This is a genomic window from Vibrio kanaloae, assembly GCF_024347535.1.
Classification (GTDB): Bacteria; Pseudomonadota; Gammaproteobacteria; order Enterobacterales; family Vibrionaceae; genus Vibrio; species Vibrio kanaloae.
Genome location: NZ_AP025497.1, coordinates 573,854 through 689,196, shown reverse-complemented (window position 1 = coordinate 689,196; position 115,343 = coordinate 573,854). Strand labels below are relative to the sequence as shown.

The window sequence follows — 115,343 nt, the reverse complement described above, 5'->3', positions numbered from 1 at the left end:
TGCTTGTTTAGCCCCAAGAACCCCAAGCATGTGTACGTTTTCTGTCGCTGGTTCAACCAACTCCAAAAGATCATCGGTGTAAAACTGGTGCAGCGCGGCCTAGACAATGCCCCAACACCAGAAAACAGCGTCTACATATCTAACCACCAAAGCATATTGGACTTTGTGACCGACCCTGGAATGTTAAGGCCTCGCACGGTGACATTGGGCAAGCGCGATTTGTTGTACGTTCCTTTCTTTGGTCTGCTGTATTGGATCACCGGTAACATCATGATTAACCGCGAAGACAAGTCCAAAGCACGCGATACCATCAAGCAAGTGACGGAAGCGATTCATCAGAGAGATCTGTCTGTTTGGGTTTACCCTGAAGGAACCCGTAGTAAAGGGCGTGGATTATTGCCATTCAAAACAGGCGCTTTCCGAATGGCGATTGAAGCTGGTGTGCCTATCACCCCAATGTGTACCAGCACCACACACAATAAGATCGACTTGAATCGAGCCAATAATGGCATTGTGATCACCGAGATGCTTGAACCTATCGATGTTACTGAATACAAGCTCAGTGATGCTAAAGCGCTTGCCAATCGCTGTCATGCATTGATGGCTGAGAAAATAGCTCAGCTAGATGAAGAAGTGGCGCATTTAGAAACACAAGCTAATCCAGATCTGGATTCAGATAGCTCTTATACACGCTAGCCCTTTGTAGGTTGACGGCCCCATATTGACTCACGATCAGATGGCTCACATAGGTCAATAACCTTCCGCTATTACCCCGCACTTTGCTTGTTCGTTTTAATCATTATTTATGCACTTAGTCAAACAAAAGAAAAAGCAATCAGTTGCATTTGAGGTTAAATAAAACGATTTACGAACTAGCACTAAGCGTTAACAAATGCCTCCTGTAACTTGCTTTATGTCACAAGAATTCTATTGCGTAGTTAAATAATTTAACACTTACATTACAAGTGAAGTATTGTGTTGTTCGAAAAACAATCATAAGTAAAACTAACAGGGAAAATACTCATGCAGTCATTCGTTGATTTTTTGAATGGAATAATCTGGAGTCCAGTACTTATCTACCTATGTTTAGGTGCTGGTTTGTTCTACTCCATCATGACTCGATTTGTACAAATCCGTCACTTCTTTGAAATGTGGCGCTTGTTACTTTCGGGTAAAAGTTCAACCAAAGGTATCTCATCTTTCCAAGCTCTAGCTGTTTCGCTATCTGGCCGTGTAGGTACAGGTAACATTGCAGGTGTTGCTGCTGCTATCGGTTTCGGTGGCCCAGGTGCGGTATTCTGGATGTGGGTTGTAGCCTTCTTTGGCGCCGCGACTGCTTTCGCAGAATCTACGTTAGCGCAAATCTATAAAGAAGAAGACGAAGGCCAGTTCCGTGGTGGCCCGGCTTACTACATCGAAAAAGCGATGGGTCAGAAATGGTACGCATGGATCTTTGCAATCGCGACTATTTTTGCTTGTGGTATTTTACTTCCAGGTGTTCAGTCAAACAGTATCGGTAACGCTGTAGAAGCTGCATTTGGTTCAGGTGCTATGATCGAAACAGCTGTCGGTACATTCAGTTTCGCTAAAATTTTCACTGGTACTGTTGTCGCTATCATTCTTGGTTTCATCATCTTCGGTGGTGTTAAACGTATTGCGAACTTCACGCAGATCGTTGTCCCATTCATGGCATTGGCTTACATCATCATCGCGTTCGTTATCATCCTACTGAACATCGGCCAAGTTCCGGTTGTTTTCTCTATGATAGTTAGTGATGCATTCACACCTATGGCGGGCTTCGGTGCTGCAATTGGTTGGGGTGTTAAGCGTGGTGTTTACTCAAACGAAGCGGGTCAAGGTACTGGTCCTCACGCGGCTGCGGCGGCAAGTGTTGATCACCCGGCTCAGCAAGGTCTGGTTCAATCCTTCTCTATCTACATCGATACACTTCTAGTCTGTTCTGCAACCGCGTTTATGATCATCATCACTGGTGCTTACAACGTTCACGGCGGTGCAGAAGGTGTATTCCTTGTTCAGAACTTAGCAGCCAACATTGGTGCGAATGGTCCTGTATTTACACAGCTTGCAATTGAAAGTGCTCTACCAGGGGTTGGTAAGCCGTTCATCGCATTTGCTCTGTTCTTCTTCGCATTTACAACGATTCTTGCTTACTACTACATCGCAGAAACGAACATTGCTTACTTACGTCGTACCATCAAAATCCCTGGCATGATGTTCGTACTTAAGCTTGTTCTTATCACTGCGGTTTTCTATGGCACAGTAAAAACAGCGAACCTTGCATGGGCAATGGGTGATGTAGGTGTTGGCTTGATGGCATGGTTAAACATCGTCGGTATTCTGATTATCTTCTTCATGTCTAAGCCTGCGCTTAAAGCACTGGCTGATTACGAAGAGCAACAGAAACAAGGCGTCACTGAGTACACGTTCAACCCTGTGAAACTAGGTATTAAAGGGGCGACTTACTGGGAAGAGAAGTACAAGCGTAAAACAGGTAAGTCTCCTGAAGCTGAAGCTGCAGACACTAAACCTGTAGAGCAACCTTCAGCTTAAGCTTGTGCCTTAACAAATGGATCGCTTTAGCAAATAGTTCGCTTTAACTCGCGCTATTAATAACGCATAAAAAAGGGGTTAGCCATTTCGGCTAACCCCTTTTGTTTTATTCATAACCAATAAACGGCTTATAACAAACTAACTGTTCCCGAGTTAGAGTATTAAGCAGCGATTTCTTGTGTTGCCAGTTGAGGTGCTTTCTTCTCACCGATAGGCAGAACTGTGCGGCCGTATTCGTTGTTGATTACTTGTGCCATTGCAAAGTAGATAGCTGAAGCGCCACAGAAGATACCTTCAAAACCAGCGATAGTGCCGATGAGTTCGCTACCAGTGAAATCACGAGCGGCAAGTAGGAAGAACAAGATAGTTAGTGAACCGAATACTACTTGCTTCGCTACTGGGTAGCATAGAGAACCGATGAACATGAAGCCAGTGAAGATGCCCCATAGAAGTAGGTACCAACCCATGAATGCAGCAGGGCTTGCTGGTAGGCCCATGTAAGGCATTACGATCAAACCAACTAGAGATAACCAAAATAGGCCATATGAAGTAAATGCAGTCGTACCGAACGTATCACCACGTTTGAAACACATAGTGCCCACGATAACTTGGCTCAAACCACCGTAAAAAATACCCATTGCAAGAATCATAGAATCGATTGGGAAAAAACCTGCATTATGGATATTAAGAAGAATAGTGGTCATACCGAAACCCATTAAGCCTAATGGCGCTGGGTTAGCTAGTTTGGTCGACATTACGAATTTACCTTATTAAAGTGGTTAATTAAAAAAAAACGATAAAAATTATCATAAAATTTTAATCTATAAACCGTACGACTAGGTAATCCAGTTATCGAAAACTAAGATTGTACAAATGATCTTATGGAGAATTGATTTTATGGTGAACATATTGATTCATTGAAATTATCAATTAATAGGATCTCTATCGCGCTTGTTTGTTTAGGTACGAGTAAACGAGATTCGGAATGCGGAGAAGATGTTTAGACTGAAGTAAGTGAGATGCAGGTTATAAAATGAAGAACAATAGATAGAGAGCAAGCTTTTCGTTACTCGTTTACTCGCATCCCGTATCTATTCATTAAACCTCATCCCTCGTTTGTAATCTTAAATTACGCTTGTTGTATTTTAGAATCAGAGACTTGAGGTTGAACTTCTGAAGAAGCGTTTTTACTCGCATCACGCTTGGCTAGCAGTGTCACCACAAGCAACTGAACAACAAGAGCACCCAACACAACCAGTGCACTTCCCGTAAAGCCTGCCACTACAAAACTAATCAGAGCAATAGAACCGTTCATCAACGCATAAGGAAGCTGTGTCTTAAAGTGTTCAAACTGATCACACCCTGCCCCTGTTGAAGAAAGAATCGTTGTTTCAGAGATCGGTGAGCAATGGTCACCAAACAAACCACCAGACAACACTGCGCCAATTGCGACGAGTAGTGGTGCATCAATCGCAATCGCGGTTGGAATAACCAATGGCATCATTATCGCGAAGGTTCCCCACGACGAACCGGTAGCAAATGAAATAATGGCCGACAACAAAAAAGCGACCGCAGGCACTAGCCAATAAGGGAAACCACTCTGTGCTTGCTCGGCAATATAAGCCGCTGCACCCAACTCTTTACCGACTGTACTTAACGCCCAAGCCAATACCAAAATGATCGCCACTGGCATCATGTTTCCCATACCTTTTAAGTACACTGAAACACCATCAGATAGCTTTCTTACTCCGTAGTAAGCCATGAGTGAAATCAAGGTGATCGCGGCAAAGAAGTAAGCCGATGATAAAGCTGCTCTGAACGATGAACCCGCGACCTTTTGGAACGGGAAGCCTTGTGGAACCAACATGGCACACAACACCACCAGCATCACTAACAATGGTGCCCAGACAAAAGATGCTGTTGCATTTTTATGCGAGAACGGATTTAGTGATTCGTTAATCACGCCAGAGTTAATTCCCGCTTGGCAATCACGCTCAGCTTTTGCCATTGGCCCAAAGTCTAAACCTTTAACGGACACGAGCGGAACGATGAAAATCGCGAGGAATGCGTAGAACTGAAAAGGAATTGCACCGATGAACGCATCCCAATCGGACATGTTGACATTCAACGCCGTAAACTCTTTTTGGATCAGGCTCATGATGTAAACGCCCCACCCAATGAAAGGAATAAGGATGGCAACTGGCGACGAGGTTGAGTCGATAATGAATGCTAGCTTCTGTCTAGAAAGTTTCAGTTTATCGAAAAGGGGACGAAAAACAGGGCCAACGATTAAAGGGGTGCCTAAGTCAGAGAAAAATATAACGATTCCACCCAACCATGCTGACAATTGAGCTTGGCATTTATTGCTTACCCACTGAGTCACTCGCTTTGCAAACGCAACGCCACCACCTGACTTCTCCATCAGAGCAACAAAGCCACCGATGAACACCAACAGCATGATCACACCAGCGTTGTAGCTGTCAGTAAGTTGGGGGACTAGGTAACCTTTGACCATGGTACCAAACGTATCAAGCGGATTGAGTTCGCTAAACATGCCAGTCAGCATCGCAACACCACTTAGCACGCCAGCAAAAAGGCCAATCACCACATTCCTTGTCGCCAACGACAACACCAAAGTAATCACAATGGGGATGAGTGACGTGATATCTGTCTGTTCCATAGGTACACCTTAACCCTAAAATAAAAGAATAAATATAAATTAAATTTGAATATAAATTCACATAAAGTATTTGTACAGAACTTTATTTCCTAACAGAGTAATTAGTCTTCACATAGGGGTTAGGTCGCTAAAATAGCTTGGAAGAATTCATGTCGCTAATCGTTTTTAGACTTGAATTTCTAACCTCATTGATCGCTTCGCTGATTTGTGGTGAGCATTCGGAAGAAGCGGAAACAGGCCTAGCAACGTCTTATTATAAGTAGATAAGCTGAATATATATCGGTCACAGAAGATCGTTAATCAAAGGTCAGTCACCAGAGTCAAACAGAAAAGAAAAAGCGCTAGGGGGATCTAGCGCTTTAAGACCAACTAAGTCCGTTTAGCCTGGTAGAGTTTTTATCTATACCTATCAGATATAAACCATTTTTTATACTTCGGTAAATCAAAAAGCCTATTATCTACGACTGCTTTGAGTCGTAATCTAAGTATAGTCGGATTGTGAAAAATGGAAGGAATTATTTCGTTTATTTTTGTAATAGCAAATGAGCCTAAAGTAGAAAACCAGTCCAAATGAACTAACCTTTAATCATGATAGGAAATCTTGATGAGGGGTAACATGGATTCAGAGACGACAACCGCATAACCCGCTCCTCACAAAGAACAATCAAACTTATTGTTGCTTTACTTCATAAGTTTAGAAGAAACAAACTGATTTTATATTATGTTGGGTTCACGGCTCCGGTAACGCTAATTGTTAATTATTTTGTGCCTCATGAAGTTCGGTACAATATATACACCTACTTAGAGATCTTAGCTACAGTCTGCTACTTCACCTTGGGAGATTAGCCACTTCAATGACCAAGACTTATACCTCCCTTTAATGCAAAGGTAAGACATGAAAAGCGCAGATCTCACTGAACGTGGCATAATTGTCTTTGTGGGCATTGAGTACCCAAGATGCGCTTTGGCACTTAATAGTGCTACCTGATCAGAAAGAACTCATCATCAATCATTTGTCAGCAATAACAATTTCAACCGCTTGGGTGATTACTTTTCTTAAGTGAGTGTGCTTATCGTCTAATTCTTTTCCCTTACGGTAAACAAGCTGGATATCGAAATCTGGGACATCTATCGGCGGAGCGATTGCTATCAGTGAGCTATCAACATCAGGGGCATTTCTAGCGACTAATTTAGGCACAATACACAATAGCTTTCTTCCACTAATCAATCGCTTTACTGTTAAAAAGTTACTCGATGCAATTGCCACTTTTCTTGTGTAACCCAATTCGGCCAACTTGGTATCAACCGCCGTTTTTAGCGATCCGTTAGAAGACACTAAAGCGTGCTCCACAGAAACAAATGATTGCAGTGATATAGGCTGTTCAACATCCAAAACAGATTCATCTAGCAAGCAGACATGTTGCTCGGTGTAGAGAAGTTCAGTGCCATACAATTTAGGTGCTTCACCAAAACAGCCTATCGCAATATCTAGCTTAGACTCTTCAAACACCTGCTGATAATTGGTTCGATTAACGTTAAAAAATGCGACTTGAGAGCGTGGCGAAGCTTGCTTAATAAAATCGAAGATCATTGGACCGAACATCTGTTCCGCGTAATCGGTAAGCCCTATTTTCCAACTGCCTTTATAACTATCAACTTCGAACCTTTTAGACAACAGAACCTCAGATTGAATAGTCTTAAGCAACACATCGACGGTGCTTGATAATTCAATGGCTCGCTCAGTCGCTTCCATCCTACTTCCAACACGTTCAAACAAAGGGTCATCAAACAGCTTTCGTAATCTTTGTAGACTATGACTCATTGCAGACTGGCTAACGTAACAACGCTCCGCAGCCTTGCTTACACTGTTGGTTTTATGCAATGCCTGCAGTGCAATCAGCAGGTTAAGGTCAATACCTTTCCAGTTAAAATCAGCCATACATCCAAACCCATTTCATTAATAATTATAATTAAAATAATTAATTTGAATCATAATCCAACTGCACCTAAATTACGCTAAACCTTCATCTGGAATCGATCATGCTTTCAATTTTTAAAACTTTTTTCTTGCTTGGCTGGATTAGCTTTGGTGGACCAGCGGCACATATTGGCTACTTCCGTAACACCTTTGTTGAGAAACTGAATTGGTTATCTGACGAAGAGTATGGACAAATTGTTGCTCTCAGCCAGTTTCTACCCGGCCCAGGTTCAAGCCAAGTTGGCTTTGCGGTTGGCTACAAGAAAGGTGGCTTGACTGGTGCTATTGCCGCCTTTGTCGGCTTCACATCCCCATCTGTCATCCTGATGCTGATATTGGCTTTAGTGAGCAATCAGTTATTGGAAGCGCCACTGTTCAATTCAATCATTCACGGTTTGAAATTACTTGCGGTTGTGGTTGTGGCTGATGCAACGTTTGGCATGTATAAGAACTTTTGCCAATCGAAGGTAGCGACTGCCTTATGTGTGATTACTGCTATCGTGCTGCTGTTGGTTCCAGGGATCTGGCCTCAAGTTTTAGTGCTTCTATTTGCAGCGACCGTTGGCAGTAAGTTCTTAACCTCGCAAAAGCTAAGGACGGTTCCATCGACACACAAAATATCCATAACACCGCTCGTTATTTTCGTCGCCCTATTAGTTTGCCTTCCTCTGTTCAGCGCATACTCTCAGGGCATTGAAGTGTTTGGCCAGTTCTACCAAGCAGGCAGTTTGGTATTCGGTGGCGGTCACGTAGTTCTTCCTTTACTACAAAATGGTATTGGCGATCAACTATCGCAAGATGCATTCTTAACCGGCTATGCCGCGGCACAAGCGGTCCCAGGACCAATGTTTACATTAGCCACTTACCTAGGTTATGTATTAATGCCATCAGCGCCAATTACAGGTGCACTGCTAGCAACGATTGCCGTGTTCTTACCTGGCTTTTTATTGCTACTGGGCGTACTGAAGAATTGGCAAGCAATTGCGAGTAAACCTATGGTGGCGGGTGCACTTTCGGGGGTAAATGCGGCCGTTGTTGGTTTGCTGCTTGCGGCTCTATATCAGCCCATTTTCACTAGTGCGGTGAGCAGCGGCTTAGACTTCGCTCTGATCATTGTTGGTATTTGGCTATTGAAATCAGTCAAACTATCTATCGTTGGTCTAGTCGGGGCATTCATGTTGTTTGGTTTTATTACTGGATTATAGTTGCTATCTTGTAAGCGTAAGATGTCAACCAATGACTTCTTACGCTCATCATATTCATCAATAAAACGATCTAAATACTCAAGCTATTCCTGAACTTCATTCAAGTTTGTTCTCATGAATACACTTTATTCAGTTGGTTTGTTATCCCCTACTTTTAATATAGAGAGTACTCTCATCTCTCGCCTGCCACGTGATACATTGTCGAGTATCAAACCGCAAAAAAAAGACATCACCGCAATTAACGCAATAGAGCTAGACAAAATCGCAGTGGGCACCCTTTCGACTAGCCCGGTATCAACAAAATCTAAAATAACAGGAATCCCCAAGCTCAATGAGATGACACAAAGCAACATAGACAATACACCAAAGAAAAACATCGGCTTTACATCCCTCAATAAAAACAAGATAAAGTTTAGGATCTTGAGACCATCACTCAGTGTATTGAGTTTGCTGGTTGTACCTTCAGGCCTTGAGTGATACTGAGTCGATACTTCTTTAATGGACATATTATGATGTAGTGCATGCACGGTAAGTTCTGTTTCTATTTGGAAACCATCGCTGAAGATAGGTGCAGTTTTAACAAATCGATGACTCATTATTCGATAACCAGAAAACACATCATTCAACTGAGCATTGAATGCTAAATTAATCAGTGATGAAAACATCTTATTCCCAAAAATATGCCCTTTGGGGTAGGCCATTGAAGTTCGTTCTCGGCTTCCAATAATCATATCAAGCTTTTCAGTCTTCAATTGCTCGATCAACGCTGGACATACTGACGCATCGTAAGTGTCATCACCATCAGCCATCACATAGATATCAGCGTCGATATCAGAGAACATCCGCCTCACAACCTCCCCTTTACCTTGGCGAGGCTCATGTCGCACAATCGCCCCGGCTTGTAACGCCTCGTTTACCGTATTGTCGGTTGAGTTGTTGTCGTAAACATAAACGGATGCATGAGGCAAGGCTTGTTGAAAAGACGTAACCGTTTCGCCAATGGCTCCAGCTTCGTTATAGCATGGGAGTAATATTGCAACTTTCTGTTTATTCATGCTCACTCCTTACTTTAAAAACTCGGTAGCCATCCTCAATACCATCGTATGTAACGTCTAGCCAAGCCGGAATGTTATCCCCATGAAGCCTCCGAATTAAAGAGTCATCACTTCCAGACTCCTTAAGGAGAGACAAATGAGAGTCATTACCGATCAATATATAATCAACCTTTTTATCTATTATTTTGTTTCTTGCCAGAAGCATGTCCTCCTCTAACATGACTTCAATTAAAAATTGGTTACCTATAATATTTCGATGATAAGGAGCTGCAATAATACGGTTATTCGTCTTTGCCAATACGGGAGCCCCAGTTTCTATCCCTGAGAGAATGGTTTTCGAACTTATATCGTTATTTTTTAACACGCTATAGATATTCAGCGATTCTTCCTCTTCATCAAGAGTAGTTGTAATCCCCTCTGTTGGCGACAATGTAAGAATGACAACCGCTACTGCTAACGGTGCACCAGAAAAAATAACGGTAGCTTTTATGATTGAGGAACGAATGTAATCGGCTAACTGAAGAACAACATACGCTTGGAGAGGGGCCGCTAACACAAAACACAACCTCATGACCCTAATCTGCCAAAAAATCGCAAGGGCTAGGTTAAACATAAATATAAGATACAAAATTGTGCAGTGGTCATTTTTGTACTTAAAAAGTGGGTATAAAGTGGCAGGAATAACAAGTAATGCGTAATTTTCTATAGAGAAAAAACCGTGACTCGTAATATACCTTGCGATCGATTTAGCTTCGGCAACTTGATCAAGCCAATACAGCTTTAGTATCGGAGGGTAATCAATAAACAAAGCACTAGTGAGTGAGGGGTAAAGAATAACAACCGGAAGTAAACACATTAAACCGAGAATAACAAACAATGAAAACCTTTGAATGAAGCTTTTTCTCTGATTAGTCAATCGGTTGTAAACATTGACAAACACCCAACCACTAACAAAAAGAATGATGAGAATAAATGAGATTTCATCATATTTAAAAACAAAAAACTCATCATAAGGTCTATTCAATAAAAGTGCACAAGCGACCAAAAACGAACAAGTAGCGTATAACTTAGATACATAACCAAACCACTCTCGGCAAAAAAAACAGCAATACACTGTATAAAAAATAAAGAAAACCATAAATAACAATATATTATCCATCCCAGTCCATAAAGATAGAGACAGAAAAAAAGATTGAATATAGACACGCCATGATTGTTTAAGATCGATAATCTTGATAGGTGTTATAGATAAAAAGAGAGAAGCTAAAATAAGTTGAATATTATGATGGTCAATAGCACCAGGCAAGAAATGAATAATTGTAGGGGAAGATACAGAAAACATCATACTTATAAATCGATACTTTCTCCCAAAGTAATGCTCGCATAAGTAAAAGCATGCCAACACATATAGCAATAAATAAAACAATGGAACAACAGAGATTGAAATAGCATAAGCAAGATTATCATCAACCAGAAATAACAGTGGAAAAGCCACTAACGATAACATTAAGTCAGGAAATCGTGACCAATGAATAATAAGACCATCATCAGCGTTAAAGTCAGTCATTGGCTCCAGATACCAACGACCAGTTGTCATCCATTCCTGAAACTGAACAAAACGCATATAGTCGTCATTGTCATTCAGGTTAAGAGCTGAAACACTCTCCCATTTATTAAAAAATATGACAGTGGCACAAACTAGCCAAAAGACAGAAATTACAATGATATCTCTATTGAAGCTTTCACTTTTAGGCAATATGAATATCCTTTTCATTAAGCCAAAATCAAACCACTATTGTTCCATTTCTCTCACTTCAGCTAGTGCTCTATTCAGGTTCTCGTTGGCTACCTTGTAGTAAGAAGGTTTCTTATCGATGGCTTGCTGTAAATAAGGAACAGCTTCAGCAGGTTTTCCTTGCAGGATTAAGAAGTACCCCACATTATTCAACGCCTCCGACACTTCCATATGCCTCATAAATACATTGGTTGCCTTTTTTATGTCTCCTGATGCAAGGTAAATCAGCGCAAGGTTGTTCTGAGCTTTTTCATTGTTTGGCTCTATCTCCAAAGCTGAGCGAGTATATTGATACGCTTCCTTGTAGTTACCATACATGTAGTGGGAGTAACCCATATTCAACAAAGCTTTGACTGAGCTTTTGTCTATCGTCAGTGATTTTTTAAAGTACTCTTGTGCGATCTGATGCTTTCCGTCAACATCTTCCAACACACCAATTCCCATATAAGCCAATGCTGGAGACATACTGTCTACCTTCAAACTCGCCACTTCACTTTGACTCAACGCTTGGTAGTTTTGGATAGTTTCACTGCTTTTTAAACGAACTTGATCTGCATTAATCGCTTTAAAAAAATAGCTTCGACCTTCATCTGTACGGCGTTGCTTTGTATACAAAACACCTAATTGCTCCAATACGTCAGTATGCGCAGGATTAAAATCTAACGCTGCTAGGTAAGCCTTCTCGGCCAACGCATAATTGCCTCTAGTTGAATGAATTTGGCCGATAGTAAACAGAGTTTTGTCATGGAACTCTTTTTTTGGGAAAGACAGAGAACGTATATATTCATACAAAGCCAAATCAATATTGTTATCTCGCAGGGCAACATCACCACGCATGATTGCTTCTTTCTCACTGACTGGTGGAGCGTCACTGGTTAAAGTGTCAATTGGCTTACCCGAATACAGCTCGGCGTCAAATTGATTCGTTGGTTCATCTGAGGAAGCACAACCAAGCAGCAATAACGGTAACAGTAATAAAATAGACTTGTTATAAAACATCATAAACTTGCTCCAGGCGCACTTAATGCGTCCATTACGATCAGTAGTCCAGGACCAAGTGCAACAATGAAAAAACAAGGCCAAATAAATATCAGCATTGGGAATAGCATCTTGGTCGGTATTTTCGCCGCTATTTCTTCAGCAGCTTGCTGACGTTTATCTCGAAAATCTTCCGTATAATCACGAAGCGTTTGCGCTAAACTTCCCCCCATGCGTGAAGCATGTGAAAGCAGAGAAACTAGGCCTTCTAGTTCGACCAAACCTGTGCGTTCGATGAACTGCCTAAGAGCATCGGGCATCGTGACACCAGCTTGTATTTTGGCAAAAACCGTTTCCAATTCATCGGCCAATTCTGGCTGAGAAACATAGAGCTCCGAAGCCACTCTCCCAAGAGCGGCATTGAAGCCAAGTCCAGATTCAGTACAAACAACCAGAAGGTCAAGCGCATCAGGAACACCGTTTCTAATTTTCTTTTGACGTTCTTTTTGTAATTTGCTCAACATAATATTAGGAGTAAATGTGCCGAGAAATACGCAAGTCATAATTAATAAGGTATTATAACTACCACCTAATGATAGGTAATAAACCATAAAAGCAGCCACAATACCCATCAAGCTAGACAAAACTTTCAACGCATAGAAAACAGATAACGCACTTTTCTCATGGAACCCGGCATGCATTAATTTTTCGGAGTAAGTTTCATTGTCCCTTTTATTCCCTTTACCAATAAAAGGGCTAAGTGATTCTAACGTATTGGAGAAATCATACTGCTTTCTAGAGTTAGAATTTCCCTCTGCTGATATTTGTTTAAGTTTCTTATCTAAAGGAGATCTAGCACCTAACAACAGAAAACCAATGGTCAATGTGAACAAAACAGTCGTAAATAAAATCATCGCATAAATAACCATCTGAGAGCTTATTCCGAACTCTGCTAACGCCTGCTTCCAAACTTCGATATTTAGTAGTTCCATAGGTTAAATCTCTATACTAATGATTTTTTTAATCCATAACGAACCGATCGCTAAAAGTACAATACCGACGCTTACCATCGAAATACCACGCGGATCTTTATAAAGTGGATCAATATATTCGGGACTAGCTAACTTCAACGCAAAAAACAAACCAAACGGTGATAACGTTAAAATCCATGCGGATAAGCGACTTTCGGCTGAAAGGGTTTTTATTTTCCTTTCTAACTTAAAACGAGCTCTTAGTACTTCTGATACTTTTTGGAGATTCTCGGATAGATTCCCCCCAGTTTCTTTCTGTAACATCACCGCACTAGAAAAAGCCAACATTGAGACTGTTGGCACACGTTCGGCCATTTGTAAAATAGCCAAACGTAAATCATAGCCGTAATTAAGTAAGTTATAGGTATTTTTAAATTCGATACCAATAGGATCAGGCAACTCTTCTCCAACTTCATTAAATGACTGAACTAATGGTTGTCCAGCTTGTAATGCTCGTCGGATAATATCTAATGCTTCTGGAAGCTGCTCTTCAAATCGAGCCATTCTGGAAGTCACTCTGTTTTGAACAAATAAATACGCGATAACCCACACAGAGATAAATGCCGTAACACTAATGAACCAAGCTTGATTAGTCACTAGAGACAGTAATGAAAGCAATGCACCGCAAAGAAAAACAATAAGCAAGAACCGACTTAACGATATTTTCATACCAGCAAGCTCCAACATTTTCTTCAAATCAGCAAAGAAAGGGACAATTATTAGCCTACGGTCTACCGGTGAAAGGTCTTTGTTATAATGCTCTTTTAATAATGATAAGCTCTCATCATCAATATTACGTTGTGTCTCTTTCAATCGACGAGACAGCTCCCGGTGCTTCACTTTTTTACCCGCAGCGGGTAACAACAAAGCCTGCGAGATAAAAAGTACAGCTATAAATAATAGGGCTAATGAAACAGTTACATTATTCATAATCCCTCCTTAACTGTGAGTCTCTGTAAATAGCTCAAAGGGTAGGTTAAGACCACGTTTGACTAACTGGTCATGGTACTGAGGCACAACCCCCGTAGCCGTGTAATAACCTATGATATTGCCATCTTCATCAATTCCTTGACGTTGAAAACGGAAAATTTCCGACATAGTAATGACCTCGCCTTCCATACCGTTTATCTCTTGAATGCTCACCATGCGGCGCTTACCATCTTCTTGCCGCTCCATTTGAACAACTAGGTGGATAGCTGAAGCGATTTGAGCCCTTAAATTTTTAGTTGAAATATTCCAGCCCGCCATGGAAAACATATTCTCAACACGGCTCAAAGCATCGCGGGGAGTATTCGCGTGTATGGTGGCCAATGAACCATCATGACCCGTATTCATCGCCGCTAGCATGTCAACGGCTTCGCTACCACGTACCTCACCAACCACAATTCGATCAGGTCGCATACGTAAGGTGTTTTTAACCAATTCGCGCTGGCTTATTTCTCCCTTTCCTTCTAAGTTGGCAGGGCGAGTTTCCAGGCGAATAACGTGTGGTTGTTGAAGTTGTAATTCAGCCGAATCTTCTATAGTAATAATTCGTTGATCACGAGGAATGAAACCAGAAAAAATATTGAGTGTTGTCGTTTTTCCTGAGCCTGTTCCTCCAGATATGAGTATATTTAGCTCACCTTTAACTGCAGCTTCCACAAATTTAGCCATCTGCGGAGAAACCGAGTCATATTCCAGTAGGTTACTCATAGTTAAGCGATCAACAGCAAAACGACGAATAGAAACAGAAGGGCCATCTAGAGCTAAGGGAGGAATAATAGCGTTCACCCGAGAGCCATCAAGCAATCTAGCATCCACCATAGGTGATGATTCATCTATACGTCGACCGACTTGACTTACAATTCGATCAATAATATTTCTAAGGTGGCGATCATCAAGGAAAGTATAAGGCGTTTTTTCAAGCTTACCTCTGCGTTCGACATAAACACTTTTAGGACCGTTGACCAATATGTCTGACACTGTTTGATCAGCCAACAACGGCTCTAATGGACCAAGGCCAAAGACCTCATCTTCAATCTGCTTAATCACCCTTTTTCGACCTTCAGCACTTAGTGCATGATTGCGGTCGTCAGACATCAATTGCACGATAGCTTCGTGTAAATCAACTTTAGCCCGTTCTTTTTCTAAGCTCGATAGCAAACCGAGATCCAAAGTTTCAAGAAGCTGCTTATGGAAAAAATGCTTAATAGAGAGCTCATGTTCTAATACTTTGCGAGCTTCATTAACCGTTTTTTCTTTCTCTTCATTAACGTCTACTTTCTGAGTATTATTCGATATCTCTACACTTTGTAAACGCTCAACCGTATTAGCACCTTCGGACTCATGCGAAGTCTGTTCTGCTTTTTGTTCAAACTCTGGGTTTATATTTTTTCGTTTAAAGAACATCACAATCCCTCGTGTTTACTTTTCATCAATGCATCATGAAAACAACTTTTTCAACCACCCTTTTTCTTCGTGCTCTAGCGGTGAAAGAACATGAGATAAGTCAATAATAGAGCGAGTAATAGAGCTTTTCTTTCGAGATTGAACAAATGGCTGCCCCAAATTAGTACTCTCTAATGTAACCTTAAAATCATTAGGTATAAGGTGTATGTCATGATCACCTACCGCTTGTTCAATGTCTTTTAGCTTAATTGAATGTCGTTTCTCGTAACGATTTAGGATCACCTCTATCACATCACTTTGTAACCCATATTCAAACTTCAAAGACTTGATTAAGCGACTTGTGTTTTTTACTGAAACCAAGCTTTGTTGCGAAACCAAAAGTACTTTGGTGGCTGGTGATATCGCTGATGCAAACACATGATCTAAGCCTCTTGAAAGATCAATGATCACATAAGGGTAGAAGCGACGTAAGATAGGAAGCAATCGGCCTATTTTCTGAGCCTGTTCATAATCATCAGCATTGTTTTCATGCTTAAAGCTTAGGACATGTAAGCCAGACTCGTGCTTATTTACTAAAGATCCTAGAGATATCTCATCGAGATCATTGGAGCTGTTAATAGCATCAGAGATACTGTAAGTTGGAGTGATATTTAAATAATCCGGGATAACTCCAAACTGAAGATCAATATCTAGTAAAAGTACCTCTCCAGCGTGATGACTTGCCACTTCAATCGCAGTATTTAAAGCAAGCGTCGTCGCCCCCATTCCGCCTTTGGTATTCAAAAACAAGATAAACTCACCGTAACTGGAGTTTTCAAGCTTTTCCGATGCCGTTTTCTTTAATAATGGAAGTAAGTCAGAAAGAGTAACGGTATTAGGTAAAAAGTCTGATGCTCCTAAACGTAATGCAATCTTTATTGAACCACTGTCACTTTCATCTCCGAGCACCACTAAAGATAGCTCTTTATCTTCTAACGATAAATCATACCCTTGAAGCTCGACCATCTTTTGAGCCCAGCTACCACTGGCTTCTACGAAAATGAGCTCCGGAACATCAACACCTTTTAAATACTCCTCATTCATACCAGCTAAAGAAAATGATGTAATACTGACATTTCTGCATTTCTTGAGCTCTTGATTCACATGCGATTTAAAGCTTTCACTGTTATGAATTACCCACACTTTAAGATTCGTTTTTAAACGCGTAATATCATTCTCATTAGGCGTTATTTTGATCGCTTCCCCCATATATTCATCTCCTTTAAATAACCGCCTATGGGCATCTATTCCATATGTTAGTGCTAGTTTCAGTTTCAGGCCTCACTACTCCCAAACTTTCTGCTGGTAATATTGTTTCAAACGCAGGAGCAGCAAGAAATCCATTCGTACCTAGAAAGCTTAGGTTACTGATTAACTGAATGCCATAACCCGTAGCCCTAGCACGCACAAACTTAATAGTGCCAAAGTTCGCTTCAAAATCAGAAGTAACCTCTGCTCCACTAGCATCTAAGTAAGCCACTTCTAGGTTCGCACTAGTAAACCCAATAAGCGGTAAATCATCGACAACCATTCCCGCTATATTATCTCTATCGAGCACATAACATACCGTCGCTAATCGAGCAGCCTTTCTCGTTCCTTCACTCACCATTTGCAGCGAAAATACATAAACCCCTAACGATAAAATAAGAAAAATCAAGAGAAACATGAACGACGAGACTATAGTGAACTCAATAATGGCAAGCCCTTTGGTACGCCCGTTAAGCCTTTTCATCACAATACCCTCATCACCGAAGTTGCACTTAATGGAATGGCAAAATTCTCCGTAGAGAAGGGAATAGACAAGAAGTTTGGAACGTAGTCATACGTCACACTCACCTGCACATAATCACCACTACCAATAGAGTCAGGATCAGGAACAACCGTCACATCAGAGGTTGTCAGCGTAGATAAAATGGCTGTCCCTACGCTACTCTGACCATAAACCACCACATTTTTAATCTCCAAAATTGTTGCAATAGTGCCACCTTTGGTATTGTAAACCTCACTAACAGCATATCGTGCGCCATTTTGTACAGACTTAGAGAGCACATTGTGTTGAATCAGAATGTTACCTAGTTCAAGAACCAAAACCAAAAAGAACAACATTACAGGGGCCACGAGCACCATCTCCACGGCAGCAAAACCACATTGATGTCTATTAGATAAAATCATAATCAAGACTCCCCACTATCGGGGTCTTTATACAGAACAATCCTATAAGACCCTTCGGTTGTCGACTGATTACTACCAGAGCCACCAGCAACACTGCAAGAGTGGATAAACTCACCAAAAACGGCTGGTGTACCTGAGTTATTGGTTGGTGCCCTTTGCAGCAAGAAAAAGCAACCAATTTTATTCACGGTAAATTCAGTAGTACCGCCACTTTTACCTGAGCAATCCACCATAGGTATAGGTAAAATACGACGCCAAGCAACCCCATTAGAGGCGCACCCAGAACCACCACTTGCTATACAGGCGTTAGTATCTAACTTATATTGAGCGTAATCGTAGCTATCATCGAAAGTGATATCTCCTGTATTGGCATCAATCGTGATTTCATTGGTTGGTTCTGTGGTTACAAAATCTGAAGGGTAATCGGATGCAGACAAGCCACCGCCATAATCTCCAAAACGAGTATTCAAACCATCACCTGTCGGGCCAACCGTGCCACCAGGTTTGGTTGTGATATTTTCACCAATTTTGACTGGCTGATCATAACCACCACCTAAGCCTTCTTTGATTGTTTTACCACCAGAACCAAAGTCCAACAGGTGATAATTACCATTACCCATTTCAGATAAGCTACTGTCTCCCACCTTCAAGGCATGAACAGTCCCTACCTCATAGCCAAACACACTGGTTATGGCTTCTCCGGTTTCATCATGGTAACCATCTTCTGGAGAAATATCGTTATCGGAGGTGCCGTCACCAATGCACACCCCAATGGGTACAACAGGAGTATAATCGAGGCCTGAGCTAGGCCCCGCAACAGCACTTGCTGACACCTCTTTATCTAAACCAAACAACTGAATAAAAAACTCATCCATATCCAATGAGTCCACTCGAACACGCACATAAACATCATCGTTGGCACCGAAAGTGGCGGTTCCTGTAAAATCTTGTGGATCATTTGAATAATCAATGTTTATAGAGGCCGTGGTGAAATCAATTTCATGATTTCCCGTTGAAGCCGCCATCGTATTAAGTGCAGTAACAACCTCAGCGTCTACAGCGTCTTTATCTTTACTGCTATCTAATATGGTTGCAGCAGCCAACGTGGCAGAATCAACAGCATTTTGTAAGCGCGTTTTATTTACAATCATATGATTGATGTCTACAGCTAACGCTGAGACCGCTAAAAAAACTAATAAGGCAGCGGTAACCAATATCGCAACTAAGCCTTGCTGTTTTTTAGGACTTCGTGATACTCGATACAACATGTGAGTACCTCCAGATTTAATTAAACTCTTCTAAGATCTGGCTATTACTTCCGGAAAGGTCGTTTTCACCTCTTCCAACATATCGGTCGTAGCCAGTCTGCATCCGCTCCCCTGTACCATCCGGTACTATGAGTAAATTCTCTTGGGTCGCATTAGGGTTATACGTTTGTTCTGTTTTAACGAGTGCGACTGAATGCCCTAAGCGAGCATCATTTGCACAGCCAACTAACACCATCACGAGAAAGACCATCATTATTCTAATCATATCTATCTCCTTATAAGTCATGACCAAATGAGCCTTCACTACCACCATCATTTGGCGTAATGTCCTCTGAAGCTTTAGAACGTTCTGAACCTGATTCTGACGGCTCTGCAATGTAAGCGCTCCTACCTAACAAGTAATATTCCAAGTCATTAGAATTCACAAAAGCATCTGTCGGCAGGGTCACTTTATTTCTATCGATAGGCTTCGCCAACCTCGGAGTCACTAAAATCACGAGTTCAGTTTCTCCAGATACGTATTCTTGGCTATTAAAAAGCTGCCCTAAAATAGGGACATCACCGATACCAGGCATTTTATTACTGATGTCACGAACATTTTCACTCAATAACCCTGCAATACCAATGGTTTGTCCATCAGCTAACTCCAATGTTGAAGAAGCACTGCGTCGAGTGATCGGTGGGATAAAATAAGTCGCATTTGTGGTGCCAGGATCGATGGTCAATGAACTGCTGTTTGCAATCTCACTCACATCTACCGCTAGATTTAGATTGATTTTCTTATCGCTGAGTACCGTCGGAATGAACTTGAGCCCTACCCCATACTCTTTATATTCAATAGTAATACCGTCTTCGTCTGGCACGGGGATAGGAAACTCTCCACCCGCTAAAAATTCAGCCTTAGAGCCACTTAATGCTGTTAAATTCGGCTCAGCTAATACCTTTGCAACCCCATTTTGTTTAGCGACATCTAACGCGAAAGTAAACAGAGTATTACTATCAATGAAAGACCCTAATATTCCGTAGTCAGTTGAGGTGGGAATATCAAAGATAGGCGTAGCGCCTAGCACTCCCGCAGGAACAGACGATGCCCCCCAAGAGAAGTCCGAACCACTAGTTTGGAAAAAATGAAAATTGGCATCGAATTTTCTCACTAAGCTTCTTTGAACCTCAGCAACCGTTACTTCTAACATTACCTGTTGCGCACCACCAATAGACATCAAATTGATGACACCGGTAGCAGCGGCCTGCTCACTACCACTTTCTTTTGATGCGTCCGCGGTTTTCCCCGAAGAATACGTTTCCGCGATTCGAATCGCCACGTTCATTTGTTGTTGATTACTTACCTGACCACTCAACAACAATCGATTTTGTGCACTATGCACTTCAATCGTTTCGTCAGGCAAAAATTCATACAACTTTGCTTTTAAGCTATTAAGATCATGGGTAACTTCGATATTGATAGACTCGATCAACTGACCTCTTGAATCCCAAGCCATCAAATTGGTCGCTCCTAACTTTTTCCCGATTAGAAATAGTTCGTTGGATTTCAACATCACAATATCAAGAACTTCTGGGTCTCCAAGCGACACTTTGCTTGCTTTACCAGACAACACCACATGCGTTGATTTGTGATGTGGAACCGTGACTGTTTTTCCGGTTTGCAATGCAGCAAAGCTTGCGTTCGAAAAACAGATCAGACTCAAAATACACGCTAATATTATTCTCATATCTCACCTCAATCCTTGACGCGCACACTAGAAGCTTCCGTACCTTTGATAATAGTTACGCTTGGTCGAGGCACGTATCGACGAACGACTTTCTTCTCAATTTCATGAGGATTTCTCAACGTTAGCTGAATACTCCCCTTGCTTTTCGCTGTTAGTAATTTCTCCGCATCTTTGGGGGAAACCTCTAACGTCACAGCACGTACAATGATGGGGCTGTTTTCATTGGTTTTAGCGGTTTGGTCTACCGCTAACACTTTGATATTTTTGAGGACAGTTCGAGTCGCTGCAGAATTTTTACCATAAGAAACAGTATTGAGAATATCCACTTTATTACCCGGTAATAGGAAACCAGCCACACCAATAACGTCATCAACTCGTATTGTTACTGCGCGCTTGTTCTCAGGAATCAGCGCAGCTAGCGTCGACCCCTCTCCAGGCGTAGTAAACCGCATTTTATGAAGGACTTCGCCAGCATAAACGGTATTGGCGACGACCTTACCGACAATTTCTGAGGCATCGGAGTAATTATTGTCATTAATCCAATCCACTTCCATTAGCTTGGTCGTTAAAAATGTTTCCTCAATAACGGTTCCAGCTTCAATTTCTTGTGACGCAACCACAACGGGATGACGCTCCACTGTCTCTACTTCAACCGTTGGCTGAACTTGGTTGTCCATCCACTGCTTAGCAAAAAATACGGCAGCTAAACCAAATACTACGGACAATAAAAATAGTAGGAAAACTTGACTCTTATTCATTATTTTCTTCCTCGTGTCCATCAGAGGTAAAATAGACTTCCCATGCCATGGAAAGAATATCGAAGGTAATAACAGGCGGGAGTTGCTCAAACGAAAGTATATCTTTGCTTATACCAACGAGATCTTTCGGTAAACAAGGGAAGAGTGGCATCTTGCAAAGAGTGTGCATCTGAGACAAACGCTCAAAGAAACCAGCTTCAAGCTCAACTCCTTTCTCAGCGACGACACTCATCCACAAAGCTTCATAATCACCTTGGTTAAGAGGTTTGAATTCAATTTTGTAACCTAAGCGACGCAGAAATGCAGGGTCGCTTATTTTCTTAGGGTTCAAGTTGGTAGAGAAAGCAAGCGTTAACACAAACGGCATCGTGATTTGTTGACCATTTGGTAACGACAAGTAATCAAAGGCGTACTCCATAGGTACGATCCAACGATTGAGTAAAGTGTCGACGGGCATTGGTTGACGACCAAGGTCATCAATAACAAAAATCCCATTGTTCGCCATCATTTGTACCGGAGCTAACCAAACACGACTATTCTCAGAATGGTTGACTTCAAGCATATCCATGGTGAGTTCTCCCCCCACCTGAATGTTCGGCCTTTCACAATTAAGCCAACGCTTATCGTATTGATCTTTAAGAGATACTACTTTATTGCGACCATTACTATCCAATGGCTTGTGATGCTGCGCAGAGAAAACCTTAATGATATTACCCAATGCATAAACTGCATAAGGGATAAAAACAGAAGTGTGTAAAGCATTGACAATGCGGCTCGCAACAAAGGTTTTACCCGTTCCGGCATGCCCATACAACAACAAAGCGCGCCCCGAATTGATGGCAGGCCCCAACACTGAAATCATCTTTTCGACACCATACACATCACTCAGCGCCGCTTCGACATGTGGCCTAGTTACTAGCTCACACCTCAAGTCTTGTTTTTGCACAACGTCGCTATACTGGGCAAGCGAGACAGGAGCTGGCCCTAAATAAGCATCACGCTTAAAAGCGAGATCGGCTTCTTCAAGCCCTTTCTCAGATAAGGAGTAACGGACATGACTATGGGAAACTGAAGAAATCAAAAGATCTGAGTTAGGTTGGAATACCTCAATTAATGACTTTTTCCTCAGCACAACCAAAGCGTTTTCTACAATATGGGTAACAACACATAGGTAATTCGAAAGTTCTAAAACATCCGACTTTGGATAAGCAGACAAGTGCTTAAGCACCAAGTTTTCTAACACTACTTCAGGAATACCCAACATTTCAAAAGAGGTAGGAACGTTTGGAGCTGAGATCTGAGGTTTCAAAGTTATTGGGGCCACTGGCTCTCGAATATCCATATATTATTCCTCTCCATAAAAGCTAACCAACAACCGGATTAAGTGAAATAACTATACATCGCTAGTCCTATAACAACTGAGGGAGCAAAGGGCATAGTCGCTTTATTCGAATACCTAGAATGTATTACAGAGCCTTTCTCTGTAACAGGGCTTACGCCACCAAGCATTATTAACTTACTTTCAAAATAGCCTTTAATACTGAGACTGTTCGAGTTGGAAAAGTTATATAGCAGATAGAATGTCCCGATCACTCCAGCAGAAAGTAAGATAAAGTAAGATGCATCAATCAGTTGTCCCCATCCGAGATACATCCCCACTATACCTAATAGCTTTACATCTCCTGCTGACATAGCTCTTACAAAATATAAGAGTAATCCAAAACAAAAAAATACAACGGCTCCAGCTAATGACATGAGAAAAACACCAAAGGTGTAATCGCTATCAAACATTGATAATAAATATACAAACATAAACATAATCAATATTTTGTTCGGTATACGATGTTTCTCAACATCGTATACCGAAACTGCAATTAGCAACGCCCAAAATACAGAAGGCTCATCAATCATATGATCTATTTACACACTCGATATAATTTCCTGAAATTTGCTCAACAAAGCTGTCGCTAATCCAGAAAAAACTAACGCCACAAAAATAACAAGTGAGGCAGCACCGATCACATACTCCACCGTAGTCAACCCCCTCTGTTGTCCCACTCCTTTTCTATTCATGAGGTATTAAGGAGTCGTAGTCGTACCAACATCTTCTACAATTTCATTTAGCTTATCTGCAAGAGTAGTGCCCAAACCAGAAAATACCGTTGTTAAACCTAACACTAACAATGCCGCACCGATAACATACTCAATAACGGTTAGCCCCTCTTCATCTTTCATGAAATCTTTACAATTATTCAGAAACTTATCCATGAGAACTTCTCCTTGATTTACGTATCAGGCTTTGTTTGCCTGTAAACTAAATCTAGAGCTGAACAATATATTTGGTTAGGATTTTCTTGCCATTTACTTGCACTTTTTTGTGGTACTTCTAATCTAATTAGTATGCTTGGTTATTCACCTATTATTGATTCATACCTTTAGTGCGAAACTGGATACATATGAGTATAAATATAGTTACACCATTATTATCGGATGTGGATAGTGAATTTAACTCAGTTATTATAAAAAAAATTAGCCATTACTTTTCCGTGCAATATTTTGGTCAAGATATCTCTATTATCAGTAACTTAGATGTTAGATTGGTATTTTTGACTATCAATAACAACGATAATTATCAATTACTTAACATGGCGATTTCTATTTGTGAGAACCTAAATAAGCGAATAGTCATTATTTGCTCATCCCCGTTACCTAATATTATTAGAAATCATAAGAATGTATTTTTTATTATCGAAACGAGCAGCCATAATCTGAGTCGTAAATTAGAAGAACTAAAAGAGAAAACACAACATATTTTTGATCCTCACTTCGACATAGATAGAAACATGAACAAGAACAACCAATTACCAGCAAAAATATTCACATCGGAAGTAGTCAATTTTATAATGAGAAATATCAACAGAGACATTAGAGAAACAGAAATTGCCGATCGATGTCATTGTTCAACAACCTACTTTTCGAAAAAGTTTCATCTACACTTTGGGGTAAGCTTTAGAGACTTTGTGTGTGACAAGCGGATTTTGTTGGCTAAGAAGCTGATTGAAGCGGATACCGAATCAAAAATTGCTGTGATTGCTTATCAATGTGGCTACAAGGATGTCTCGTACTTCTCGAGAATTTTTAAGAAAAGGACCGGAGTAACACCGGCAAGTTACAGGCGCACGTGCATGGATAACAGAAAACGCTAATTTTACTCTCAAAAATAAAAAAACATGGTACATTTAACATGATTTTAACAAAAATAACTTAGCGAAAAACATGGAGTTAGACAATGATTCAGCCTAACGAGTTTAGCCAAGAACAAGCAACAGCTCTCCCTACACCCAATGATATGATTTTAAAATGGGCAGAAGAACGCCCAGATGAGGTCTATTTAAAACAAATAATTAACCGCCAATTTGTGGAGTTCACATATAAAGAAGTGGCCGATAAAGCACTCAAACTTGCTTCTGCACTCGAAGCTCTTGGCGCCAAACCTGGTGACCGAGTGGCTCTGGTTTCTAAAAACTGTGCAGAGTGGTTTATCTGCGATCTTGCCATGATGTTGGGGGACTTTGTTAGCGTCCCTATTTTCCCAACGGCTGGTGCCGATACGATTCAATACTGTATTGAACACAGCGAAAGTAAGATTGTGATTGCGGGTAAACTCGACGATGCTACTGCAACGCAAAAAGTATTAGATGACAACCCAAGCCTGATAAGCATCTCGCTTCCTTATGACAGTGCAGCAAAATGTCATCATACTTTTGAAGAACTCATCGATAAACATGAACCATCAACCAAACGCCCTCAGCATCACGATGATAAGCTGATGTCACTTGTTTATACATCGGGTACATCAGGGCTACCAAAAGGCGCAATGCTCACGTACGGCGCGTTTACTTGGTCTGTTCAAAGGTTGATTGACCATATTGGAATCCAACCTGGCGATCGCCTGTTTTCTTACCTACCGCTTGCCCATATTACAGAGCGCGTTTACATCTTTGGTTCTTCAGTGATGGGTGGCGTAGTCACGGCTTTCCCAGAGTCTTTAGACACGTTTATTGATGATGTGAAAATGCATCGTCCTACTCTGTTTATTTCAGTTCCTCGTTTATGGACTCTGTTCCAGCAGCGAATCCAAGACAAATTGCCGCAGAAGAAACTGAACTTCTTACTTAAGATTCCGTTTATCAACAACATCATCAAGAAGAAGCTTGCTGATGGTTTAGGGTTAGACCAAGCCCGTGTTCTTGGGTGTGGCTCAGCTCCGGTATCACCCGCTCTACTGGCATGGTATGAGAGTGTTGGCTTACACATTACCGAGGCATGGGGCATGACAGAGTCTTTCGCCTACAGCACGCTCAACTACCCATTCAGAGCCGATAAAATTGGTACGGTTGGTAATGCAGGTCCAGGGATCGAACTCAAAATAGCGGAAGATGAAGAGATCCTTGTTCGAGGCAAAGGCCTATTCTGTGGCTACTACAAGAATGACATTGCGACCCAAGAATCTTTCAATTCAGAAGGTTGGCTCCATACTGGAGATATTGGCGATATTGATAGCGAAGGCTACCTAACGATTCGTGGACGTAAGAAAGATACCTTTAAAACCGCTAAAGGTAAATTTGTTGCTCCCGTCCCTATCGAGAATAAACTCTTTGAGTATAGCCGCGTAGAAATGATGTGTTTGATAGGCTTAGGCTTACCAGGTCCTATCCTACTTGTGGTACCGCATGACTTCCCTAATTTCGATAGAGCTCGCTATGAGAGCACGACAAAGCGCGTTATCGAGAAAATGAATGAGCAGCTCGGTTCACACGAGAAGATCAAGGGTGTACTGATGATTAAGGAACCTTGGAGCATCGATAATGGTGTACTTACCCCTACTCTCAAAATAAAGCGACATATACTTGAACAAAAGTACCACGAAGTCGGACATAACTGGCCGAAAGATAAATTGGTAGTTTGGGAAGAGTAACCAAAATAGAAAGGGAGTCATTACGGCTCCCTTCATTATTCCGCTCAGATTATAATTATTAAACCTATCCTAAGTGCTAATCTAGCTCACTTCCAAAACGGTTTTCTCAGCTCTTCGTTAGCCTGACTTTGGGTAATACCAACATCTTCAAGTAAATGATCCGACAGTTCAGATAAGTGTTTTCTCGTTCTACGATTCTGAAGATACACCTTAAACTTAGAATAGAATTTCTTAACTGGAAACGATGATAAGAATGAATGATGAGTAGTTGATATCTCTGTTATTGTGTTCATTGCAACTCTCCTATTGATTTTCCGCTTTGTCGTGGTCAATAATCGGCTAATAGCGCACTAGCGACAAACGATAGATACTGGCATTCAGTTAAGGAAAACTAATGTGAGAGAGCGAACCCCACCATTTCAAGGGATCTATTACTTTTACACGGCGGCAGAAACAGGCAGTTTTAAACTCGCCGCACAAAAGCTATTTGTCACGGCAGCAGCAGTCAGCCAACAAATTCGTCAACTTGAAGAGTGGTTAGGCGCAGATCTGTTTATTCGCCAACACCGAAAAATAGTATTAACCCATGAAGGCGAAGTACTGTACCTGCAAGCGAAGAAAGGCTTTGCTCATATTCAAGATGGTGTAAGACGAATCAACCAAGACCCTAACCCCACTCAATTATCAATTTCTACCGTGCCCTCTTTTGCACAACATTGGTTAGTGCCTCGAATTGGCGATTTTCGCGAGCGTCATCCAGATTTATCTATGCTGATCGAACCGACCAACAAGTTAGTAACCTTTGAAGATTCTAATATTGATGTCTGCGTTCGATATGGTCATGGAGACTACCCAAACATCGAATCACGCTGGTTGATGGACGAGGTCATTTACCCTGTTTGTCACCCTATCTATCAAGAGAAACACGGTATCTATGACATCGACGATCTGCATAAAGCAGAACTTATTGAAGACCGTTGGCCTGATATGGATTGGAATCTCTGGTTAAAAGTCGCAGGAGTAAAAGCTGGCCGCACATCATTGCAATTTGATGGCTCTCATTTTGTGTTAGAAGGTGCGCTATCCGTTCAAGGCGTTGCCCTAGTTAAGCACAGCTTAGTGTATCGTTATTTGCAAGAAAAGAAGTTAGTAAGAATTGGTAACATTGCGCTCAAGCCCAAATACAATTACTTTTTGTGCGCGCCTCCTGGTTACTTTCATCGAGAAAAAATAAAACGTTTCGAAGGGTGGATGCAGGCTCAGGTTAGATTATTTGGTAACACAGGTAGAGAAGAGCTTTCGATTATTCACTCCGATTACGAACTCAAATGGTCGGATAATTCATAAAGCGAAACTGGTATACTTAGCTCAAATAAATGGCGAGAACATCTCATGACACAAGACAATAATCCACTTCACGGTATCACTCTACAGAAGCTACTGACTGAATTGGTTGAACATTACGGTTGGGAAGAGTTGAGTTACATGGTGAACATCAACTGCTTTAAAAAAGACCCGAGTATTAAATCAAGCTTAAAGTTTTTGCGTAAAACAGATTGGGCTCGTACCAAAGTAGAGCAAATTTACATCGACTTAAAGCGTTAATCTCTCCCTTCTTTATCTGTCCCGTGTTGATTAAATACGGGACAACCCCTGTGTCTACTTTTTAGGGGCACATCACATCTCGTATCTCGCATCTCGCATCTCGCATCTCGCATCTCGCATCTCGCATCTCGCATCTCGCATCTCGCATCTCGCATCTCGCATCTCGCAGTATGTTACAAGCAATAAAAAGCCCCGCAAGCTTTCACTTGCGGGGCTTTTTTAACTAATTGAGAAAAGGGCTAATTACTTACCAGCTTCTTTTTCTGCTTTAACTTTTGCAATCACTTCGTCAGCAACGTTAGTTGGACATGGTGCGTATTGTGCGAATTCCATAGAGAATTGGCCACGACCAGAAGTGATAGTACGTAGGTGACCGATGTAGCCGAACATCTCAGAAAGAGGGACGTCAGCTTTAATACGAACACCAGTAACGCCAGCTTGTTGATCTTTGATCATGCCACGACGACGGTTAAGGTCACCGATAACATCACCAACGTGATCGTCTGGAGTGAACACGTCAACGTTCATGATAGGCTCAAGAAGTTGCGCGCCAGCTTTAGGCATAGATTGACGGAATGCGCCTTTCGCTGCGATTTCAAATGCGATTGCAGATGAATCGACTGCGTGGAAACCACCATCGAAAAGTTCAACTTCAACGTCTAGAGTAGGGAAGCCAGCTAGTACGCCGTTTTCCATCATAGATGCAAAGCCTTTCTCAACTGCTGGCCAGAATTCTTTAGGAACGTTACCGCCCACAACAGAAGACTTGAATGAGAAGCCAGAACCAGCTTCGCCTGGTTTGATACGGTAATCGATCTTACCGAATTGACCAGAACCACCAGATTGCTTCTTGTGCGTGTAGCTATCTTCAATTGCTTGAGTGATAGTTTCACGGTAAGCAACTTGAGGAGCACCTACAGTTAGGTCAACGCCGTATGTACGCTTAAGGATATCTACCTTGATGTCTAGGTGAAGTTCACCCATACCTTTCAGGATAGTTTCGCCAGTCTCTTCGTCAGTCTCAACTTGGAAAGATGGATCTTCTGCAACCATTTTACCGATCGCGATACCCATTTTCTCAGAACCGCCTTTATCTTTTGGAGATACAGCGATTGAGATTACTGGAGTTGGGAATACCATAGGCTCAAGCGTTACTGGGTGCTTAGGATCACATAGAGTGTGACCAGTTTGCACGTTCTTCATACCAACGATCGCAATGATGTCACCAGCTTGTGCGCTAGTTAGTTCGTTACGGTCATCAGCTTGCATCTCAACCATACGGCCAACACGCTCAGTTTTACCAGTAAAGGCATTAAGAATAGTGTCACCTTTGTTCAATTTACCAGAGTAAATACGAACGAAAGTTAGGGCACCGAAGCGGTCATCCATGATTTTGAATGCAAGCGCTTTAAATGTCTCGCTTGTAGAAACGATAGCGTGCTCGCCAGTTTCTTCGCCTTCTTCGTCCATTAGAGGTTGAGGATCAACTTCAGTTGGAGAAGGTAGGTAATCTACAACAGCGTCAAGAACGATTTGTACGCCCTTGTTTTTGAATGCAGAACCACAGAAAGTTGGGAAGAATGCTAGGTCACGAGTACCTTTACGGATACAACGCTTAACGTCTTCGATAGAAGGCTCTTCACCTTCCATGTAAGCTTCCATTAGGTCATCGTCTTGCTCTACAGCAGTTTCGATTAGCTCTTCACGGTATTGTTCTACGTCATCTACCATGTCCGCAGGAACATCTTTTATTTCGTAGTTTTCAGGAAGACCAGTGTCATCCCAAACGTATGCTTTACGGCTTAGTAGGTCTACAACACCAACGAATTCGTCTTCACGACCGATTGGTAGAACCATAACTAGAGGAGTTGCACCTAGAACGTTTTTAACTTGGTCAACAACGTTGTAGAAATCTGCACCCATACGGTCTAGTTTGTTAACGAAGATCAGACGAGATACACCTGATTCGTTAGCGTAGCGCCAGTTAGTTTCTGATTGAGGTTCAACACCACCAGAACCACAGAATACACCGATACCGCCATCAAGTACTTTAAGAGAACGGTATACTTCAACTGTAAAGTCAACGTGTCCAGGAGTATCGATAACGTTTAGACGGTGATCGTTCCAAAAACAGCTTACAGCTGCTGATTGGATAGTAATACCGCGCTCAGCTTCCTGTTCCATGAAGTCAGTAGTTGATTCGCCATCATGTGTCTCACCAGATTTGTGGATTTGACCAGTTAGCTTAAGGATACGCTCAGTGGTAGTTGTTTTACCCGCATCAACGTGCGCGAAAATACCAATGTTTCTGTATTTCGATAAATCTGCCATTGTCTTACTCTGTTAATAGGATATAAAATGCGCGCAGAGTATATCACAATCTGTGAAGACTGATAGCTTTGCATGCATTTGGGTCTAAAAAACTTTGCCTTTTTCTAACATATAGAAAAAGGCACTCAAGTAGTAACAATCTAAGTGATTGTTATTTATAGTGCTAACCCAAAGTTCAATCGGCTTTAAGGTTAGGCTGAATTGCTGCTGTATAGAGTAGCTGAAGTGAGTTCAATTACAACTCATCAAAAGCATTAATTGCCTCTGATAACTTTTTCACACCGTGGATCTGCATTCCTGGAATGCCACCTTTAGGCATATTAGCCGCCGGTACAATCGCTTTCTTAAAGCCGTGTTTGAATGCTTCATTTAAACGTTCTTGCCCGCTCGGTACAGGTCGAATCTCACCAGCTAGGCCTACTTCACCAAATACCACCACATCTTTGGGTAATGCTCGGTCTCTGAAACTAGATAGTAGTGCCATCACCAACGCAAGATCAGCACTGGTTTCGGTTACTTTAACACCACCGACGACATTCACAAACACATCTTGATCAGCCATTTGTAAGCCGCCATGTTTATGCAGCACCGCCAATAACAGTGAAAGTCTGTTTTGCTCTAAGCCGACAGCGACACGGCGCGGGTTAGCCAGCTGTGAATAGTCGACCAGAGCTTGGATTTCAACAAGAAGCGGACGAGTCCCCTCCCATACAACCATCACTGAACTGCCCGAGGTTTCTTCTTCACCACGAGACAAGAATATAGCAGATGGGTTGCTGACTTCTTTTAACCCTTGACCTGTCATGGCAAACACCCCCAGCTCATTCACCGCACCAAAACGGTTTTTGTGGCTGCGCAATGTTCTAAAACGGCTATCTGTCCCACCATCAAGAAGAACAGAACAGTCAATAATGTGTTCAAGTACTTTTGGCCCCGCCAGCGTACCGTCTTTCGTTACGTGTCCAACTAAGAATACCGCAACGTTATTCTGTTTTGCGTAACGTGTTAAAGCGGTTGCTGACTCACGAACCTGAGCAACACTGCCTGGTGATGACTGAACATCAGCGACATGCATAACTTGGATTGAGTCGATGACCATGATCTTTGGCTGTTCTTTTTCCGCAACCTGACAGATCTTATCCACGTTCGTTTCAGACAGCATTTTGAGATGCTCTTTCGGTAAACCAAGTCGAGAAGCTCGCATTGCTACTTGTTGCAATGATTCTTCACCTGTCACATAGAGAGTAGGTAACTCAGAAGAGAGCTGACACATGGTTTGCAGCAGCAGTGTTGATTTACCTGCACCAGGGTTACCGCCAATCAGGATAGCAGCACCAGGCACGACACCGCCGCCTAGCACACGGTCAAGCTCTTTGAAGCCACTGCTAAAACGAGGGACTTCTTGCAGGTTAATTTCCGATAATGTCTGAACGCTCGATTCTGTAGCCCCACCCGCGTAGCCAGATAACCTTTCATTACGCACTACCTGAGGTGAAGCGGCTAACCTAACTTCTGTAATCGTGTTCCAAGCACCACATGCATTGCACTGCCCCTGCCAACGTGGAAAGTCAGCACCACAGTCATTACACACATAAGCTCGTTTTGCTTTAGCCATAAAACCTCAATAATTAGCTTGGCAACTGGTCAATGTTGCTATTTTGTGACCCCGTTGACCGTACACATAAAAATAAACGTTGCAGTAGAGCCATGAATATCTAAAGATCAAATACAACTTGTCGATAACAATAACGCACCGTCCATTCTAACAAGAAAAGTATGAAGCAATCTGAAATTCTATCTGTAGCAGAACGACTTATCCCGGCTTACCACGCCGAAGATTTCGAATTCCTTCTTTCTCAAATGACAGAAGGCGAATCTCCGTCTCTCAAACTGCTTGTTAAAATGGAACTGAATCGTATCATGGCTCCGTGTACAAAGAGCATTGATTTACGCGGGAGGATTGATAACGAGTGTCGTCAATTTACTCTAGACGGTCGCAAACACTGGCTCGATGACATTGCCTTAAACGCGTACCAGCGTGGTACTAAAAAATTTAAAGGCTATACCGAGGGTACGTGGGAATTAGTGATGACACCACGGACCCAGCAACACCACAGTTCTGTTAAAACCGCCTCTCAAGATCACCATGATATCACCAATGCTAATAGCCCATATGAAGCCGAGGCCATAAATCTAGGCTATGACTTAAAACGCCAAGAAAACAGACTCAAAATCAGCTCACAGGTTGAAATTACCACCTCTAAGGGGCAAAGCTTACATGGGGTAACGGTAGATATCTCCCCATCGGGTGCCAAGTTCAAGGTGCCAAGCGCCTTTAAATACAATCTCGGTGAGATCATCAGTGTTAAGTTCACAGAGATGGTTGAAAAGTCGCAAGAAATCGATGTTAACCAAACCGTTGAATTTCGAGTTCTAGGCATTGATGAGTCTTACGAGAACGATGCTGTTAAATTTTTGAGAACGATCAAAGTAAGCGATACCAATATTGTGGCTCGCTTACTTGAAGAGTCTTTAAATAGCACCAGTAAGAAAACCAGCCATGAGAATCAAGACAGGGTTATTCGAACTCGTACTCGTGGGATTGAACACACTTATCTAAAGCACACCTGTAATCTTCCTCTTTTCTTCAGTGGCAGTGAGTTAAAGCTCACCCTACTCACGGACAACAACCACCCGCTATGGCAATATTGGCACGATGAAAGGAACCAGCAAGCTCTGGGGACCTTGTTCAACGAACAACGCATGAACTTACTAGCTAAACCTGGTGTGAAAGGTACAAGTAACGTCATCTACTCATTTACCCACGAACATCAGAATAAGACCTTGTTCTACTCGATGATGCTACCGGAAGCTTCTCGTGAACAAAGACAACTGTTCTGGCACATAGGAGGGAAACGTAAGAGTTGGAAGGCATTCAAATTTTCTGTTTTCGAACTATCAGATAGCGAGCGACAAGCCTTGGCCAAGCATTCAGATACGCTAGCTCAAAGCTCTGCGCAATTGACCCATTGCGGCATTTTGCAGGAAATAGGCGATCACGAAAGTGCTGCTGACTATCTATTGAGTGAAAAACCACGGATTCCAAGCAGTGAGCTGAATCGATTCCGCCACCCACGTACCGTGGTTGGGAATATTAAAAGCATCTACTTTGATTCCCAAACTCGTCGTAAAGAGCCGAGATACCAATTTAAGTCACCGTTGCAACTCACATCACAAGATGGCGTTACAGCGAGCGGGCAAACCTTAGACATATCGAAACGTGGACTCAGCATTACTCTTGAACAACCGATGGTACTCAAGATTGATGATCCGGTATTGGTCAACTTCAATGAGCTACAGCTTTACGACAAAAACTTGCCTCTAAGCATTGTCCCTTATCACGTAATTCGAGTAAGCCCGAACGGTCGCAAAGTACAATTAGTTATCGAAGAGAGCGCTAAAACAATGCGTACTATCGCCTTTCTCAATGGGCTTATTGATCAGAACCAGAGTAAGCTAATTAAGAAACAAGAAATACTACCAACGCATTCACTCCTCGAATCGTTGCACAATATATTGCTTAGCAAAATGGTCAGCAGCCCAATATTCATTGATAAACCTGGCTCAACGCTGCGCTGTAAGATCATTGGTGTAAACTTTCCATTGAATAAGCATCTCGCGCTACTCGCCAAACTAGGACACAACCAAAAGTTCTCACTCGAACCTATTTTCAAAGGACACTCTAACTCGCTATTGGCTGAGCCACTGAAAAGAATTGAAGGTGCAAAGCCTAAACACCATGATGTCTACATTGCCGCAGTTAAGTTTGGTGACAAAATACAATCAGTACATACTAAATTGATCAAAGACTTCGCTTCAGCAAAAGAAAGGATCTTATTCATTAAAAAGGCACAGCATTTAGGTGATGTGTACGTGCTAAGAGTAACGACCGCTCCAATCTTTAATCCGCTGACGAGTTTGTTCCAATCGGATTTAGAAGAGCTCTCAAGAATTAGCATGCATCAAGCAAAGAAATTGGAGAACGAGGTCACCGCTTTTATTGGTTATGGCGAAGTAGAAGATATTACCGATGAAGTGTTGATTCGATTGGAGCTGACGCGCTAAATAAACATGTCGTAAATAGCGGTATCGATTTATCGAATCATGAATTTACCGGATTTGAAAATAGAAAAAGCAAGCTCATCACCTGCTTTTTTATACCTGAGCTCTATTATAAATTAGTTACTAATAGAGCTTTATCAAGAGACAACCTTAAGGTTTCGCCTGCCAACTTATCTTTTGCTGCTTAGCTAATACACCCGACAAGATACAAAGTACCCCGCCTAACCCTGCGTAGCGCACTGCTGTTTGAGCTTGTTGTTCAACTTTAGGTTTCGCATGGTAGGCAATACCGAGACCCGCTGAATTCATCATAACCAAGTCATTCGCGCCATCACCAACTGCAACCGTATTATGCAATTCAAGCTCATACTCTTCAGCCAGTTCAACTAAGATGTCGGCTTTGGTTTGCGCTGAAACCACATCACCCAGAACTTTACCCGTCAGCTTGCCTTTAACGATTTCTAAAGTGTTCGATTGAGCATGGTCAAGGTCTAGCGTGTCTTTCAAATAATCCGAAAAGTAAGTAAAGCCGCCAGATGCAATAGCCGTCTTCCAGCCAAGTTTATTCAGAGTATTAACAAGCGAGACTAAATCAGGCATGAATCTCAGTGATTGACGCACTTGCTCCAAGATAGCTTCATCAGCCCCTTTAAGTGCTCCTACTCGCTGGCGTAAGCTCTGTTCAAAATCCAGTTCTCCTTGCATCGCACGCTCGGTGATTTCAGAAACTAACTCCCCCACTCCAGCTAGCTTCGCAATTTCATCAATGCATTCAATCTGAATTGCGGTGGAATCCATATCCATCACAATCAAACCCGGCTTCGATAAATCTGGGACCTCACTAAGACAAGCATAATCGAGCTTTAATGCTTGTAGGATCTCTTCGTGTGCTGGGGTTAAATTACCAGACATCAAAGCCACTTCATAATGCCCAACCTTCCACGTATCAAGGATGGTGTTGTAAGTGCCAGTGAAAAAGTCGATGTCATCAAAAGATTGTGGTGAAAGGTACTCACCGAACACAATCCAATTCGCTTTAGCCTTAGCGAGTTGAGAAGCAAAGCGGGTCTCGGGGAGTCGAGTTAATAATGTCGTATGCCTTTTAATCGGCAGATATTTCTGAGCATCCATGTGTATGATTCCTAATTAACTATGCTAAACGTTAACCTATTGCAATTTGAAAACGCAAGTCTCAATATGTCTTAATCATAACATTTGTTTATTTCAGGCTTCGTGAAACATGAATGAATCATTGTTCTCAATACGTAACGCTTTACGAATGCTAGCGCTAATTTTGCTGGCTGCGATGTTCGTTGTAACAATAAAAAACACGGTCGTGATCAGTAAAGGTAATGAGAAAATCCAAGTAAAACAGCTAGAGACGTTAACTAAGCTGCTGATCTCTCAGGCATCACTTTCCGCTAGCAAGATGATCCTACAACAAGACCAAGAACGACTGCTTGAGCTGACTAACCAGCTCTCTCAAGACCGACTGGTATTTGATACCACCATCTATGATGCAGAAGGGATCCGGCTGGCTTCGAGCGAAAAAGCACTCTCTGTACGTGAGGTTCTTGGTTTAGACACGCCACTTTCAACTGCCAGTATTGGCAGACAGCAATTAGTCGAACCTATTTATTCTGCAGAACATACGATCATTGGCTTTATTCGTGTAACCTTCGAAACTGGTAAAATGACGGCGATTTCTGATCACCACTACCGTAAAAGTGATCGCTACATGATTGGTATGGTCTTAATGGGTTTTGTGAGTGGTGTGTTGTTTATCATGCTGATTCGTAGAAGACCGACCAAGTCTGGTGAGAACTTACTGCTTAAAAACGTAAGCTCATGAACAAACTAGACTCAGAATAAATACACTAGGCTCAGAATAAATATAGCAATCCAATAAAAAGCCCCGACGCTCAGGCAGCAACGGGGCTTTTAGTTATCTATTGCTTTATCAAGCGAAAGCGAAGAACGATTACTCTTGGTCACCAAGAAGTACAGACTCTAGTGCGATAACCATCATGTCGTTGAAGGTTGTTTGACGCTCATCTGATGTAGTTTGCTCACCGGTTTTGATGTGATCAGACACAGTACAAATCGTTAGAGCTTTTGCGCCGTATTCCGCACACACACCATAGATGCCTGCCGCTTCCATCTCTACGCCGACAATGCCGTATTTATCCATCACCTCGAACATTTCAGGATCTGGCGTGTAGAACAGCTCAGCAGAGAATAAGTTTCCGACTTTGGCATCAACACCACGCGCTTTGGCTGCATCCTCTGCCGCACGTACCATTTTGTAGTCTGCGATAGCTGCGAAGTCGTGACCTTTAAAGCGAATACGGTTCACTTTTGAGTCAGTACATGCGCCCATGCCAATAACCACATCGCGCACTTTGATATCTTCACTCACTGCGCCACAACTACCGACACGAATGATCTTCTTCACACCAAAGTCTTTAATCAGCTCAGTCGCGTAAATAGAACAAGATGGAATGCCCATACCATGTCCCATTACCGAAACCTTACGACCTTTGTAGGTACCGGTGTAACCAAACATGTTACGAACGTCGCACACTTGAACGACTTCTTCTAGGAAGGTTTCAGCGATGTATTTAGCACGTAGCGGGTCACCTGGCATGAGAACTACGTCAGCGAAATCACCCATTTCAGCATTAATATGTGGAGTAGCCATTGAAAATATCCTTAATCTCAAAACAAAAAAGAAGAGAGAGGTTTCCCTCTCTCTTAGTTAACTATTATAGGAAGCTTGTACCATATCCCATTGGCGATGTACCAAAGTATGACGCTAAGCTTTGACCGATATCAGCGAACGTATCACGACGACCTAGAGAGCCAGCTGGAACCTTTTGACCGTAAACAATCACAGGGATGTGCTCACGAGTATGGTCTGTGCCTGGCCATGTCGGATCACAACCGTGATCTGCAGTTAGGATAAGTACATCATCTTCTTTCATCATATCGATGATTTCATTGATGCGACCATCAAAGTACTCAAGTGCCGCTGCGTAACCAGCTACATCACGGCGGTGGCCGTAAGCTGAGTCGAAATCAACGAAGTTAGTGAACACAATCGTGTTGTCGCCCGCTTCATTGATCGCTTCTTTTGTTGCTTCAAACAGCGCAGGGATACCTGTTGCTTTGGTTTTCTGAGTGATACCACAGCCTGCGTAGATATCAGAGATCTTACCGATTGAGTGAACGTTGCCGCCCTTCTCATCAGCAAGTTTCTGCAGGATAGTTGCCGCAGGTGGCTCAACAGAAAGATCACGACGGTTACCTGTACGCTCAAATTGACCTTTGCCAGGGCCAACGAATGGACGCGCGATAACACGACCAATGTTGTAATCTTCTAGCTCTTCACGAGCTATCTGGCAAAGGTCTAATAGGTTTTGTAGACCGAATGTCTCTTCATGACAAGCGATCTGGAAAACAGAGTCCGCAGAAGTATAGAAGATTGGCAGGCCAGTCTTCATGTGTTCTTCACCTAGGTTATCTAGGATTTCAGTGCCCGATGAGTGGCAGTTACCCAAGAAACCAGACAAACCTGCACGCTCAAGGATGCGGTCAGTCAGCTCTTTTGGAAAGCTGTTCTCTTTATCGGTGAAGTAACCCCAGTCAAACAGTACCGGTACACCAGCGATTTCCCAGTGACCTGATGGCGTATCTTTACCAGAAGACAGCTCAGCAGCGTGGCCGTAAGCGCCAATGATTTCAACGTCTGTATCCATACCAGGAGCGAAGCGACCTGTAGACTCTTTGTGAGCCATCGCTAAACCTAACTTAGACAGGTTTGGTAACGTCAGAGGACCTTGACGCTCTGCAGTGTTTGCAAGACCTTTATCACAATGATCTGCGATGTGACCCATAGTGTCAGAACCAACATCACCGAATTTGTCTGCATCCGCTGCTTCACCGATACCGAATGAATCTAAAACTAAAATAAATGCTCTTTTCATTTTCTTCACCAACTTAATGCTCTTTGCACCAGAACTCTGTTTATCGACATACACTAGGTATGCCGATACCTGTTATTTACACGTCTTCAGAACGAATCTTACGGTAAACGTCTGGCGTTGCTGTATATTCTCCACCCACAGTGATTGCATTTTGTAATGCCGTTGCAGCTTCTTGCCACTGTTGTTCGTTGCGAGCATGAATCATTGCTAATGGTTTATCTTCACTTGCTACTTCACCAAGGCGAATGAAGTGATCAAAACCAACTGCGTAATCAATACTGTCTGTTGCTACACGGCGACCACCGCCCATACCAACCACAGCCATACCAATTGCACGAGTATCCATTGCTGATACCACACCGCTTTCTAGCGCGTACACTGGCTTAATAATGTCTGCTTTCTCTAGGTAGTTATCGTAGTTTTCTACGAAATCTGCTGGACCACCAAGGCCCGCAACCATCTTACCGAAACACTCTGCTGCTTTACCGTTATCCAGCACTGCCATCAATTTTTCACACGCTTCGTCTGAGTCTTTTGCAAGGTTACCTAATACCAACATTTCCGCACACGATGCCACCGTAATTTCCAACAAACGTGGGTTACGGTATTCACCCGTTAGGAACTGAACCGCTTCACGCACTTCTACTGCGTTACCCGCTGAAGAAGCCAAAACTTGGTTCATGTCCGTTAGGATTGCTGTTGTTTTCGTGCCTGCACCGTTTGCTACTGCAACGATAGATTTCGCTAGCTCTTCAGAGGCCTCATACGTTGGCATGAATGCGCCTGAACCCACTTTTACATCCATCACTAGAGAATCAAGGCCTGCAGCCAGTTTCTTAGATAGGATTGAAGCTGTGATGAGCGAGATATTGTCTACGGTTGCTGTGATATCACGGGTCGCGTAAACACGCTTGTCTGCAGGTGCTAGATCGCCTGTTTGACCGATGATCGCTACGCCAGCATCTTTAGTGACTTCGCCAAACACATCGTTGGTGGGTGTAATGTTGTAACCAGGGATAGATTCAAGCTTGTCTAGCGTACCGCCAGTGTGGCCTAAACCACGACCAGAGATCATTGGAACGAAACCGCCACATGCTGCCACCATAGGGCCAAGCATCAGAGAAGTTACGTCACCAACACCACCAGTAGAGTGTTTATCAACGATTGGGCCATCAAAGTTCATGTGGCTCCAGTCAATCACCATGCCTGAATCTCGCATTGCACATGTTAGTGCGATACGCTCTGGCATTGTCATTTCGTTAAAGAAGATAGCCATTGCGAATGCTGCAATTTGGCCTTCAGAAACCGTGTTTTTAGCGACACCTTGAATGAAGAAGTTAATTTCTTCAGCTGTTAGGACTTCACCGTCACGTTTTCTGCGAATAATTTCTTGGGGTAGATACATTAGTGCCTCCCAAACTCTAGTGAGTATGATTTGTAGGGAAAGAGGTAATATGGAGTGACTTAACGCCACTCCATCAAACAGACTTATTATGTTCAATACTCTAAATATTTGGCGTTGCAGTTAGGCGGCCAGTTAGTTCATTCCTATGAGCATAGAGGCTCTATGTGATTAGGATGAACTTACGCAGTCAACAACGCTGCGGCGTCAAATATGACGAGTAAATTAGTATGCTGCTGGATCAGCAGTTTCGTCTGTCACTTCTAATGTATTAAGAAGGTTAGTTAATAGGCTTGACGCACCAAAACGGTAGTGCATGTTGTCTGCCCACTCAGCGCCTAGTAGCTCATCAGCCATTGCTAGGTATAGTGCTGCATCTTCAGCAGTACGTACGCCACCAGCTGGCTTAAAACCCACTGTTTTAGCAACGCCCATATCACGAATAACTTCAAGCATCATGCGCGCGAACTCTGGAGTCGCGTTTACTGGCACTTTACCTGTTGAAGTTTTGATGAAGTCTGCACCCGCTTCGATACAGATTTGAGAAGCTTTCTTGATCAGTGCTTCTTCTTTCAGCTCACCGGTTTCGATGATCACTTTAAGCGTGATGTCACCACAAGCGGCTTTACATTGCTTAACTAGCTCAAAACCAACTTCTTCGTTGCCAGCAATAAGAGCACGGTATGGGAATACTACGTCAACTTCGTCTGCGCCGTACGCTACCGCTGCTTTTGTTTCTGCAACAGCAATTTCGATGTCGTCATTACCATGAGGGAAGTTAGTTACAGTCGCAATGCGTACTTCTGGAGTACCTTGCTCACGCAACGCTTTCTTAGCGGCTGGGATAAAGCGAGGGTAAATACAGATTGCAGCTGTGTTGCCTACTGCAGTCTTCGCATCATGACAAAGCGCCACTACTTTCTCAGTAGTATCGTCATCATTCAACGTTGTTAGATCCATAAGTTTAAGTGCACGTAGAGCTGCTGCTTTTAAATCGCTCATTTCTATCTCCGATCAATATATTCAAATAGTTAACTACTTTGCCATCCACCCAGTATAGATGGATATTTTAGTGATGCTCAGTAGCCACAAATGAACGGACTTGGTTCCCTGAAGACTTGATAACTTTCGTTATCAATTGCAATCCTTGTCACCGCACAGTACCAGTTTGGTCTATGGCACAACAAATCAGTCATGTTGTGTCTAACATCTATAGCGTATCGCTAAGTTTGGCTAAATCCCAAAAGAATAACGCTAGAATCGATCTCGCGGTTACTTTCTTGCCAACAAGAGACATCCTATCCCTTAAGCTTATACATTATAGGTATCCATCAATAAATTGTAGTGCTCCTTAGAACGCAAACGGTTTGTATCTCAAAAAAACATTCTAGACCCATTTTCGACTCCAAGCATTCACTCATGTTAGTACTCAAAATCACTAGGCCTAAAAACAAAAAAGCCCCGCAGCAATTTCTTGCTACGGGGCGATATTATGATGGCGTCTATATATCTATTTCTAACTAATTAGAAAGACAGGAAGAAGCCAGCAATTGTTGCTGCCATCAGGTTAGATAGAGTACCAGCAATTACCGCTTTAACACCCATACGTGCGATGTCGTGGCGACGGCTTGGTGCAATACCACCTAGACCACCTAGAAGAATCGCAATTGAAGAAAGGTTTGCGAAACCACATAGTGCGAATGCGATGATAGCTTGAGTCTTCTCAGACATCACTTGACCAGTTGCTGCAACAACTTGAGCGTTCTCACCAACGTATGGTACGAAGTTCAGGTATGCAACGAATTCGTTAACAACCGTTTTCTGACCAATGAAAGAACCAGCGATAGTTGCTTCTTCCCATGGAACGCCGATGATGAATGCTAGCGGTGCAAAGATCCAACCTAAAAGAAGTTCTAGGGTTAGATTTTCCATACCGAACCAACCACCGATGCCACCTAGCATACCGTTGATTAGAGCAATCAGACCGATGAATGCTAGTAGCATAGCACCAACGTTAAGTGCTAGTTGTAGGCCAACTGATGCACCACCTGCTGCTGCGTCGATAACATTTGCAGGTTTGTCATCACCACCGTCAATATCATCAGCGATGGTATCGTCTGGTGTGTCTGTTTCTGGCTTGATGATTTTAGCGAATAGTAGACCACCAGGTGCTGCCATAAATGACGCTGCAACAAGGTACTCTAGAGGTACACCCATAGATGCGTAACCTGCTAGTACACCACCCGCTACAGAAGCCAAACCACCACACATTACTGCGAATAGTTCAGAGTTAGTCATTTTAGGAACAAATGGACGAACAACTAAAGGTGCTTCAGTTTGACCAACGAAGATGTTTGCTGCTGCAGACATAGACTCGGCGCGAGAAGTACCTAGAGCTTTCTGAAGACCACCACCAAGCACTTTGATTACAACTTGCATTATACCAATGTAGTAAAGTACAGAGATAAGTGCAGAGAAGAAAATCAGAGTCGGTAGAACTTGGAAAGCAAAGATGAAACCGATACCGTCAACTGAGAAGTTAACTAGGCTGCCGAATAGGAAACCAGTACCGTCTTTACCATAGTCGATCACGTTTGCTACACCAGCAGAGAAACCTGCAAGTAGATCACGACCCCAAGGGATGTAAAGTACGAATGCACCAAGTGCGAATTGGATAGCGAAAGCACCACCCACGGTTCTTAGATTAATAGCTTTGCGATTGTCAGATAGTAGTACTGCGATTGCAATCAGTGCAACCATTCCGACGAGGCTCATAAACAGGCTCATAGTTTATGACTTCCTTATTAGTTATTTATTGGCGTGTTACAAAATGGGGCTATAAAGCGGAGGCAATTATACTCATGCGACCACTAATAAAGTAATGCCGCCCTCACACTTTCGTATAAGATTTATGTATCATTCACACACAAATGTGAGGCCAATCACGATATAAGTGTAATTCGCGCAAACGATAAACAAAAACTTTCGATTTTACTCACGTATACCGAATGCAAGATGGCTATTTTTCCAAACCTGTGCTGCAATCGATTGCTTTGATTCTTTTCTGATCAAAAAAAGCGCATTTGATATCGTAACTAAATGTTTGGAATGATTAACACCTCCTTGATTACCATACGTTGGCATGTCCGGAGCATCAGTTTCCAACACCAAGTATTCTAGAGGCAGTTTTGCGATGGTTGTACGCGTTTTTTGTGCTCTTGGGTAAGTAATCGTTCCACCAACACCAATATAAAAACCGAGCTTAATCCACACCAAAGCTTGCTGTTCACTCCCTGAAAAACCATGAATTACCCCACCCAAAGTGAACCTTTGTTGTTTCAATAGTTCAATTAGTCGGTTGTAAGACTTTCTCTCGTGGATAATTAAAGGCAACTCGAACTCCTTAGCAAGCTCGATTTGCTGAATGAAAAAGCGCTCTTGTTTCTCTCGATCTACATCCACAAAAAAGTCGAGTCCGCACTCACCTATCGCAACACATTGATTTGACCTTAAAGAGAGCAACTGGCGAAGCTCTGAAAACTGATTGTCATCAGCTTGGTCCAAGAAGTAAGGATGGAAACCTAAAGCATAATAAACATTAGGATGAGCTTGAGCAATTTCATCAATCTTCCTCCAGTTACTATGACCAATAGAAGGAATGAGTAGCTTCCCGACGTGTGCTTGTTTCGCTTCTTGCAGGTAACCGTCAATACTGTGCTCAAGTACAAAACCTTGGCCAAAGGCTTCAAAGTCCGCATGGCAATGAGTGTCAAACAACGGAAAACTACTTAATTCCTTTGTCATCTTTCCTAATCTCTGCATGTTGTCCTTGAGGTTCACGGCGATAGGCCACACAGCTGCGCTTATTCTCTGGCGTTAAACCAAGTTCTTCGCACCACTTATCGTATTTCTTAATCCAAGATTTCATCCAACTCAGCATACTTACCTATAACCTATAACCTATAACCTATAACTTCCAATGACACGCATAAAAAAACGCCTACTGCAGAACAATAGACGTTTTTGTTTAACTCGAATAGAGTGCTGAGAAATTAGTGTTCGCGCGTCGCTCTGAATTGAACGTCAGGGAAACGTTCAGACGCTAGGTTCAAGTTCACCATAGTTGGTGCAATGTAAGATAGGTTATCACCACCATCTAACGCTAGGTTAGATTGGTTCTTACGCTTGAATTCTTCCAGTTTCTTATCGTCGTCACACTCAACCCAACGAGCGGTTGCAACGTTAATGCCTTCATAGATAGCTTCTACGTTGTATTCCGCTTTCAAGCGCGCCACAACTACGTCAAACTGAAGGACACCAACCGCACCAACGATCAGGTCGTTGTTCTGCATAGGACGGAATACTTGTACTGCACCCTCTTCTGAAAGCTGAACTAGGCCTTTTAGAAGTTGCTTCTGCTTCAACGGATCGCGTAGACGAATACGACGAAATAGTTCTGGCGCAAAGTTTGGAATACCAGCGAACTTTAGGCTTTCACCTTGCGTAAAGGTGTCACCAATCTGAATTGTTCCGTGGTTATGTAGGCCGATAATGTCTCCAGCATACGCTTTCTCAGCTCGCGCACGGTCTCCCGCCATGAAGGTTACCGCATCAGAGATACTTACATTCTTACCAGTACGTACATGATTCATTTTCATACCTTGGTTGTAAGTACCCGATACGATACGCATAAATGCGATACGGTCACGGTGTTTAGGATCCATGTTTGCTTGGATCTTAAATACGAAACCAGAAAACTTCTCTTCTGTCGCAACAACATCACGCTCGTTCGCTTGACGAGTTTGAGGGCCTGGAGCCCACTCAGTTAAGCCATCTAACATGTGGTCAACACCAAAGTTACCCAGAGCAGTACCGAAGTAAACCGGCGTCAGTTCACCAGCAAGGAACAACTCATGATCAAACTCAGGGCACGCACCGATAACAAGCTCTAGCTCTTCACGTACGCTTTCCGCAAGATCATCACCTACCGCTTCATTGAGCTCAGGGTTATCTAGACCTTTGATGATACGCACTTCTTGAATCTCATGACCGTGGCCAGATTCGTACAAGATCGTTTCATCACGATGAATATGGTAAACACCTTTGAACTCTTTACCACAACCAATTGGCCATGAGATTGGAGAACAAGCCATACCTAGCTCGCTTTCCACTTCATCAAGCACTTCCATTGGGTCACGAACGTCACGGTCAAGTTTGTTCATAAAAGTGACGATTGGCGTATCACGCAGACGAGTGACTTCCATCAGTTTACGAGTACGATCTTCGACACCTTTCGCGGCATCGATAACCATCAAACAAGAGTCAACCGCAGTTAGTGTACGGTACGTATCTTCCGAGAAATCTTCGTGCCCTGGAGTATCGAGTAGGTTTACTAGGCAATCATTGTATGGGAATTGCATTACCGACGTAGTTACCGAGATACCACGTTCTTTTTCCATCTCCATCCAGTCAGATTTAGCGTGCTGGTTAGAGCCACGGCCTTTTACGGTACCCGCTTTCTGAATCGCGTTTCCGAATAAAAGAACTTTTTCAGTAATCGTGGTTTTACCCGCATCCGGGTGAGAGATAATCGCAAACGTTCTACGTTTGCTCACTTCTTGTTGGAAAGACATAGTCGCCCTTTGCTGATCTAAAGCGTAAAAAGGGCAAGTAGATAATACTTGCCCTTGAATTCTGTGTGCGGATTATACAGAAAGCGTGTCACTTTCTAAAGGGTCAGTTTACACGCTATTTTGTGGCTAATTCGAGGTTAGTTATCGAGGGTTATCTAAAAGACATAACATGATTAGCTAAAAGACATAAAAAGATAGCTCATAATGATCGCATCTTCGTTGCCTTGCTTGGTTGGGTAATAGTTACGACGACGGTCAACTTCATTAAAGCCAGCCTTCTCGTAAAGATTAAACGCATTCACATTACTTTCGCGAACTTCCAGCCAAGCACTTTCAGCGTCAGCTTGTTCACACATCTCAAGGAAATGTTCGGTTAACGCTTTCCCATACCCTTTGCCTTGTTGGCTTGGGTCGACAGCAATATTAAGTAGCGTGACTTCACCAACGATATTCTGCGCGAAGAAATACCCAACCACTTGTCCATCGACTTCAAGTACATGGTGGCAAGCACCTCGGCTTTCGAGGTCTCGAATCATCGTTTCAGACCAAGGATGAGAATGCGCGGCCAGCTCTATCTGCCAAATGGCGTCTAGGTGTTGTTCTGAAGTGGGTAAAAATTGATTAGTCATAAGCACAAATTTGTTGCCATAAGTCGCGGCGGTGTTGGTTATTACCATTGATGTCAGACAGTAATGGCGATTGTAATGTTTTTGCTTTCAGCTCTTGGGCAGACTCACAACCCGCAAACCACACCCATTCAACATCACCGAGTTCGATAGAAGATAGATGTAGAGGCTGAATATGTAAGGCTTGAGATAAGTCGAGCTTGATGCTTTTGAGTACACGCTCAAACATCACGGCAAGGTCTTCCTGAGGCTTTTCAGGCGAAACTAACAGTAACTTGCAGTCGCTCGATAGCGGAACCAATTCAGATTCATAACCCGCCAAACGCTCTGGATGGCTAAGCTCCCATTGGCTAATGTCCATCTCTTGCAGGTATTGTGCGTGTGTTTGTGGCATATCTAGCGGTGTAACCTTAGGTTGATGTTGGTTGCTTATCAGAGCAAACTTAAAAAGAGCTCATCAGAGCTGGGCTGATACTAACAAAAAATAAAGGAGCATCAAGCTCCTTTATTTAGACTAAATCAGTTTGCATCATATTACGTGGTAAATCAGCTTATAAGTCGTTGAACTCAGGACTGTAAGCAATTTCACCGGAATGACCAGTAAGCACACCTTCAACTAACTCGATAGCTTGGAAAGCACCTTTAGGCACATCCCAAGTACAGCTCAGTCCAAACTCACTCGCCGCCTTAAAACCAAAGCGGCCGTAATAAGCAGGATCACCAAGCACAACACAGGCTGGGTAGCCGAAATCCATCAAAGTAGAGAAAGCATCTTCAACCAATGATTTAGCTATGCCTTGGTTGCGGAACTCTTCTTTCACAGCAAGCGGCGCTAGTCCCTGCCAGTTATGATCGTCGCCATCAAGAGTGATAGGGCTAAACATCAGGTGACCAACCACTTCGCCTTCATCAGAACAAGCCACCAGCGATAGCGTTAAATGACTATTCTCACGTAAGCTCATAACCAAATTAGCTTCTGCATCTGTTTCAAAAACAGATTTCAACAGACGATCAATGACAAGTATATCTGCCGGTGCTTCAGTTCGAATAAGCATTCATTACCTCACTTTGTGTATCTGGGGATTGTACTCCCTTCTGCACAAAATCAGCTAATTGATTTAACAAAGTTGTCATAGGAATCGGCAATAAATCTAAATCTACGCTATCCATCAAGTTTTTAATCTCTAAACCGAGCTCAGTATCGCCCTCAATAGACAATCGACGTTGGAAGAAAAGTGTATCTGGGTCTTCTTTACGACCAGCAATCAACACAAGATCGTTCAGGTTTCCGCTAAAGCTTACATCTTCAGTCACGGCTTTATCAGCTACAACTAGTTGCTCATTTTTATAGCTAATATGCCAACTTAACCCCAAATCTATTATTGAGACTTTAAGCCACTTGTTTTCTAAGAACTCAAAGTCACCATCTTCCAAAGACTCCTTAAATACACTTTTCATTGCTTCTAATAAGGCTGTTTTTTGCACTATTCTAGGCAATAACTGGACTGGAGATCGCAAAATTGATGCGGCATTTTGAACTAGTTGAGTGCGAATCTTGTTTATCACGTGACTTATCCGTAACTTTGTCAATAATATGGAATGCATCATAAATGATGCTAAGAACTCAGTTACTGTTATGTATCAATTTTGCGCCCCTTTGGTGCAAGAGCTTTGATATATTGAGAATCGTGGTATAAGTTATAGTAATTGAGTTAACAAAATACAGCAGCTCGCTGATCTCACAAGTTAATACGAACGATAAAAAAAGCTATGAGTATCTAACTATAGTGAATATTTAAGCTCTTGGAGAATTGGTAGTACTTTGATGCCTCCCCAGCAACTACAACATTGGTTTACCCAGCTAACAGCAAACAGTCCGTTCTTTTTTGCCGTTCTTGATGCTCAACATAATTATTTTATGGTTAATGAGCGTTACTGTGATATTGCAGGTTTAAATCAAGCAGAGCTTGTCGGCATGAATGATCGCCAAACCTTAGGCGAACAATTTTACCAACACCTGAAACCTTATTACGAGCGTGCATTCAATGGTGAAAAAATTGAAGCCGAAATCACTCTCAACGAAACCGACCTCGATACCAGTCTTTATTTCAGCCTCTCTCCTCTGACAAATGGTAACAAAATCGACTACATCGTTTTTCATGCCTTCGATACATCAGAAAACCAAGTGCTTGTTCGCTCTTTAGAAGAATCCGAAGCAAAATTTCACAAGCTATCTCAACTGCTCCCTGACGGGTTATTGCTAGTCGAAAGCGACTACATTTTATCATCAAATCCAGCGGCAACACGCTTGCTTGGTTTCAACTCCACTACTGAGTTGATTGGTGAGGAGTTAGGTCGCTTATTTATCGATGAACAAACCAAAACCGTCTTTAATAATAGGCTGAGCTCTATTATTACCGAGTCTGGTTTGGTTTGCTTAACGGGAGCCAGATGCGGTTTTGAACGTAAGGTACAACTGCATATTGATTCTACTGCCGTTCTTGGAAGCAGCACCCAGCTAGTGCTTATCCAAGACGCACAAGATACCGCAAAACAGTTTGCACCCGCTAACAGTGAAGATGCCTACATAGATGCACTGACCAAGCTCTACAACCGAGTTGGGTTTACCAAGCGTCTTGAGCAGTTCATTCACAATGAAACGCCTGTGGTGATGCTCTACTTAGACATTGATAACTTTAAAAATATTAATGACTCACTCGGTCACCACATTGGTGACAAAGTGATTAAAGAGGTTGCCTCACGTCTTAAACGCTTACTGCCTCGTAAAGCCGTTATTGGGCATTTAGGCGGTGATGAGTTTGGTATTATCCTGCCAGAACCTGAACATCAGCAAACGCCTGAAATGCTCGCTGAAAAAATCATGTCCTTGATCAATCAACCCTTCGATCTTCACCATTTCAGTAAACGCTTAGCCTGTTCGATTGGTAGTGTGAGCTTCCCTAAAGATGGTACAGACGCACGTATATTGCTGCAAAATGCTGACACGGCAATGTACGAAGCCAAAGATCGTGGTCGTAATCGCCTGATTAAGTTCAACGAACAGATGAACAAAGAAGCGCGTATGCGACTGTGGCTTGAGATAGAGCTGCAAAAAGCACTGCAACAAAATGGACTCGAGGTTTGGTATCAGCCGAAAGTGAATGCACGAGATTTCACCATCAACGGCGCAGAAGCTCTGGTTCGTTGGAAGCACCCTGTTGAAGGCTACATCAGCCCTGCCGCATTTATCCCAGTTGCGGAACGTGCAGGTCTTATCGAACAACTTGGTCGTGTGGTAATGCGTGAGGTATTTGCGACAGTTAAGCGTTGGAAGATGCAAGGCATCCTCCCAGGTCGCGTTGCAATCAACCTTTCTCCAGAACAGTTTGGTAACCCAAAACTGATTGATTACGTTGAAAAATTACTGCGCTCTACAGAGCTAGACCCAAGCGCGATTACGTTTGAGTTGACCGAAAGTGCAGTAATGAGCGATAGTGAACACACACTGCAGATGCTCAATGCAATTAAGAAACTTGGCTTTGCGTTATCTATCGATGATTTTGGTACCGGTTACTCTTCACTGTCTTACCTTGCTCGCTTCCCAATTGATGAGCTTAAGATAGACCGTGCTTTCATCTCTGACATCGATACCCTACCAAAACAAATCACCGTAATTGAAAACATCATCAACCTAGGTAAATCTCTCGATTTAACCGTGGTTGCAGAAGGTGTCGAAACCAGTGAGCAAGCGACTCTGCTGTCTAATCTCAACTGTAGTTCGATTCAAGGTTTCCACTTCTACCGCCCGCAACCGAAACAAGATGTCGAAGAGTTGTTTGCCCAAAACCGCCGTCATAAGAATTAATTAGACGATTCGAAACGCTTCCCTTTTAGAGATAAACCAACATACACAGTGCTCACTCGTCAGTACCTCAAACGGAGTAAAAGCAGATTTATCCATCTAAACCTGCCTTACATCAATTCTGTCATTCATAATTCTTCATAAAATGCTCACCTCAACTTAATTCTACTGGTAGTGAGCAAATGGAACTCTTATGCCCAGCGGGTAACTTACCTGCTTTGAAAACCGCTATTGATTGTGGTGCGGATGCTGTCTATATCGGATTCAAAGACGATACCAATGCCCGACACTTTGCAGGCCTAAACTTTGCGGGTAAAAAGCTCGATCGTGCTGTGCAGTATGTGCATGACCACAACAAAAAAATTCATGTTGCCCTAAACACATTTGCTCACCCAAATGGCTTCGACCGTTGGACCAATGCCGTAGACAACGCTGCTGCACTGGGTGTTGATGCGCTGATCATCGCAGATATAGCCCTGCTCGAGTACGCGGCAAACAAATACCCAGAGTTAGAGCTTCATCTATCAGTACAAGCATCAGCGACCAATGCGGCGGCTATCGACTTCTACCACAAAAACTTCAACGTTAAGCGTGTGGTGTTACCGCGTGTATTATCGATTCATCAGGTCAAACAGCTTTCTCGTAATATCACTTCTGACGTTGACCTTGAAGTATTCGCTTTTGGTAGCTTGTGCATCATGGCAGAAGGCCGTTGCTACCTCTCTTCATACATGACAGGCGAATCACCAAATACTGTTGGTGCTTGTTCTCCGGCGAAATACGTTCGCTGGCAAGAAACAGAAACCGGTCTAGAGTCTCGTTTGAACGAAATCCTTATCGATAAGTACGAAGCAGGTGAAAACGCAGGTTACCCAACGCTGTGTAAAGGCCGCTTTGAAGCCGAGATCGATGGTGAACGTAAGCGCTATCACGCACTTGAAGAGCCAACCAGCCTCAACACGCTATCTATGTTGCCTGAGCTTTTCGCGGCGAATGTTGCCTCAGTGAAGATTGAAGGTCGCCAACGTAGCCCTGCTTATGTTGAACAAGTCACTCGCACTTGGCGCGCGGCCATCGATCGCTACTTAGCGAACCCAGAACAATACCAAGTGGAACAAGCTTGGAATGCGACACTGGCGAATGTATCGGAAGGTACACAAACCACGCTTGGCGCTTATCACCGTAAATGGCAATAGAGCCAAATGGAGAACTCAATGAAATACGCATTAGGCCCTCTACTTTATTTTTGGCCAAAACAAGACGTTGAAAGCTTCTATGAGCAAGCTAAATCAAGCTCTGCTGATATCATCTACCTAGGTGAAGCTGTGTGCTCAAAGCGTCGTGAGATGAAAGCGAAACATTGGATGGGCATAGCTAAAGAGCTGTCTGCTTCCGGTAAGCAAGTGGTGCTGTCGACCATGGCATTGCTCGAAGCGCCAAGCGAAGTCAACATCATGAAGAAGTACATCGATAATGGTGACTTTGCGATAGAAGCCAATGATGTATCTGCAATTCAACTGGCCAGCGAAAGCAAAGTGCCTTTCGTAGTTGGCCCTGCAGTAAACACCTACAACGCACGCACGCTGAACCTGTTCTTGAAACAAGGTATGACACGTTGGTGTATGCCAGTTGAGCTTTCTCGCGAATGGCTAAGCAACGTAATGACTCAGTGTGAAGAACTGAACATCCGTAATAAGTTCGAAGTAGAAGTGTTTAGCCACGGCTACCTGCCGCTTGCTTACTCAGCACGCTGCTTTACCGCTCGCGCTGAAAACAAAGCTAAAGACGATTGCGAAACCTGCTGTATCAAGTACCCAACAGGGCTACAAGTAGAAAGCCAAGAAGGCCAATCAGTTTTCAACCTTAATGGTATCCAGACGCAATCAGGCTACTGCTACAACCTAGTTAATGATTTACCGAACATGCACGACCTGGTTGATGTGGTTCGTTTAAGCCCACTCGGTATCGATACCTTCTCTGAAATCAACAACTTCAGAGCGAACGAGCAAGGTCAAAAACCGATGAAGATTGAAAGCCGCCAATGCAATGGCTACTGGCATCAACTTGCAGGTTTAGACGTTAAGAACATCTAGTTCCTCGCATTGAACTAACCAGCAACAGATACAAAAAAGGTCTAGCATTCGCTAGACCTTTTTTATTCGACTTAAGAAACGCGACCTATGCCGTCGCTGTTTCCATCGGTGAGGCATCGAGCTTCTTTAGATCTTTGTAGAGCATTACCATCACCACCACACTTAACGCGATGTTAGACAGTGGGTACGCAATCCAGATCCCCGGCACACCGTACAACTTAGGCATAATGTACAAGAAAGGTAACTGGATAAGCATGTTACCTATCGTTACAAACATCGCCTTGCTGCCCTTGTTCAGAGCCTGATAGTAAGCACCTGCTACTACTAAGAAGCCATCCAGCGCCAGTGCAAACATGTGAAGTCGAATACCCAACACGGTGTACTCAACTAACTGAGGTTCGTCTGAGTTAAATACTGATACAAACTCACGTGGGAACGCGTTCAGAAGCAGCACGAACGCCACACCTATCAATACCGAACTCATCATCGCTATCTTAAGTAACTTACGGATGTTCGCTTGGTTACGCGCACCATGGTTGTAGCTCACCAATGGTTGCATACCGTTGGCGATACCTTCAGCCGTGAGGTAGTAAACCGTCACGATGTAGCCCAAAATCGCGTAAGCGCCAATCATTAACTGGTCGCCATATTGAGAGAACAACGCATTGTGCAGCGCCACCATCATCGAACCATAAGCGTACATAAAGAAGCTTGATGTACCAATCGCGAAGATTTGTGGAATCACATCCAGCTTCAGTCTCAACTCATTCCAACGTAAACGTAGGTTTGCTCGACGTGAGAAGAAGTAAGCCAAGCCAAGGCCCGTTACCACAAACTGGGCAATCGCTGTTGCTAATGCTGCGCCCATCAACTCCCAACCATAGAGCGCGATAAACAGGTAATCGAGTACGATGTTAATCACCGCACCAACGATCATCAGTATCGTCGCTAAGTTCGGGCTGTCATCGTTGCGTAGTAAAAACGGCATCGCAATGGAACCTAGCGTGAAGACACTAGCACCAATCAGAATGTGTAAGTACTGCAGGCCAAGCTCATACACTCGCCCTTCAGCGCCCTGCCAAAGCAAGAAGTTATCAGTAAACAAAAACAACAATGCAGAGACAATAGGCGTTATCGCCAACAGCAAGGTTAAGCCCGTTGCTAAGATCTGCTTAGCGCCTTGAGTATCTTTTTCACCTTGGCGAATCGAGACAAGCGCACCTGTACCCACACCCACCAACATACCAATACCGAGAATCGAACCAATCACAGGCCACGCAACATTGATACCTGCAAGTCCATCAGCCCCCACATAGCGCCCAATGAAGATGCCATCCACCACTTGGTACAGGCCATTAACCAACATGGCCGCCACGGTAGGGATTGTGTATCGCCAAAACTGGCGACTAATTGAGTTACTCATTTCTTACTCTACTTTCATTTGTGAGTCGCATACCAACGAGATATGACTCGAAAAATTAGTTAACAAGGCTAACTAAATATCTAAATTATTTACTTCAAAGCTTTATTTAATAATAGGTTTAGCTGCTGAGATTCTTGCTCAGACAAACGACTTTCCAGTATCTGTGCCATGACCTGATAGATCTTACTTTCTTCTTCCAAGCCGACTTCCGCTTTACTGGTCAGTACCACTAACTTAGATCTCGCATCTTCGAGCGAAGCTTTACGCTCCACAAGCCCCTTTCTCTCTAGCCTTTGAACCATAGTGGTTGCTGAAGGCTTGGTCACCTGCATCTCAATCGCCAGATCAGTCAATCGGATCGGTTCAGGAGAGGCTTGTATGACCTTCAAATAGTCATACTCATTGAAGCTCAATTGGCAAATAGGATCTTCATTTACCTGAGTGCGCCATATCTTAGAGGCGAAGCGCTCAATCTTTTCTAAATTTTGGTTCAGCATACTCACGTAATCAAAGAATAGCATTTAGTTAGCAAGGCTAACTATTTTAGTGTTGTTTAAATAAAAAGCAATCAAAACGAGATCCCCCCTGTTTATAAAAGAGAAGCATAAAAAAACCGCTGACAGGCAGCGGTTTTTCGGAATCAAAATGTGTTGCTTACTTAGCGTTGGCTTCTTCTTCGGCCTCAGCCAGCTTAACTTGCGCTATGTGCTCAGCTTTAAGCGTGGTGAAGATACGGCTTAACTCTAAGAAAGAGTAACGGTGTTCTACGTATTCATACACGTTAAAAGAAACCGCTAACTTGTACAAAGAGATAGCATTCGCGTAGTCACCATTCATATGGTAACGCTTAGCAAGGTAGAAGTACGTCTCTGTTAGGCGCTGCGCAAGTAGCGTGTTGTCGCGAGTACCGGTTAAGATCGCCTTGAAAGCCTGCTCTTCAGTGATGTCATCAAGCATAATCGCAACTAATACCCAGCCCCACTGCTCATCACGACTCTCATAACGTTTTTGTAAATCAAGCTTAGCTTGTTCTGGCGTTAGCTCATGCTGAATGATGTACAACCAAAGAGCGCGAAATGGATCGCTAGGATCATCGGCGTAGTGCTTCATCATCTCTTCATTGGCTAAGTCGTAACGCTCGCCATAATAAAGCGCGATAGAGCGGTTTCTTTCTGCGTAAGAGTTTGCAGGATCAAGCTCTAACGTAGAATCAAAAGATTCATAAGCCGCATCAAACTCCCCTACCTGCGTAAAGTAAACACCCAAAAGATTGAAGATATCAGGTTGAGCAGGGTTCAATGAAAGAGATTGGTTGAAATCAAGGCGCGCGAGATCACGCAGGCCAACACTGTCGTAGTAGTTACCACGTTCAAACAGCATCTTCGCTCGAACTTCATCGTTCAAATCTGGGCGCTGTAATAACTGACTAAGACGTGCAATTTGAACTTCTTGCTGAACGCTTGGTTGCAGTGGTACAGCCATCGGTGGATAAACCCAACGTGAGGTGTTATCTGATGTTGTCGCACAACCTGTTAGTACAAGCAGTAAACACATACTCGCGGTTTGAAACCATTTCACAAATAATTACTCCTGTTATGACCGCAATAAAAAAGGGGAGCGATATGCTCCCCTTTATAACATGCTTTGTTGACGATAGGTTAGAAATCACTAAAAAGCGATATCACCATCGACACACTGAGAATTACTCAGCAGCAGGTGCTTCGCCTTCAGCTGGCGTTTCAACTGCTTCTTTCATGCTTAGACGTACACGGCCTTGACGGTCAATTTCAAGAACCTTAACAGGCACTTCTTGACCTTCAGTTAGGTAATCAGACACTTTCTCAACGCGCTTGTCAGCGATTTGAGAGATGTGTACTAGACCATCTTTACCTGGAAGGATAGTAACGAATGCACCGAAGTCAGCTAGACGAGCAACTTTACCTTGGTAAATGCGGCCAACTTCAACTTCAGCTGTGATCTCTTCGATACGACGGATAGCTTCTGTAGCAGCTGCGCCTTCAGTAGCAGCAATCTTGATTGTGCCATCGTCTTCGATTTCGATTGTAGTACCCGTTTCTTCACAAAGAGCACGGATAACTGCGCCGCCTTTACCGATAACATCTTTGATCTTATCAGAGCTGATTTTCATTGTGTGGATACGTGGAGCGAATTCAGAGATATCTTCACGAGCACCAGAGATAGCTTCATCCATTACAGAAAGGATGTGCTTACGTGCACCTTGCGCTTGGTTAAGTGCAATTTGCATGATCTCTTTAGTGATACCTTCGATCTTGATGTCCATTTGAAGTGCAGTGATACCAGCGTTAGTACCTGCTACTTTAAAGTCCATGTCACCTAGGTGATCTTCGTCGCCAAGGATGTCAGAAAGAACAACGAAATCGTCGCCTTCTTTAACAAGACCCATTGCGATACCCGCAACAGAAGCTTTGATTGGAACACCAGCATCCATAAGCGCTAGAGATGTACCACATACAGAAGCCATTGAAGAAGAACCGTTAGATTCTGTGATTTCCGATACAACACGAACTGTGTATGGGAATTCTTCAACAGAAGGCATTACTGCTTGGATACCACGTTTAGCAAGCTTACCGTGACCAATTTCACGACGCTTAGGAGAACCAACGAAACCAGTTTCACCTACACAGTATGGAGGGAAGTTGTAGTGTAGAAGGAAGTTGTCTTTCTTCTCACCCATTAGGCTGTCGATGATTTGAGCATCACGTTGTGTGCCAAGCGTTGCAGTAACAAGTGCTTGAGTTTCACCACGAGTGAATAGAGAAGAACCGTGTGTACGTGGAAGAACACCAGTACGTACGTCTAGCGCACGAACCATGTCTTTTTCACGGCCATCGATACGTGGGTTGCCAGCGATGATGCGGCTACGTACTACGTTTTTCTCTAGAGAACCAAGCATGCCGCGGATTTCGCGCTCATCTAGGTTTTCGTCTTGTGCAATTAGAGCTTCAACAACGTCGTTCTTGATTGCGCCAACTTGCTCGTAACGCGCCATTTTTTCAGTGATCTGGTACGCGTCGGATAGACGAGTTTCAGCAAGTTCAGCAACTTGAGCTTTAAGCTCAGTGTTAACTGCTGGTGCTTCCCAGTTCCAAGCTGGAGTTGCGACTTCAGCAGCAAACTCGTTGATTGCTTTGATTACAACTTGTTGTTGGTCGTGACCGTAAACAACAGCTGAAAGCATTTCTTCTTCAGATAGGTTATCTGCTTCAGATTCAACCATAAGTACTGCGCCTTCTGTACCAGACACAACTAGGTCTAGTTTAGAGTTTTCAAGCTCAGTATTTGATGGGTTAAGAACAAGTTCGCCGTCGATGTGACCAACACGTGCAGCACCGATAGGACCATTGAATGGAGCACCAGAGATAGCAAGTGCAGCAGACGTTGCGATCATAGTGATCATGTCTGGGTTTACGTCAGGGTTGATAGAAACAACCGTAGCGATAACTTGAACTTCGTTTTTAAACGCACTTGGGAAAAGTGGACGAATTGGACGGTCAATCAGACGAGCTGTTAGTGTTTCGCCTTCAGATGGACGACCTTCACGCTTGAAGAAACCACCAGGGATTTTACCCGCAGCGTATGTACGCTCTTGGTAGTTTACTGTTAGTGGGAAGAAGTCTTGACCTGCAACTGCTTCTTTCTTAGCAACAACAGAAACGAATACTGATGTATCGTCCATAGTCGCCATTACAGCAGCAGTAGCTTGACGTGCCATTACGCCCGTCTCTAGAGTAACGGTGTGGTTACCGTACTGGAACGATTTTACAACTGGTTTTTCAAACATTGTATATCCTTAGCTCTAAAGTCATAACTTTAGATTAAGTGAATAATGACTCAAGATATTACCAATCGCGACTAGTGAAAAGGGACTTAGGATGGTGGCTCTTTGTATGTGTTCATACGCCGAATTAAGACCAAATCCGCCTTTGAATAGTCGCGACCTATTGGCCGACATCTGTGACTGTAATCTCTTGAGAGGGTTGATTGCCAAACGTTGAAAACGCTTTAGCCGGGCGTAGTATAAACTATTTTTATTAGGAGATATATTTCCTATCAGAAAAAGCCAGATGATATTCTGAGCATCTGGCCAAACATTTTCTTACAGACACAAAAAAAGGAGCACAAATGCTCCTTTTCTTCAAACTGTCTTCGCAGACATCGCTATTAGCGACGTAGGCCTAGACGCTTGATTAGGTCTTGGTAACGAGCAAGGTTTTTGCCTTTCAAGTAATCAAGAAGCTTACGACGGCTAGAAACCATACGTAGTAGACCACGACGGCTGTGGTGATCGTGTTTGTGTGCTTTGAAGTGACCTTGTAGGTGGTTGATAGAAGCAGTAAGTAGTGCTACTTGTACTTCTGGTGAACCTGTGTCGCCTTCAGATTGTGCGTATTCTGCAACGATTGCTGCTTTAGTTTCTGCATTCAGAGACATAAATCTCTCCTGATAAGAGTAAGTTTATATTTGTAGCAGCCAATCTCTGATTCAGCCGCTACGCGAGCCGAGGATTATAGGGAAGTTTACGTGTTGGTGCAATAACAATCGAACTGATGAAAAACGAAAAAAGCGAACCATTAAAATTAAGGGCTCGCTTTCTATATTATTGATTCGCTTTTCCAGGCTAAGCGCCAATACCTAACTAGGTTTCAGCGTTATGCTTGTGGCTCTTCATCTCTGAAAACAACCAAACGCTTCGGGGCAACTCGGCCATCTTCAGCAATTTGAGCAACGCCAACAAACAGCTTCTCTTCACCGCTTGTCATGCGAACGGTACCTTCAGCAGGAGCGCCTGCGACTTGAACGGGCATACCGTGCTGAACAAGATCAGTCAGTTCCGCATTCAGGTTAACTTCAGGTAAGTCTTCTACAGCCGTGTCCATTGGCATTAGCAATGGATCAAGCAACTCTTTAGGTGCAATCTCTTGCGCTTGTGCTTGCTCTAGGATCTCGTTTAACTGCTCCAAAGTCACCATACGCTCATAGGGGTACTTTGCTACACCAGTGCGACGAAGCATGGTCACGTGAGCACCACAACCTAACATTTCACCAAGATCGTCGGTAATTGTGCGAATGTAAGTACCTTTCGAACAATGTACTTCCATTTCAACTTCATCACCTTCAAAGCGAAGCAGTTCAATAGAGTAAACCGTGATCTTACGAGACTCTCGAGGCACTTCAATGCCTGCGCGAGCATATTCGTACAAAGGCTTACCTTGATACTTCAATGCTGAGAACATTGATGGGATTTGGGCAGTTTCACCTTTGAAGCTTGCAATGCAACGCTCAAGCTGCTCTTGACTCACATTCACTTCACGCGTTTCAACTACTTCACCATCAGAATCTGAGGTGTTGGTGCGCTCACCAAGCTTGGCTATCACTACGTAGCGCTTGTCAGAATCTAGCAGAAACTGAGAAAACTTCGTTGCTTCGCCAAGACAAATTGGCAGCATACCAGTCGCAAGAGGATCCAGAGCACCGGTGTGCCCTGCTTTCTCTGCAAAGTAAATACGTTTTACTTTTTGCAGTGCATCATTAGATGAAATACCTGTCGGCTTATCTAACAGAATTACCCCGTTAATTGGGCGACCTTTACGACGGCGAGCCATTACTCTTCGTCCTTAGACTGAGTTTCGTCAGTACGACCAGCTTCTTCTTGCTTACGCTTGTCGTCACTTAGTACTTCACTCACTAAGTTAGACATGCGCATGCCTTCAACCAAAGTGTTGTCGTAAGTAAAGCGAACTTCAGGTGTTAAGCGGTGACGAATACGTTTACCTAGCATCATACGTACTGGTACTTCGTGCTCTTTAAGCGCAGCTAAACAAGATTCAGGTGTCTGCTCACCGATACATAGGAAAGTCACGAATACCTTTGCGTAAGCAAGGTCACGAGACACTTCTACGTCTGAAATCGTTACCATACCGATACGTGAGTCACGAACTTCACGTTGTAGGATAAGAGCAAGTTCTTTTTGAAGCTGCTGGGACACACGTTGTGTGCGGCTAAATTCTTTTGACATTTTCTTTTCTCACTTAGAAAGATGGGGGGCTTGGTAATTACCAGCCCCCCATGGTGTATTCAACAACCGATTACTTATTACCTTTACTAGTAGTAATGTTAGTAACCTTAGTCAATATGTCGAGTCGTACAGACTGATTAGTCTAGAGTACGTTTAACCTCAACGATTTCGAATACTTCGATCTGGTCACCAACGCGAACGTCGTTGTAGTTCTTAACGCCGACACCACACTCGTAACCATTCTTAACTTCTTGAACGTCATCTTTAAAGCGACGAAGTGACTCTAGTTCACCTTCGTAGATAACAACGTTTTCACGAAGTACACGGATTGGGTTGCTACGCTTAATCGTACCTTCAGTAACGATACAACCAGCGATTGCGCCAAGTTTAGGCGACTTAAATACGTCACGAACTTGTGCAAGACCAATGATCTCTTGACGGAATTCAGGAGCAAGCATACCGCCCATCGCCTGTTTAACTTCGTCAATCAGTTGGTAAATGATTGAGTAGTAACGTAGATCTAGGTTTTCATTCTGAACCGTGTTACGCGCAGTTGCGTCAGCACGAACGTTGAAACCAAGGATGATAGCGTTAGAAGCTGCTGCAAGCGTTGCATCAGTTTCAGTAATACCACCAACACCAGAACCTACGATGTTCACTTTAACTTCGTCAGTTGACAATTTCAGTAGAGAGTCGGCAATCGCTTCTACAGAACCTTGAACGTCAGCTTTAAGTACAACGTTAAGCTCAGCTACTTCGCCAGCCGTCATGTTCGCGAACATGTTCTCTAGTTTCGCTTTTTGTTGGCGAGCTAGTTTAACATCACGGAATTTACCTTGACGGTAGTTCGCAACTTCACGTGCTTTACGCTCATCACGTACAACAGTCGCTTCGTCACCTGATGCAGGTACGCCAGAAAGACCTAGAATTTCTACAGGGATAGATGGACCTGCAGTTTCGATGTCTCTGCCGTTCTCATCGCGCATTGCACGAACACGGCCGTACTCTTGACCACAAAGAACGATGTCGCCTTTGTTTAGAGTACCAGACTGTACTAATACTGTTGCAACTGGACCGCGGCCTTTATCAAGACGGGATTCAACAACAACACCTGAAGCCATGCCTTCTTTAACCGCAGTAAGCTCAAGAACTTCAGACTGAAGAAGAATTGCTTCTAGAAGACCATCGATATTTGTGCCCTGTTTTGCAGAGATGTGAACGAAGATATTCTCGCCGCCCCACTCTTCAGGGATAACGTCGTATTGAGCCAGCTCATTCTTAACGTTGTCTGGGTTTGCACCCTCCTTATCGATCTTGTTCACAGCAATAATCAGAGGAACACCTGCCGCTTTCGCGTGCTGTATTGCTTCGATTGTTTGTGGCATTACGCCATCGTCTGCTGCAACAACAAGTACAACGATATCTGTCGCTTGAGCACCACGAGCACGCATAGCAGTAAACGCCGCGTGTCCAGGAGTATCAAGGAACGTAATCATACCATTGTCAGTATCCACGTGGTAAGCACCAATGTGCTGTGTGATACCGCCAGCTTCGCCAGAAGCAACGTGTGCTTTACGAATGTAATCCAGTGTTGAAGTTTTACCGTGGTCAACGTGACCCATGATAGTTACAACAGGAGCACGACCTTCTGCGATAGCATCGCTATCACGGTCAGCTAGTACTGCTTCTTCTAATTCATTTTCTTTACGAAGGATAACCTTGTGGCCCATCTCTTCAGCAACAAGCTGCGCTGTTTCTTGGTCAATCACTTGGTTGATAGTCGCCATAGCGCCCATCTTCATCATCACTTTGATAACTTCAGTTGCTTTAACTGACATTTTGCTTGCCAGTTCAGAAACAACGATAGTCTCGCCGATAGCAACGTCAGATTTAGCAACAGTTGCTGATTTATCGAAGCCTTGCTGCATTGAAGTTGGTTTAGCAAGTCTACCTTTACCACCACGACCACGTTGGTTACGACCACCACGGTTATTACCTGGCTGGTTAGCCGGAGCCGCTTTCTTCTTACGACGACGAGGAGCTTTCTCCTCTTTTTTATCTGCTGCATCTTCGGCTTCACGAGCGTAAGTAGAAGTCGTCAAATGGTAATCCGCAGATTTCTCTTGCTCTTTCTTCTTCTTCTCTTCTTCAGACCAGCGTTCTTGGTTTTCTTCAGCTAACTTACGAGCTTCTTCAACAAGCTTAGCTGCTTCAGCTTCTGCTTTACGAGTTGCTTCTTGCTCTTGACGAGCTTTAAGTTCATCCGCTTCTTTTTTCGCTTGTGCGTTAGCGTCTGCATTTTTTGAATTCATGTCTTTTTTAGCCTTTTCAGCTTGTGCGCGTTGAGCCTTCTCTTCAGCATCACGTTTTGCATCCGCTTCACGTTTAACTTTTTCTTCGGCTTCGCGCTGTGCTTTCTCTGCAGCATCACGTTTCGCTTGCTCTTCAGCATCGCGTTGTGCTTTCTCTTCCGCTTCACGATTAGCTACTTCCTCAGCTTCACGTTTCGCTTCATCTTCAATAGTGCTGCGTTTCACGTAAGTACGCTTTTTACGTACCTCGACTTGAACATCCTTACTCTTACCGCCTCCAGCGGCAACACTTAGCGTGCTGCGGGTCTTGCGTTGAAGAGTTAAACGAGTCGGTTCTGTTTCGCCAGAAGTATCGCCGTGCTCCTTTTTAAGGTGCGTTAGCAATGTTTGCTTCTCTGAATCAGTCACTTGATCCGACCCTGCTTTCTTCATGCCTGCATCAGCAAGTTGTTCAATTAAGCGGTCAACTGGCGTACCAATCTCTTCACTCAGTGCTTTAACTGTTAATTGTGTCATACCGCTTTCTCTCCTTGCTGAATTATTCTTCGTCGCCGAACCAACAGATGTTACGCGCAGCCATAATTAGCTCGCCTGCACGCTCTGCAGTTAGGTCTTCGATGCCTTCTAGTTCATCAACGCCTTGGTCAGCTAGGTCTTCCAATGTCGCAACGCCTTTTGCTGCTAGCTTATAAGCCATTTCACGCTCAAGACCTTCAAGTGCAAGTAAATCTTCAGCTGGCTCAACACCGTCGAAAGTTTCTTCTTGCGCTAGCGCTAGAGTAGTCAGTGCGTCTTTTGCGCGGTTACGTAGTTCTTCAACAATGCCTTCGTCTAGACCATCTACTTCAAGAAGCTCGTTCACAGGAACGTATGCTACTTCTTCAAGCGTAGAGAAGCCCTCTTCAACAAGCATTTGAGCAAAGTCTTCTTCAATATCTAGATGCTTCATGAAGTTTTCAATAGAAGCAACTGCTTCTTCTTGGTGCTTCTTCTGAAGATCTTCGACAGTCATGACGTTCAGTTCCCAACCAGTTAGTTGAGATGCTAGACGTACGTTTTGACCACTACGACCGATAGCTTGCGCTAGATTGTCAGCTTCAACCGCGATGTCCATTGAATGTGTATCTTCATCTACGATAATAGAAGCAACATCAGCAGGAGCCATAGCGTTGATTACGAATTGTGCCGGGTTATCGTCCCAAAGCACGATATCGATACGTTCACCGCCAAGATCGTTAGAAACAGCTTGTACACGTGCCCCACGCATACCAACACACGCACCAACAGGGTCAATACGTTTGTCGTTTGTTTTCACAGCGATTTTAGCACGAGAACCAGCGTCACGTGCAGCACCTTTAAGTTCAATTAGCTCTTCACCAATCTCAGGTACTTCAACACGGAATAGTTCAGCTAGCATTTCTGGCTTCGAACGAGTAACGAAAAGCTGGAAGCCGCGAGCTTCTGGTTTCACTGCGTATAGAAGACCACGAACACGATCACCTGGACGGAAGTTTTCACGAGGAAGTTGGTCATCACGAAGGATTACCGCTTCTGCGTTATTACCAAGGTCTAGAATAATGGTATCACGGTTAACTTTCTTAACTGCGCCAGTTACTAGCTCGCCTTCGTTATCAATAAACTGTTCAACAATTTGAGCACGCTCAGCTTCACGTACTTTTTGTACGATAACTTGCTTAGCTGTTTGAGTCGTAATACGGTCAAACGTTACTGATTCGATATCATCTTCGATGAAACCGCCAAGTTCGATCTCTGGATCATCGTACTTTGCAGCTTCAATAGAGATTTCTTTTGTTGGAAACTCAACTTCCTCAACAGCTTCCCAACGGCGGAAAGTTTCGAAATCACCCGTTTTACGGTCAATCTCAACACGAACTTCAATTTCTAGTTCGCTTTTCTTTTTTGTTGCCGTAGCAAGCGCGATTTCAAGCGCTTCAAAAATACGCTCACGAGGAACTGCTTTCTCATTAGAAACAGCTTCTACTACCGCCAAAATTTCTTTGTTCATTAATCTAGCCTCTTAAGCTCTTCTCTCTAGGAGAACTAAAATTTAGGGATCAGGTTAGCTTTCGCAATATTGCTAAGGACGAATTCTTCTTCTTGTCCTTCTACCAATACTTTCACTGTCTCGCCTTCGATAGATTGGATATTACCTTTCCATTTACGACGGTTGCCGACAGCCATTTTTAAAACGATGCTTACCTCGTGACCAATAAATTGTTGGTAATGCTCTGCTTTGAACAATGGTCTTTCTAAACCTGGTGAAGACACTTCAAGGTTATAAGCCACTGAAATTGGATCTTCAACGTCCATTACGGCACTGACTTGGTGACTAACTTCAGCACAATCATCTACATTAATACCGTTTGGTGAATCGATGTAAATACGTAGCGTTGAGTGCTCACCAGCACGAATAAATTCTAATCCAACTAACTCATAACCTGATGCTGCTACTGGAGCGTCAAGCATTTCAGTAAGTTGTCTTTCTAAACCAGTCATTTAACCACTCCAGAAACAAAAAAAGGGCTCAAAGCCCAATTTAAATTCCAAGCAAATATTATCTAAACGCATTTTAAAAATGCTTAGATAACAAAAAACCCCGTATAAGCCGGGGTTTTTATTGCTGGACCCTTATATGCTAAGAGTTATCATATTAGATATTCACTTAGCTCACAGTGAGGTTCACACTGTGCAAACTTGCCACCAACACATGCTACATTATAGCATTGAAAATTGGTTGCGGGAGCCGGATTTGAACCGACGACCTTCGGGTTATGAGCCCGACGAGCTACCAAACTGCTCCATCCCGCGTCCGACTTGTGAGCATTATACGCCCAACAAGATGTTTTACAAGTTTGTAAACATGGTGCCGAGAGAGGGACTCGAACCCTCACACCCTAAGGCACTAGCACCTCATGCTAGCGTGTCTACCAATTTCACCATCTCGGCATCAAATCTTTACAGATTATTGTGGAATTTCGTCGCCTTGCGTCGGAACTTCACTCACTGCATCTTCAGCTTGTTGAATTACCTGACCTTGGGTCGGGTCAATCCACTGAGACTCAGTTTTATGTGTAGACATATTACCAAGTACTAAGCTAAGGATAAAAAATGTAGTTGCAAAAACTGCAGTCATTCGGGTAAGGAAATTTCCTGAGCCACCAGCACCAAACACAGTGTTTGAAGCGCCAGCACCGAAAGAGGCTCCCATATCTGCGCCTTTACCTTGTTGAATCAACACTAGGCCAATTACACCAAGCGCTGCCAACAGGTAAATCACAAGTAGAACTGTAAACATTTTTCCACCTATGTTCCTAATTGTTGAGCCAGCGCCGTTCAAAAAATACTTTCATGAACAAGGCTAGCGGCCTCCTAACTGAAGGCCGAGCAATACTAGCGAATGCAGCGTGGCCTGACAAGAGGATTTTTCCAAAAAATAAGTCTTTACCAAGTGAGTGGTCAAAAAAAGGCCAAAAGCGACACTAAACACACTCAGCTCCCTTTAGCCCCTATATAACTCAACCATTTCTAATAACAGGGAACACTCAGTACGCCTGTTAAAGTTAAGGCTGATTAGCAGTTAGCTTTTACTGCATCAGCAATCTTCAGTGCAGATGATTGAACAAGTTCAGCGTCTTCACCCTCGACCATCACGCGCAGTAAAGGCTCTGTGCCAGACTTACGAAGTAGTACACGACCTTTCTCACCAAGTTCAGCTTCCACTTCAACCACAGCCGCCTTAACCGCTTCTGCTTCTAGTGGGTTTGAGTCTCCGCTGAAGCGAACATTTTCGAGAACTTGAGGGTATAAAGTCATACCTTGAGAAAGTTCATTCAATGTCATATTACTGTCCACGACTGATGCTAGTACTTGCAGGGCAGCAACAATAGCATCACCCGTAGTTACTTTATCCAACAAGATAACGTGACCAGAGTTTTCAGCACCGATTTTCCAACCTTTAGCCAGAAGCTGCTCCATTACATAACGGTCACCGACAGCGGCACGTACAAATGGAATACCTAGCTGCTTAAGGCCGTTTTCCATACCAAGGTTGGTCATTAATGTACCAACAACGCCCCCCTTCAGCTCACCACGACGCAATGCATCACGAGCAATGATGTAAGCGATTTGGTCGCCATCTACCTTGTTACCGAGTTCATCAACCATAATGATGCGGTCGCCGTCACCATCAAAACCAAGCCCTAAAGCCGCTCTCTCTTCAAGTACTTTAGCTTGCAGCGCTCTAACATCTGTTGCGCCTACTTCGTGATTGATGTTGGTACCGTTAGGCTCAACACCTATCGCAATCACTTCAGCACCAAGCTCTCTGAATACAGCAGGAGCAATATGGTAGGTCGCGCCATGTGCACAATCGACAACGATCTTCATTCCAGCAAGCGTCATCTGATTTGGAAATGTACTCTTACAAAATTCAATGTAACGACCAGCCGCATCGTTTAGACGTACTGCTTTACCCAGCTCAGAAGAATCAACACACTCAATGTCTTTATCTAGTTCTGCTTCAATGGCCAATTCAATATCATCAGGCAACTTTGTACCTTCCGAAGAGAAAAATTTAATGCCATTATCGTAATATGGGTTATGTGACGCAGAGATAACTATCCCAGCTTCCGCACGGAATGTTTGTGTTAGGTAAGCAACAGCCGGGGTCGGCATAGGGCCTGTAAAGGTCGCCTGAAGACCAGCTGCAGCAAGGCCTGCCTCTAAAGCTGATTCAAGCATGTAGCCAGAAATACGAGTATCTTTACCAATGATTACTTTCTTTGTACCCTGTTTCGCAAGAACACGTCCCGCAGCCCAGCCAAGCTTCAGAACAAAATCAGGGGTAATCGGGTATTGGCCTACCTTGCCACGCACACCATCTGTTCCGAAGTAACGTCTTTTATCTGACATGTGGATTTTCCTTAATTATTATTAGTGATTGTTATTCATCACTTCGATTATCTTCATCGCTTCTAACGTGTCTTCAACATCGTGAACGCGAATAATTTGAGCCCCTTTCATTGCTGCGATAGTCGCGCAAGTGACACTAGCGACCATGCAATCTGCTGGGGCTTTGTCTAGTAGCTTAAAGATCATCGATTTTCTCGACATCCCCGCTAAGACTGGCAACCCAAGCGTGTGAAATTTTTCAAGGTGCGCTAATAGGTGGTAATTATGCTCAATGGTTTTACCAAAACCAAAACCAGGATCCAGAATCAGCTGCTCTTTTGATATACCAACAGCCTCACAAGCCTCTACCCTTTCTTTTAAGAACGCTTCCACATCCGTTAGGACATCATCGTAATTTGGGTTGGCTTGCATGGTTCTTGGCTGACCTTTCATGTGCATCAGGCAAACTGGCACATTAGCATCGGCGGCAACTTGTAAAGCTCCGGGGTCTTGCAATGCGCGCACATCATTGATCAAATCAGCCCCCGCTTCAACAGCCTCGCGCATCACTTCCGGTTTACTGGTATCAATAGAGATCCAAACATCAAATTTAGCGCGAATTGCTTTAATTGTAGGAATCACCCGGGAAAGCTCTTCTTCTAGGGAAACGTCAGGTGCTCCTGGGCGAGTCGATTCACCACCAATATCAATAATGCTCACGCCAGCTTGAATCATTCGTTCTGCTTGCAGTAAGGCATTATCTAATGAATTGAATTTCCCACCATCAGAGAAAGAATCAGGGGTGATATTGAGGATGCCCATTACATGTGGGCGGTCTAAAACAAGAGTTTTATTGTTTGCTTTTAATATCATGAAATGCAGCTCTTAAAAAGTAAAACACTTAAGGCTATAAACAGAAAAACCCTGAGCATAGTCAGGGTTTTAATTTATAGATTAGTGATTAAGAATCTTTGTTTTGAGCATCATCTGATTCAGACTTAACTTCTTCAACTTTCGACTCTTCAGCTGTTGCTTCTTCTGATTTCGCTTCAGGTTTAGCTTCTTCCTTTGCAGGTTCTGCTTTCGCCTGATCACCCCAACCAGCAGGCTCACGAATGTCGTCTTTACGTTCCATCAAGTCATCAATCTGACCAGCATCAATCGTTTCAAACTTCATTAGCGCATCTTTCATCGAGTGCATGATATCCATGTTCTCTTCAAGAATTTGCTTCGCACGAGCATAGTTACGGTCGATTAGGATACGAATCTCTTCATCGATCAGCTTAGTAGTATCGTCAGAAACATGTTTCGCTTGGCTCATACCGCGACCTAGGAAAACTTCGCCTTCTTCTTCAGCATATAGAAGAGGGCCCAGTTTTTCAGAGAAGCCCCACTGCGTAACCATCTTACGAGCAATATCAGTTGCACGTTCGATATCGTTAGACGCACCAGTCGAAACTTTGTCTTTACCATAGATAAGTTCTTCAGCAAGACGACCACCGTACAAACTAGAGATCATTGACTCTAGATGTTGGCGAGACATGCTTATGCGATCTTGCTCGGGGAGGTACATAGTTACACCAAGCGCACGACCACGTGGAATGATTGACACCTTGTACACAGGATCGTGTTCAGGCACCAAACGACCAACAATTGCGTGACCCGCTTCATGGTAAGCCGTTGACTCTTTCACTTCTTCAGACATAACCATCGAACGGCGCTCGGCACCCATCATGATTTTGTCTTTCGCAAGTTCAAACTCAACCATAGATACATTACGCTTGTTACCACGAGCAGCAAATAGCGCCGCTTCGTTAACAAGGTTCGCTAGATCTGCACCAGAGAAACCTGGAGTACCACGAGCAATCAGAGATGGTTCAACATCACCTGATAATGGAACTTTACGCATGTGTACTTTAAGAATCTGTTCACGACCACGTACATCAGGTAGACCAACCACAACTTGACGGTCAAAACGACCCGGACGAAGTAATGCTGGGTCAAGTACGTCTGGACGGTTAGTCGCAGCAATAACAATAATACCCTCGTTACCCTCGAAGCCATCCATCTCAACCAGCATTTGGTTCAGCGTTTGTTCACGTTCATCATGACCACCACCAACACCAGCTCCACGTTGACGACCTACGGCATCGATTTCATCGATAAAGATGATACATGGTGCAGCCTTCTTCGCTTGTTCAAACATGTCACGTACACGAGATGCACCAACACCAACGAACATTTCTACGAAGTCAGAACCTGAAATAGTAAAGAAAGGTACTTTCGCTTCACCTGCAATCGCTTTTGCAAGCAATGTCTTACCAGTACCAGGAGGACCAACCAACAGAATACCTGTCGGGATCTTACCGCCTAGTTTTTGGAAACGACTAGGGTCACGAAGGTAGTCAACAAGTTCTTTAACGTCTTCTTTTGCTTCGTCACAACCTGCAACATCAGCAAACATCGTTTTAATTTGTTCTTCGCTCATCATACGAGCTTTGCTCTTACCGAAAGACATCGCGCCTTTACCGCCGCCACCGCCTTGCATTTGACGCATGAAGAAAATCCATACACCAATCAGTAAGATCATTGGGAACCATGAGATGAAGATAGTGCCAAGCAGGCTCTGCTCTTCAGGTGGTGTACCCTGAACTTTTACGTTTTGATTAATTAAGTCATCAAGTAGCTTTTGATCATAAACAGGCATGTAAGTTACATACTTAGCACCACCGCCACGACGTGTGAAAGTGATTTCGCTGTTATTGAACTGTGCGTCTTGAATCTGGCCTTGGCCAACTTCCTGTACAAACGTGGTGTAATCTACTGATCTGCCGTTACTTTCCCCAGGGCCAAAGCTCTGGAATACCGACATCAACACTACAGCGATAACAAGCCACAGAATTAAATTTTTTGCCATGTCACTCAAGGTGTCAGCCTCTCGATAACTAATTGTAATTAAAGGTAGGGTACTACAGTTTGTAACCTGTAGCCATATTGTTAACTCTAACTCTTAGAAGAGAATCGTTAACCTTTGTAACCAGTGGCTACGATAAACACTTCACGAGATCGAGCTCGAGAAGAGTCGGGTTTTCTAACTTTGACTGTTTTAAACATCTCACGGACGTCCTTAACATATTGATCAAACCCTTCGCCTTGGAATACTTTTACAACAAAACTACCATTGGTAGCTAGAACTTGTCGACACATATCCAAAGCTAATTCAACTAAATACATAGCTCGTGGCTGATCCACAGAATTATTACCTGCTATATTAGGCGCCATATCTGACATCACTACGTCGACCATGTTTGGCTGTATACGTTCCAGTAGAGCTTCTAGCACAACATCTTCGCGGAAATCGCCTTGTAAGAAACTAACCCCAGCAATAGGGTCCATTGGCAATAAGTCACACGCAATGATTTGTCCGCTGTCTCCCGCAATCTTAGCAGCATATTGAGACCAACCGCCAGGTGCGGCCCCCAAATCCACAATAGTCATCCCTGGAGACATCAATTTATCTTTCGTCTGAATCTCTTCCATTTTGAAATAAGCACGCGAGCGATAACCTTTTTTTCTTGCTTCGTTTGCGTACTTGTCGTCGAAGTGCTCCTTCAACCAACGGCCTGAACTAGCCGAATGTTTCTGTTTACTCATTGGATACCTAAATTAGAGGAAAGTACTAATTACTGAATAAATTATAGTCTTCAGCTTTAGATGGCGTTAAAATAGGTTTTTTCAACCCTAATAGTAAAGAAAATTGGCCGCGTAATGAACCTAAGTACCAAACAAAAGCAGCATCTAAAGGGCCTAGCTCACAGTTTAAAACCTGTTGTGTTAATGGGCGCAAATGGACTTACTGAAGCTGTTCTAGCGGAAATCGAATTAGCTCTAGACCACCACGAACTGATCAAAATTAAAGTTGCATCAGAAGACCGTGAGACTAAGCAACTGATTATCGACGCCATTGTACGTGAATCTAAAGCTGAGAAAGTACAGACTATCGGTAAGGTTCTAGTACTGTTCCGTCAGTCAGAAGCACGTAAAATCGAGATTCCACGTAAATAAGTTAGCGATATAATAAGCTAGCATCACAAAGAAAGATCTACTGCTCTTATCTTTTAGTGTAGCGTGAGAAACGAAAAAGGTCGCATTAAGCGACCTTTTTACTTATCAGAAACAAAGAAAATTCAATTAGATATATTCTACTTTGTCGATTTCGAAGTCTTTGTCACCTCCAGGGGTGGAGATTATTACTTCGTCGCCTTCCATTTTACCGATAAGGCCACGAGCAATTGGCGATTTCACAGAAATGCGACCCGTTTTGATGTCTGCTTCGTCTTCTGAAACGATTTGGTAGCGGAACTCATCATCTGTATCCACATCGATAAGCGTCACTGTCGTACCAAAGATAATCTTGCCCGTATTATCCATTTGCGTTACATCGATGATCTGAGCCAGCGATAGCTTGTATTCAATATCACGGATTTGAGCTTCACAAATACCCTGCTCTTCACGAGCCGCGTGATATTCAGCATTCTCTTTTAGGTCACCTAGTTCACGTGCTTCACCAATAGCTGCTGAGATAACAGGGCGTAGCTTAAGTAGGCGATCTAATTCGTCACGTAGCTGCTGAGCGCCACGTACTGTCATTGGAACCTTTTCCATTTTTTACCTCTATGCCAAAGCTTTCTTTGGCCAACATAAATCCACCCAACGTATTTACTGGGTGGTAGAAACAAAACGATATGGCTTAGTGTAAACAAACTTGATAGCTAAATCATCTTTATTCAACTTTGCATTATAAAAGCTTTATCTAAGTCTAAATTACAGGCATCACAAAAATCAATACTAATCTCCCGACCAACAAATCGGAGATAAAATACCTAAAAATAACAAAAACAAACCAAATAAACATAGATCACACTTCAACTAAAATTATTTTAAAACAACAGTTTAAATAACAAAAAAACCAATAAAACAGCGTTCAGTATTTTTATTGATATCATTTTACTAACGAAGCATTGAACTTTAAGGGTAAAAAGAACCCCATGAATTGCTCTAGCAAGTTTTGCACTTTTGCTCTAAGCATGATTATGAAGCTTGATTAATACGAGTAATACACAAAAAGGATTCAAATCCTTGATAAATACCTTTATGGACAGTAATTAGGAATTAATAACATGAATAACAAGACTCTGATCGCTCTAGCAGTAGCAGCAACAGTATCAGCCGGCGCAAATGCAGCAAACGTATACAGCCAAGATGGCACAGAACTAAACGTTGGTGGTCGCGCGGAATTCCGTGGTGATTTCATTGGTAACGGCGGAGAAGAAATTGAAGGCACAATGGCTAACAACAGCCGTTTCCGTCTTAACGTTGGTGGTACTACAGAAATCAATGAATCACTAAGCGGCTTTGGTTTTTACGAAGCAGAGCAAACAGTAAACTCTTCTAGCGACAATGATGCGAATTCTGACTTCAAACAGCGTTACATGTTCGCAGGTCTTCAAGGTAACTTCGGCGCAGTATCATTCGGTCGTCAAGATACAGCGGCAGTACAAATCTCTCAAATGTCTGACGTAACGACATTTACTGGTGCTCAAAAAGAATTCATCAGCGCTGGTAACGAGCAAATCAACAACACAATCCTTTACACTGGTAACTTTGTTGATGCTCTAACAGTAAAAGCAAGTTTAGTTGCGGGTGAAGAAAAAGATACTGACGCTTACGGTGTTTCTGGTATCTACACTCTACCAATGGGTCTAGGCTTCGGTCTTGGTTACTCTGCTGGAGACAATGGCGAAGGCAACGGTTCTGGCGACGCTATCATCGCAGGTGTAAACTACACTCTTGATTCTCTATACTTGGCGGGTACATACACTACTGGCGAAGCAGACGATAAAGACAAATCAGATTTCAACGGTATGGAATTCTCTGCAGTATACGGCTTTGGTAACGGCTTCTCTTTAATGGGTGCTTACCAAAAAACGGATCTTAAAGTTAATGGTACTAAAGAAGATCAAAGCGATTTCTTCGAAGTTACTGGTGACTACCGCTTCAACAAAAACATTAACGCTTATGTTGCTTACCAATTAAATAACCTAGATAGCCAATACTCTCAGATTGCTGGCAAGAAAATCGAAGGCGAAGATACTCTACGTCTAGGTCTAAAATACGCATTCTAATGTGTTAACAAACACTCTGTTTGTTATATAAAAACCAAAGGTCTAGCAAAAATGCTAGACTTTTTTTATACCTCACCAAATTCACCACCTTTAAAGCACGCAGCCAAAGTAATTCCACCTTTACATTGAAATTTCACCCACATACGTGACCTTTGAGCCTCACTACGATAACTTAGCAATAGTTTTAGAACGGTTCTCATATTGGAATAAAAATGACTAGGTTTTATATACTTATCGTATCCTTACTATCGTGCTCTGCACTTGCCTACGCTCCTTTAAGTAAACTGCCCGCTGGCAGTAGCACAAGTTTAATCTTAGGATCTCTAAGTGGCGATTTAAATGAAATGGATATCGACAGTGGTGGCTTTTATCCACCAGCTAGCACTTTAAAACTGGTCACGGCTTTGGCGGCTAAATTAGAATTAGGGGATGACTTTCACTATACGACTAGCATTGCTCGTTCTAGTAAGGATGCAGTGATCTCATTTGGCGGAGACCCAACGCTACAGCGAGACGATCTAAAAAGCCTTTTAGCTCAATACGCTAAATCTCAATCCGGAACCATCACGGGCAACTTATACCTAGATAACTCGGCTTTTACGGGCTATCAACGAGCGGTTGGTTGGCCTTGGGACATTCTAGGCGTTTGTTACAGCGCGCCTTCTAGTGCAATGACGTTAGACAGCAACTGCGCACAAGCCTCTATTTATACGAAAGATAACGGTACCACACGAGTATATATCCCAGCTCATTATCCGATAGGCGTGACAACCACCGCAGCCACCGTAACTCGCTCAGGGCAGAAGGCCACACAATGCGACTTAGAGCTCATTACTACTCCAAACAATACTTACAAGCTTTCTGGTTGCTTGGTTGAACGTAAGAAGCCATTACCACTCAAGTTCGCGATTCAAAACCCAGAACTTTACACCTATCAAGTCGTCACTTCGCTTCTTAAAGAGCTGAAAATCCAAGTTAAAGGCGACGTAGTTATTGGTAAAAAAGCTAAAGTAAACAAAACCATATTAGTCGCGAGTCACCGTTCTGAAAAACTTCCAGAACTGCTCGATACCATGCTGAAGAAATCAGACAACCTCATCGCAGACAACCTAACCAAAACGCTTGGTGCAACGTTTTATGTCCAGCCCGGTAGCTTTAATAATGGTACTGAAGCAATAAAACAGATATTGCAGACCAAGGCCAACATTGACCTAAGCAAAGCGCAGTTGGTCGATGGTTCAGGGTTATCGAGGAATAATCGCATGACCTCACAAACCATGGCTCAGGTTCTGCGTTACATCTGGGATAATGACCAACAGCTCAACCTGATTGAGGCTATGCCTACATCGGGCACTGATGGAACGCTCAAATACCGTCAAAGCATGAGAAAAGCACCTACCCAAGGCAACATCATTGCCAAGAGTGGATCTCTATACGGCAGTTACAACATGGCGGGATACGGATTAGATCAGGCGGGAAAACCAAACTCTCTGTTTGTGCAGTTTGTCCGTGATTACTTCCCTGAAGAACAGAATCCAGACAAACCAGTAGAAGCGCCGATCACTCAGTTTGAACGTGCTTTCTACAAAGATGTGGTCGAGTTCAGTCAAACACAAAGCAAATCTAAGTAATGCGTAGTTCTGTGTAAGCATCTACTTAAACAATAAAAATGGCGCTGAAGACCTTCAATCTTCAGCGCCATTTTTGTTTCTCAGATGTATTTAACTATTTTTATAAGTGCCTATTTTTATAAGAGCTAAGCGATTCCTAGGAATGAGTTCACGACAGTGAAGTAGATCCACATTCCTGAGATATCAACTATCGAAGCAAGCACCGGACTCACTAACACCGCTGGATCAAGCTTAAACAACCTTGCTACGATCGGTAACCCAGCACCTAATACTGTTGATATCGTCACCTGAATAAATAGCGCCATCGCAATCGCAAAAGCAATCATATTGATGTCGTACTCCCCTGTTGACTGGTTATCACTAAACAATAAGATACGACCGATCATCACCACAGCTATAGCAAAAGCTAAGCAAATGGCGACTCTAAACTCCTTCCATAAAACTTGAGCCCATTGGCGTTTTTTCAACTCGCCGGTGGCTAAGGCTCTGATCACCAGAGTCGCGGCTTGTGTTCCGGTGTTACCACCAGCTGCGGCAATTACCGGCATGTAGATAGCCAAAAGTACCAACTGACTAAGAATGTCCTCATATTGAGCAATGATAAGTCCAGAGACGATTCCCAATAGTGCTAACGCAATAATCCAGCCGATACGCTGCCTAACGTGGCTCATGACTCCAGTAGAAAGGTAGCCCTGCTGAGGCTCCACCTCTGAATAAATCAGCCCTAGTTGGTGAGCTAGATGTCGAGAGCGCTTCTCAAAGCCTTGCTCCTCTAACCCACTCAGTAAGGCCTGAACCGCACTGAGAGAACATTGCCCAAGTACTAACACCGCATCCTCAAGTGGCATACGGTTCAAAAGGTTAATTTGTTGCTCACGTCCGTATTGCTGAAATGCATTAGATACAGCTCGGATGTCTTGCTCTGAATACAGAGCTTCAATAGATAAAAAAGTGTTGTTCATTACCGTCATGACGAATCTCCCGATTGGCAAAGGTAACGACCATCAAAACAAATAGCCTACACTAGTACACAAAAAGCATACCGCTAGGCGCACCAAGAGCTTAACGCACAGATGTGTCTATTTGTTAGAATCTAGAGTGTGGAAAAGAATGAGAGGGGAAAACAAAGATACCCTACCGGAACGGCAGGACAATAGATCAATACCGAGTCAGGTTATTCTTCTCCATTCAAACTAGGAGGATGGTCGGTATTGTTCATAAAAATCTCCAGAATTACTGCCAATTTGACAGCGCGCGCAGTGTAGCAGCTCACGTTCAAAAACTTTGTCAAATTTCGGTCAATAGTTCTTATTTTGAGGGGAATAAAAAAGGCATCCATAGATGCCTTTTCGATAAATCATCGAGCCTTAATATTACTTGATAGTAATACGAGCAAATTTACGCTTACCAACTTGGTAAACGGCGGTACCTGCTTCCGGTACAAATTTGCTGTCTTCAATCTTTTCGCCTTCAAGCTTAGCTGCGCCTTGCTTAATCATACGCATCGCATCAGAAGTCGAGTTTACTAGACCCGCTTCTTTTAGAACGTTAGCAATGGGTAGGCCTGCTTCGAATTCGAATTCAGGCATATCATCTGGTACTTGGTTCTTCGCAAAACGATTAACGAATTCTTGTTCAGCCGCTTCTGCGTCCGCTTCACTGTGGAAACGAGCAATGATCTCTTTAGCTAAAAGAACTTTCACGTCACGCGGGTTTTTACCTGCATCAACGCCAGCTTTTAGTTCCGCAACGTCTTCAAGTGGACGGAAAGATAGTAGCTCGTAGTAGCTCCACATTAGATCGTCAGAGATCGACATGATCTTACCGAACATCTCGCTTGGTGCTTCGCTGATACCAATGTAATTGTGCGCAGACTTAGACATCTTCTTAACACCGTCTAGACCAACCAACAGTGGCATCATCAATACTGTTTGTGGTTTTTGACCTGCCGCTTTTTGCAGTTCACGACCCATTAGAAGGTTAAACTTTTGGTCAGTACCGCCAAGTTCAACATCACTCTCTAGTGCAACAGAGTCGTGACCTTGTAGAAGTGGGTACATGAATTCGTGGATTGCGATCGGTTGACTACCAGCATAACGCTTTTTAAAGTCATCACGCTCAAGCATACGAGCAACGGTTTGGTTAGAAGCAAGACGAATCATACCTTCAGCACCAAGCTCAGATAACCACTCAGAGTTGAAACGAATTTGTGTTTTCGCAGGATCTAGAATCTTGAATACTTGCTCTTTGTAAGTTTCAGCATTCTTCAATACGTCTTCACGGCTTAGCGGTGGACGAGTGGAGTTCTTACCTGATGGGTCACCAACCATTGCAGTAAAATCACCAATAAGGAATGTCACTTCATGACCAAGCTCTTGGAAAGCACGAAGCTTGTTAAAGATAACCGTATGGCCTAAGTGGATATCTGGAGCAGTTGGATCGGCACCCAGCTTAATGCGTAAAGGACGACCTTCTTTTAACTTCGCTATCAGTTCGTCTTCTGGAATTAGTTCTTCTACGCCACGTTTGATCTCGGCTAGTGCAGCTTCAATACTCGCCATTCTTGTTCACTCCCACAGATTTGGCAAAAATATAATAATTAGACATCTTACTTGAATAGCGATGTATTTTGAAACCAGTTACACTATTCCATCGTCGATTTTCATCATATTTACAAAACGAACCGGAACATGTTATCAATTTTTGCACGTCTTCCTATTTTGCACCGGGCTTTTATCGCATTTTTTAGTGCTGTAATTTTCGTCGCGATTTTCTTACTCCCTGATGTCAACAGCTTACGTGACGACACTGGCGCTTTAGTCGTGGGAAAACATTACCCACTAGCTATCAATGCATCTATTCTTACCAATTCAAGTGACACACTACCAACATCAGTACTCAATTGGGAAAAATATACCGTTCGCTCTGGCGAAAGCACCTCTGTTTTATTCGAACGCATCGGCCTCTCATACCGCTTACTGATCACTCTACTTAATACCAATAATGATATTAAAAATCAGCTATCTAACCTAAGACCCGGCGATGTTTTGCAATTTGGTTTTGATGAAAATAACAACCTTATTCAGCTAAAACGACAGCTTAGTGCATTTGAAAACTTTAAAATCACCAAGTCTGGTGATTCCTTTTCCTCAAGTTTTGACAAAAAAGAAATTGCCTACCAATACAATTATGCCGAAGCCAACATTACGTCGAATTTCTGGAATGCAGGCGTGAGCGCAGGGCTAACCGCAAATCAAATGATGGAGCTAGCGGGGATCTTCGGTTGGGATATCGATTTTGCTCTGGATATTCGCAAGAACGATAGCTTCAAGATTTTATACCAAGAGAAAGTCGTTGAAGGCGAAGTGATTGGTCGCGGCAAGATTATCGCTGCAGTTTTCAGAAACCAAGGTGATTCATTTACCGCGATATTAGATGATAAAAGCGGCAACTACTTCGACGAAAATGGTCGTGCAATGAAAAAAGCTTTCCTACGTTCACCAATTGATTTCCGTCGTGTGACATCTAACTTTAATCCACGTAGAAAACACCCTGTGACAGGTAAGGTCCGCGCACACCGAGGTACAGATTACGCGGCGCCAGTAGGCACACCCATCTGGGCTGCTGGTGACGGTATTGTTCAAAAATCAGGTTACAACCAATTTAATGGTAACTACGTTTTCATCCGCCACAGCAATACCTATATTACTAAGTATCTGCACATGAAGCGACGTATGGTAAAAACAGGTCAGCGAGTGAAACAAGGCCAAACTATCGGTACTCTTGGTGGTACCGGTCGCGTGACTGGCCCACACTTACACTATGAATTCTTGGTCAACGGCATACATAAGAATGCACGGACGGTGAAACTGCCTCAATCAAAATCGTTGACCGGCAAAACGAAAACGACCTTCATTGCTAATTCAGGGCTCCGACTACAAAACCTTGAGCGATATGGTCAGTTGCTTGCGACCAATTAGATCGTTTACAGGTTTCAGCAACTTCACCGTAAAATAACCATATGAGAAGAGCCCCTATTTAGGTGCTCTTTTTTATTTTCGTCGAACCACAGTGTCTGTTATTTCAGATTTTTTGTTTCGCCCTATCATTAACAAACAAGGCGTCAGTACCAATGTCAGTACCGTTGCAAACGCCAATCCTCCTGCAATTGCCGTAGCCAATTGAGACCACCACTGCGTACTCGGAGCACCGAACTCTATTTTTTGATTTATCAGGTCGATGTTCATCTCTAAGACCATTGGCATCAAACCTAAAATGGTGGTTATCGTCGTTAACATTACCGGCCTTAAACGCTGAACACCAGTTCTTAGAATGGCATCTCGCTTATCTAGGCCTCTTTTAATTAACTGGTTATAGGTATCAATCAACACGATATTGTTGTTCACCACTATCCCAGCAAGCGCAATAACCCCAATGCCAGACATCACGATGCCAAACGGACGCTGGAAGATAAGCAAGCCAACAAACACACCAACCGTTGAAAACAACACCGCACTGAGAATCAAGAATGTTTGATAGAAGCTATTGAACTGAGTGATCAGAATCAACGCCATTACTGCAAGAGCAACCATGAATGCACTTTGTAAGAAGGCCGAAGAGTTTTCTTGTTCTTCATTTTGACCACGGATACGGAACTCAACGCTACTCGGCAGCCCCAACTCTCTCAGCGACTGTTCGATCTTTGGCAGTTCGAGGGCAAGGTTATAGCCCTCTTCCATATCCGCCATGATGTTCACTACTCGCTTACCATCAAGACGCTTAATCGTGTCTTGCTTATGGTCAGGAACAATCTGCGCGAAATTGGTAATCGGAACAAGACCTGCCGGTGTTTTGACTCTTAACTGGTCAAAGCGGCCAATGTCTCTCTTATCATTCGGGTAACGCACTAAGATGTCGACTTCTTCTGATGAGTCATCTGGCAGGTAATCACCAATCTTTAATCCATTGGTGACAAACTGAACGGTATTACCAACTAAGGTTGCATCCGCAGCAAAACGGGCAGCATCGTCTCGGCGAATATCCACCTTCCAATCTATACCGTCTTTACTCGCGGTATCACTAACATTGGTTAGCGCTTGGTTGCCGTCCGCCCAATGCCTCACAATTTTAGCCGCCTGATTAAGTTGCTCTGGTGTTTTTGCCGCCAGCTCAATCACTAAGTCGTTTTCAACTGGCGGTCCTGCATCGGGAAACTTGAATTCAATCTCAACCCCTGGGTAAGATTCAGTTTGTAGCTTCAACTCTTCAATGATCGCTTTAACACTACGACGATATTGCCAATCGACAGGTGTAATCGAGATCAAACCAATTTGATCGTCGCCACCCGTTCGTGTGTAAACAGTATCGAACTCATCATGATTCAGCATCATCTGTTCGATATCGCGCATAATGTCATCTTTTTCTTGAATTGAAAGATCACCATGTGAACGAACTTTGACGTTAAAAAATGGCGGATCGACTTCAGGGAAGAACTCAGCACCAAGCCCGGCCTTGGAGTAAGTAAAACCCACCGCAACCGCAAGTAATATCGCACCGAAAAGAATTTTAAATGGGTGACTAATCGCAATAGATAATGTGTGGTAATACGCCTTGGTTAAGCCCGTTGCTTGTGAAAAATCGCCATTATGCAAAGCCACCATTCGAGCTTGGCTCTGAGGAGATACGTATTGAGGTTTACCAATCAACCCGCCTAGTACGGGAACAAACAACAACGCCATGATCAATGAAGCAGTTAAGGTCGCGATCAGTGTTAATGGCAAGAACTTCATGAACTCGCCCGTTACATCTGGCCAAAACAACAACGGAGCAAACGCCGCCAAGGTTGTTGCCGTAGAGGCAGTGATTGGCCATGCCATACGCTTAGCCGCATCTCGATAGGCTGCTTTACGCCCTTCCCCTTCTTGCATCCGCCTATCAGCAAACTCAGTAACCACAATCGCGCCATCGACCAACATACCAACAGCCATAATCAACGAAAATAGCACCACGATATTGACAGTTAAGCCAAATACAGACAAAACCAATAACCCCGTAAGAAATGACCCGGGGATTGAAATGCCAACCAGTAATGCGGTACGAACACCAAGAATTGCGATAATAACGATCACCACTAAAATGATGGCGGATAAGATATTGTTTTGAAGATCATTGAGCATGATCTTCACATCTTTAGATTCATCCCAGGTGTATTTGACCAATAGGTTATTTGGCCATTCAGCTTGCTGCTGAGCACCAGCCATTACCGCTTTGACTAGCTCAACGGTTTCAATGATGTTTTCACCCGCACGTTTCTTGATATCCAAGACAACCGCGGATTTGCCATCTAAACGGGCAAAGCTTTCAGGATCTCGAAATGCTCGACGAACCGTAGCCACATCAGCGAATGTCACCACCTGTTTACCATCCACTTTGATAGGTAACTCAAGCACATCTTTTAAGGAGTCAAAAACCGAAGGAACTTTGACAGAGAAACGCCCATAACCCGTATCAACGAAACCCGCCGCCACGACTCGGTTATTCAAAGCAATCAGATTGTAGATATCAGCTTGATCGAGGCTGTAACTTTCCATTAGTAAAGGATCAACGAGAATCTCTACGATATCATCACGATCACCCGCAATATCGACCTCTAGAATTTGCCGGTAGCTTTCTAATTCATCACCAAGATCGCGGGCTATTTGCACAATAGTTCGTTCAGGGACAGTACCGAATAACACAACCGAAAGTACCGGCTGCTCTGAAGCAAGCGTCACCTCATTCACAGTTGGCTCATCACTGTCTTCTGGTAGCTTTGGCTTAGCAAGATCCACCGCATCACGAACATCGGCCATCGCTTTAGTAAGATCGACACCAACGTTAAACTCCAACACAACGGAGGCGTGGCCTTCTGCTGCAGTTGCTGTCATCTCTTTTACGCCTTCAATCGACCTCAGCTCTTGCTCTATCGGCCTAACCAATAAGCGTTCAGCATCGGTTGGCGAAATACCTTGGTGCCCAACAGAGACATAGATAATCGGGATAGTAATGTCTGGGCTCGACTCTTTGGGGATCGTGATATAGGTGACGACACCGGCTACAAGGATTAACGCCAAAAGGGAGAGCATTGTTCGAGCTCGAGACAAGGCTGCATCAATGATTGAATACATCGGCAATCTCCTACTCAGCGGTTACATTTGAGGGTTCAGCGCCTTGCGCAACCGCAATCACCGAATCGCCATCACGCACAAAACCTTGGCCTACCGTGATGATATCAACGCGTTGTCCAAGTCCTGTGAGCCACACGCCATCTTGCTCGGCTTTTACTAATTGGATGCCCACAAACTTCACCGTTGGTGAGTCACTAGCAGAGACCAAAGTTTTGACCCCGAGGTTACCCGCTTCATCCAGTGCCAGCATCGCCGGTGTTATTTTGATTGCATCTCTTGTTTCTAGGTTGAGTTTAACTTCGGCACTGACACCTGCTGGTAATAGACCTTTAGAGTTATCGATTTCTATCTCGATTGGGAAGGTATTGGTAGAGGCAGAAGAGATTCGAGAAACATAACGTAAGCGACCTTCCGCATCTTCTCTTCCCAACAGGCGAACCAAGGCAGACTGATTAACTAACAAATGCTGGATATGACGTTCACTGACATCGGCTTCGATGACCAAAGGGTCGAGGTCAATCACGCCTGCAACTGGATCGCCAACACCAACGAAATCCCCTAATTCAACCATCAAATCTTGAACCACGCCCGAAAAAGGCGAAGTAATAACGGTATTCTTTAGAGCCAGTTCCGCGTTGCGCTTCATGGCCTTTGCTTCCGTTAGTGAAGCCTCTGCGGTGGTATAGGCTATCTCGCCTTGCAGCCCTCTTTTCTTCAGTGACTGCGCCGCTTTGAACTCTTTCTGCTTCAAGCGATATAAAGCCGAGGCTCGCTCAAGTTGAATTTCTAAATCACCCTTATCTATCTGAGCAATGGCTTGTCCAGCTCTAACCATATCCCCCTTAACAACGTTCAATCGAACAATCTTTCCCGCGACTTCGGCTCCTAAACGAGCATGTCTATCTGGCGCCGTTCTGCCATAGAGATTAATACTTTTATAGGTAGGTGAAGAAGTGAATGTTTGAAAAGAAACCTTAGCCAGCGGAACCTCTGCCGTTTTTTTCTCTGGCGATTCTTCCGCTTGTCCCACTCCTAAACCAAGCCAAATAGACAACAACATCACGAGAATCAAAGAAACCAACCATGGCTGTTTAAGTTTCTGAGAAAGCAATGGGCCAGAAAAGAGAGAGGTCATAGCAAATCCTTTTATACTATATAATTAATTACGCCAATTAATTTAATATGTCATATACAACTTCCTGATGTACAAAAGTAACCTTAACAGACCAACGAAGAATGAAGTTGGACACGATCGACAGTTTAAAAAATATGCTGTTTACAAAAAGCCGGAATACTTTGAAAAATAATAAATTTAAAGTAGCAGTAAGTCTTTTTAAGGTTCCTCTAAAACAAAAACGCCGAACATCAGTCCGGCGTTTACAATCTTTCAAGCCCAACTTTCCACTAAAGCTAGACGCTAAATGATGCACCACAACCACATGTTGTTGTCGCGTTCGGGTTGTTCACAAAGAAACGTGCGCCTTCTAGGCCTTCTGTGTAATCAACCATGCCGCCCATTAAGTACTGTAGGCTCATTGGGTCAACAACCAGCGTTACACCGCTGTTTACAATGGTAGTGTCACCATCATTTACTTTTTCATCAAATGTGAAGCCGTATTGGAAACCACTACAACCACCACCTGTAATATATACACGCAGTTTTAGTTCTGGGTTTTCTTCTTCAGCAATTAGCGTTTGTACGCGGGTAGCTGCTGCATCAGAAAAAGACAATGGGATATTTACTTCGCTCACGACAACCTCTCTTACCTGTGTCAAAAACAACATGATACAAATCTAATTCGAGACCATAGTTGTTGAGTATTTTCTTATATTCAGCTGATTATCTAATACCTGACTGAAACGTTCAAGTATTCACCACCGGATCCTCCCTTTTACTGCTGTAAACTGGCAATTAAAACGTGTAACCACACAAAACAACCAGATTCGGATGATTATATCGGCGAAAGCATTCCTAGTTGGATTCGGGATAGGTACAATGCGTGCCAATTGGTCCGACAGTCAAAAGAGGATATATCAATGACCAAATCAGCAGAGCTATACGAACAAGCACAGCAAACTATTCCTGGTGGCGTAAACTCTCCAGTTCGTGCATTCAATGGCGTAGGTGGTTCGCCAATCTTCGTTGAACGCGCTGATGGCCCACTTATTTTTGATGCTGATGGTAAAGCATATATCGATTACGTTGGCTCTTGGGGTCCAATGATTTTAGGTCACAACCACGCCGTGATTCGTGATGCAGTCATTGAAGCAGCTCAACGAGGCCTTAGCTTCGGTGCTCCAACTGAAACTGAAATCAAAATGGCTGAACTGGTATCTGAGATGGTTCCATCAATGGAACAGCTACGTATGGTTAGCTCGGGTACTGAAGCAACAATGAGTGCAATTCGCCTTGCTCGTGGCTTCACTGGTCGTGACAAAATCCTCAAGTTTGAAGGCTGTTACCATGGCCATGCAGACAGCCTACTAGTAAAAGCGGGGTCTGGCGCATTGACTTTAGGTCAACCAAGCTCTCCAGGTGTTCCTGCTGATTTTGCTAAGCTGACATTAACGGCAACGTTTAACAACCTAGATTCAGTACGTGAATTATTCTCTGCAAACAAAGGTGAAATCGCATGTATCATCGTTGAGCCAGTGGCGGGCAACATGAACTGTATCCCACCAGTAGAAGGCTTCCACGAAGGTCTACGTGAAATCTGTGACCAAGAAGGTGCATTGCTAATCTTTGATGAAGTAATGACAGGTTTCCGCGTTGCTGAAGGCTGTGCGCAGGCTTACTACAACATCAAGCCAGACCTAACGTGCCTTGGTAAAGTGATCGGCGGCGGTATGCCTGTGGGCGCTTTTGGTGGTCGCAAAGAAGTGATGCAATACATCGCACCAACAGGCCCAGTTTACCAAGCGGGGACGCTTTCAGGTAACCCTGTAGCAATGGCAGCTGGCTACGCATGTTTGAACCTTCTACGAGAAGAAGGTAACGAAAAACGTCTAGCTTCGAAAACGAAACAACTAGCGAATGGCTTCAAGCAGCTTGCTGACAAGCACGGTATTCCTTTACTTGTACACCAAGCTGGCGGTATGTTCGGCTTCTTCTTTACAGATCAAGAAACCGTAACCTGCTACGAAGATGTAACTAAGTGTGATGTTGAACGCTTCAAGCGCTTCTTCCACCTAATGCTTAAGCATGGTGTTTATCTTGCCCCATCAGCATTTGAAGCAAGCTTTACTTCTCTGGCTCATGGTTCAAAAGAGATTGATGCGACACTAGAAGCGGCTGACCGTTGTTTCGCGATCATTGCTTCTGAAAGTAATTAATCGAAAGTCCTTTATAAGTCGCTAACCGATTGAATTTAGGGCTGCATTAACGCAGCCCTTTTTAGTGCGCCGAGTTATTCAGCCTCGAGTATTTCCACTTAGATTATCCGTCAATTTGTTCGAAAACTTAACAAAAAGCGTCTAACGTTCCCAAAAAAGGAAAACCAACAGCATCAACGTACCAAGGAACATTCTGAACCACGGGATCTCTTTTTTTATTTGCTGTTCTTCGTCTTGGCATTTCTTATCTTTGTCACAGCACCCCATAATCAAAACTCCTCATTGCTAACTCTCTGTTTTGCAGCCATTATAAACTTAGAATGCCAATATAGAGACCATTATCGTGTCAGAAAAAATTAAAATTAATTCTAGCCATTGGGTGATCATCATAGCCCTACTCGCGGCGGCTTTTGCTTGTTATCTGCTTATCGAACCCTATGTGAACTCAATAATAATGGCATTTATCATTTCACTTTTGATGTTCCCGATCCACGAGTGGCTTGAAAGAAAGATACCAAAGAAAAAAAACATCGTCTCATTGCTTTCTTGTGTGATACTGACTTTTATTATCGTTATTCCTTTATTAGCAGTGTTTGCTGCAATTGTTCAGCAAGGTTCTCTGTTTTCTCAAAACACCTATCAATGGGTAACACACGGTGGTATTCAAACTCTATTTGCCCACCCATTGGTGGTTAAAGCGCTGTCGTTTGTAAATAACTACCTCCCTTTTGACAACATTGAGCCTCAAGCCATCGCTCAAAAAGTCGGTGAGTTTGCTACCAGCTTTGGTTCAAAATTGGTTGGTATTAGTGCAAAAATTCTTGGTGATGCGACCAGTTTTTTGATGGATTTTTTCTTGATGCTGTTTGTTCTGTTCTTCTTATTAAGAGATCACGACAAAATCATCAGCGTCGTTCGCCATATTCTTCCATTGTCTCGTAGCCAAGAAGACAAACTTCTAACAGAGATTGAACAAGTATCGAAGTCAGCCGTAATGGGGTCATTCTTAACCGCAATCGCACAAGGTATTGCAGGCGGTTTAGGCATGTGGATCGCCGGTTTCCCTGGCCTATTCTGGGGCACCATGATGGGCTTCGCCTCTTTCATCCCTGTAGTCGGTACGGCGCTAATCTGGATTCCAGCCGCAACTTACTTATTCCTAACAGGTGATACCACATGGGCAATTTTCCTAACGGTTTACTGTGTGGCAATTGTTGGTTCAATTGATAATCTTCTGCGTCCTCTTCTGATGCAAGGCAGCGCAGGCATGAACACCCTGATGATTTTCTTCTCACTATTGGGTGGTATTCAACTGTTTGGCTTGATTGGTCTTATCTATGGCCCGTTGATTTTTGCTATAACGATTGTCCTATTCAATATCTACGATGAAGAGTTTAAAGACTTTTTAAACCAGCAAGACAAGAGTTAACCGATTCTTAGGCAACTTGCTGCCGAACGCGTATTAAACACTTCAAGCTTGGGGCGGATTATGCGAAAATCCGCCCTCATTTTTTGATAACAATTCAATAGAGTGTCCTATGTCCGCCTACATTGCCCCAAGCCAGATTGCTCAGCGTCAACTCGCCTACTTTGAAGGCAAACATGTTTTAGTTGCTGGTGAGGCCGAAGACTTATTCCCTGTTGAATTAGCGAAGCATTGTGAATCTGTCTCTGTGTTCACTTCTAATTACAGCTACTACCGTCAGCTTGAAGGTTGTAGCACCATCCAACGTTTTTACGGTGCTGAGTTTACCGAAGAGACCAAAGCTGACTTAGTGATGCTCTACTGGCCGAAAGCCAAGGCAGAAGCTGAGTATTTGTTGGCGATGCTGTTTGCCAAGCTAGGTAAGGACACAGAGATTGTCGTTGTCGGTGAAAACCGCTCTGGCGTGAAAAGTATTGAGAAGATGTTTGCGCCTTACGGCAAGGTCGTAAAATACGATTCAGCGCGTCGCTGTTCTTTCTACTGGGGCCAATGCTTCGAACAGCCACAAGCGTTCAACTTACAAGACTGGTTTAAAACCTACACGGTTAACATTAGTGAGCAATCACTTACCGTAAAAAGTCTTCCTGGCGTATTCAGCCACGGTGAGTTCGATGTGGGTAGCCAACTGCTGTTGGATACTTTGCCAAAACTAAAAGGCAAGGTACTGGATTTTGGCTGTGGTGCTGGCGTATTAGGTGCAGTAATGGCGTCTCGTAACCCTGATATCGAGCTAGAAATGTGCGACATCAGTGCATTTGCCGTGGCATCAAGCCAAGCAACACTGGAAGCGAATGGTTTAACAGGTAAAGTCTTCGCATCAGATGTCTATTCTGATACAGCACAAGACTACCAATTCATCATCAGTAACCCACCATTCCACTCAGGTTTAGACACCAGCTACAGTGCAACGGAAACTCTGCTGGCGCAGGCACCGAAGCACTTAAAGCGTGCTGGAGAGTTATTCATCGTTGCGAACAGCTTCTTAAAATACATTCCAATTATTGAACAATCTTTTGGAAAATGCGCGACTCTAAATAAGACCACCAAATTCGCGATCTATCACGCAAACAAATAACCTCTCTAGCACAGCGCAGGGTCATTATCTGCGCTGTCTGTTCATATTTTTGTCAAAACTCTATAAAAATGAGCTTTTGCACACGCTTTAAATACCACTTACTTGTCAAAGTAAAAAAACTCGTTAATTTCGTTAAATTGGAACCCGTTAATTCTATTCTCTGTACTTGTTTTCGACTCTTTTAGCAGTACATCAAAGGAAAGTAGTACCCAATTTATGTTTAGATTCTATCGTAAGCAGAAGTTTAAGCGCCTTCAAAATACTCTAATGCTGGCATTTCTTGTCCTCAGTATTACCCCAGTGACACTAATCGCAATATTCTTCCTCCAGTCGCACAGTCAAGATCTACAGGAACAAAGCACCTCACATCTTGTTTCGGTTCGTGATACTAAGCAACAGCAAATCGTCGATTACCTTCAAGCTCAAGAGTCCCAAGTCATGGGATTTGTACGATCAGAACTGGCTAATGCCAGTGGTGGGCGATTCTATGGATTGATCAATGCATTTCAAAGGCTCGGCCTAGATATTGACGAAGCACGTAGCAATGCACAGCAGCGTTATATTCAAGGATCAGGCGATCAAATCAAAACATCTATTCTTCCAGAATCGAACAGTTTTATTGGCAGTGAGCGTTATCGCCTACTACACAAACGCTACCACAACGCTTACCTAGAACTGCTTAAGCGCTCTGATTTTGACGATATCTTATTGATTGATATCAACGGTAACGTCGCTTATTCCGTATCTAAGCATGATGATTATGGCACCAATTTACTGACCGGTAAGTACAAGGATTCAAACCTAGGCACTACCTTTCAACAACTAAAAAAAGACGTAACCGACCGACGCAAATCTAATGAGGATTACACGCCTGTTATTGTCTCTGACTTTAAAGACGAGAATGGTAAACAAACAGCATGGTTAGGTGCGCCTATCGTACAGCAGGGCTATCTGCACAGCTATGCGATGTTTAGATTACCGATCAACGGCATAACGAAACTTATCGCGGATCTCAACAAGAGTTCAAATATTCAGACGCTGCTTGTGGGTGATGATCACCTGCCGCGTAGCCTTGCGCATTCGCAAGAATCGATCAACTTAAGCCTAGACGTTGTTGATAAAGCGCTTGCGGGCGAAACTGCAGTGGGTACGTTCGATAACACTCAAGATCAAGCGATCATAGCTGCCTATACGCCAATTGAACTCAAATATGCAACTTGGGCTCTCGTTGTCGAGTTGCCAGAGGAAGAAGCATTTTCCCGAATTCACCAGCTAGAAAAGATCTTCGTAATCGTAATGTTAACTGCAATCATTCTTGTATTTGTTTCATCGCATTACCTATCCAACTTCATCACATCGCCGCTCCTCAAACTCACTTGGGCAGCCGAGAAAGTATCTGCTGGTGATCTTGATGAAACGATGATCAATACCGAGCGAAAAGATGAGATAGGCCGCCTTGCAGTAAGCTTCGAACGAATGCAGCGCTCAATTCGCGAAAAGATGCAGCTGATAAGAAGCCAGAATGATGAACTTGAGGACAACCTTAAGACCATTCAAAAGCAAAACGAAGAGTTGCACCTTGCTAACAAACTAAAAGATGAGTTCTTAGCGACGACTTCTCACGAACTTAGAACACCACTGCATGGGATGGTTGGTATTGCCGAAGCACTAATATCTGGTGCGAACGGTCCAATTCCAGCTAACCAGAAATACCAGCTAGATATCATCATTAATAGTGGTCAGAGACTAGCAACACTGGTTGATGACCTGCTTGATTACCACAAAATGCGCTACGGCAGCTTGGATATTAAGAAATCTGCAGTTGATCTGTCTGCAGCAACCAGCTTGGTGCTTGAGCTGTCACATCACCTGCTGGGTAGTAAACCAATCCGCATTATTAACCAAGTTCCTAGTGATTTGGGGCTAGTTTCATCTGACCCTCAACGCCTTGAGCAAGTGATGTATAACTTGGTCGGTAATGCCATCAAGTACACATCAGAAGGTAAGATAGTCATCTCTGCAAGCGTTATTGACGACAACATTCGCGTGCAAGTTGTTGATACCGGACAAGGTATACCCGCTGAGTATCTAGAGCACATCTTTGAACCCTTAGTTCAAGCAGGTCAAGATGCAGGCAACTATCGTCAAGGTGCAGGGCTTGGGTTATCCATTAGCCGTCAACTGATTGAGCTTATGGGCGGGTCACTTTACGTAAGTAGTCAACCGATGCTTGGCACTACCTTCAGCTTTACGCTACCTTTAGCTACGCAAGAAGAATTGCAGAACTACAGCAAGTCTGGCAACTACTCACACTTTCAAGCTCCAGATTTAATTGATAATACTCAACAAGAAGACAGCGTTATCAATGAAAACCCTGACGGCCCACTCTTAGTAATCGCAGATGATGAGCCAGTAAATCTAAGAGTATTAGACAGTTTCTTGAAGTTAGAAGGTTTTCGAGTTCGTACCGCATGTGACGGCCCAGAAACCATTGAAATAATTGAAAAAGAGAAGCCTGAATTACTTCTACTCGACATCATGATGCCTGGTATGAGTGGCTACCAGGTTTGTGAGACACTGCGTAAACAATATGACCATGCACAGTTACCAATTATCATGCTTACGGCGCTTAACCAGGCAGAGGACCGAGTGCGAGGCTTCGAAGTCGGAGCCAATGACTACTTATCCAAGCCATTCAACAAACAAGAGTTAGCCGCTCGAATTACTGCGCACCTATCAGCAAGCAAAGCTGAGCAAAGACGACTTGAAAATGACCAACTGCAACTAGAGCTTAAACACAGAGCCATGGTTGAAGCTAATTTACTAGAGACACAAGGACGTTTACTAGAACAGTTAGAATCAGCCCCTGAAGCCATTATATGTACTCGTGATGATCAACGTATTCGCTTCGCCAACGAAGCAGCAGCGAAACTCTTTAGGCGTGGGCAAGAGCAACTTAAGCGTTCAATGGCTGACGAAATCATTGCTCCTAAGTACCTCAAAATAGAACAAGCCCACTACTGCGGTGATATTGATATCTACATAGATGACACACGTCAGCGCATTCCAAGTGATATCCTTAAGCTACCTGAAGGCTCAGGGCTCGACACCATGTACATCTTCAATGTGGGTGGTGGCGTTAACTCAAACCGAGTCAATAACCTTGAAACGGCGGTTGAGGCACTTTCAAGCTACGCCTTTGAAGGTGACAAAGATAAGCTCCAACAGCTGAAAGAGCTCGGAGGTGAGTTTACTCGTATCGCAGATAAAGCGAGCGGTGAAGGTAAAAATAAACAGGAATTAATGCGTGAAGTATTGGTTGATGCCATGACCAATGCCATCATTTACTGGGAATCAGTAACAGGTGAAACTAAGTTTGCCTTCGCAGAGAAGAGTGGCTTGTGGCGCGTCTACTTAGACCGCAGTACGCTGCAAACTCGAACACTAGACAAATACCTACGCGTAGAAACCCTACCGAAAACGCCTCGCTGGCGAACGGTACTGAGCTCAATCGAATTCATACTGGAACACTGCAAAGAACAGACGCCAGAAAGAACCCACATTGAGATGCTAAGGGATAAACTTCAGAAACTACTGACCAGTTAAACCCTGAACCAACATCACGATACTTTGAATAATGGAGCCCACCTAGCGTGGGCTTTTTTGTACGCCTAATAATCACAAAAAGTAGAATCCCAACACTTGCAACGCACTTTTTTTACGTCTTTAAACAAGGAAGAATTCACGCCAATTACGCACAGTGCGTCCTCGTAACCGTCAGTACTTTTCGTTCTATTCTCAATCATATCTGACCGTTAGCTGACTCTTTGTTGCAGTTTGAGAAGCGAGTCACAACAGAACGGCAGATTTAATTTTCTAGGGAAATTTAACGTAAAACTGGCAAGTGACCAAGATCTACAATTATACCAACGTAGGTTAAATCATTATAATAAAAAGCCTTTAACGTTAGTGACTACTTACACATAGCAAAAACCTCAAAACCAAATGCGAGTCACATCACCTTAACAATTGCGAACAAAAAACCACCAAAGCAACCTATTTTAACGTTAATGACGTGGGGTTGTGTATTTTTAACGTTTTTGACGGGAAACGAGTTTGATTAATTCATCGATAAGGTGTTTTCTTACTCCTGCCAAAGGCCTACAGGCCACTCTTACCACTTCTCGGAATCAGCGATGAATCTGGAGCAACGAAGAAGAAGAGGTAGGCCTTTAACCAGAGTGTGTATCTACTAAGCAAATTTAGCGACAGATAACATTCAATCCATTAGTGAAATGAAAGCAAATAGTAAGGAACAGCTATGCTTGCCAATATAAAAAAAACAGCAATAGCAACAGCAACAGCAATTATTGCAACTGCTACAACAGGTTTTGCATCAGTAGCAACCGCTGCAGAACGCAGTGAACTGACCGTTCACCCGAAAGAGTACACTACATTCGTACGTAACTTTAACCCGTACCTTGGTGCTACTAACCTACATACTACAACTGACTTCATGTATGAGCCGCTAGTAGTATTTAACGAAATGCACGGTAACACTCCAGTGTTCCGTCTAGCTGAAAACTTCAAGATGTCAGATGATCTGATGAGCGTTGTTTTCGACATTCGTAAGGGTGTGAAATGGTCTGACGGAGAAACTTTCTCTGCTGATGATGTTGTTTTTTCTTTCAACCTTGTAAAAGAGAAACCAGAGCTTGACCAATCTGGTATCAACTCTTGGGTAACGTCTGTAGAAAAACTGAACGACAACCAAGTTAAGTTCACACTAACCGAAGCAAACTCAAACGTACCTTACGAGATTGCTAAAGTACCTGTAGTACCTAAGCACATCTGGAAAGACGTTAAAGATCCATCAACGTTTACCAATGAGAACCCAGTAGGTTCTGGTCCATTTACAGAAATCGATACGTTTACAGCGCAACTATACATCCAGTGTGCAAACCCGAACTACTGGGATGCAGACAACCTAGATGTTGACTGTCTACGTGTTCCACAAATTGCGAACAACGACCAATTCCTAGGTAAAGTTGTAAACAGTGAAATGGACTGGACGTCTTCTTTCGTTCCAGATATCGATCGTACATACGCAGCAGCTAGCCCTAAACACCACTACTGGTACCCGCCGGCAGGTACACAGGCATTCATCGTTAACTTCAAGCACCCTGATGCTGCGAAGCATGAAGCATTGAGCAACGTTGACTTCCGTCGTGCTTTCTCTATGGCTCTTGACCGTCAAACTATCATCGACATCGCATTCTACGGCGGCGGTACTGTGAACGATTTCGCATCGGGTCTTGGCTACGCGTTTGAAGCTTGGTCTGATGAAAAAACTCACGACAAGTACAAAGGCTTCAACACTTATAACGCTGAAGGCGCGAAGAAGCTTCTTGCTGACGCTGGCTTCAAAGATGTAAACAAAGATGGTTTTGTTGACACTCCATCAGGCAAGTCTTTCGAACTAATGATTCAATCGCCAAACGGCTGGACTGACTTCAACAACACAGTTCAACTAGCGGTAGAACAACTGAACGAAATCGGTATTAAAGCGAAAGCTCGTACACCTGACTTCTCTGTTTACAACCAAGCAATGCTTGAAGGTACATACGACGTAGCATACACAAACTACTTCCACGGTGCGGATCCATACACGTACTGGAACAGTGCTTACAACTCATCACTACAATCTGGTGATGGTATGCCTCGTTTCGCAATGCACTTCTACAAAAACGACAAGCTAGATGGTCTTCTAAACAGCTTCTACAAAACAGCTGATAAGAACGAGCAGCTAGATATTGCACACGGTATCCAGCAAATCATCGCTGCAGACCAAGTGACAATCCCTGTGATGTCTGGTGCTTACATGTACCAATACAACACAACTCGCTTCACTGGTTGGTGGAACGAAGAAAATCCAAAAGGCCGTCCAAACATTTGGGCTGGTATTCCAGAGCGTCTACTTCATGTACTGGACCTAAAACCAGTTAAATAAGTAATCGTTCAATCCTTGCGGCGTAACCTCTTACGCCGCTTATAAAAATCCCCACTCTCTCAATTGAAAGTATGGCGCTAGTCGTCAGGGGATTTTTCGTTCCAAATTTCGCTAGGAGCGACCTGAATCCAGAAACAGGGAAACAATCTGGGTGAGTAAGGTGTGAGTTATGGGTTATTTTTTAAGACGTTTGTCATTTTATTTTGTCGCGCTATTAGTTGCAGCGACGTTAAACTTTATTATTCCAAGAGCAATGCCTGGTGACCCAGTTACCATGATGTTTGCGAACGCTTCTGTACAAGTTACTCCTGAGCGTATTGCTGCAATGAAAGAACTATTAGGCTTCGTTGATGGCGGCTATTTTGTTCAATACGTAGCGTACATGAAGAACATTCTAAGCTGGGAGCTTGGTACATCAATTCAATTCTACCCACTTTCTGTTAATACACTGTTGGGTGGAGCATTTGGTTGGTCGCTATTCTTAGCAGGCACCGCCGTTATTCTTTCTTTCTCTATTGGTTCAATCCTAGGTATTTTCGCAGCGTGGAAACGCGGCAGTAAATACGATGCCTTCGTAACTCCAGGAATGCTGATTCTACAAGCCGTTCCTCAAGTTGTTATCGCAATGATTGCACTATTTACCTTTGCAATTGGCTTGAAGTGGTTCCCAACAGGTTACGCCTATACCGCAGGTACGATTCCAGATTGGACAAGCTGGGCATTCATTAAAGATGTCGCTTACCACGCCTTTTTACCTTTGCTATGTGCATCCATTGTTCAAATTGGTGGCTTCCTAGTAAACATGCGTAACAACATGATCAACCTACTAGCCGAAGACTACATCACAATGGCGAAAGGCAAAGGCCTTAGCGAAAACCGAGTGGTGTTCAATTACGCAGCTCGTAACGCGATGCTACCAAGTGTGACAGCGCTTTCGATGTCTCTAGGTATGGCAATCGGTGGTCAGTTAATTATCGAAATTATCTTTAACTACCCAGGTCTTGGCAGCGTACTTTTCAACGCAATTAACGCTCGTGATTACCAAGTACTGCAAGGTCAGCTGCTTATCATGACGCTATTCATGCTGTTCTTTAACCTAGTTGCAGACATGCTTTACGTTGTTCTTGACCCTCGTCTTCGTAAGGGTGGTAAATAATCATGAAAGACTTTCTAAAACTCATTTGGCGTAACCCGATGGCCCTAACAGGCGTCATCATCCTAAGTATTTTTATTCTTGGCGCTATTGCAGCTCCATTAATCACCAAACATGTACCAGACAAGCGTACAGGTAACCCACACGAATATCCTGGTTTCGTGGTGAAGTCTGCACAAACTAACCCTGATGGCTGGGTTGCTCAAAACCTAGCAGACGACCGTCGTACATTGATCATGTCCAAAAAGGCAGACCACGTACTAGGTACAACTCGTATGGGTCGTGACGTTTGGTCTCAAGTTGTATACGGCGCACGCGTATCTCTTGCTGTAGGTTTTGGTGCGGGTCTAACAGTATGTTTACTCGCAACTGTTATTGGTGTTTCTGCAGGTTACTTCGGTGGCCGTGTCGATGACGTTCTAACAGCCGCAATGAATATCATGCTAGTAATCCCTCAATACCCATTACTGTTCGTAGTAGCTGCCTTTATCGGTGAGGCAGGGCCACTCACCATAACCTTGGTTATCGGCTTTATGTCCTGGGCTTGGGGCGCCCGTGTTGTTCGCTCCCAGACCTTAGCACTGCGTGAAAAAGAGTTTGTAAAAGCCGCTGAAGTTTTGGGTGAATCTTCATTCCGCATCATCTTCGTAGAGATTCTGCCAAACCTTATCTCTATCGTTGGCGCAAGCTTCATCGGTTCGGTGATGTACGCAATCATGATGGAAGCAACCATCTCGTTCCTAGGTCTTGGTGACCCGAACACAATCAGCTGGGGCATCATGCTTTACAACGTTCAAACCTCTTCATCAATGCTGATTGGCGCTTGGTGGGAACTGTTGGCTCCTTGTATCGCACTGACACTACTTGTAACTGGCCTTGCTCTACTTAACTTCGCTGTCGATGAAATTGCTAACCCGCAACTGCGTTCTCACAAAGGCATGAAGCGTTGGAAGAAACTAGCAGCTCAAGACAAAGAAGAACGTGAACCAGAACTACCACCACAAAATGCACTTTGGAGCGGAGATAAATAATCATGTCTGAACCACTAATTTCTATCCGCAACTTATGCGTGGATTACATTACAGAGTCTGGCGATGTTCGTGCGTGTAACAACGTAAGTTTCGACATCGCTCCAGGTGAAGTATTCGGCCTAGCTGGTGAATCTGGCTGTGGTAAATCAACGGTCGCTTTCTCTCTTATGCGTCTTCATAAGCCGCCCGCTTACATCAGTGGTGGTGAGGTTATCTTCAACGGTGAGAACATCCTGGAATACAGTGATGACCGTATGCAGTCGTTCCGTTGGAGCGAGATGTCGATGGTATTTCAGAGCGCAATGAACGCACTCAACCCAGTACTACCGATGGAAGAGCAGTTCTGTGACGTAATTATGCGTCACACCAACATGACTCGTGAGCAAGCTCAACAACGTGCTGAAGGTCTACTTGAAATCGTAGATATTCACCCGAGCCGATTGAGTGACTACCCTCACCAATTCTCTGGTGGCATGCGTCAGCGCTTAGTTATCGCTATCGCTCTCGCACTGAATCCAAAGCTGATCATCATGGATGAGCCGACAACCGCACTTGATGTGGTTGTACAACGCGAAATCCTACAAAAGATCTATGCACTGAAAGAAGAGTTTGGCTTCTCGATTCTGTTCATCACCCATGACTTGTCATTGATGGTCGAGTTCTCTGACCGCATCGGCATCATGTACTCGGGTGAGCTAATCGAAGTGGCTAACTCTCAAGATATTCTAGAAAACCCTTACCACCCTTACACCAAAGGGCTGGGAAGTTCTTTCCCTCCACTGACAGGGCCAAAGACAAAGTTAGCAGGTATTCCGGGTAACCCTCTGAACCTGTTAGAGATCCCTGAAGGGTGTCGTTTCCAAGCTCGTTGTGACCGTGTACATGAAACGTGTACCAAGGTGCCAACCAAGCTGCGTTCTATCGACCCGGGACATTTGTCTAACTGCCACCTGTACGGTGACCCAATAGTACAAAGGAAGCTATAGCTTGCACGCTGACTCAGCGTGAATAACGAACAAGGCGGCTCGACCGCCTAAAAACAAGCAAAGCGAATAAGGATTCTGGAGACAATTATGAGCAAAGATTTAGGTCAATTATTGGTGGAAGGCAAGAATGTCGTAAAAGACTTCCCAATAAGCAGTACCACCATTCAAACCCCAATGATGCGTGCAATTAACGACGTGTCATTCAAGATGTACAAAAGCCGCGGCCTAGCAGTGGTTGGTGAGTCTGGTTCAGGCAAATCAACAACCGCAAAAATGATCGCAAAAATGTATGCGCCTTCAGGCGGCACGATCGAATACAAAGGTCGTGATATCCAAGAGATCTCAAGCAGAAAAGATCTTATGCACTACCGTGAAGGCGTGCAGATGGTATGGCAAGACCCGTTTGGTTCATTGAACCCAACGCACAATATCTTCCACCACATTGCTCGACCACTGTTGATCCACAAGAAAGTATCTCCGGGTAACAAGAAAGAGTTAGAAGAACGCGTTTACGATCTTTTAGAGCAAGTAGGCTTAATCCCACCAAAAGAGACGGCGCAAAAATACCCTCACCAACTCTCTGGTGGTCAGCGTCAACGTGTCAACCTAGCCCGCAACATCGCGGTAGGTGCCGAAGTTGTATTAGCTGATGAACCAACTTCAATGCTTGATGTATCGATTCGTGCTGGTGTTTTGAACCTGATGGAAGAGATGAAGTTTGAGAAGCAAATGTCACTTCTTTACATCACTCACGATATCGCAACCGCTCGTTACATTGCTGAAGATCTTTCAGTGATGTACGTGGGACACATGGTGGAATGGGGCGATACCGATGACGTGATTGCTAACCCTCAACACCCTTACACTCAGCTATTGGTTTCGGCAGTTCCAGATCCTAAGAAATCGATACACGACCAACTAGCAGGTAACAAAGGGGAGATCCCACTTTGGACACCAGTATCAGCAGGTTGCCCATTTGCAGGCCGTTGTACTCACGCGATGGACAAGTGTAAAGAACAGCTGCCAGGAGTTACACAGTTAGCTGATAACCACTTTGTACGTTGTTACCTACACGAAAGCTAAGCAATAAAGTCCAAGTTAGGGCCTGCGGACCCTAACTATTTATATCCAAAACATTCAAGTACCTAGCCAATAGAAACTAGGACTGTCGGAGAATATTGATGCTGTTATTGACCAACCATATTGGCTATGAGTCCACAGGCCCAAAGCAAGCTATCTTACAAACAAAGAAAGCTCGTCTATCGAGCACTACGGCTTTACTCGTCTGTGCTGACAACCATATGACTGTCGGAAGTTTTGATGTGGTTAAACAAGGCCATGTAGCAAATTGGCATCAAGGACAATTCTTCACTATCGATTTCAGTTCAGTTACTGAATCTGGTCGCTACTACCTGCGCTTTGATAACCTACGCTCAGAAGTGTTCGAGATCGGGAGCAACCTATTAATGAAGCACACCTTTTCTGATGTGCTTCATTACTTCAAGTCACAACGTTGTGGCGGCACTTTTGACAAGAAAGATCGACAAGCAAAAATTCTCGGCACTGACAGATACGTCGATGTACACGGTGGATGGTATGACGCATCAGGCGATGTAAGTAAGTACTTTAGCCACCTATCTTATGGTAACTACCTCAATCCTCAACAGATTCCTATGGTTGTTTGGAACATGCTTAAAAGCGTGCGCTTAACCATCAATAACCCTGACTTCCCAAAATTCTCCATGACTCGTCTAACGGAAGAGGCTCTGTTCGGTGCCGACTTCTTAGTGCGCATGCAAGACGCTGACGGATACTTCTATATGACGGTATTCGACAAATGGAGTAAAGATATCAACCAACGCGATATCTGCGCTTATGCGACTCAAGAAGGTCATAAATCAACGGACTTACAAGCGGGCTACCGACAAGGTGCAGGTGTTGCTATTGCAGCATTGGCTGCTGCATCTGAGCTTGAAGCCTCTGGCAGCTACTCTAGCCAAACCTACCTTGATACAGCTGCGAAAGGCTATTGGCACCTTAAAGAACACAACCTTCAATACCTAAACGATGGCGAAGAGAACATCATCGATGAGTATTGCGCCCTACTCTCAGCCAATGAGCTGTATCGCGTAACTCAAGACCAGCAATACCTAACAGAAGCAAGAACTTGGGCGACTCGTTTAATCTCTCGTCAGCAATCCGATGATTCATTTGAGCACTTCTGGTCAGCTAATACTGATGGCTCTCGCCCATACTTTCATGCCGCTGAAGCTGGCCTTCCAGTAATTGCTCTATGTGAGTACATCAACAATGAAATCGATAGAGAGCTGAAAGAACAAGCTCGCATTGTTGTTGAACAAGCGTGTCAGTTCGAAATCAGCATCACCGATAAAGTAACCAACCCATTTGGCTACCCAAGACAGTACGTTAAAAATGTTGATGGTGATAAGCGCGATGCTTTCTTCGTCGCTCAGAAGAACGAAACTGGCTACTGGTGGCAAGGCGAAAATGCTCGCCTTGGTTCACTCGCAACCATGGCGTACTTAGTTCAGCCACACATTCAAGACAGCGAACTGCAAAAGCGTTTAATCCAGCTGTCACAGAACAGCTTAGATTGGATCTTGGGGCTCAACCCATACCACATGTGCATGCTTGATGGTCATGGTCATAACAACCCTGACTACCTACCGCAGCTTGGTTTTTTCAATGCTAAAGGCGGTATTTGTAACGGCATCACCGCTGGCTTTGAAGATGACCAAGACATTGCGTTCAATCCACCAGCACAAAAAGATGACATGCTCCAAAACTGGCGCTGGGGCGAGCAATGGATCCCTCACGGCGCTTGGTTCCTATTGGCAACCGCTGCGCAATTCAATTTCCTAGTACAGCGTAAGGAGCAATAATCATGACTCTTTACTACGTAGGTATTGATGGTGGTGGTACTTCTTGTCGTGCTCGTATTCGTAATGACCAAGGCAAACTGATTGGTGAGGCGAAAAGTGGCAGTGCCAACATCCTTTTGGGTGTTGATGTTGCAATGAGCTCAATTGTCGATGCCATTACTCAAGCGGCGCAGCAAGGGCAACTCGACTCAAATCATTTTTCAAATATGCATATTGGCCTTGCACTAGCTGGCGCTGAGCAAAAATCAGCATGGTTCGACTTCATGGCTCAACCACACCCTTTCGCAAGTGTGACGCTAAATACCGACGCTTATGGCGCTTGCATTGGTGCTCACAACCGCCAAAACGGCGCAATCATGATTGGTGGTACGGGTTCTTGTGGAATCTACCTAAAAGACGGCGAGCAACATGTGGTTGGCGGTCGTGAATTCCCGATTTCAGATCAAGGCGGCGGCGCGGTTATGGGCTTACGTTTAATTCAGCAAGTTCTACTCGCTGAAGATGGCATTCGCAACAAAACCCCGCTGACCAAACACGTTATGAATCATTTCAATAATGATGTTGATGCGATCGTGGCGTGGTCAAAAGGCGCGATTCCAAAAGATTACGGTCAATTTTCTCCAGTTATTTTTCAATTGGCTAATGAAGGAGATGAGCTGGCTATCGAGATGCTTAAGCAGACTGCAGCTGATATCGAAATGTTTGTCTTGGCACTTCATCGAAAAGGCGCTGACAAGGTGTGCTTAATGGGAAGTATCGCTGAGCGTATTCTCAACTGGCTATCACCACCAGTACAAAAATGGATCGTTAAACCTCAATTCGACGCTATTGAAGGCGCATTGATGTTTGCCGGAAAACCACAACACAACTTGTATCAACAGGCTTAGCAGGGAAGTTATATGAATTATCGCATCGACTTAGCTGTTCTTTCTGAACAAAAAAATAACTGTCGATTTGGCCTTACGGTACATAACTTAAGTGACCTCGACGTAAAAGATTGGTCTCTGCACTTTGCATTTGATCGATTCATCCTTCCAGAGAGTTTATCGCAAGGAGAGCTGACTCAAGTTGGCAGCTTTTGCTCGTTCACACCAAGTTCGTCAGTGTTAAAGGCCAACAACCATTACTACCTTGAATTCAGTATTCAAAGCGCACCATTCCGCTTCTATTCGGATGGCTTGAATGATGCCTTTATCCAATCGTACTCAAAGGGAGAAGCTTCTGTTCTGCCGGTGGCTATTTCTCCAATAGTGCTAGTATCTCCTTATAGTGAACGTAGTCAACTTCCAGCAGTAAGCGCTTCAAGGCTAGCTCTCATCCCACGTCCAAACAAGCTCAAGGTTGATCAAGGTCATTTTGAACTAAACAGCAATTGTAAAGTTGAGATTAAATCTCACCTTGCAGACAACGCCGTGACTTGGTTAGAACAAGAGTTGCTCTCTACCTTTGATTTATATCTAGTTACCGAGAATAGCGGCAACATTCTATTTCGTAATAACCCAACTTTAGATGAAGCCGAGTACAAACTAAATATCACCTCACAACACGTTAATATTGAGTCTGGTAGCCAGTCTGGCTTTATCCATGCCGTCGCTAGCTTAATACAATTAATTGAGCCGTCGGGTAGTACTCGTTTTTCTCTTCCATGTTGCAAAATCGCCGACCAACCTCGCTTTAAGTACCGCGGCATGATGTTGGATTGTGCTCGTCACTTCCACTCAGTCGATCAAGTAAAGCGTTTGATCAACCAACTGGCGCAGTACAAATTTAACGTTTTTCACTGGCACCTAACCGATGACGAAGGCTGGAGAATTGAGATTAAGAGCCTGCCTCAGCTAACAGAAATTGGCGCTTGGCGTGGCCCTGATCATGCATTAGAACCGCAATACACCCACATTGCTGACAACTATGGCGGCTTCTACACACAACAACAGATTCGCGAAGTCGTCGAATATGCAGAGCAACGCAGCATAATGGTGATCCCAGAGATCGATATCCCAGGACACTGTCGCGCCGCAATCAAATCCCTGCCTGACATGCTGGTAGAGCAAGCTGACACCACTCAATACAAGAGCATCCAGCACTACAACGACAATGTACTAAACCCAGGTTTGCCAGGTACTTACCAATTTCTAGATGCGGTTATTGAAGAAGTCGCAGAGCTATTCCCTAGCGAATTAATTCACATGGGCGCAGACGAAGTGCCGCCGGGAGTGTGGACCAACAGCCCTGCTGCTCAAGCTTTGATGAAAGAACAGCAGTACCAAGACAGCAAAGATTTGCAAGGCCACCTATTCCGCTATGCCGAGAACAAGCTTAAGCAACTCGGCAAACGCATGGTCGGCTGGGAAGAAGCACAGCGCGGCGACAAAGTGAGTAAAGAGACCATCATCTACTCGTGGCTCAGTGAAGAAGCGGCGGTCAATTGCGCCCGCCAAGGCTTTGATGTGGTGTTGCAACCTGCACAGTTTACCTATCTCGACATGACCCAAGATTATGCACCGGAAGAACCGGGCGTAGATTGGGCTGCCGTTATCCCATTAGAACAAGCTTACACCTACGAAGCACTTGCTGAGATATCCGACACCGACCCAATTCGTAAGCGGATCCGCGGAATTCAGTGTGCTCTATGGTGTGAGATCGTCACCAACCAAAAGCGTATGGATTACATGGTATTCCCAAGAATTAGCGCTTTAGCTGAAGGATGTTGGACACATAAAAACAACCGAAACTGGCTAGATTACCTATCTCGCCTAAAGGGGCATCTGCCATTACTCGACAGACTCAATGTTGATTATCGCAACCCTTGGAAAGCTCAATAAAACAAACCAAAGCGACACTCACATCGAACGGTTGCTGACTTAAATTAAGTTGCTGACTCAAATTAAGGTGCTCAGTTAGATACGACTCAGCATCACTATTTAAAAATTAGCTGCATAGATGCAGTTTGTTAAAAAGGAAATGACAATGAAATACGGCTATTTCGATAACGACAATCGCGAATACGTCATCACTCGCCCTGATGTACCAGCACCTTGGACAAATTACCTAGGTACTGAAAAGTTTTGTACCGTGATTTCGCACAATGCGGGCGGTTACTCGTTCTACAATTCTCCGGAATACAACCGTGTTACTAAGTTCCGTCCAAACGGCACCTTTGACCGTCCTGGACACTATGTGTACCTGCGTGATGATGAGACAGGTGATTACTGGTCTATCTCTTGGCAGCCAGTGGCAAAGAGCCTAGATGAAGCGAATTACGAAGTTCGTCACGGCCTGTCATACTCAAAGTTCAAATGTGAATACAGCGGTATTACAGCGACCAAAACGCTATTCGTACCTAAAGGCGAAGATGCAGAAGTTTGGGATGTTGTATTAAGGAACAACACTGGCAAGCCAAGAACCATCAGCACTTTCTCGTTTGTTGAGTTCTCTTTCAGCCATATTCAATCAGACAATCAAAACCATCAGATGTCTTTGTACTCTTCGGGCACGTCTTACCAAGAAGGTGTTCTGGAATACGATCTGTACTACAACACTAACAACTTTGAAGGCTTCTACTACCTAGCTTCAACTTTCTCGCCAGACAGCTACGATGGTCAGCGTGACAACTTCCTTGGCATGTATCGTGATGAAGCTAACCCAATTGCAGTTGAAAACGGTAAATGTTCTAACAGCGCTCAAACCTGTTACAACCACTGTGGTTCTCTGCATAAACAATTCACGATTCAACCGGGTGAAGAAGTTCGCTTTGCGTATGTACTTGGTATAGGTAAAGGCAACGGTGAACGCCTACGTGAGAAGTACCAAGACACAGCAAACGTAGACGCCGCTTTCCAAGGCATCAAAGATCACTGGGACGAGCGTTGCAACAAATTCCAAGTTAAGTCGCCAAACGAAGGCTTAGATACAATGATCAACACGTGGACGCTGTACCAAGCGGAAACCTGTGTGGTTTGGTCACGCTTTGCATCATTCATCGAAGTTGGCGGTCGTACTGGTCTTGGTTACCGTGATACGGCGCAAGACGCTATTTCAGTACCTCATGCCAACCCACAAATGACCAAGAAGCGTATTATCGACCTGCTTCGCGGCCAAGTGAAAGCGGGGTACGGTCTACACTTGTTCGATCCTGACTGGTTCGATCCAGAGAAAGCCGACGTTGAGCCATCAAAATCACCAACGGTTGTTCCAACACCGTCAGATGACGACAAGATCCACGGCATTGAAGACACATGTTCTGATGATCACCTATGGATCGTTCCGACCATCATCAAATACGTAATGGAAACCGGTGAGCACGACTTCTTTGATGAAGTGATCCCATACGCAGACGGTGGCGACGCGACAGTTTACGAACACATGAAAGCGGCACTGAGCTTCTCTGCTGAATACGTGGGTCAAACGGGTATTTGTAAAGGCCTTCGTGCTGACTGGAATGACTGTTTGAACCTAGGTGGCGGTGAATCGTCAATGGTTTCATTCCTGCACTTCTGGGCGCTACAAGAATTCTTGGACCTTGCTAAGTTCCGCAATAATGACGCTGACGTTGCTAAATACACTGAAATGGCAGCGAATGTTCGCGAAGCGTGTGAAACGCACCTTTGGGATGACGAGGGTGGCTGGTACATCCGTGGTCTGACTAAAAATGGCGACAAGATCGGTACAGCTCAGCAAGCTGAAGGCCGTGTGCACCTTGAGTCAAACACGTTAGCAGTGCTATCTGGTGCGGTATCTCAAGAGCGCGGTGAGAAAGCGATGGACGCTGTTGATGAGAACCTATTCTCTGAATACGGCCTACACCTAAACTCTCCATCGTTCGCAACACCAAACGATGACATCGGCTTCGTAACTCGCGTTTACCAAGGCGTAAAAGAGAACGGTGCAATCTTCTCTCACCCTAACCCATGGGCTTGGGTAGCAGAGGCGAAACTTGGCCGTGGTGACCGTGCGATGAAATTCTACGACGCACTAAACCCGTACAACCAAAACGACATGATTGAAACGCGTTACGCAGAACCATACTCGTACGTGCAGTTCATCATGGGTAAAGATCACCAAGACCACGGCCGTGCAAACCACCCTTGGTTAACGGGCACCTCTGGTTGGGCTTACTTCGCGGTAACCAACTTCATTCTTGGTGTTCGTACAGGTTTTGAAGGCTTAACGGTTGATCCATGTATCCCGACTGATTGGCCAGAGTTCGAGGTTACTCGTCAATGGCGTGGTGCGACTTACAACATCAAAGTTCAAAACCCGAATGCAGTAAGCAAAGGCGTTGCCTCTATCACTATCAATGGTGAGTCAGTTGAAGGCGCAATCCCAGTACAAGCAGAAGGCAGCGTGAACGATGTTGTCGTTGTTCTAGGCTAATCACGCAATTTAACGAACAGCTCTTGTCCCAAGTCTTTACAGGCTTGAGACAATGAGACTAAAAGGATTTTCTAATGATTAAATTTGGTACAGGTGGCTGGCGCGCTTTCATTGGTGAGGAGTTCACTAGAGAAAACGTCCGTTTGGTAGCGCAAGCACTCGCTAACATCATCAACAACGAAGATGCAGCCAAGAATGGGTTTGTGATCGGCTATGACCGCCGCTTCCTTTCAGATAAAGCAGCATGTTGGTTTGCAGAAGTACTTGCGGCGAACAACATCAAAGTAAGCTTCATCGATAAGTTTGTTCCAACACCTATCGTGATGTTCCAAGCAAAAGAGATGGGATGCACCTACTCGGCGTGTATTACCGCTTCTCACAACCCCGCTGATTACAATGGTATTAAGGTGTTCATTGAAGGCGGCCGCGATGCCGATGAGATCATCACAGAGAAGATCGAACAGCAAATCGCAACACTGACCAACGAAGATGTTATCCGCGTCGATTTCGAACAAGCATTAAACGACAAAGAAATCGAGATCATCAACCCGATGAACGACTTTGTTGATTCAATCATCAACTTCATCGATATCGATTCGATCAAGAAAGCTAACCTACGTGTACTGATTGATCCAATGTTTGGCGTGGCAAAAAATGCTCTGCAAACCGTGCTGATTAACGGTCGCTGTGATGTCGACGTCATCAACGATGGCAAAAACCCAGATTTTGGTGGCTTGATGCCATCGCCAAATGCTGCAACGCTCTATCGCTTGAAGCACTTAGTTGCGGCTGAAGGTTACGACATTGGTATTGGTACTGATGGCGATGCCGACCGTTTAGGCATCATTGATGAAAAAGGTCACTTCATTCACCCTAACGAAGTGCTGCTACTTCTGTACTACTACTTATTGGAATACAAAGGCTGGAAAGGTTCTGTGGTTCGAAATATCGCAACCACACATCTATTGGATAAAGTGGCGGCAGATCATGGAGAGAAGAGCTTTGAGGTTCCTGTAGGCTTTAAGCATATCAGCTCGCAAATGGAAGCTGATGATTCTCTGATTGGCGGCGAAAGTTCGGGTGGTTTAACTATTCGAGGCCACATCAAAGGTAAGGATGGCGTATTTGCTTCAAGCTTACTGGTTGAGATGATCAGTGTGACGGGCAAGAAGCTGTCTGAATTACTTGATGAGATTTACTCTAAGTATGGCTATGCGTATACAGCGGAAGGGGATTGCAAATTCAAACCTTCAGAGAAAGAAGCGCTCTACACAAAAATCTACGTAGAGAAACAACTGCCTGAGTTTGAATACGAAATTGAAAAAGTCAGCTATGAAGATGGCGCTAAGGTGTACTTCAAGAATGGCGGCTGGGTAATTGCTCGCTTCTCAGGAACAGAGCCGTTACTACGAATCTTCGCAGAAATGGAAGATAAAGACACTGCAGAACATGTTCTTCAAAAAGTGAAAGACTTCCTCTCTCTATAGGCTTATAGAGTGCAGCAGTTTTGTATGGCCTTAACAAATCACTGCCTTGTTAAAGCCTATAAGTGAAGAACCCTTGCCCAGTACTTTGATTAAAGTGCTGGGCTTTTTTATCGCGATTCTTGTAACGATTAGTATCGCGTTATATCTCTTTAAAAAGCCAATACGCCTTTGGTATCTACTTTTACGTTGACCGGCATACCCACTTCAAGTGCTTCTGATGAAGTTGCTAATAACTTCTGACCATGCGCTTCGATGACATAACGACAGTGATCGCCCATAAATTGCTGCTCTAACACTGAAATAGCACTGTCTTGTTCATAACTAGCTTGAATATGCTGTGGCCTTAAAAGAAGCTCACACGCACTGCCGAATTTGATCTCCGTTTGCGGTTTGGCTTCAACCATACCCAAACTGGTTTCAAATTCATGCTCTGAAATACGCTGTGCATTAAGGTAGCTACCACCGCCCAAAAAGTCTGCAACGAACTTACTCGAAGGATGGAAATATAACTCAGATGCCGAACCATACTGTTCAATCACACCATGGTTCATTACTGCCATCTTATCTGCAAATGCGAACGCTTCTTCACGGCTGTGAGTTACGAAGATTGCTGTGACACCCTGCTTCTTAAAAATCTTACGAATCTGAGAAATCAACTCATGGCGAACCTGAGTATCGATGTTTGAGAATGGTTCATCTAACAGTAGTAAGTCTGGCTTATATGCCAAAGAACGAGCAATCGCCACTCGCTGCTGTTGACCACCCGAAAGTTGGTGTGGATATCGGTCACCGAATTCATCTAAATGAACCAACTCCAACATCTCTTGGACCTTCTCTTTCTTTTGATGTTCAGAGAGATCTTTCAAGCCAAAACCGACATTCTGGTTGACCGTCAAGTGCGGGAACAAGGCGTAATCTTGGAAAATCATACCGATGTTTCGTTGTTCTGGTGGCAACCAACGCTCACCATCATCGATGGTTTGACAGTTTAAGCTCATTACGCCGCGACTCAATGGAAGTAAACCCGCAATCGCCTTAAGCAAGGTGGTTTTTCCGCAGCCACTTGCACCAAGCAGACAAACAATTTCACCATGCTCAACTTCTAAAGAAAGCGCTTCCAAAATGGTTTGCGACTCATACTTACACGTCAGCTCTTTAATTGATAATGCACAACTCATTAGTGTTTCTGCTCCAAGGAACGGTTTACGATGATCAGAGGAATTAAACCCACCAACACCAATAATACAGCAGGCATCGCCGCCAATTCTAGGTGCTCATCTGAGGCATAGTTATAAACATAAGTCGCCAATGTTTCGAAATTGAAAGGACGTAACAGCAATGCCGCATTTAACTCTTTCATTGATTCGATAAACACCAATAAACCAGCGATCAGCGCGCCGCGCTTAATCAAAGGTAAATGAACACGACGCAACATCTGGTTGGTATTGCAACCCATGGTTTTAGAAGCCATATCCAATGAAGGAGATACTTTACTTAGGCTACTTTCGATACTACCAATAGCAACCGCCGAAAAACGCACCACCATGGCAAAGATAAGCGCGAACATGGAACCAGAGAAAATAAGTCCTGGTCGCCCCCACTCCATCACTTTTGCGATGTCATTGACCAAGTGATCCATAAACAACACAGGTACCATCACGCCAATCGCTAATACGGTGCCTGGCACGGCATAACCCATTGAAGCAAGTCTCATGTAAGCCTGATTTTTCTTACTTGGGCTAACACGCTGATTAAAATTCACAATCATCGCAATGATAACGCCAATAATCGCCGCAACTACAGACACATAAAGGCTGTTAACGGCGTACTCTCTGAATTCAGGCGTCCAGCTTTGTACGAAATATTTGTAGGCATAGATCATTAACTGGCCAAGAGGGAACAAGAATGCAACGCACACTAATCCCCAACACCAGAACAGTGCCAACCATTTTCTCCAACCGGAAAGATCGTAACGAAAATCTTCGCGACTGCTGAATTGATTCTGGAACAGTTTCTGTTTACGACGGCTATATCGCTCGGTACTCAATAAGAGAATGACGATCACCAACATGATTGCCGATATCTTTGCAGCGGCTGTTAGGCTCGAATAGCCCAACCAAGTATCGTAAACCGCAGTCGTTAAAGTATTTACCGCAAAGTAACTCACGGTACCAAAGTCACCTATGGTTTCCATCGCAACAAGAGACAAACCTACCGCCATTGATGGACGAACAAGTGGTAAGGAGATACGACGGAAACTTTCCCAAGGTGAGCATTTTAGCAAACGGGCGGATTGCAATAAGGAGACGTTTTGTTCCATGAATGCTGCACGGCACAACAAATAAATATAAGGATAAAGGACGAGAGATAGAACAATAATAGCGCCCGACAAGGTTCTGATATCTGGAAACCAATACTCTCCGGGTACCCATCCAGTCAAATCTCGCAATAGGATCTGAACAGGCCCGGCAAAATCGAACCAATCAGTAAAGATATAGCCGACAATATAGCCTGGCATAGCTAATGGCAGTACCAGTGCCCACTGTAAAACACGCTCACCCGGCACACGGCACATTGCCATAATCCAAGCAGACGGAATACCAAAAACTAAAGACAGGAACATGGTTCCTATGACTAAAACCACCGTATTGTAAGCATAGGTGGGCATCACTGTGGACATCAGATGAGAAAATAGCTCATCAGTTTCTCCAACAGCCGTCGTAAAAATTGCTAAGACAGGTAAAACCAGCAATACAGCAATGATGACGCTGCTGGTGTTCCATAAATAATTCTTCTCTTTCATCGCCTAACTACAACGAGGCTTAATGAAACACAAATGCATTTGCAAATACATCTCATATCCTTTTAATGGTGGGGGTATTTATACCCATATACTGTAATGACTTCAAGGTGAGATGCTCATAACTCAGAGGATTAACGGCGAGCTTTGTATCAAAAAGTGACTTTCAAAAAACAAACAACCCCAAGTGGCCAAAAAGTGGCGACTTGGGGTTGTGATTTTTTGCGGGCAAAAGCCTACAAGAATAAGTTATAGATCGAACTTAACTTCGTCTAATAGCTTGATTGCAGCAGCGTGGTGGTCAGCAATTTGGTCTAGAGAAATAGTATCAGCTTTGAATTCACCCCATGAAGCAACAAGTTCAGAAGGTTTAACGTCTGCTTTCACTGGGTATTCGTAGTTCACTTCTGCGTACATGCTTTGTGCGGTGTTACCAGAAAGGAATTCCATCAGCTTAACAGCATTCTCTTCATTTGGAGAATATTTAGCCATTGCCATACCAGAGATGTTTACGTGAGTGCCTGTAGTCTCTTGGTTAGGGAAGTTAATATAAACAGAGTCAGCCCAAGCTTTTTGCTCTTTATCATTAACCATCTTACCTAGGTAGTAGCTGTTACCAAGAGCAACGTCACACAGACCTTCTTTAATTGCTTTAACTTGTGCACGGTCGTTACCTTGAGGCTTACGTGCTAGGTTTGCTTTTACGCCTTCTAGCCATTCTTTCGTTTCAGCTTCACCTTTGTGAGCAATCATCGAAGATACTAGAGAAACATTGTATGGGTGCTTACCGCTACGTGTACAGATTTTACCTTTAAATTCAGGCTTAGTTAAATCTTCATAAGTGAACGCTTCACCTAGGCGACCAACACGGTCACGCGAAGAATAAACGCTACGTGTACGAGTTGTTAGAGCAAACCACTCGTTAGCAGTATCTTGGTATTGAGCAGGAATGTTCTTTTCCAGCACATCACTTTCAACAGATTGAACTAGATCTTGTTTAGTAAGTTCAGATAGACGGCTGATATCGACAGTTAATACAACGTCAGCTGGGCTGTATTCACCCTCTTGTGCTAACTTCTCTGCTAAACCTTTTTTAGCAAACTTAACGTTTACTTTAATGCCAGTCTCTTTCGTGAATTCCTTGAACATTGGCTCAACTAGGAAAGGTTGACGGTAAGAGTACACATTTACTTCTTCCGCAGCCATTGCTGTCGGAGCAATTACACTACACGCTAGAGCTGAAAGTGTTAGCAGTTTCTTCATTGTAAAGTCCTTTATATCGAAATGATAATGTCTATCAGTTGCGTTATTATATTCATCAATAACATAATTACAATGACGACCGACAAAAAAACACTCCGTTCAGCATCTTAAAACTCGCACTTTTGTAACAATATATTACAACCATTCTCATCACAATTTCTAGTTGAACACTCAGCCTCGCTTGATATATCACTGCTAGCCAGGCGACTATAAATAGTAAAGCCCTACAACCATGAGTTGAAGGGCTTTACTTTACAGCTTAACTTTTCAGATTAGGCGGTTGCTGCTGATCTTACTTTACTGATACAAACTCTGGGTAAGCGCCTACACCACAATCGTGCATGTCCATACCTTCAAGTTCTTCATCTTCAGTGACGCGAATGCCGATTGTTGCTTTAAGCACAGCCCACACAGCAAGGCTCGCACCGAATACCCATGCAAAGATGACTGCAGCACCTAATAGTTGAGCACCAAATGTTGCATCAGCGTTGCTTAGTGGCACAGCCATTAGACCAAAGAAACCACATACACCGTGTACAGAGATTGCACCTACAGGATCATCAATCTTAGCTTTATCTAGAGCAATGATACTGAATACCACTAATGCACCAGATACTGAACCAATAGCGACCGCAAATAATGGAGAAGGAGATAGTGGATCTGCCGTAATGGCAACTAAACCAGCTAATGCACCGTTCAGTACCATTGTTAGGTCTGCTTTACCCCAAGTTGTCTTACATACTAGTAGTGCTGCAATGGCACCCGCTGCAGCTGCCGCATTTGTATTCAGAAAGATTTGACCAACTGCTGTCGCGTTCTCAAAATCTGAAACCATAAGTTGAGAGCCACCATTAAAACCAAACCAACCGAACCAAAGAATGAATGTACCTAATGTTGCTAGTGGCATATTTGAACCAGGAATTGGATAGATTGCACCATTTTTCCCGTATTTACCTTTACGAGCACCTAATAGTAAAACACCAGCTAACGCAGCGGCTGCACCAGCCATATGAACAATACCTGAGCCGGCGAAGTCACTGAAACCTGCTTCTGATAGGAAACCACCGCCCCAAGTCCAGTAACCTTCCATCGGGTAGATAAACGCTGTTAGTACAACAGAGAAGATTAGGAATGACCAAAGCTTCATACGCTCAGCAACCGCACCTGAAACGACAGACATTGCTGTTGCGACGAATACGACTTGGAAGAAGAAATCAGACTCTAGAGAGTGATCAGCACCTTCACCCTGCGTACCAATTAAAGCACCAAACGAAGGTAACCAGCCGCCTTCACCATTGTTTACATACATGATGTTGTAGCCAACCACTAAGAAAGTCGTACAAGCAATGGCATACAAACAGATATTCTTAGTTAAAATTTCCGTGGTGTTCTTTGAACGAACTAAGCCAGCCTCTAACATCGCGAAGCCTGCTGCCATCCACATTACCAACGCACCCGAAATGAGGAAGAAAAAAGTGTCTAGTGCGTAACGTAGTTCCGTTACTGTTGTTGTAAGTTCCATATTAAAGTCTCCAGTCCTTGTAATTCTTTAAAGTGCTTCAGCATCCATTTCACCAGTACGAATTCGTACGGCTTGGCTTAGGTCATACACAAAGATTTTGCCATCACCTATTTTTCCGGTGTGTGCCGCTTGGCTAATCGCTTCAACAACTCGGTCAACATTCTCTGCTTGGGTTGCAATCTCTATCTTTACCTTCGGTAGAAAATCAACTTGGTATTCCGCACCACGATAAAGTTCAGTGTGACCCTTTTGACGACCAAAGCCTTTCACTTCAGAAACCGTCATACCTTCAATGCCCACATCAGAGAGCGCTTCACGTACATCGTCTAATTTGAATGGCTTAACAATGGCATTTATTATTTTCATATTCGTTCCTTAAATTCTTCAGTAATCCGTTAGTTCTCTTCTTACAATCCAAGTAGCGTGCCAAAAAAATAAACCATTGATATTAAAGGGGATAAAATAAACAAGGCCGTAATAACAAAAAAGGCCGCACCAATTCGGTGCAGCCTTTTCACTATCTTAATGCGTGACGCAATTGTTGCTCCAGTTTTGGGCAACGGGAACCTTAAAAGCCCGAAACAGCTAGTAACCTAAGAAATCCATCCAACGATCAATGAGTAGCTCGAAATCATCGATTCCACAGCTTGCCTGACTTTCACAGTTATAGAAATCAAACTCACTGCCTTCTTCCATCTCTTGATCGTGGCCAAGTACGTTTTCTTGAATCGTGACTTCATCTTCATTGATCGCTAGGCTGATCTCTTTACCGAGTAGCGTCACCTCATTACTCAGATCCTGTCGGGAGCGATCAATAAGCGCCATCACATGATCTAATTTCTGCTTATCTTTACCGATCTCTTCTTGAAGCCAACGGCCAACAATCTCATGGCCCATGCTGCATTTCACATAGTATTCACCCATTAGAGTGTTTCTAACAAATTCGAATTCCATAAGGCTCCAAAGCTCTAATAAAAATAAGGCTCAATCAATAGGTAGTAAAAAATGAGGCGAGAGTATATAGCGAAGTCATCAAGAGATCGAGTCGCTCGTCGTCCAGTATTCGGACATAAAAAACGCCTACCGAAGTAGACGCTCTATCATTTGGGTTCCTCTAAATAGTTGGAGTTGCAGCTAGGCGACAAGTAAGTTCATCCCTATGAGCATAGAAGCTCTATGTGATTAGGGTGAACGTACGCAGTCAACAACGCTGCAGCTACAAATATAACGAGGAACTAAGCTGGTTCTTGGAAGATAACCGTGTCTGCTTTTTCCGTGTACTGACCCATTTTATGGAAATTCAGGTAACGGTATGTGTCTGCAGCCGTTGCATTAACCTTCTCTGCATACTCTAAGTACTCTTCTTTGGTCGGGATTCGGCCAAGAATCGCACCAACAGCTGACAGCTCAGCAGACGCTAGGTAAACGTTCGCACCGTTACCCAAACGGTTCGGGAAGTTACGCGTAGACGTAGACATTACCGTCGACTTGTCCGCGACACGAGCTTGGTTACCCATACACAGAGAACAACCCGGAGTTTCGATACGTACCCCAGCACGGCCGAAGATGCCGTAGTAGCCCTCTTCTGTCAGCTGGTCTTTATCCATCTTCGTTGGCGGAGCCACCCATAGGCGAGTATTTAGTGAGCCGTTAAACTCTTCAAGCATCTTACCTGCTGCACGGAAGTGACCGATGTTCGTCATACAAGAACCGATGAACACTTCTTGAATCTCAGTACCTTGAACGTCAGAAAGAAGACGAGCATCATCTGGATCGTTTGGTGCACATAGGATTGGTTGGTCGATGTCAGCAAGATCAATTTCAATAACATGAGCGTATTCAGCATCTGAATCAGCAGACAGTAACTCAGGGTTTGCTAGCCACTCTTCCATTGCCGTAATACGACGCTCAATAGTACGCACATCACCGTAGCCTTCAGCGATCATCCACTTAAGCATCACGATGTTCGAGTTCAAGTACTCAGAGATAGACTCTTCAGATAGCTTAACCGTACAACCTGCAGCTGAACGCTCTGCAGATGCATCAGACAGTTCGAATGCTTGCTCAACAGATAGGTGCTCAACGCCTTCAATTTCTAGTACACGACCAGAAAATTCGTTGATCTTACCGGCTTTCTCTACTGTTAGTAGACCTTGCTTGATACCGTATAGAGGAATCGCATGTACTAGGTCACGTAACGTGATACCTGGCTGCATTTCACCTTTAAAACGAACCAAGATAGATTCAGGCATATCAAGCGGCATAACACCGGTTGCAGCTGCAAATGCGACCAAGCCAGAACCCGCAGGGAATGAAATACCTAATGGGAAACGAGTATGCGAGTCACCACCTGTACCAACAGTATCAGGAAGCAACATACGGTTTAGCCATGAGTGGATTACACCATCACCCGGGCGAAGTGAAACACCCGCACGGTTCATGATGAAATCAGGTAGCGTATGGTGAGTGTTTACATCAACTGGTTTCGGGTATGCAGATGTGTGACAGAAAGACTGCATAACCAAATCAGCAGAGAAGCCAAGACATGCAAGGTCTTTAAGCTCATCACGCGTCATAGGACCGGTCGTATCTTGAGAACCGACTGTCGTCATTTTAGGTTCACAGTACTGACCAGCACGCACACCTTCAACGCCGCATGCTTTACCTACCATCTTCTGAGCTAGCGTATAACCTTTGTCAGAAGCAGAAGGGTCGATTGGTTTAGCAAACAGATCTGTTTCAGCTAAGCCAAGAGAATCACGAGCTCGACCTGTAAGGCCACGACCGATGATCAGTGGAATACGACCACCAGCACGAACTTCATCTAGAAGCACTTTGCTAAGTTCGAAGTTTGAAATCACAGAACCGTTTTTGTGAACAACACCTTCGTACGGGTAGATATCAATAATATCGCCCATGTTCATGTCTTGTACGTTCAGTTCAATA

93 protein-coding genes and 2 tRNA genes (2 of these 95 running past the window's edge) are annotated in these 115,343 nt (G+C 43.7%); 30 read left to right on the top strand and 65 right to left on the bottom strand.

The features are described from left to right. Positions 1 to 696, top strand: the 3' portion of a protein-coding gene (locus tag OCV24_RS03310) for a 1-acylglycerol-3-phosphate O-acyltransferase (RefSeq protein WP_137007441.1). 72 nt of this gene lie to the left of the window's left edge; the window shows 696 of its 768 coding nt (coding positions 73-768); its start codon lies beyond the left edge, outside the window; the stop codon is at positions 694 to 696. A gap of 327 nt (positions 697 to 1,023) precedes the next feature. Continuing rightward, a complete protein-coding gene (locus tag OCV24_RS03305) occupies positions 1,024 to 2,571 on the top strand; it encodes an alanine/glycine:cation symporter family protein (RefSeq protein WP_017056722.1) in 1,548 nt (515 codons plus the stop codon). A 161-nt stretch (positions 2,572 to 2,732) separates the two neighbouring features. On the opposite strand, the gene OCV24_RS03300 is transcribed toward OCV24_RS03305, so the two are convergent. The 3 genes from OCV24_RS03300 to OCV24_RS03290 form a co-directional block, all read right to left on the bottom strand. Further along, on the bottom strand, positions 2,733 to 3,326 hold the full coding sequence (locus OCV24_RS03300; RefSeq protein ID WP_017056721.1) for an acetate uptake transporter: 594 nt from the start codon (positions 3,324 to 3,326) through the stop codon (positions 2,733 to 2,735). A gap of 374 nt (positions 3,327 to 3,700) precedes the next feature. Then, the gene (locus OCV24_RS03295; RefSeq protein WP_136978925.1) at positions 3,701 to 5,251 is read right to left on the bottom strand and encodes a Na+/H+ antiporter NhaC family protein; all 1,551 of its coding nucleotides are present in this window, start codon (positions 5,249 to 5,251) and stop codon (positions 3,701 to 3,703) included. 1,009 nt (positions 5,252 to 6,260) lie between these two features. Next, a complete protein-coding gene (locus OCV24_RS03290; RefSeq protein WP_150878325.1) occupies positions 6,261 to 7,190 on the bottom strand; it encodes a LysR family transcriptional regulator in 930 nt (309 codons plus the stop codon). Between the two features lie 101 nt (positions 7,191 to 7,291). Here OCV24_RS03290 and chrA point away from each other — a divergent pair, with 101 nt between their 5' ends. Then, positions 7,292 to 8,434 carry a chromate efflux transporter gene (chrA, locus tag OCV24_RS03285; protein WP_017056717.1) on the top strand — a complete coding sequence of 381 codons (1,143 nt, stop codon included), beginning with the start codon at positions 7,292 to 7,294 and terminating at the stop codon, positions 8,432 to 8,434. Positions 8,435 to 8,559: 125 nt separating this feature from the next. Here chrA and OCV24_RS03280 read toward each other — a convergent pair whose 3' ends face one another. The 16 genes from OCV24_RS03280 to OCV24_RS03205 all read right to left on the bottom strand — a co-directional run bounded on the left by OCV24_RS03280 (position 8,560) and on the right by OCV24_RS03205 (position 23,919). Then, on the bottom strand, positions 8,560 to 9,489 hold the full coding sequence (locus OCV24_RS03280; RefSeq protein WP_077680793.1) for a glycosyltransferase family 2 protein: 930 nt from the start codon (positions 9,487 to 9,489) through the stop codon (positions 8,560 to 8,562). Continuing rightward, complete coding sequence (locus tag OCV24_RS03275) at positions 9,482 to 11,263, bottom strand: hypothetical protein (RefSeq protein WP_150878327.1); 1,782 nt, start codon at positions 11,261 to 11,263, stop codon at positions 9,482 to 9,484. Before OCV24_RS03275 ends, OCV24_RS03280 begins: the two co-directional genes overlap by 8 nt. An 18-nt stretch (positions 11,264 to 11,281) precedes the next feature. Further along, complete coding sequence (locus OCV24_RS03270; protein WP_102507388.1) at positions 11,282 to 12,286, bottom strand: tetratricopeptide repeat protein; 1,005 nt, start codon at positions 12,284 to 12,286, stop codon at positions 11,282 to 11,284. Continuing rightward, positions 12,283 to 13,254 carry a type II secretion system F family protein gene (locus OCV24_RS03265; protein WP_077680796.1) on the bottom strand — a complete coding sequence of 324 codons (972 nt, stop codon included), beginning with the start codon at positions 13,252 to 13,254 and terminating at the stop codon, positions 12,283 to 12,285. Before OCV24_RS03265 ends, OCV24_RS03270 begins: the two co-directional genes overlap by 4 nt. Positions 13,255 to 13,257: 3 nt before the next feature. Continuing rightward, complete coding sequence (locus OCV24_RS03260; RefSeq protein ID WP_077680797.1) at positions 13,258 to 14,223, bottom strand: type II secretion system F family protein; 966 nt, start codon at positions 14,221 to 14,223, stop codon at positions 13,258 to 13,260. A gap of 9 nt (positions 14,224 to 14,232) precedes the next feature. Then, the gene (locus OCV24_RS03255) at positions 14,233 to 15,684 is read right to left on the bottom strand and encodes a CpaF family protein (protein ID WP_077680798.1); all 1,452 of its coding nucleotides are present in this window, start codon (positions 15,682 to 15,684) and stop codon (positions 14,233 to 14,235) included. Between the two features lie 33 nt (positions 15,685 to 15,717). Further along, positions 15,718 to 16,932: an AAA family ATPase gene (locus tag OCV24_RS03250; protein WP_102507386.1), complete on the bottom strand. Its 1,215-nt coding sequence runs from the start codon at positions 16,930 to 16,932 to the stop codon at positions 15,718 to 15,720. A gap of 25 nt (positions 16,933 to 16,957) precedes the next feature. After that, a complete protein-coding gene (locus OCV24_RS03245; RefSeq protein WP_170963274.1) occupies positions 16,958 to 17,455 on the bottom strand; it encodes a TadE/TadG family type IV pilus assembly protein in 498 nt (165 codons plus the stop codon). Then, positions 17,455 to 17,895 (bottom strand): TadE/TadG family type IV pilus assembly protein, encoded by a 441-nt coding sequence (locus tag OCV24_RS03240; RefSeq protein ID WP_077680800.1) that lies wholly within the window; start codon positions 17,893 to 17,895, stop codon positions 17,455 to 17,457. The genes OCV24_RS03245 and OCV24_RS03240 overlap by 1 nt, the downstream gene beginning before the upstream one ends. A gap of 2 nt (positions 17,896 to 17,897) precedes the next feature. Next, positions 17,898 to 19,163, bottom strand: coding sequence for a TadE/TadG family type IV pilus assembly protein (locus OCV24_RS03235; protein ID WP_077680801.1), 1,266 nt, complete (start codon positions 19,161 to 19,163; stop codon positions 17,898 to 17,900). 16 nt (positions 19,164 to 19,179) lie between these two features. After that, positions 19,180 to 19,449, bottom strand: coding sequence for a hypothetical protein (locus tag OCV24_RS03230; RefSeq protein ID WP_029627027.1), 270 nt, complete (start codon positions 19,447 to 19,449; stop codon positions 19,180 to 19,182). Then, positions 19,439 to 20,893 (bottom strand): type II and III secretion system protein family protein, encoded by a 1,455-nt coding sequence (locus tag OCV24_RS03225; protein WP_150878329.1) that lies wholly within the window; start codon positions 20,891 to 20,893, stop codon positions 19,439 to 19,441. Before OCV24_RS03225 ends, OCV24_RS03230 begins: the two co-directional genes overlap by 11 nt. A gap of 8 nt (positions 20,894 to 20,901) precedes the next feature. Further along, positions 20,902 to 21,651, bottom strand: coding sequence for a Flp pilus assembly protein CpaB (cpaB, locus tag OCV24_RS03220; RefSeq protein WP_017056704.1), 750 nt, complete (start codon positions 21,649 to 21,651; stop codon positions 20,902 to 20,904). Beyond that, a complete protein-coding gene (locus OCV24_RS03215) occupies positions 21,644 to 22,993 on the bottom strand; it encodes an AAA family ATPase (protein ID WP_136978915.1) in 1,350 nt (449 codons plus the stop codon). The genes cpaB and OCV24_RS03215 overlap by 8 nt, the downstream gene beginning before the upstream one ends. A 38-nt stretch (positions 22,994 to 23,031) precedes the next feature. After that, positions 23,032 to 23,562, bottom strand: coding sequence for an A24 family peptidase (locus OCV24_RS03210; RefSeq protein ID WP_150878331.1), 531 nt, complete (start codon positions 23,560 to 23,562; stop codon positions 23,032 to 23,034). A gap of 168 nt (positions 23,563 to 23,730) precedes the next feature. Next, positions 23,731 to 23,919: a Flp family type IVb pilin gene (locus tag OCV24_RS03205; RefSeq protein ID WP_137026204.1), complete on the bottom strand. Its 189-nt coding sequence runs from the start codon at positions 23,917 to 23,919 to the stop codon at positions 23,731 to 23,733. Between the two features lie 194 nt (positions 23,920 to 24,113). Between OCV24_RS03205 and OCV24_RS03200 the strand changes: the two genes are divergently transcribed. Further along, positions 24,114 to 24,857, top strand: a complete 744-nt coding sequence (locus tag OCV24_RS03200) for a helix-turn-helix domain-containing protein (protein ID WP_137009104.1) — start codon at positions 24,114 to 24,116, stop codon at positions 24,855 to 24,857. Positions 24,858 to 24,940: 83 nt separating this feature from the next. Beyond that, a complete protein-coding gene (locus OCV24_RS03195; RefSeq protein ID WP_077680805.1) occupies positions 24,941 to 26,629 on the top strand; it encodes an AMP-binding protein in 1,689 nt (562 codons plus the stop codon). Between the two features lie 86 nt (positions 26,630 to 26,715). On the opposite strand, the gene OCV24_RS03190 is transcribed toward OCV24_RS03195, so the two are convergent. After that, complete coding sequence (locus tag OCV24_RS03190) at positions 26,716 to 26,922, bottom strand: DUF1127 domain-containing protein (protein ID WP_017056698.1); 207 nt, start codon at positions 26,920 to 26,922, stop codon at positions 26,716 to 26,718. 103 nt (positions 26,923 to 27,025) lie between these two features. Between OCV24_RS03190 and OCV24_RS03185 the strand changes: the two genes are divergently transcribed. Both OCV24_RS03185 and OCV24_RS03180 read left to right on the top strand, forming a co-directional pair. Further along, positions 27,026 to 27,976: a LysR substrate-binding domain-containing protein gene (locus OCV24_RS03185; protein ID WP_017056697.1), complete on the top strand. Its 951-nt coding sequence runs from the start codon at positions 27,026 to 27,028 to the stop codon at positions 27,974 to 27,976. Positions 27,977 to 28,021: 45 nt separating this feature from the next. Then, the gene (locus tag OCV24_RS03180; RefSeq protein ID WP_012604684.1) at positions 28,022 to 28,234 is read left to right on the top strand and encodes a VF530 family protein; all 213 of its coding nucleotides are present in this window, start codon (positions 28,022 to 28,024) and stop codon (positions 28,232 to 28,234) included. A 243-nt stretch (positions 28,235 to 28,477) separates the two neighbouring features. Here the strand turns inward: OCV24_RS03180 and fusA are convergent, their stop codons facing one another. Further along, positions 28,478 to 30,565, bottom strand: a complete 2,088-nt coding sequence (fusA, locus tag OCV24_RS03175) for an elongation factor G (protein WP_017056696.1) — start codon at positions 30,563 to 30,565, stop codon at positions 28,478 to 28,480. Between the two features lie 235 nt (positions 30,566 to 30,800). Beyond that, the gene (radA, locus tag OCV24_RS03170; RefSeq protein ID WP_017056695.1) at positions 30,801 to 32,180 is read right to left on the bottom strand and encodes a DNA repair protein RadA; all 1,380 of its coding nucleotides are present in this window, start codon (positions 32,178 to 32,180) and stop codon (positions 30,801 to 30,803) included. 161 nt (positions 32,181 to 32,341) lie between these two features. On the opposite strand from radA, the gene OCV24_RS03165 reads away from it, so the two are divergent. Continuing rightward, positions 32,342 to 34,690, top strand: coding sequence for a PilZ domain-containing protein (locus OCV24_RS03165; protein WP_017056694.1), 2,349 nt, complete (start codon positions 32,342 to 32,344; stop codon positions 34,688 to 34,690). 147 nt (positions 34,691 to 34,837) lie between these two features. Here OCV24_RS03165 and serB read toward each other — a convergent pair whose 3' ends face one another. Beyond that, on the bottom strand, positions 34,838 to 35,818 hold the full coding sequence (gene serB, locus OCV24_RS03160; RefSeq protein ID WP_017056693.1) for a phosphoserine phosphatase: 981 nt from the start codon (positions 35,816 to 35,818) through the stop codon (positions 34,838 to 34,840). Positions 35,819 to 35,927: 109 nt separating this feature from the next. Here serB and OCV24_RS03155 point away from each other — a divergent pair, with 109 nt between their 5' ends. Next, entirely contained in the window at positions 35,928 to 36,539 is a 612-nt protein-coding gene (locus OCV24_RS03155) for a YtjB family periplasmic protein (RefSeq protein WP_032547914.1), read from the top strand. A 129-nt stretch (positions 36,540 to 36,668) separates the two neighbouring features. On the opposite strand, the gene deoD is transcribed toward OCV24_RS03155, so the two are convergent. The 12 genes from deoD to ubiT all read right to left on the bottom strand — a co-directional run bounded on the left by deoD (position 36,669) and on the right by ubiT (position 47,900). Next, positions 36,669 to 37,388, bottom strand: coding sequence for a purine-nucleoside phosphorylase (gene deoD, locus OCV24_RS03150; protein ID WP_046223360.1), 720 nt, complete (start codon positions 37,386 to 37,388; stop codon positions 36,669 to 36,671). A 64-nt stretch (positions 37,389 to 37,452) separates the two neighbouring features. After that, positions 37,453 to 38,673: a phosphopentomutase gene (locus OCV24_RS03145; protein WP_017056690.1), complete on the bottom strand. Its 1,221-nt coding sequence runs from the start codon at positions 38,671 to 38,673 to the stop codon at positions 37,453 to 37,455. A 76-nt stretch (positions 38,674 to 38,749) separates the two neighbouring features. Beyond that, on the bottom strand, positions 38,750 to 40,078 hold the full coding sequence (gene deoA, locus OCV24_RS03140; protein WP_146441835.1) for a thymidine phosphorylase: 1,329 nt from the start codon (positions 40,076 to 40,078) through the stop codon (positions 38,750 to 38,752). A 222-nt stretch (positions 40,079 to 40,300) separates the two neighbouring features. After that, positions 40,301 to 41,077, bottom strand: a complete 777-nt coding sequence (gene deoC / locus OCV24_RS03135) for a deoxyribose-phosphate aldolase (RefSeq protein WP_017056688.1) — start codon at positions 41,075 to 41,077, stop codon at positions 40,301 to 40,303. A gap of 522 nt (positions 41,078 to 41,599) precedes the next feature. Next, positions 41,600 to 42,862, bottom strand: coding sequence for a NupC/NupG family nucleoside CNT transporter (locus tag OCV24_RS03130; protein WP_046223358.1), 1,263 nt, complete (start codon positions 42,860 to 42,862; stop codon positions 41,600 to 41,602). Between the two features lie 204 nt (positions 42,863 to 43,066). After that, entirely contained in the window at positions 43,067 to 43,879 is an 813-nt protein-coding gene (locus tag OCV24_RS03125) for a TatD family hydrolase (protein ID WP_208806549.1), read from the bottom strand. Continuing rightward, the gene (locus tag OCV24_RS03120; RefSeq protein WP_167514261.1) at positions 43,860 to 44,015 is read right to left on the bottom strand and encodes a DUF5363 family protein; all 156 of its coding nucleotides are present in this window, start codon (positions 44,013 to 44,015) and stop codon (positions 43,860 to 43,862) included. Before OCV24_RS03120 ends, OCV24_RS03125 begins: the two co-directional genes overlap by 20 nt. A gap of 112 nt (positions 44,016 to 44,127) precedes the next feature. Continuing rightward, a complete protein-coding gene (gene prfC / locus OCV24_RS03115) occupies positions 44,128 to 45,708 on the bottom strand; it encodes a peptide chain release factor 3 (protein ID WP_017056684.1) in 1,581 nt (526 codons plus the stop codon). 173 nt (positions 45,709 to 45,881) lie between these two features. After that, complete coding sequence (gene rimI / locus OCV24_RS03110; protein WP_150878335.1) at positions 45,882 to 46,337, bottom strand: ribosomal protein S18-alanine N-acetyltransferase; 456 nt, start codon at positions 46,335 to 46,337, stop codon at positions 45,882 to 45,884. Continuing rightward, positions 46,330 to 46,728, bottom strand: coding sequence for a DNA polymerase III subunit psi (locus OCV24_RS03105; protein WP_017056682.1), 399 nt, complete (start codon positions 46,726 to 46,728; stop codon positions 46,330 to 46,332). Before OCV24_RS03105 ends, rimI begins: the two co-directional genes overlap by 8 nt. A 157-nt stretch (positions 46,729 to 46,885) precedes the next feature. Continuing rightward, positions 46,886 to 47,389: a GNAT family N-acetyltransferase gene (locus tag OCV24_RS03100; RefSeq protein ID WP_046223354.1), complete on the bottom strand. Its 504-nt coding sequence runs from the start codon at positions 47,387 to 47,389 to the stop codon at positions 46,886 to 46,888. Beyond that, positions 47,373 to 47,900 carry a ubiquinone anaerobic biosynthesis accessory factor UbiT gene (ubiT, locus tag OCV24_RS03095; RefSeq protein ID WP_167514262.1) on the bottom strand — a complete coding sequence of 176 codons (528 nt, stop codon included), beginning with the start codon at positions 47,898 to 47,900 and terminating at the stop codon, positions 47,373 to 47,375. Before ubiT ends, OCV24_RS03100 begins: the two co-directional genes overlap by 17 nt. Positions 47,901 to 48,159: 259 nt before the next feature. On the opposite strand from ubiT, the gene OCV24_RS03090 reads away from it, so the two are divergent. From OCV24_RS03090 to OCV24_RS03080, 3 genes are all read left to right on the top strand, one after another. Next, positions 48,160 to 50,199 carry a bifunctional diguanylate cyclase/phosphodiesterase gene (locus tag OCV24_RS03090; RefSeq protein ID WP_150878339.1) on the top strand — a complete coding sequence of 680 codons (2,040 nt, stop codon included), beginning with the start codon at positions 48,160 to 48,162 and terminating at the stop codon, positions 50,197 to 50,199. A gap of 179 nt (positions 50,200 to 50,378) precedes the next feature. Further along, positions 50,379 to 51,392 (top strand): ubiquinone anaerobic biosynthesis protein UbiU, encoded by a 1,014-nt coding sequence (gene ubiU / locus OCV24_RS03085; protein ID WP_017056678.1) that lies wholly within the window; start codon positions 50,379 to 50,381, stop codon positions 51,390 to 51,392. An 18-nt stretch (positions 51,393 to 51,410) separates the two neighbouring features. After that, a complete protein-coding gene (locus tag OCV24_RS03080; protein WP_017056677.1) occupies positions 51,411 to 52,289 on the top strand; it encodes a U32 family peptidase in 879 nt (292 codons plus the stop codon). An 85-nt stretch (positions 52,290 to 52,374) separates the two neighbouring features. On the opposite strand, the gene OCV24_RS03075 is transcribed toward OCV24_RS03080, so the two are convergent. From OCV24_RS03075 to rlmE, 17 genes are all read right to left on the bottom strand, one after another. Further along, on the bottom strand, positions 52,375 to 53,712 hold the full coding sequence (locus OCV24_RS03075; protein WP_150878341.1) for an MATE family efflux transporter: 1,338 nt from the start codon (positions 53,710 to 53,712) through the stop codon (positions 52,375 to 52,377). 89 nt (positions 53,713 to 53,801) lie between these two features. Continuing rightward, positions 53,802 to 54,209, bottom strand: coding sequence for a MarR family winged helix-turn-helix transcriptional regulator (locus OCV24_RS03070; RefSeq protein ID WP_017056675.1), 408 nt, complete (start codon positions 54,207 to 54,209; stop codon positions 53,802 to 53,804). A 157-nt stretch (positions 54,210 to 54,366) separates the two neighbouring features. Continuing rightward, entirely contained in the window at positions 54,367 to 55,290 is a 924-nt protein-coding gene (nlpI, locus tag OCV24_RS03065) for a lipoprotein NlpI (protein WP_077680812.1), read from the bottom strand. A gap of 124 nt (positions 55,291 to 55,414) precedes the next feature. After that, positions 55,415 to 57,535, bottom strand: a complete 2,121-nt coding sequence (pnp, locus tag OCV24_RS03060) for a polyribonucleotide nucleotidyltransferase (RefSeq protein WP_150878343.1) — start codon at positions 57,533 to 57,535, stop codon at positions 55,415 to 55,417. A gap of 380 nt (positions 57,536 to 57,915) precedes the next feature. Beyond that, positions 57,916 to 58,185: a 30S ribosomal protein S15 gene (gene rpsO, locus OCV24_RS03055; protein ID WP_010436144.1), complete on the bottom strand. Its 270-nt coding sequence runs from the start codon at positions 58,183 to 58,185 to the stop codon at positions 57,916 to 57,918. A 218-nt stretch (positions 58,186 to 58,403) separates the two neighbouring features. After that, a complete protein-coding gene (gene truB / locus OCV24_RS03050; RefSeq protein ID WP_146441849.1) occupies positions 58,404 to 59,357 on the bottom strand; it encodes a tRNA pseudouridine(55) synthase TruB in 954 nt (317 codons plus the stop codon). Further along, positions 59,357 to 59,770, bottom strand: coding sequence for a 30S ribosome-binding factor RbfA (rbfA, locus tag OCV24_RS03045; RefSeq protein ID WP_017056671.1), 414 nt, complete (start codon positions 59,768 to 59,770; stop codon positions 59,357 to 59,359). Before rbfA ends, truB begins: the two co-directional genes overlap by 1 nt. 137 nt (positions 59,771 to 59,907) lie before the next feature. Continuing rightward, complete coding sequence (gene infB / locus OCV24_RS03040; protein WP_046223350.1) at positions 59,908 to 62,598, bottom strand: translation initiation factor IF-2; 2,691 nt, start codon at positions 62,596 to 62,598, stop codon at positions 59,908 to 59,910. A gap of 22 nt (positions 62,599 to 62,620) precedes the next feature. Further along, positions 62,621 to 64,108, bottom strand: coding sequence for a transcription termination factor NusA (gene nusA / locus OCV24_RS03035; RefSeq protein ID WP_017056669.1), 1,488 nt, complete (start codon positions 64,106 to 64,108; stop codon positions 62,621 to 62,623). A gap of 35 nt (positions 64,109 to 64,143) precedes the next feature. After that, a complete protein-coding gene (rimP, locus tag OCV24_RS03030; RefSeq protein WP_017056668.1) occupies positions 64,144 to 64,599 on the bottom strand; it encodes a ribosome maturation factor RimP in 456 nt (151 codons plus the stop codon). Between the two features lie 235 nt (positions 64,600 to 64,834). After that, positions 64,835 to 64,911, bottom strand: a tRNA-Met gene (locus OCV24_RS03025). 53 nt (positions 64,912 to 64,964) lie between these two features. Beyond that, positions 64,965 to 65,049 (bottom strand) — tRNA-Leu (locus OCV24_RS03020). Positions 65,050 to 65,065: 16 nt separating this feature from the next. After that, the gene (gene secG / locus OCV24_RS03015) at positions 65,066 to 65,398 is read right to left on the bottom strand and encodes a preprotein translocase subunit SecG (protein ID WP_004734504.1); all 333 of its coding nucleotides are present in this window, start codon (positions 65,396 to 65,398) and stop codon (positions 65,066 to 65,068) included. A 275-nt stretch (positions 65,399 to 65,673) separates the two neighbouring features. Further along, positions 65,674 to 67,014, bottom strand: a complete 1,341-nt coding sequence (glmM, locus tag OCV24_RS03010) for a phosphoglucosamine mutase (protein WP_150878345.1) — start codon at positions 67,012 to 67,014, stop codon at positions 65,674 to 65,676. A 21-nt stretch (positions 67,015 to 67,035) separates the two neighbouring features. Beyond that, on the bottom strand, positions 67,036 to 67,866 hold the full coding sequence (folP, locus tag OCV24_RS03005; protein ID WP_046223349.1) for a dihydropteroate synthase: 831 nt from the start codon (positions 67,864 to 67,866) through the stop codon (positions 67,036 to 67,038). Positions 67,867 to 67,954: 88 nt separating this feature from the next. Next, positions 67,955 to 69,910 carry an ATP-dependent zinc metalloprotease FtsH gene (gene ftsH, locus OCV24_RS03000; RefSeq protein WP_046223348.1) on the bottom strand — a complete coding sequence of 652 codons (1,956 nt, stop codon included), beginning with the start codon at positions 69,908 to 69,910 and terminating at the stop codon, positions 67,955 to 67,957. Positions 69,911 to 70,017: 107 nt separating this feature from the next. Then, positions 70,018 to 70,647, bottom strand: a complete 630-nt coding sequence (gene rlmE, locus OCV24_RS02995) for a 23S rRNA (uridine(2552)-2'-O)-methyltransferase RlmE (RefSeq protein ID WP_017056664.1) — start codon at positions 70,645 to 70,647, stop codon at positions 70,018 to 70,020. A 114-nt stretch (positions 70,648 to 70,761) separates the two neighbouring features. Between rlmE and yhbY the strand changes: the two genes are divergently transcribed. Next, positions 70,762 to 71,058, top strand: coding sequence for a ribosome assembly RNA-binding protein YhbY (gene yhbY, locus OCV24_RS02990; protein ID WP_004734509.1), 297 nt, complete (start codon positions 70,762 to 70,764; stop codon positions 71,056 to 71,058). 126 nt (positions 71,059 to 71,184) lie between these two features. Here yhbY and greA read toward each other — a convergent pair whose 3' ends face one another. Beyond that, positions 71,185 to 71,658 (bottom strand): transcription elongation factor GreA, encoded by a 474-nt coding sequence (greA, locus tag OCV24_RS02985; protein WP_017056663.1) that lies wholly within the window; start codon positions 71,656 to 71,658, stop codon positions 71,185 to 71,187. 515 nt (positions 71,659 to 72,173) lie between these two features. Between greA and OCV24_RS02980 the strand changes: the two genes are divergently transcribed. Continuing rightward, complete coding sequence (locus OCV24_RS02980; RefSeq protein WP_136978882.1) at positions 72,174 to 73,178, top strand: porin; 1,005 nt, start codon at positions 72,174 to 72,176, stop codon at positions 73,176 to 73,178. Between the two features lie 212 nt (positions 73,179 to 73,390). Continuing rightward, positions 73,391 to 74,809, top strand: a complete 1,419-nt coding sequence (gene dacB, locus OCV24_RS02975) for a serine-type D-Ala-D-Ala carboxypeptidase (RefSeq protein WP_150878347.1) — start codon at positions 73,391 to 73,393, stop codon at positions 74,807 to 74,809. 125 nt (positions 74,810 to 74,934) lie between these two features. Here dacB and OCV24_RS02970 read toward each other — a convergent pair whose 3' ends face one another. Together OCV24_RS02970 and tyrS are read right to left on the bottom strand one after the other, a co-directional pair. Then, positions 74,935 to 75,780, bottom strand: coding sequence for a magnesium transporter (locus OCV24_RS02970; protein WP_102507366.1), 846 nt, complete (start codon positions 75,778 to 75,780; stop codon positions 74,935 to 74,937). A 402-nt stretch (positions 75,781 to 76,182) separates the two neighbouring features. Then, on the bottom strand, positions 76,183 to 77,370 hold the full coding sequence (gene tyrS / locus OCV24_RS02965) for a tyrosine--tRNA ligase (RefSeq protein WP_046223344.1): 1,188 nt from the start codon (positions 77,368 to 77,370) through the stop codon (positions 76,183 to 76,185). 129 nt (positions 77,371 to 77,499) lie between these two features. Here tyrS and OCV24_RS02960 point away from each other — a divergent pair, with 129 nt between their 5' ends. Next, positions 77,500 to 78,789, top strand: coding sequence for a peptidoglycan DD-metalloendopeptidase family protein (locus tag OCV24_RS02960; RefSeq protein WP_146441859.1), 1,290 nt, complete (start codon positions 77,500 to 77,502; stop codon positions 78,787 to 78,789). 72 nt (positions 78,790 to 78,861) lie between these two features. On the opposite strand, the gene OCV24_RS02955 is transcribed toward OCV24_RS02960, so the two are convergent. The 3 genes from OCV24_RS02955 to erpA form a co-directional block, all read right to left on the bottom strand. Continuing rightward, entirely contained in the window at positions 78,862 to 81,975 is a 3,114-nt protein-coding gene (locus OCV24_RS02955; RefSeq protein ID WP_150878349.1) for an efflux RND transporter permease subunit, read from the bottom strand. Between the two features lie 10 nt (positions 81,976 to 81,985). Further along, positions 81,986 to 83,110 carry an efflux RND transporter periplasmic adaptor subunit gene (locus OCV24_RS02950; protein ID WP_046223341.1) on the bottom strand — a complete coding sequence of 375 codons (1,125 nt, stop codon included), beginning with the start codon at positions 83,108 to 83,110 and terminating at the stop codon, positions 81,986 to 81,988. Positions 83,111 to 83,385: 275 nt separating this feature from the next. Further along, positions 83,386 to 83,727 carry an iron-sulfur cluster insertion protein ErpA gene (gene erpA / locus OCV24_RS02945; protein ID WP_004734539.1) on the bottom strand — a complete coding sequence of 114 codons (342 nt, stop codon included), beginning with the start codon at positions 83,725 to 83,727 and terminating at the stop codon, positions 83,386 to 83,388. Between the two features lie 285 nt (positions 83,728 to 84,012). On the opposite strand from erpA, the gene hemL reads away from it, so the two are divergent. The 14 genes from hemL (at position 84,013) to OCV24_RS02875 (ending at position 106,812) form a co-directional block, all read left to right on the top strand. Continuing rightward, complete coding sequence (gene hemL, locus OCV24_RS02940) at positions 84,013 to 85,308, top strand: glutamate-1-semialdehyde 2,1-aminomutase (RefSeq protein WP_017056655.1); 1,296 nt, start codon at positions 84,013 to 84,015, stop codon at positions 85,306 to 85,308. A 343-nt stretch (positions 85,309 to 85,651) separates the two neighbouring features. Further along, positions 85,652 to 86,737, top strand: coding sequence for an AI-2E family transporter (locus OCV24_RS02935; RefSeq protein ID WP_060468551.1), 1,086 nt, complete (start codon positions 85,652 to 85,654; stop codon positions 86,735 to 86,737). Between the two features lie 109 nt (positions 86,738 to 86,846). After that, the gene (gene rsmC / locus OCV24_RS02930; RefSeq protein WP_017056652.1) at positions 86,847 to 87,869 is read left to right on the top strand and encodes a 16S rRNA (guanine(1207)-N(2))-methyltransferase RsmC; all 1,023 of its coding nucleotides are present in this window, start codon (positions 86,847 to 86,849) and stop codon (positions 87,867 to 87,869) included. A gap of 216 nt (positions 87,870 to 88,085) precedes the next feature. Continuing rightward, a complete protein-coding gene (locus OCV24_RS02925; protein ID WP_150878351.1) occupies positions 88,086 to 91,475 on the top strand; it encodes a response regulator in 3,390 nt (1,129 codons plus the stop codon). 715 nt (positions 91,476 to 92,190) lie between these two features. After that, a complete protein-coding gene (locus OCV24_RS02920) occupies positions 92,191 to 93,879 on the top strand; it encodes an ABC transporter substrate-binding protein (RefSeq protein WP_150878353.1) in 1,689 nt (562 codons plus the stop codon). Between the two features lie 169 nt (positions 93,880 to 94,048). Next, entirely contained in the window at positions 94,049 to 95,035 is a 987-nt protein-coding gene (locus OCV24_RS02915) for an ABC transporter permease (RefSeq protein WP_017056649.1), read from the top strand. 2 nt (positions 95,036 to 95,037) lie between these two features. Next, entirely contained in the window at positions 95,038 to 96,063 is a 1,026-nt protein-coding gene (locus tag OCV24_RS02910) for an ABC transporter permease (RefSeq protein WP_017056648.1), read from the top strand. A gap of 2 nt (positions 96,064 to 96,065) precedes the next feature. Then, positions 96,066 to 97,049, top strand: a complete 984-nt coding sequence (locus tag OCV24_RS02905) for an ABC transporter ATP-binding protein (RefSeq protein WP_017056647.1) — start codon at positions 96,066 to 96,068, stop codon at positions 97,047 to 97,049. 87 nt (positions 97,050 to 97,136) lie between these two features. Then, complete coding sequence (locus tag OCV24_RS02900) at positions 97,137 to 98,132, top strand: ABC transporter ATP-binding protein (RefSeq protein WP_017056646.1); 996 nt, start codon at positions 97,137 to 97,139, stop codon at positions 98,130 to 98,132. Positions 98,133 to 98,230: 98 nt separating this feature from the next. Then, the gene (locus OCV24_RS02895) at positions 98,231 to 99,952 is read left to right on the top strand and encodes a glycoside hydrolase family 9 protein (RefSeq protein ID WP_150878355.1); all 1,722 of its coding nucleotides are present in this window, start codon (positions 98,231 to 98,233) and stop codon (positions 99,950 to 99,952) included. A gap of 2 nt (positions 99,953 to 99,954) precedes the next feature. After that, the gene (locus OCV24_RS02890; protein ID WP_150878357.1) at positions 99,955 to 100,839 is read left to right on the top strand and encodes an N-acetylglucosamine kinase; all 885 of its coding nucleotides are present in this window, start codon (positions 99,955 to 99,957) and stop codon (positions 100,837 to 100,839) included. Positions 100,840 to 100,851: 12 nt separating this feature from the next. Further along, positions 100,852 to 102,774, top strand: a complete 1,923-nt coding sequence (locus OCV24_RS02885) for a beta-N-acetylhexosaminidase (RefSeq protein WP_150878359.1) — start codon at positions 100,852 to 100,854, stop codon at positions 102,772 to 102,774. Positions 102,775 to 102,919: 145 nt separating this feature from the next. Beyond that, on the top strand, positions 102,920 to 105,325 hold the full coding sequence (locus tag OCV24_RS02880) for a GH36-type glycosyl hydrolase domain-containing protein (protein ID WP_150878361.1): 2,406 nt from the start codon (positions 102,920 to 102,922) through the stop codon (positions 105,323 to 105,325). Positions 105,326 to 105,399: 74 nt separating this feature from the next. Beyond that, positions 105,400 to 106,812 carry a phosphoglucomutase/phosphomannomutase family protein gene (locus OCV24_RS02875; RefSeq protein WP_017056641.1) on the top strand — a complete coding sequence of 471 codons (1,413 nt, stop codon included), beginning with the start codon at positions 105,400 to 105,402 and terminating at the stop codon, positions 106,810 to 106,812. 149 nt (positions 106,813 to 106,961) lie between these two features. Here OCV24_RS02875 and OCV24_RS02870 read toward each other — a convergent pair whose 3' ends face one another. From OCV24_RS02870 to acnB, 7 genes are all read right to left on the bottom strand, one after another. Beyond that, positions 106,962 to 107,990, bottom strand: coding sequence for an ABC transporter ATP-binding protein (locus OCV24_RS02870; protein ID WP_017056640.1), 1,029 nt, complete (start codon positions 107,988 to 107,990; stop codon positions 106,962 to 106,964). Further along, positions 107,990 to 109,615, bottom strand: coding sequence for an ABC transporter permease (locus tag OCV24_RS02865; RefSeq protein WP_150878364.1), 1,626 nt, complete (start codon positions 109,613 to 109,615; stop codon positions 107,990 to 107,992). Before OCV24_RS02865 ends, OCV24_RS02870 begins: the two co-directional genes overlap by 1 nt. 246 nt (positions 109,616 to 109,861) lie before the next feature. After that, positions 109,862 to 110,875, bottom strand: a complete 1,014-nt coding sequence (locus OCV24_RS02860; RefSeq protein WP_137032369.1) for a Fe(3+) ABC transporter substrate-binding protein — start codon at positions 110,873 to 110,875, stop codon at positions 109,862 to 109,864. Positions 110,876 to 111,167: 292 nt separating this feature from the next. Further along, positions 111,168 to 112,397 carry an ammonium transporter gene (locus OCV24_RS02855; RefSeq protein ID WP_046223331.1) on the bottom strand — a complete coding sequence of 410 codons (1,230 nt, stop codon included), beginning with the start codon at positions 112,395 to 112,397 and terminating at the stop codon, positions 111,168 to 111,170. Between the two features lie 27 nt (positions 112,398 to 112,424). Continuing rightward, positions 112,425 to 112,763 carry a P-II family nitrogen regulator gene (gene glnK / locus OCV24_RS02850; RefSeq protein WP_017056636.1) on the bottom strand — a complete coding sequence of 113 codons (339 nt, stop codon included), beginning with the start codon at positions 112,761 to 112,763 and terminating at the stop codon, positions 112,425 to 112,427. 219 nt (positions 112,764 to 112,982) lie between these two features. Then, entirely contained in the window at positions 112,983 to 113,351 is a 369-nt protein-coding gene (locus OCV24_RS02845) for a YacL family protein (protein ID WP_017056635.1), read from the bottom strand. A gap of 281 nt (positions 113,352 to 113,632) precedes the next feature. Further along, a protein-coding gene (gene acnB, locus OCV24_RS02840) for a bifunctional aconitate hydratase 2/2-methylisocitrate dehydratase (protein ID WP_146449361.1) crosses the window boundary here: on the bottom strand, positions 113,633 to 115,343 show its 3' portion. 878 nt of this gene lie beyond the right edge of the window; 1,711 of the gene's 2,589 nt are visible here — the last part of the coding sequence; the start codon falls outside the window, past its right edge; its stop codon occupies positions 113,633 to 113,635.

Excerpts from the sequence above, each read along its gene's own strand:
- ftsH (WP_046223348.1), bottom strand. The coding sequence starts at position 69,910 with ATGGCAAAAAATTTAATTCTGTGGCTTGTTATCGCTGTAGTGTTGATG.
- OCV24_RS03245 (WP_170963274.1), bottom strand. The coding sequence starts at position 17,455 with ATGAAAAGGCTTAACGGGCGTACCAAAGGGCTTGCCATTATTGAGTTC.
- chrA (WP_017056717.1), top strand. The coding sequence starts at position 7,292 with ATGCTTTCAATTTTTAAAACTTTTTTCTTGCTTGGCTGGATTAGCTTT.
- OCV24_RS02970 (WP_102507366.1), bottom strand. The coding sequence starts at position 75,780 with ATGACGGTAATGAACAACACTTTTTTATCTATTGAAGCTCTGTATTCA.
- glnK (WP_017056636.1), bottom strand. The coding sequence starts at position 112,763 with ATGAAAATAATAAATGCCATTGTTAAGCCATTCAAATTAGACGATGTA.
- OCV24_RS03295 (WP_136978925.1), bottom strand. The coding sequence starts at position 5,251 with ATGGAACAGACAGATATCACGTCACTCATCCCCATTGTGATTACTTTG.
- OCV24_RS03300 (WP_017056721.1), bottom strand. The coding sequence starts at position 3,326 with ATGTCGACCAAACTAGCTAACCCAGCGCCATTAGGCTTAATGGGTTTC.
- OCV24_RS02865 (WP_150878364.1), bottom strand. The coding sequence starts at position 109,615 with ATGAAAGAGAAGAATTATTTATGGAACACCAGCAGCGTCATCATTGCT.
- greA (WP_017056663.1), bottom strand. The coding sequence starts at position 71,658 with ATGGAAAAGGTTCCAATGACAGTACGTGGCGCTCAGCAGCTACGTGAC.
- rbfA (WP_017056671.1), bottom strand. The coding sequence starts at position 59,770 with ATGTCAAAAGAATTTAGCCGCACACAACGTGTGTCCCAGCAGCTTCAA.
- secG (WP_004734504.1), bottom strand. The coding sequence starts at position 65,398 with ATGTTTACAGTTCTACTTGTGATTTACCTGTTGGCAGCGCTTGGTGTA.
- OCV24_RS02870 (WP_017056640.1), bottom strand. The coding sequence starts at position 107,990 with ATGAGTTGTGCATTATCAATTAAAGAGCTGACGTGTAAGTATGAGTCG.
- OCV24_RS02885 (WP_150878359.1), top strand. The coding sequence starts at position 100,852 with ATGAATTATCGCATCGACTTAGCTGTTCTTTCTGAACAAAAAAATAAC.
- rpsO (WP_010436144.1), bottom strand. The coding sequence starts at position 58,185 with ATGTCTCTGAATGCAGAAACTAAAGCAGCAATCGTTGCAGAATACGCA.
- OCV24_RS03180 (WP_012604684.1), top strand. The coding sequence starts at position 28,022 with ATGACACAAGACAATAATCCACTTCACGGTATCACTCTACAGAAGCTA.
- OCV24_RS03155 (WP_032547914.1), top strand. The coding sequence starts at position 35,928 with ATGAATGAATCATTGTTCTCAATACGTAACGCTTTACGAATGCTAGCG.
- ubiU (WP_017056678.1), top strand. The coding sequence starts at position 50,379 with ATGGAACTCTTATGCCCAGCGGGTAACTTACCTGCTTTGAAAACCGCT.
- OCV24_RS03165 (WP_017056694.1), top strand. The coding sequence starts at position 32,342 with ATGAAGCAATCTGAAATTCTATCTGTAGCAGAACGACTTATCCCGGCT.
- OCV24_RS03230 (WP_029627027.1), bottom strand. The coding sequence starts at position 19,449 with ATGACTTATAAGGAGATAGATATGATTAGAATAATGATGGTCTTTCTC.
- OCV24_RS03190 (WP_017056698.1), bottom strand. The coding sequence starts at position 26,922 with ATGAACACAATAACAGAGATATCAACTACTCATCATTCATTCTTATCA.
- OCV24_RS03260 (WP_077680797.1), bottom strand. The coding sequence starts at position 14,223 with ATGAATAATGTAACTGTTTCATTAGCCCTATTATTTATAGCTGTACTT.
- OCV24_RS03280 (WP_077680793.1), bottom strand. The coding sequence starts at position 9,489 with ATGAATAAACAGAAAGTTGCAATATTACTCCCATGCTATAACGAAGCT.
- radA (WP_017056695.1), bottom strand. The coding sequence starts at position 32,180 with ATGGCTAAAGCAAAACGAGCTTATGTGTGTAATGACTGTGGTGCTGAC.
- OCV24_RS03275 (WP_150878327.1), bottom strand. The coding sequence starts at position 11,263 with ATGAAAAGGATATTCATATTGCCTAAAAGTGAAAGCTTCAATAGAGAT.
- OCV24_RS03240 (WP_077680800.1), bottom strand. The coding sequence starts at position 17,895 with ATGATTTTATCTAATAGACATCAATGTGGTTTTGCTGCCGTGGAGATG.
- infB (WP_046223350.1), bottom strand. The coding sequence starts at position 62,598 with ATGACACAATTAACAGTTAAAGCACTGAGTGAAGAGATTGGTACGCCA.
- OCV24_RS03215 (WP_136978915.1), bottom strand. The coding sequence starts at position 22,993 with ATGGATATTCGAGAGCCAGTGGCCCCAATAACTTTGAAACCTCAGATC.
- OCV24_RS02860 (WP_137032369.1), bottom strand. The coding sequence starts at position 110,875 with ATGAAGAAACTGCTAACACTTTCAGCTCTAGCGTGTAGTGTAATTGCT.
- tyrS (WP_046223344.1), bottom strand. The coding sequence starts at position 77,370 with ATGGCGAGTATTGAAGCTGCACTAGCCGAGATCAAACGTGGCGTAGAA.
- OCV24_RS03265 (WP_077680796.1), bottom strand. The coding sequence starts at position 13,254 with ATGGAACTACTAAATATCGAAGTTTGGAAGCAGGCGTTAGCAGAGTTC.
- folP (WP_046223349.1), bottom strand. The coding sequence starts at position 67,866 with ATGATATTAAAAGCAAACAATAAAACTCTTGTTTTAGACCGCCCACAT.
- OCV24_RS02875 (WP_017056641.1), top strand. The coding sequence starts at position 105,400 with ATGATTAAATTTGGTACAGGTGGCTGGCGCGCTTTCATTGGTGAGGAG.
- OCV24_RS03120 (WP_167514261.1), bottom strand. The coding sequence starts at position 44,015 with ATGCTGAGTTGGATGAAATCTTGGATTAAGAAATACGATAAGTGGTGC.
- rsmC (WP_017056652.1), top strand. The coding sequence starts at position 86,847 with ATGTCCGCCTACATTGCCCCAAGCCAGATTGCTCAGCGTCAACTCGCC.
- OCV24_RS03090 (WP_150878339.1), top strand. The coding sequence starts at position 48,160 with ATGCCTCCCCAGCAACTACAACATTGGTTTACCCAGCTAACAGCAAAC.
- OCV24_RS03225 (WP_150878329.1), bottom strand. The coding sequence starts at position 20,893 with ATGAGAATAATATTAGCGTGTATTTTGAGTCTGATCTGTTTTTCGAAC.
- OCV24_RS03205 (WP_137026204.1), bottom strand. The coding sequence starts at position 23,919 with ATGGATAAGTTTCTGAATAATTGTAAAGATTTCATGAAAGATGAAGAG.
- OCV24_RS03210 (WP_150878331.1), bottom strand. The coding sequence starts at position 23,562 with ATGATTGATGAGCCTTCTGTATTTTGGGCGTTGCTAATTGCAGTTTCG.
- OCV24_RS03125 (WP_208806549.1), bottom strand. The coding sequence starts at position 43,879 with ATGACAAAGGAATTAAGTAGTTTTCCGTTGTTTGACACTCATTGCCAT.
- serB (WP_017056693.1), bottom strand. The coding sequence starts at position 35,818 with ATGGATGCTCAGAAATATCTGCCGATTAAAAGGCATACGACATTATTA.
- OCV24_RS02895 (WP_150878355.1), top strand. The coding sequence starts at position 98,231 with ATGCTGTTATTGACCAACCATATTGGCTATGAGTCCACAGGCCCAAAG.
- cpaB (WP_017056704.1), bottom strand. The coding sequence starts at position 21,651 with ATGAATAAGAGTCAAGTTTTCCTACTATTTTTATTGTCCGTAGTATTT.
- OCV24_RS03250 (WP_102507386.1), bottom strand. The coding sequence starts at position 16,932 with ATGGGGGAAGCGATCAAAATAACGCCTAATGAGAATGATATTACGCGT.
- OCV24_RS02880 (WP_150878361.1), top strand. The coding sequence starts at position 102,920 with ATGAAATACGGCTATTTCGATAACGACAATCGCGAATACGTCATCACT.
- OCV24_RS02955 (WP_150878349.1), bottom strand. The coding sequence starts at position 81,975 with ATGTATTCAATCATTGATGCAGCCTTGTCTCGAGCTCGAACAATGCTC.
- OCV24_RS02910 (WP_017056648.1), top strand. The coding sequence starts at position 95,038 with ATGAAAGACTTTCTAAAACTCATTTGGCGTAACCCGATGGCCCTAACA.
- OCV24_RS03075 (WP_150878341.1), bottom strand. The coding sequence starts at position 53,712 with ATGAGTAACTCAATTAGTCGCCAGTTTTGGCGATACACAATCCCTACC.
- hemL (WP_017056655.1), top strand. The coding sequence starts at position 84,013 with ATGACCAAATCAGCAGAGCTATACGAACAAGCACAGCAAACTATTCCT.
- OCV24_RS02905 (WP_017056647.1), top strand. The coding sequence starts at position 96,066 with ATGTCTGAACCACTAATTTCTATCCGCAACTTATGCGTGGATTACATT.
- pnp (WP_150878343.1), bottom strand. The coding sequence starts at position 57,535 with ATGTTTGAAAAACCAGTTGTAAAATCGTTCCAGTACGGTAACCACACC.
- OCV24_RS03270 (WP_102507388.1), bottom strand. The coding sequence starts at position 12,286 with ATGATGTTTTATAACAAGTCTATTTTATTACTGTTACCGTTATTGCTG.
- OCV24_RS03105 (WP_017056682.1), bottom strand. The coding sequence starts at position 46,728 with ATGCCACAAACACACGCACAATACCTGCAAGAGATGGACATTAGCCAA.
- OCV24_RS02925 (WP_150878351.1), top strand. The coding sequence starts at position 88,086 with ATGTTTAGATTCTATCGTAAGCAGAAGTTTAAGCGCCTTCAAAATACT.
- OCV24_RS02890 (WP_150878357.1), top strand. The coding sequence starts at position 99,955 with ATGACTCTTTACTACGTAGGTATTGATGGTGGTGGTACTTCTTGTCGT.
- yhbY (WP_004734509.1), top strand. The coding sequence starts at position 70,762 with ATGAACCTAAGTACCAAACAAAAGCAGCATCTAAAGGGCCTAGCTCAC.
- truB (WP_146441849.1), bottom strand. The coding sequence starts at position 59,357 with ATGGCTCGCCGTCGTAAAGGTCGCCCAATTAACGGGGTAATTCTGTTA.
- OCV24_RS02900 (WP_017056646.1), top strand. The coding sequence starts at position 97,137 with ATGAGCAAAGATTTAGGTCAATTATTGGTGGAAGGCAAGAATGTCGTA.
- dacB (WP_150878347.1), top strand. The coding sequence starts at position 73,391 with ATGACTAGGTTTTATATACTTATCGTATCCTTACTATCGTGCTCTGCA.
- fusA (WP_017056696.1), bottom strand. The coding sequence starts at position 30,565 with ATGGCAGATTTATCGAAATACAGAAACATTGGTATTTTCGCGCACGTT.
- OCV24_RS02915 (WP_017056649.1), top strand. The coding sequence starts at position 94,049 with ATGGGTTATTTTTTAAGACGTTTGTCATTTTATTTTGTCGCGCTATTA.
- nusA (WP_017056669.1), bottom strand. The coding sequence starts at position 64,108 with ATGAACAAAGAAATTTTGGCGGTAGTAGAAGCTGTTTCTAATGAGAAA.
- rimP (WP_017056668.1), bottom strand. The coding sequence starts at position 64,599 with ATGACTGGTTTAGAAAGACAACTTACTGAAATGCTTGACGCTCCAGTA.
- OCV24_RS03100 (WP_046223354.1), bottom strand. The coding sequence starts at position 47,389 with ATGCTTATTCGAACTGAAGCACCGGCAGATATACTTGTCATTGATCGT.
- OCV24_RS03080 (WP_017056677.1), top strand. The coding sequence starts at position 51,411 with ATGAAATACGCATTAGGCCCTCTACTTTATTTTTGGCCAAAACAAGAC.
- OCV24_RS03290 (WP_150878325.1), bottom strand. The coding sequence starts at position 7,190 with ATGGCTGATTTTAACTGGAAAGGTATTGACCTTAACCTGCTGATTGCA.
- OCV24_RS03195 (WP_077680805.1), top strand. The coding sequence starts at position 24,941 with ATGATTCAGCCTAACGAGTTTAGCCAAGAACAAGCAACAGCTCTCCCT.
- OCV24_RS02960 (WP_146441859.1), top strand. The coding sequence starts at position 77,500 with ATGTTATCAATTTTTGCACGTCTTCCTATTTTGCACCGGGCTTTTATC.
- OCV24_RS02855 (WP_046223331.1), bottom strand. The coding sequence starts at position 112,397 with ATGGAACTTACAACAACAGTAACGGAACTACGTTACGCACTAGACACT.
- OCV24_RS03235 (WP_077680801.1), bottom strand. The coding sequence starts at position 19,163 with ATGTTGTATCGAGTATCACGAAGTCCTAAAAAACAGCAAGGCTTAGTT.
- OCV24_RS03145 (WP_017056690.1), bottom strand. The coding sequence starts at position 38,673 with ATGAAAAGAGCATTTATTTTAGTTTTAGATTCATTCGGTATCGGTGAA.
- OCV24_RS03305 (WP_017056722.1), top strand. The coding sequence starts at position 1,024 with ATGCAGTCATTCGTTGATTTTTTGAATGGAATAATCTGGAGTCCAGTA.
- rimI (WP_150878335.1), bottom strand. The coding sequence starts at position 46,337 with ATGACTAATCAATTTTTACCCACTTCAGAACAACACCTAGACGCCATT.
- glmM (WP_150878345.1), bottom strand. The coding sequence starts at position 67,014 with ATGTCAGATAAAAGACGTTACTTCGGAACAGATGGTGTGCGTGGCAAG.
- OCV24_RS02920 (WP_150878353.1), top strand. The coding sequence starts at position 92,191 with ATGCTTGCCAATATAAAAAAAACAGCAATAGCAACAGCAACAGCAATT.
- deoD (WP_046223360.1), bottom strand. The coding sequence starts at position 37,388 with ATGGCTACTCCACATATTAATGCTGAAATGGGTGATTTCGCTGACGTA.
- OCV24_RS02845 (WP_017056635.1), bottom strand. The coding sequence starts at position 113,351 with ATGGAATTCGAATTTGTTAGAAACACTCTAATGGGTGAATACTATGTG.
- OCV24_RS03070 (WP_017056675.1), bottom strand. The coding sequence starts at position 54,209 with ATGCTGAACCAAAATTTAGAAAAGATTGAGCGCTTCGCCTCTAAGATA.
- deoC (WP_017056688.1), bottom strand. The coding sequence starts at position 41,077 with ATGAGCGATTTAAAAGCAGCAGCTCTACGTGCACTTAAACTTATGGAT.
- deoA (WP_146441835.1), bottom strand. The coding sequence starts at position 40,078 with ATGTATCTACCCCAAGAAATTATTCGCAGAAAACGTGACGGTGAAGTC.
- OCV24_RS02980 (WP_136978882.1), top strand. The coding sequence starts at position 72,174 with ATGAATAACAAGACTCTGATCGCTCTAGCAGTAGCAGCAACAGTATCA.
- OCV24_RS03255 (WP_077680798.1), bottom strand. The coding sequence starts at position 15,684 with ATGTTCTTTAAACGAAAAAATATAAACCCAGAGTTTGAACAAAAAGCA.
- OCV24_RS02950 (WP_046223341.1), bottom strand. The coding sequence starts at position 83,110 with ATGACCTCTCTCTTTTCTGGCCCATTGCTTTCTCAGAAACTTAAACAG.
- prfC (WP_017056684.1), bottom strand. The coding sequence starts at position 45,708 with ATGTCTTTCCAACAAGAAGTGAGCAAACGTAGAACGTTTGCGATTATC.
- rlmE (WP_017056664.1), bottom strand. The coding sequence starts at position 70,647 with ATGAGTAAACAGAAACATTCGGCTAGTTCAGGCCGTTGGTTGAAGGAG.
- OCV24_RS03130 (WP_046223358.1), bottom strand. The coding sequence starts at position 42,862 with ATGAGCCTGTTTATGAGCCTCGTCGGAATGGTTGCACTGATTGCAATC.